We start from the raw sequence: 83,297 nt of genomic DNA on the forward strand, positions 1-83,297 counted from the left end.
GCCTGGCCAACACCCACTCGCACGCCTTCCACCGGGCCCTGCGCGGCACGGTCCAGGTGGGCTCGGGCACGTTCTGGACGTGGCGCGAGGTCATGTACTCGGTGGCGGACCGCCTGACACCGGAGACGTACCACGCGCTGGCCCGCGCGGTGTACGCGGAGATGGCCCTGGCGGGCATCACGACGGTGGGCGAGTTCCACTATCTGCACCACGCGCCGGGCGGCACCGCCTATGCCGATCCCAACGCGATGGGTGAGGCGCTGATCGAGGCGGCGGCGGACGCGGGGATCCGCATCACGCTCCTGGACACGGCGTACGTGGCGTCGGGGCTCCTGACGGAGACCCGGGGCAAGCCCCCGAACCGCCACCAGCTGCGCTTCTCCGACGGCACGACGGAGGCGTGGGCGGAACGGGCCTCGGCGCTCAAGGACCGGGACCACGCCCGGATCGGCGCGGCGATCCACTCCGTACGGGCGGTACCGGCACGGCAGTTGGGAGCGGTGTCGCAGTGGGCGTCGTCCCGCCAGGCGCCCCTCCATGTGCACCTCTCCGAGCAGACGGCGGAGAACGAGGCGTGCCTGGCGGTCCACGGCCGCACTCCGACGCGCCTCCTGGCGGACCACGGGGTCCTGGGCCCCCGTACGACGGGCGTGCACAACACGCACCTCACGGACGAGGACATCGCGCTCCTGGGCCGTACGACGACGGGCACGTGCATGTGCCCGACGACGGAGCGCGACCTGGCGGACGGCATCGGCCCCGCGGTCCGCCTGCAACGAGCGGGCAGCCCCCTCTCCCTCGGCAGCGACAGCCACGCCGTCATCGACATCCTCGAAGAGGCGCGGGCGATGGAACTGAACGAGCGCCTGCGCTCGCACACGCGGGGCCACTGGACGGCGGCGGCGCTCCTGCGGGCGGCTACGGCCGATGGGCACGCGGCGCTCGGCTGGGCGGACGCGGGCGCCATCGAGACGGGCGCGCTCGCCGACTTCGCGACGGTCGCGCTGGACTCCGTCCGCACGGCGGGCCCGCTGCCGCGCCTCGCCGCCGAGACGGCGGTGTTCGCGGCCACGGCGGCGGACGTCCGCCACACGGTGGTGGGGGGCCGCCATGTCGTACGGGACGGGGAGCATGCCTTTGTCCCGGATGCGGCGGGGGCGTTGGCTGAGGCGGTGGCGGCGCTGAGAGATTGATTCATTCCCCAACCCCGCCCCTTCCCACGAACCCAGACCCCCTCCTCAAACGCCGGAGGGGCTGAGGGTTCAGCCCGTCCGGCGTTTGAGGACGAGCTCGGCGCAGCCGGCGACGGCGGTACGCGCAAGGCACGGGCCCCCGCGCCGAGCGGGTCTTCGGGAAGGGGCGGGGTTGGGGAAAGAGAAGTTGCCCAGACCTCAGCCCCCCCCTGGAGACCCCCATGCCCACCACCCTCATCACCAACATCGCCAGCCTCGTGACCAACGACCCCTCCCAGGGAGACGGCAGCCCCCTGGGCCTCCTCACGGACGCCGCCGTAGTCCTGGACGGCGACCGAATCGCCTGGGTGGGCCCCGCCGCAAAGGCCCCCGCAGCGGACACGACCCACGACGCAAAGGGCCAGGCGGCCATCCCCGGCTTCGTCGACTCCCACTCCCACCTCGTCTTCGCGGGCGACCGCACCCAGGAGTTCAACGCCCGCATGTCGGGCCGCGCCTACTCCGCGGGAGGCATCCGCACGACGGTGGCGGCGACCCGCGCCGCCACCGACGAGACACTCGAAGCGAACCTCACCCACTACCTCCGCGAAGCCCTCCACCAGGGCACGACCACCTTCGAGACGAAGTCGGGCTACGGCCTCAACACGGAGGACGAGGCAAGGGCCCTGCGCATCGCGGCCCGCCACACCGACGAAGTCACGTTCCTCGGCGCCCACATCGTCTCCCCCGACTACGCCGATGACCCGGCGGCGTACGTGGACCTCGTCACCGGCGAGATGCTTCAGGCCTGCGCGCCGCACGCCCGCTGGATCGACGTCTTCTGTGAGAAGGGCGCGTTCGACGGCGACCAGGCCCGCGCGATCCTGACGGCGGGCAAGGCGAAGGGCCTGCACCCCCGCATCCACGCCAACCAGCTCTCCTACGGCCCCGGCGTACAGCTCGCCGTGGAGCTCGACGCGGCGTCGGCGGACCACTGCACGCACCTCACGGACGAGGACGTGGACGCACTGGCGAACAGCGCGACCGTCGCCACCCTCCTCCCCGGCGCCGAGTTCTCCACCCGCGCCGAGTGGCCCGACGCCCGCCGCCTCCTGGACGCGGGCGCGACGGTGGCCCTCTCCACGGACTGCAACCCGGGTTCCTCGTTCACGTCCTCCGTCCCCTTCTGCATCGCCCTCGCCGTACGGGACATGGGCATGACCCCGGACGAGGCGATCTGGTCGGCCACGGCGGGCGGCGCTGCGGCCCTGCGCCGCACGGACATCGGTGTCGTACGCGAAGGTGCGCGCGCCGACCTCGCGCTCCTGGACGCCCCGAGCCACGTACACCTGGCCTACCGGCCGGGAGTGCCGCTGGTCAGCGAGGTCTGGCAGCGGGGGGCGCACGTTTCACCGAAACGGGTTCGCTGACTTCTCTGTCTGAGGGGCCGATGTCCGGGCAGAATCGGGTGAGTTGGAGGTGCCCGCTCGGAGGTGCTCGCTCGGAGGCGCCCGCTCGGAGGTGCTGTGTGATGGACCCTGAGCATACGGAGGTCCCTGGGCTTCCACCTGATCTGGCCACGGCCGCTCTGCTCGGCGGTGAGATGGGCAGGCTCTTCGCCGCCTACGACTGGAGTTCCCATCCACTCGGGCCGCCGTCCACGTGGTCCGACGAGCTGCGCGCCGTGGTCGCGGTGGGGCTGACGTCGCGGTTCCCGATCGTGCTGTGGCTGGGGGCCGATGATCTGTTCCTCGTCTACAACGACGCCTACATCGCCCCTCTGGGAGAGAAACACCCTGCCGCTCTGGGCAGGCGGGGGCGGGACGTCTGGTGGGACATCTGGGACTCCATCGAGCCCATGCTCACCGGGGTCATCGAGACGGGAGAGGCGACCTGGTCCAGCGACCTGTTGCTGCCGATCGTCACCGCGGGACGGCCCCAGGAGCGGTACTTCACCTTCAGCTACGGCCCGATCGTCACGGCGGCGGGCGATGTGGACGGCGTGTTCTGCGCGGTCACCGAGACCACGGAGCGGGTGCTCGGGCAGCGGCGGCTGCACATCCTGAACACCGTGGGTACGGCGCTGATGGAGACCCGCACGGCGCAGGACGCCGCCCGTGCCGTGGTGGAGGCGTGCGCGGCGCACGACAGGGACCTGCCGTTCATCGCCGTGTACGTGGAGGATCCCGACGCGCGCGTCAGCCGCCTCAGCCGGTGCACGCCCCTGGTGGCCGGACTGCTGCCCCCGTCCCTGGAAGCACTGCTGCCTCCCGCACCGGCGGAGGCGTCCAGTTCGGGCATGCCGCTGGTGGAGGGCCTGGGGACGTCGCTGCCTTCGCTGGCTTCGGTCTTCGACGCCGGGTCGTGTCCGGAGCGGGCCCTGGTGCTGCCCGTCTCCGATTCGGCGCAGGGCGATGGCGTGCCGACGGGGGCCGTGGTGATCGGCCTCAATCCGCGCCAGCCCCTCGACGACCAGTACCGGGGGTTCTGCCGGTTGCTCGCGGATCAGCTGTCGGCGGCCTTCGCCACGGCGACCTCGTACCAGCGTGAGCGGGAACGCGCCGACCTCCTCGCCGAGCTCGACCGGTCCAAGACGGTGTTCCTGACCAACGTCAGCCACGAGTTCCGCACACCCTTGACGCTGCTCCTCGGACCGCTCGACGACGCTCTGGCACAGACTCCCGGTGAGTCGGTACAGGCGGACCGTCTGCGCACCGCTCGCCGGAACGCACAACGGCTGCTGCGCCTCGTCAACTCCCTCCTGGACTTCGCGCGCGCCGAGGCCGGGCAGTCAGCCCCGGTGCGCACCCTGGTCGACCTCGGCTCGCTGACCGCGCAGATCGCCTCGTCCTTCACCGAGTTGTGCGCCCAGGCCGGGGTCGAACTGGACATCAGGTGCGACCACGTGATCGCGGACGTCGACGTCGGCATGTGGGAGACGGTGGTGCTCAACCTGCTGTCCAACGCCGTCAAGTTCACCTTCGCGGGCACCATCACGGTGCGGGTCGCCGAGGTCGAGGACAAGGCCGTCAGCCTCAGGGTCAGCGACACCGGTACGGGAATCGCCGGGGCGGACATCGGCAAACTGTTCGACAGGTTCTACCGCGCGGGCAACAACCGCGGCCGCAGCGTCGAAGGCAGTGGGATCGGCCTCTCCCTCGTACGCGGCCTCGTGGAGCTGCACGGGGGAACGGTCGAGCTCACCAGTGAGCTCGGCAGCGGCACCACCGTGGCCGTCCGCCTCCCGCCGGTCACGGAGGTCGAGCGCACGGGCCGCGGCGTCACCGCGCTTCCGGCACCACGGTCCGACAGCGACAACCCCTTTGTCGCGGAGGCGTTGCAGTGGCTCGGCCACGACGAGGGCGCACCGGAAGGCCTCGATGGCCGCACCGGCCCCGGCACGGACGGGCGGACGCGCGGCCTGGTCCTCATCGCCGACGACAACGCCGATATGCGCGCACACCTGAAGCGCATCCTGTCGGCCCGGTGGGACACCGTCGCCTTCGGTGACGGGGCAGCCGCACTTCGCGGTGCCCGCCAGCACCGCCCCGACGTCATCGTGACCGACGTGATGATGCCCGCCCTGGACGGGTTCGCGTTCGTCACCGCGGTCCGTGCCGATCCGCGACTGGCGTCGATCCCCGTCCTGATGCTCTCCGCCCGGGCGGGCGAGGAAGCGGCGGGCGAGGGCTTCGCCAGCGGTGTGGACGACTATCTTCCCAAGCCGTTCCGCTCCGCGGACCTGGTCGACCGGGTCGCCGCGCGCATCACCGCAGCCGACCGCGAGCGCGCCGAGCGGGAGCGGAGCGAGGACCGGACGCGCCGGGCCACGGCGTGGGCCGAGATCTCCGGGAGGCTGAGCGAGGCCACCTCGATCGAGGACATCCTCCATGCGCTGCTCGCCGCCCCGGGCAGCTCGTCGCAGGCCGGTGCCGCCGCGCTCGCCCTGCCGGACCATGAGCTCGGCCAGATCCGCATCTACTACGCCGGTGCGGTCCCGGCCGAGCTGCGTGACCGCTACCACACGGTCGCCCTGGACGCGCCGATCCCGGTCACCGACGTGATCCGCTCCGGCGAGCCGATGATCATTCCCGACACCGCGGCGGGCGACGCGCGCTACCGGGTTCTCGCCCGCGACTCGGAGAGCAGTGTCCGCGCCGCACTCGTCCACCCGTTGAAGGACGCGGCCGGAGCCGTCCAGGGCGCGGTGGCGTTCCTCTGGCCCGAACCGCGCCCCTTCGACCCCGCCGACGTGGAGACGTTCACCGGACTCGCGGCAACGGCCTGGACGGCGGTCGACCGCGTGCGTGGCGCGGAGCGCGAGCGCCGTATCGCCACCGACTTCCAGGACCAGCTCCTTGACCTGGACCGGCGGTCTCCCGCCGCCGTCGTGTCGGCGCTGTACGAGCCCGCGGCCGAAGCCATGCGGGTGGGCGGGGACTGGTACCTCGTCACGCCCCTCGACGACCCGGCGCGTGTCGCGGTGTCCGTCGGAGACGTCGTCGGCCACGGGCTCTCCGCCGCCACCGTGATGAGCAAGCTGCGCAGCGCGACCACCGTGTCGGCCCTGTCCGCGGCGGACCCCAGCTCCGTGCTGGAACTCCTCCAGAAGTACGCCTCCGCCGTGCCGGGCGCGGCCTGTTCCACCGTTGGATATGCCGTGGTCGACTCCCGGGCGCGCACCATCAGTTACGCCTGCGCCGGTCACCCCTACCCACTCCTTGTCCCGCCCACCGGCGCCCCCCGCTACCTCGATCAAGGCAGGTGCCCGCCGCTGGCGGCGTTCACATCCCGTGAATCCTGTCCACCGGACCTCGCCGAGTTCCCACCGGGCTCCCTGCTCATCATGTACACCGACGGGCTCATCGAGAGGCGAGGGGAGACGCTGGACGACGGGTTCGCGCGACTCGCCGCCGCGGCCGGCCGCTACCGCGACCTGCCCGTCGATGCGATCTGCGCCGAACTGCTCGGGGCCCTGGCGCCGCAGGGCGGTTACACCGATGATGTCGCCGTGCTCGCACTGCGACCGTCGGGAACCACCCCGAGCAGCTTCGTGACCGCGTTCCCCGCGGCCACCACGCACGTGCCGGACCTGCGCCACCGCCTGCGTGCGTGGCTCACCGACCTGGGCATGCCCGAGATGCTCCAGCATGACGTGCTGCTCGCGGTCGGTGAGGCGGTGGGCAACGCCATCGAGCACGGCAGCGCGGAGAACTCGGCGAACACCATCTCCGTCGAGGCCTTCGCCGACGAGGAGATGGTCTCGACGACCGTCTCGGACCCCGGCAGCTGGAGCGGTGACTCATCGGCGAGCCGCCGGGAGGCCACGCGCGGGCGCGGCCTGACCTTGATCAACGGCCTCAGCGAACACGTCCAGACCGTCCGTTCGAGCAGAGGAACAAGCGTCACCATGCACCACCGGCGAAGTCCCGCACCGGGGGCGCATGCCACATCCAGGGGAGCAACCCCATGACCGCGTCCACGTACGCCTTGCGCACCGCCCACGCAGGGGAAGAGAGCGGCGAAGGCGTGTTCGTCGTCAAGGTCACCGGCGAGATCGACATCACCAACGCCGACGACTTCGGGACGGAGGTCGGCGCGCTGCCCGGCCCACGCCCCCTCGTGCTCGACCTGAGCAACGTGCTCTATCTCGACAGCGCGGGCTTCGCCGTCCTCGACCGCCTCATCTCGGAGCGGACGGCCTGCCTCGTCATCGCCCCCGGAAGCCGGACCCACACGGCGGCGATACTGCTGGGGATGCCGCATCACGCCGGTATCGAAGCGGCGACGGCGGCGGCCGAGGGACGCCCCTGAGCGGGCTCACCCTGCCGGGCTGCTGGTTGAGGTGGCGTTGCAGAAAAGTCCCAGGTGGTCTCGGTAAAGGCGCAGGTCGTGGCGGACGCGGGTGGGACGAAATTGAGAATGCCGCTATCCCAGGTGCGCAGGTACCCAGGTGCGCGGGGCCGATATGAGTATCCGTACGGAGTTGTGTTGGCGGAGGGGTGCCTACGGTGGCGTTCATGAACGCCACCGAGCCCGCCTCCGTACCCAGCCGCAGACGGCGCGGGATCATCGCCCTCTTGGTCACGCCGGTGGTGGTGCTGTTCTGCGGCGCCTGGTACCTGATGTACGGCTGGCCGGAGCAGTACGACAGTGAGCCGCCGCCGGAGATGTTGCGGCGTATCGCGGCCGACAACCAGGACGCCTACCGTGTGCTGGATCTCGGTCCCGTGCTGAAGCCGCGGTCCGGTCCGCGGGACCCCGCTGAACACCACTCCAGCAACTCCGCCTCGACGGGCGAGTGTTACCCCGACGGCCTGGAAGCGATGAAGGACGAGCCCCTTGACGGTGTCTACAACGTCCGGCACAGCTGGACCGCCGTCAGGAAGGACGCCTCAGGGGTGCGGGCCGCCTTCGGCCGCCTGGAGGACCATCTCGCGGCGAACGGCTGGGAAGTCGACTGGAGCGAATCCATCAACAAGCGGAACTTCGGTGTGGTCGCCGACAAGGACGGCTACCGGCTGTCGATCCACTGGGAAGCAGACTTCAAGGAGGTCACCGGCCTCGGCAGCAGTCCCTGCGCCCGCTTCCCCGACCGATCGCAGGAGCGCGCCTACCGCCCCGCCGACCACTACGAGGCCCCGGACCGGCAACTGACGCCGCCTGCCCTTGTGCCCAGTGGGCGCCGCTGATCGGAGCGAATGAACTCAGGCGCCCAGTTCGCCCTCCGTGACGGCGGTGACGAAGGGGGCCCACGCGGATGCGGGGATCACGAGCGCGGGCCCGTGCGGTGCTTTGGAGTCCCGGACGGGGACGACTCCGGGGAGGCCGTCGGCTACTTCGACGCAGTCGCCGCCACTGGCGTTGCTGAAGCTGCTCCTGCGCCAGTGGGCGGCGCCAGGGAAGTGTTCGGCCACCTCGACGCACTCTCCGCCTGTTCCGTTGCTGTAGCTGCTCTTGCGCCAGAGCGCCGAGCTCAAGTCAATCTGGCTGCTGGCCATTTCGATAATCCTCTGCCGCTGTCTCGATCATGGCGAGGGACGCCTCAGGCGGTAGTGCGGCGGCCCTGAGCAGATCGTACGACCCCCTGTACTGCTTCACGAGCGGCGGATAGTCGATTAGTTGGCCGCTGTGAAGACTCTCGGTGTACACCAGTGGAGGCGCATCCGCGAAGGTCATGGCTCTGGTCATGCCCATCATGAATGGGTGGGCAGCGGTGGTTTCCGGAACGATCTGCAAAATGGATCGGGTGGACTGGACCACCTCCCCGATGTGCTCCAGCAGTTCGGCCATCTGTTCCGGTGAGAGGACCCGGCGGCGGATCACCGACTCGTCCAGGATCGCCCAGAAGGTTGGAGGACGCTCCCGCTCGAAGAGATCGGCCCGCTCCATTCGAGCGGTCACCTTTTCCTCGACCTCATCGGCCGAAGCCCGGGGCATTGCCGCCCGTACGATCGCGCGTGTGTACGCCGACGTCTGCAACAGGCCCGGGACGATCATTGGAGCCCAGTCCTCGATGCTCTCCGCGTACCGCTCCATCTCCGCGACGTCCGCGAAGTACTCGGCGTGGCCGCCCTGGCGGGCCCTGCGTGCATCTTCACAACGGCGTTGGAAAAAGCCGTCCGTCTCAAGCTTCTCGTCGACGTGCTGGGCGAGATCGAGCGGCATGCGGCGCTCACCGCGCTCGATCTGGCTGAGGAAGGGCACGCCCCGGTAGCTGCCCTCGGCCAGCCGTTCGAGCGTGAGCCCCGCCGCTTCCCTCTTGAAGCGCAACTCCGCGCCGTAGAAGGCCGGAACGCTCGCCGACGCGTCGGGATCCTTACGAGGAGGCACAACCCACCACCGCCATTTGCCAGTTACCGTGCGCAACCCAAACCCCTGTTACGTTACGCCGAGCCACAGCACTGTGTGACCGAAACATCACACAGCGCACGGAAGGCGTACCCCCCCCATGCAAGAACCCGCCCCCACCTCCACCCCCACCTCCACCCACGCCCACGCCGCCACCCCCGACTTCGAACTCACCCTGCTCGCAGTCCCCAAGGCGGTCCCCGAACTCCGCCGCACCCTGAGTCGCCATCCGCACGGGAGCCCCCACCCCGACGTGCAACTCTGCGTGAGCGAACTGCTCAGCAACGTGATCCGGCACCTCGGCGAGGGGACCCCCGTCACCGTCCGCCTCACCGGCGCGCAGGGCCGCATCCGCGTGGCCGTCACGGACCCCGACCCCCGCGCCTGGCCCCTGCTCCGAAGGGCGGGCGGCGACGACGAGACGGGTCGTGGCCTGGCCCTGCTCGACGCGGTCTCGCTGCGCTGGGGCGTGGAGCAGGGGCCCGACAGCAAGACCGTCTGGTGCGAACTGGGGGAGGGGTAGGCGGACCCCCGGGTGCGACCCTGGCCCCATGAAGACCATCGGCCTCATCGGCGGCATGAGCTGGGAGTCCAGCGCGGAGTACTACCGGCTGCTCAACGAACTCGTACGCGAACGCCTGGGCGGCCTGCATTCGGCCCGCTGCGTGCTGTACTCCGTCGACTTCGCCGAGATCGAGCGGCTCCAGGTCGCGGGCGAGTGGGAGCAGGCGGGTGAGGTCCTCGCGAAGGCGGCCGAGGGGGTGGAGGCGGCCGGTGCCGAGCTGGTGCTGCTCTGCACCAACACCATGCACAAGGTCGCCGAACAGGTCCAGGAGGCCCTCTCCGTGCCGCTTCTGCACCTCGCGGACGCGACAGCCGACGCGGTGCTGCGAGGCGGCCTGCGGCGCGTAGGGCTGCTCGGGACCGCGTTCACCATGGAGGAGGACTTCTACCGGGACCGCCTTGCCGCGCGCGGGCTCGACGTGCTGGTTCCGGACGCGGAGGGGCGTGCGCTGGTGCACCGGGTGATCTACGAGGAATTGTGCCTGGGGGTGGTGCGTGAGGAGTCTCGAGTGGGGTACCAGAAGGTCATCGACGATCTCGTACGGAACGGAGCGGAGGGGGTCATTCTGGGGTGCACGGAGATCGAGCTGCTCATCGGGCAGGAGCACAGCCGGGTGCCGCTCTTCCCGACGACAAGACTGCACGCGGAAGCGGCCGTGGCGGCAGCGACCTTGTAGCCGGGCCGGGGTGCAGAAAACAACCCACCCGCCGCCCGGCGCACGATAGACGCGGGGCAAACGGGTGGGTGGGTGGGAGACATCCGCCGCGAAGCGGCGGCTCAGTGACCCGCAAAAACGCCGAGCGGCGCGAAACCTCACTCGTCGACGGTCAGTCCCTTGCGGAGCTTGACGAGCGTGCGCGACAGCAGGCGCGAGACATGCATCTGCGAGATGCCGAGTTCGTCGCCTATCTCCGACTGCGTCATGTTGGCGACGAAGCGGAGCGAGAGGATCTTCCGGTCACGCGAGGGAAGTTCGGCGATCAGCGGCTTCAACGACTCGACGTACTCGATGCCTTCGAGTCCGTGGTCCTCGTAGCCGATGCGGTCCGCGAGCGCGCCTTCGGAGTCGTCCTCCTCGGGCTGGGCGTCCAGGGAGCTCGCCGTGTAGGCGTTGGACGCCGCCATGCCTTCGACGACCTCGTCGTTGGAGATGCCCAGGCGCTCGGCGAGCTCGCCCACCGTGGGGGCGCGATCGAACTGCTGGGCGAGTTCGTCGCCCGCCTTGGCGAGGTCCAGACGGAGTTCCTGGAGACGGCGCGGGACGCGCACCGACCAACTCGTGTCACGGAAGAAGCGCTTGATCTCGCCGACGATGGTCGGCATCGCGAAGGTGGGGAACTCGACGCCTCGGCTGAGCTCGAAGCGGTCGATCGCCTTGATCAGGCCGATGGTGCCGACCTGGATGATGTCCTCCATGGGCTCGCTGCGGGAGCGGAACCGGGAGGCGGCGAACTTGACCAGAGCGAGATTGAGTTCGACGAGAGTGTTGCGTACGTACGCGTACTCGTGCGTGCCTTCCTCAAGCGTCTCAAAGCGCTCGAAGAGGGTCTTGGACAGCGCCCTCGCATCCAGCGGCCCCACCTCCGCGTACGGCGGGATCTCGGGCAGGTCGGCGAGCCCCTCGGGAAGGGCTTCCGTCTCCGCTGCGGTCGTCAGGGCCGATTCGTCCGGCGTGGCTTCCGTGCGGGGACCCGGGATCTCGGTCTCTATACGGTTCGGTGAGGGTGTCGACGTCGCTCGGTCAGTGCGCGATTCGTCGAGCCGGGGTGACATGGTGTCCTCCATCGTTCTCGGCATATGGCTGCCGATGCCAATACGTGCACTGCGGTGTGCGGCGCCTCCAAAGCCGTCCGTGTTGATTACTGTCTCTTCTACCCCTACCCGTTTCTACAGCCCGGTCGCAAGTGCGCTCTGGCGTGAAATGTCCGAATTCAGGAGCTTGTTCGGGTACCCGAGACCGTTCGGAAGGCGTAATGTTCGGGGGCGTCATCAACAGCCACGACGGTCGGAAGTGAGTGACGGAATGGACCGCGGGACAGTCGGTAGCGCGCAGGGTGGCCGGCTTCTGGTTGAAGTTCGGGCCGAGGGCCCGAGCGTCGTCGTGACTCCGGCGGGTGAGTTGGATCACCACACCGCCGATGTGTTGCGTGAACCACTTGAGACCTGCCTCAATGACGGGTTCTCGCGACTTGTCGTCGACTGTTCGCGCCTGGAATTCATGGACTCCACCGGACTCAATGTCCTCCTGGGGGCCCGGCTCAAGGCCGAGGCCGCAGGGGGCGGAGTGCATCTGGTGGCGATGCAGCCGGTGGTCGCCCGCGTCTTCGAGATCACCGGAGCCGATGCGGTCTTCACTGTCCACGAGACGCTCGAAACGGCGTTGGCCAGCTGATCGGGCGGCCTGTTGACGGAGCGTGCGCAAGAGTTACGCGCCAGTTGTCCCTATGTGATCATCGCGTTACCAGCGTCACACAGGTCGCGTGGAATAAGTGGGTGTTCTCACCGTTCGGCCGGGCAGGAGACACCCTGGATGCGTCTACAGCGGTCCGGAAACAAATCGTTGCCAAAACAACAGCAGGAACGGTCGAGCAGTCGATGATCTCTCTTGGATTGCCGCGCCTTGTCCCGCTCCTTGTCCAGAGTCCTCTTGTCGGTGAGGTGAAGCGCTGATGAGCACCACCCGGCCTTGCTCGCCGGGCGACCGCGGTCCGGAGTCCGAGACCGTCGTCGCGGACGCTCCCGCGGACCAGGTCGCTGCGGCGGCCACGGTCCGCCAGGGGCGCCAGGTCCGCAGGCTGAGCCTGAGCGGCGCGAGCGGCATAGTGCCGCTCGCCCGGGACTTCGCGCGCCAGGCGCTCCAGGCGTGGGGCTGGCTGCCCGCGGCGGGCGCCGACCAGCGCGCGGCCGCCGAGGACGTCCTCCTCGTCGTGTCCGAGCTGGTGACCAACGCGTGCCTGCACGCCGAGGGTCCCGACGAGCTCTGGCTCTCCTCCGACAACAAGGTGCTGCGGATAGAGGTGTCCGACCACGGCGCGGGGCAGCCCGCGCCCCGTACCCCGCACCGCGCCGGTCGGCCGGGCGGGCACGGGATGTTCATCGTGCAGCGACTCTGCCTGGACTGGGGTGTGGTCCGCACCCCTGGGGCCACGGGCAAGACGGTGTGGGCGGAGCTGAGCGCGCCCGCGTAGCTCCCTGCCCTCAGAGCCCGCTCAGTTCCCCCTTGGGTTACCCGCGGTTCGCACACGCGCCGGATCACTGAGATCCGGCGCGTTCTTTGTCTTCCCTCGACAAGGCCCCGGGCGTACCTTGAGCGCCCAATCTGATGTGCCGTCAGTAAATCCGCACCGCGGCACGCCACGACCGGCATGAGGGGAACTCGAGGTGTCGTACCAAAAACGTAGGGCCGCGCTCGCGCTTGCCACGGCCTTGGCCGGCGGCTCGGCGGTGCTGATGGCCGCCCCCGCCGCGCAGGCCGAGGTCCAGGACGTCAACTACCAGTGCAAGACGCCCATCGGGAACAAGGGCGCCGTATCGCCGATCGACATCAAGAGCGTGAAGAGCGGCAGCGGCTACAAACTCACCATGTCCTTCCAGAAGGGCGTCTCCTCAAGCCCTGTGGAACTCGGCAAGGGCGCGATGAAGCCAAGTGCGCTCATCAAACTGGGCGGCGCGGAGAGCGGCACGGTGCCGGTCTCCGGAGCGCCCAACGACAAGGCGATCCCGGCCAACACCCCCATCAAGATCAGCGACCTGTCGGGGACGTACACACCGAAGAAGAGCGGCAAGGTCACCTTCAGCGCGGGTGTCCTGACCATCAAGGCGCTCGGTACGACGACGACGTGCACCCCGTCCAACAGCCCCAAGCCCTCGCTCTCGCTCGACGTGAAGGGATCGGGCGGCGGTGGCACCACGGGTGGCGGCGGCTCCGGAGGATCGAGTGACGACGGCGGCTCCGGCGGCTCCGGTGGCTCGGCCGGTACTCCCTCCGGCGGCGACGAGCTCCCGCAGACCGGACCCGCGGACTCCGCGATCGCGCTCGGCACCCTCGGCGGCACGGTGCTGCTCACGGGCGCGGCAGGCGCGCTCTGGCTGACCCGCAGGAACCAGGCGGCCCGCTCGCGCTAGGCACGGGCACGCGCATGTCGCGCACGTCAGGCACGTCGCGTACGACGAGTACGAAGATCCAGGAGCCGCCGATGCCGTCTCTGCTGTCCGTTGCCCGTGCGCTCACCGTGGCCGTGGTCTTACTGGGGACGGGTGCGGCGCAGTCGGCTCCGGTGTCCGCCGACGACTCCGGAGCGTGGTCCGTCGCGCCCTCCGCGGGAGGAGGGGCGCGGCCCGCGAAGGACGGGCGGCCCTACTTCTACGTGGAGGGCACGCCCGGATCGGTCCTGGAGGACACGGTGACGGTCACCAATCCGGGATCGAAGCCGCGCACGGTGGAGCTGAGCGGTGCGGACGCGGACAACACGCGGGGCGGCGCGTTCTCGCTGGAGCGGGGCAGGCCGACCGATACCGGCTCCTGGATCACCTTCGCCGAACGCGAGGTGAAGGTGCCGCCGCGCACCCGCGCCGAGGTGCCGTTCAGCGTGAGCGTCCCCGAGGGGGCGGTGCCGGGCGACCACCCCGGCGCGATCGTCGCGCGGGAGGGCGGCCGTGACGCCGGGGTGCGCGTGCACCTGCGGGTGAGCGGACCGACGCTGTCCGCGCTGACGGTCGAGCACGTGAAGCCCCAGGACGGGCGCATCTCGTACGACGTCGTCAACCGAGGCAACACGGTCCTGACCCCCAGGCTCACGGTTCGCGCGCAGGGCGTCTTCGGCCCGCTGCTCGACCGAGGGCCCCGCACGCTGCCGGTGGAGCTCCTCCCCGGCCGCAGGGTCACCCTCACGGAACCGTGGACCGACGCCCCCGCACTCGACTCCGCCGAGGTCACCCTCACGGTCACGGCATCGGGCGGAGCCCACGGCAAGGCGTCCGCATCGGTGCGCTTCGTGCCGTGGGCAGCGGTGGCGGGGGTGGGGGCCGGGGTGCTCGGCCTGGCTGCGGCGGGCGTCTGGTTCGTGCGCAGACGCGGAGGGGCGACGGAGGGCCAACCGCCGGACGATGGTGAACAGGCCGGTAAAGAGCGGGAGTTGGCGGGAGCGGGCACGGGAAGGGGCGAGCAACTGTGAACGTCGAGCGGGGTGGGCACAACCCCCCACGGCCCAGCACTCGAAAACGGAACAGCAAGAGGTACCTGGCCGCAGCCGCCGCGCTGGCGGCGCTCTTCGCGCCGCTGCTGCTCCCCACAGGCCAAGCCGCGGCAGCGGACAAGCCGAAGGTCACCCTCTCCCGGTCCCAGGCGGGCAAAGGCGGCGACATCACCGTCAAGGGCGAGGGATGGCGGCCGAAGGCCCTCCTGATGATGCTCGTCTGCGGCCAGTCCACCCCGGCCAGGGGCGTACCCGGCGGCACGAACTCCTGCGCCAACGACACCGGCCGCGCCGTCACCACGGACAGCGAGGGCACCTTCAGCAAGAAGCTCCCCGTGGCCGAGCCCCCGAAGCCCTGCCCCTGTGTGGTGCACGTGGCCACGGTCACGGGGGAGAAGGCCCAGGCGGACGCGGCCTTCAAGGTCGCGGGCCACCCCGTGGAGCCCCTGCCCAAGCAGCAGGGCGGCGGACAACTCTCCGTGCTGACCGACACCCGGTTGGAAGGATCGAGCGGCGTACTGACCTGGTTCGGCGCCCCGCCGTCCCGCAAGTTCACCTTCACCGTGGGCAACGTCGGCTCGGCCCCGGTCAAGAACCCGGTCTTCCAAGTGGGCAAATCCCACGGCGTGTTCGCCCCGCAGTGGGAGGAACAGCAGTGGCGCGGCACCATCGCCCCGGGCAAGAAGGCCCAGATCAAGCTCCCGGTCGAACTCTCGGCCGGAGCGCACGGCGACTACCTGGTCTCCCTGAAGTTCGGCGACAAGGTCCTCGCCGAGCAGCCCTGGGGCGTCGGCCGCCCCTGGGGTGTCACCGTCTTCTGGATCCTGCTCTGCGTCGTCGTACCGGCCGCAGTCTTCCGCATCGGCATGGCGGTGGTGGACAAGCTCCGCCCCCATCGCCGCCGTGGCGGACGCAGCCGCCCTGCGGGCCGCCACCGCACCGGCAGGCTCTCCGAACTCACCGAACGCATACCGAAGTTGCGGCTGCCCCAGGGTGCGGTCGCGGCGGACGAGGCGGCCCGTACGCCACGTACGAAGCCGCCCGGCGGGTCCGGCGACTCCGGCAAGTCCGGCAAGTCCGCCAAGTCCGCCAAGTCCGCCAAGGACACAGCCACGAACAGCACGACCACACTGCCGTGGTTCACCCCTGACACAGACCCCGGCGCCGGGACCGATCCCGCCGGACAGCTCTCCGCACCGTCAGAGAACAGCCCGACGACGAAGGGAAACACGTGATCAGCACACGACGGAGAGCGGGCGCGGCCTCGGTCTCGCTGCTGCTTGGCGGGGCGGGCATCCTGCTGGGAGCGGGGCCCGCGCAGGCGGCCGAGACCGCGTACAAGACGGAGTGCATACCGCCGTCGATCTCGGGCCTTCCACCGGTGCAGGGCACCACGAAGGTGGAGATCACCGCGCCGGCCACCGCGAAGGTGGGCGACGAGGTCGATGTCGTATGGAAGACCACGGAGGCCGCGTCCAAGAACCCGGACATCCTCGACCTGGACAAGGACACGGTGAAGCCGACCGGCACCATCAAGGTGGGCGGCGGCCAGAGCGGTGACCTGGCGGTGGCGGGCGAGCGGGTCAACCCGCCGATCAAGAAGAACAGCCCGATGATCCTGTCCGACATGAAGGGCAAGCTGAAGCTGACCAAGGCGGGCGACATCACGCTCACCCCGGACGCGTACAACATCAACGTCAGCAAGCCGATGTCGACCGACACCAAGTGCACGCCGAAGGAGCAGGTGAAGGCGGGCGCGACCATCAAGGTGACGGACGGCGGGGGCGGCTCGGGCGGCGGCACGGCGTCCGGTGGCTCGACGTCGGGCGGCAATACCGGCGGCAACACCGGCGGCGACACGGCCGGTACCAGCGGCGGTGGTTCCACCGGTGGCGGCTCCACTGGTGGCGGCTCCACTGGTGGCGGCTCCACAGGTGGTGACGACGGCGGCAAGACCGACTTCCCCGGGAAGGAAGTCCAGACCCCCTACAAGTGCAAGACGCCCATCGGTGACAAGGAAGCCACATCGCCCGTCCAGATCAACGCCAAGAAGGACGGCGGGAACTACGCCCTCACGGTGCAGTTCAAGAAGGCGGTCATGGACAGTCCGGCCGACATCCCCGCGGACTCCGTGAAGCCGTCGATGGCGGTCAAGCTGGGCGGCGCGGACAAGGGCACGGTGGCGGTGGAGGGGCCCACGAACAAGGAGCCCATCAAGTCCGGCGACCCGATGACCATCCCTGACCTGACCGGCACGTACAAGCCGGGCGCCGACGGCAAGTCGACGCTCTCGCCGGGTGTCCTCACGGTCAAGGCGCTCGGTACGACGACGACCTGCACGCCGTCCAAGTCCGAGGTGTCCCTGGAGATCGACACGGCGGCGCAGCCTGGTGGCGCGGCGGGCGGTTCGGGTTCGGCGGGCGGCGGTACCGGTTCGGCGGGCGGTTCCGGTTCCACAGGTGGCTCCGCCACGGGTGGCGGCGGCCTCGCGGAGACCGGCGCCGACGACAACGGCACGTTGCGGGCGCTCGGCCTCGTCGCGGGCACGGTGATTCTGCTCGGCGGTGCGGTCTTTACGTTCCTGCCCAGGCGGCGGGGCGGGCTGCGCTGACGTCCCGGGGCGTGGGGATCTCGGCTGCGGCGCCGTCACGGCTGATCGCGCAGTTCCCCGCGCCCCTGAAGGGGCGCTTAAAGCGGCGCTCCTCAGGCGTGCTTGCGCAGCCAGCGCAGTACCGCCTGAGGGACGGCGGGGTCCCTCAGGAGTTCGCCCCCGTGCGCGCTCCCCGGCTCGATGCGCACGGTGACGTCCCGCAGGCCCGCCACCGTCTGTGCGTGGGCGAGTTCGGTGGAGTGCGCCACGGGTACGAAGTCCGCCGCCGAGTGCGTCAGGAGCATCGGCGGGTCGTTCGTTCCCGAGGCGTGCGTCTTGGCGGCGAGGTCCTCCCACTGCTTCAGACACCGCTGCCCGCCGCGGTCCGGCGCGCACCCCGCGAGCCGTTCCGCCGCCCCCCGCAGCCTGCGCTGGGCCGGGGACGCGGCGCGCGTCCCGCCGTCCGTCCAGGCGCGTAAGGGCGAGGCGACGGGGGAGAGGGCCACCACGGCCCGCACCCGCTTGCGTCCGGCGCCGTAGGCCCCGGCGCTGACGGCGAGATGCCCGCCCGCGGACGACCCGAGCACCAGGGGAGTACCGCCGCCCCGCCGCTTGATCCACCGCAGGGCCGCGAGTACGTCGTCGCGCTGCGCGGGCCACGCGGCGTCGGACGCGAGGCGGTAGTCGGTGTCGTACACGGTGAACCCGCGCGCCGCGAACCACCGCGCCCACCCGCTCCAGTCGGTGTCCCGCACCCAGGAACCGCCGTGCAGGATCACCAGGGCGGGGCGCCGGGCCGCCACGGTGCCGTACACGGTGATGTTCTGGCGGGCGTGCTTCCCGTACGAGAAGGTCCGGCCGGGCGAAGGCTGTGAGGGCTGTGACGGCTGTGAGGGCTTCGACGGCTTCGACTGCTCGGGGGCGGCCTCGGCGGCGGCACTGGACGACAGCAACGCCAGACAGAGGGCGAGGACCGGCAACGTACGGCGCATGGCCAGATGCTGCACCGCCAGGACCCGGCACCGGCGCAGAAACGTTCTCCGTCACCGCCACGGGTTAGCGAACGATCCTCTGTTCGCGCGAGTGGACGAACCAACGCGAGTGGACGAATAAACGCGAGGGGACGAATAAACGCGAGGGCCGCCGCACCCTGGGGTGCGGCGGCCCTCGCCGTCGTTCAGCGGCCCGCGGGGCGGGGCGTGGTGGAGGTCAGTTGACGGAACCCATCATTTCCTTGACCTTCTTGCGGTTCAGATAGATGCCGAAGCCCGCGATGACCGCGATGACCGCCTCGACGGCGACCGCACCCGAGTTGTTCAGGTTGACCCCGAGCTGCGGCGAGGTCAGCAGGCCGGTGACGGAGTCGCCCGCGGTGACCGCGAGGAACCAGACACCCATCATCTGGGCGGTGTACTTCGCCGGGGCCATCTTGGTCGTGACCGAGAGGCCGACCGGGGAGAGGCAGAGCTCGCCGACGGTCTGGATGAAGTAGATCGCCACCAGCCACATCGGGCTGACCTTGCCGCCGTTGTTGGCGGTGTCGATCAGCGGGATGAGGAAGACGAGGAAGGAGATGCCGATCAGCGTGAGGCTGGAGGCGAACTTGACGGCCGTGCTCGGCTCCTTGCCCCGCTTGTTCAGCCACAGCCACGCCGAGGCGACCACGGGGGCGAGCGCCATGATGAAGATCGGGTTCAGCGACTGGTACCAGGAGGTCGGGAAGTCGAACCCGAGCAGGTTGTTCGTCGTCGAGCCCTCACCGAAGATCGACAGGGTCGAGCCGTTCTGGTCGTAGATCATCCAGAAGACGGCGGCGACGATGAAGAACCAGATGTAGCCCGAGAGCTTGGACTGTTCGAGGTTCGTCAGCTCCTTGTCGCGCTTCATGCGGACCAGGACGGTGACCGGGATGACCAGACCGGCGATGGTGAGCGGCATCAGCGCCCAGTCGGCGAAGTTGCCGGTGGCGGCGAGGAACGTGTAGAGCGCGGCGGCAACGATCAGCCAGATCAGGCCGGTGCGCAGGGCGGACTTGCGCTGCTCGACCGTCGCGGGCTTGGAGACCACGCTGCTCTCGCCGCTCAGGTGGCGCGAGCCGAGCATGAACTGGGCGAGGCCGAGCGCCATGCCGATCGCGGCGAGCGCGAAGCCGAAGTGCCAGTTGACGTTCTCGCCCACGGTGCCGATCGTCAGCGGGGCGAGGAAGGCGCCCATGTTGATGCCGATGTAGAACAGCGTGAAGCCACCGTCACGGCGCGGGTCCTCCGGGCCGTCGTAGAGGTGGCCGACCATCGTGGAGATGTTCGCCTTCAGCAGGCCCGAACCGAGCGCGACGAGCGCGAGACCGGCGAAGAAGGAGGCCGAGCTCGGCAGCGCGAGCGTGATGTGGCCGAGGATGACCACGCCGGCGCCGATGGCGACCGTCTTGCGCGGTCCCCAGAAGCGGTCCGCGACCCAGCCGCCGGGCATGGCGAGCAGGTAGACCATCGACATGTAGACGGAGTAGATCGCTGTCGCCGTCGTGGCGCTCATGCCCATGCCACCGGGGGCGATCAAGTACAGCGGGAGCAGTGCCTTCATGCCGTAGAAGCTGTAGCGCTCCCACATCTCGGTCATGAAGAGTGTGGCCAGGCCGCGGGGGTGGCCGAAGAAGGTCTTCTCAGAGCCAGGGGTACCGGCGGAGTCCTTCGTCAGGCTGGACGCCATGGGTCGATCCTCGTGGGTTCGGGACGCGCGGCAAGAGCGTGTGCGCGCCCGGTGTGGGGGGCGGTCGGCACCGGGGTCCTACCGCCCACACCCCCACGCCCGGGGGGAGTTCGCGCTCCGTGTCGAGGAAGGCGCTGGACGGCGACTCCGAGATCCACGCCCTGGCGCAACCTCACGCGCAGGGCCCGACCACAGGTCATTCCTTTCAAGGCCGACAGAAGCCGACCCGCACATAAAAGTGACCTAAGGCCGCACAGCGGGCCAAAGGTCCTTGTGTAGTGCATCAGGCGTTGGGTCACCATACGCCATGTCAAGGGAGCATATGGAAGGACTTGAGAGATGGATCACAGGTTATGACGGAACCGGTTCCCACATTCGAAGGTGATCCACAGGATCGCACCGCATAGCCGCAGGCGTCGACCGTCAGCGGGCGATCACCCCACGATGGTCGTCCAGTGCGGACTACCATCACCCCATGACCCGTGTACTGCTCGCCGAGGACGACGCGTCCATCTCGGAGCCGCTGGCCCGTGCCCTGCGCAGGGAGGGGTACGAGGTCGAAGTGCGTGAGGACGGCCCGACCGCCCTCGACGCCGGGCTGCAGAGCAGCGTCGACCTCGTCGTACTCGACCTGGGGCTGCCAGGAATGGACGGCCTCGAAGTGGCCCGCCGCCTCCGTGCCGGTGGGCACACGGCGCCGATCCTCATCCTGACCGCACGCGCCGACGAGGTGGACACCGTCGTCGGCCTGGACGCGGGCGCCGACGACTACGTGACCAAACCCTTCCGCCTCGCCGAACTGCTCGCCCGGGTCCGGGCCCTGCTCCGGCGCGGGGCGACCGAGCCGCAGCAGGCACCGGCCACGCACGGCGTGCGGATCGACGTCGAGTCGCACCGGGCCTGGATGGGCGAGGAGGAGCTCCAGCTCACGGCCAAGGAGTTCGACCTGCTCCGGGTACTCGTCCGCGACGCGGGCCGGGTCGTCACCCGCGACCAGCTGATGCGCGAGGTCTGGGACACGACGTGGTGGTCGTCCACCAAGACCCTGGACATGCACATCTCCTGGCTGCGGAAGAAGCTGGGCGACGACGCGGCGAACCCGCGGTACATCGCCACGGTGCGGGGCGTGGGCTTCCGCTTCGAGAAGAGTTGACCCTCGCCCCTGGGCGCTGGGCAGTGCCCCGTCAGGGGCGCGGGGAACTGCGCGCTCAGCCGCGGACTGCCCGCGGAGGCCCATGCTCGGGAACCCGGCAGACGCGTCTGCCCGCGGCGGCCACTTGGCGACTGCGGGCACGCCGTTGTTGCTCGCGCAGTTCCCCGCGCCCCTGACGGGGGCGCACCAGCTGTGTCCGGCTTCAGCGGACCGCCGGTCCCCGCGCATGACGGGACCCCTGTCAGTGTCCGATCCGGGACACTGGGGACATGCGCCGCCGATTGATCAACAGCACCCTCGCCGTCGTCCTCGTAGTCATCGCAGTCTTCGGCGTGAGTCTGGTGATCGTCGAGACGAGAACGATCAGCACCAGCGCCCAGGACCGCGTCACGTCCGAGGCGTTCCGCCTGGCCAGCATCGTCGACAGCAGGCTCATCGGCGACGAGCAGGTCACCGCCGACATCCTGCGTGACGTGGCCGCGGTCGACACCGCCCGCTACGCCCTCATCGAGATCCCCGGCCGCGCCCCCGTCGAGATCGGCACCCGCCCCACCGGCGAGGTCATCCGCGACACGGCCAAGGGCGAGGAGGGCGAGAAGGTCACCGTCGAGGAGCCGCGTACCGCGGTCACCCGGGAGGTCGGCCGCACCCTGCTGATCATCGGCGCCGTGGCCCTGCTCGCGATCATCGCCGCTGTACTCCTCGCCGTACGCCAGGCCAACCGCCTCGCCTCGCCGCTCACCGACCTCGCGGAGACCGCGGAACGTCTCGGCTCGGGCGACCCCAGGCCCCGGCACAAGCGCTACGGGGTGCCGGAGCTCGACCGCGTCGCGGACGTCCTCGACGGCAGCGCCGAGCGGATCGCGCGGATGCTGACCGCCGAGCGCAGACTCGCCGCCGATGCCTCGCACCAACTGCGTACGCCCCTGACGGCCCTCTCCATGCGCCTGGAGGAGATCACCGTCACCGAGGACCTGGACACGGTGAAGGAGGAGGCCACGATCGCGCTCGCGCAGGTCGAGCGCCTCACCGACGTCGTACAGCGGCTGCTCACGAACTCACGTGACCCGCGCACCGGGTCCGCCGTCTCCTTCGACCTGGACGAGGTCATCAAGCAGCAGCTGGAGGAGTGGCGCCCCGCCTACCGCAGCGCGGGCCGCGCCATCGTCAGTTCGGGCAAGCGGCATCTGCGGGCCGTGGGCACGCCGGGCGCGGTCGCGCAGGTACTCGCGGCGCTCATCGAGAACTCCCTCATGCACGGCGGCGGAACCGTGGCCCTGCGCACCCGCGTCACGGGAAACCAGACGGTCGTCGAGGTCACGGACGGCGGCCCCGGCGTCCCCGCCGATCTCGGCGCGCGGATCTTCGAGCGGACCATCAGCGGCCGCAACTCGACGGGGATCGGCCTGGCGGTCGCCCGGGATCTGGCCGAGGCCGACGGCGGCCGCCTGGAGATGCTCCAGACCAAGCCCCCGGTGTTCGGCCTGTTCCTGTCGCGCACGCCCCCGCAGAAGCGGGCTCAGGAGATCGAGGAGACGGTGCGCTGAGCGAGGCCCGACCGGGGTCCGACCGGGGAGACGGCGCGCTGCGCTAGCGCGTGCCGCGTGCGGCGGGGCGCTTCTCGTCGGCCGCCGCGGCCTTCGTCCCGTCCTCCAGGAACGATTCCGCACGGGCGACGGCATCGCGCGCGGGCAGCGTCTTGAAGACCCAGGTGCGGTAGGACCAGAAGCGGAAGCAGGTGGCGATGCCGATGCCCACGAACTTGAAGATGTTGCGCTGAAGCGGGCTGTCCCAGTCGAGGCCGTAGATCGCCGCGTACAGGACGCCGTTCTCGATCACCAGGCCGACCGCGCTGAACATCAGGAACAGCGTGAGCTCCTTGGTGCGGGAGCTCTTGTCGCGGTCCTTGTACGTGAAGTAACGGAAGCCCACGTAGTTGAAGGCGATGGCGACGACCGTGGCGATCACGTTCGCGCGCACGGCCTGCAGTTCCGTCATGTGCCACAGGAGGTTGGAGACGCCGAAATTCACCAGCGTGCCCAGCGCCCCCACGGCCCCGAACTTGGCCACTTCGCGGGTGATCTGCTCCATCCGCACCCGTAGTGCGCCACGTTCCGTCATGGTGGTCGCCCCAACCCCGTCGTCTGTTCGTCCCGGTCTTTCCGGCCGTGTCGTCCTGTCGACGGCATCGGTCCTTCGGTCGCGTCAACCCAGCCATGCTAACCAGCGACTCACGCGTGTGGCGCGTGGACCGCTCCACACTGTGGCGGCTCTGTGACGGGAGAGCACGTCCGGTGCCCGGAATCCGGCCGTAACCGGCCGTTCCCGGGTGGCTGATACAGGCCGATACCCTGGGGGTGTGACGTTCCCGGTAGTCGGCATGGTCGGCGGAGGTCAGCTCGCTCGTATGACACACGAGTCGGGCATCCCGCTAGGCATCAGGTTCAAGCTCCTCAGTGACACCCCTCAGGATTCCGCGGCGCAGGTCGTCAGCGATGTCGTCATCGGCGACTATCGCGACCTCGACACGCTGCGTGAGTTCGCGAGGGGCTGCGACGTGATCACTTTTGATCACGAACACGTACCCACCGAGCATCTACGGGCCCTGGAGGCGGACGGCATCCCCGTGCGTCCGGGGCCCGACGCGCTGGTGCACGCCCAGGACAAGGGCGTGATGCGCGAGAAGCTCACGGAGATCGGCGTGCCGTGTCCACGCCACCGGATCGTGCGCGATCCGGCCGACGTGGCCGCCTTCGCGGCCGAAGGGTCTTCGGCGGGATCTTCGGCGGGATCGGGTGGCGACGGCTTCCCCGTGATCCTCAAGACGGTGCGTGGCGGCTATGACGGGAAGGGGGTGTGGTTCGTCCGTTCCGTCGAGGACGCCGAAGATCCCTTCCGGGCCGGTGTCCCGGTGCTCGCCGAGGAGAAGGTCGACTTCGTGCGCGAGCTCGCGGCGAACGTCGTCCGCTCGCCGCACGGCCAGGCCGTGGCCTACCCCGTCGTCGAGTCGCAGCAGGTCGACGGCGTCTGCGACACGGTGATCGCGCCCGCCCCCGGCCTCTCGGAGGACCTGGCGGGCCAGGCGCAGGAGCTGGCGCTGCGCATCGCCAAGGAGCTCGGCGTCGTCGGCCACCTGGCGGTCGAGCTCTTCGAGACGCGCGACGGCCGCATCCTGGTGAACGAGCTCGCGATGCGCCCGCACAACTCGGGCCACTGGACGCAGGACGGGGCGATCACGTCCCAGTTCGCGAACCACGTGCGCGCGGTGCTCGACCTTCCCCTCGGAGACCCGCGCCCGCGGCCGAAGTGGACGGTCATGGTCAATGTCCTGGGCGGCGACTACCCGGACATGTACCAGGCGTACCTGCACTGCATGGCGCGCGACCCGCAGCTGAAGATCCACATGTACGGCAAGGACGTGAAGCCCGGACGCAAGGTCGGCCACGTCAACACCTACGGCGATGACCTGGACGACGTGCTCGAACGCGCGCGTCACGCGGCCGGCTATCTCAGAGGAACGATCACCGAATGACCGCACCTGTAGTTGGCGCACCTGTAGTCGGCATCGTCATGGGCTCGGACTCGGACTGGCCGGTCATGGAGGCCGCCGCCAAGGCCCTCGACGAGTTCGAGATCCCCTACGAGGTCGACGTCGTCTCCGCGCACCGCATGCCGCGCGAGATGGTCGCGTACGGCGAGGAAGCGGCGGACCGCGGCCTCAAGGCGATCATCGCGGGCGCGGGCGGCGCCGCGCACCTGCCCGGCATGCTGGCGTCGGTGACCCCGCTCCCGGTGATCGGCGTCCCCGTCCCGCTCAAGTACCTCGACGGCATGGACTCGCTCCTGTCCATCGTGCAGATGCCCGCGGGCGTGCCGGTGGCGACGGTCTCGGTGGGCGGCGCGCGCAACGCGGGCCTCCTCGCGGCGCGCATCCTGGCCGCGCACGACCCGGAACTGCTCGGCCGCATGCGGGAGTTCCAGCAGGAGCTGAACGAGCAGGCCACGGAGAAGGGGAAGCGTCTGCGCGCCAAGGTCGAAGGCGCGGGGTCCGGTTTCGGCTTCGGCTCGGGCTCGGGCTCCGGCTCCGGCTTCGGTTCGGGGAAGTGAGCGGCATGACGGGGACGAGTGGCAGTGGCATGACTTCCCTCGACGACGCCCGCGCCCTTCTCGCCGACTTCCCGGTGGTCGACGGTCACAACGACCTGCCCTGGGCGCTGCGCGAGAAGGCGGGTTACGACATCGACCGCCTGGACATCGCGTCCGACCAGACGGGCAGCCTCCACACGGACATCGCGCGCCTGCGGGCGGGCGGGGTCGGCGCCCAGTTCTGGTCCGTCTACGTCCGCACGGACCTCACGGGCGACGCGGCGGTGAGCGCGACCCTCGAACAGATCGACTGCGTCGACCAGTTGCTCACGCGCTACCCGACGGACCTGCGGCGCGCGCTGACGGCCGCGGACATGGAGGCGGCGCGGACGGAGGGTCGTATCGCGTCCCTGATGGGCGCCGAGGGCGGCCACTCCATCAACAACTCCCTCGCGACACTGCGGGCGTTGCACGCGCTCGGCGTCCGCTACATGACGCTGACGCACAACGACAACATCGCGTGGGCGGACTCGGCGACGGACGATCCTGGCGTCGGCGGTCTCTCCGCCTTCGGCCACGAGGTCGTACGCGAGATGAACCGCAGCGGCATGCTCGTGGATCTCTCCCACGTGGCGGCGACGACGATGCGGGCGGCCCTGGACACCTCCGTGGCCCCGGTGGTCTTCTCGCACTCCTCGGCGCGCGCGGTCTGCGACCATCCGCGCAACATCCCGGACGACGTCCTGGAGCGCCTGCCCGCGAACGGTGGCGTCGCGATGGTCACCTTCGTACCGAAGTTCGTTCTCCAGGCGGCGGTCGACTGGACGGCTGCCGCGGACGAGAACATGCGGGCGCACGGCTTCCACCACCTGGACACGACGCCGGACGCGATGAAGGTCCACGCGGCCTTCGAGGAGTCGACGCCGCGCCCCGTCGCCACGGCTGCGACGGTCGCCGACCACCTCGACCACATGCGTGAGGTCGCGGGCGTCGACCACATCGGCATCGGCGGCGACTACGACGGCACGGCGTTCACGCCGGACGGCCTCGACGACGTGTCGGGCTACCCGAACCTGATCGCGGAGCTCCTGAACCGCGGCTGGTCGAAGGCGGACCTGGCCAAGCTGACGTGGCAGAACGCGGTCCGCGTGCTCGGAGCGGCCGAGGACGTGGCACGCGACGAGCAGTCCCGGCGCGGTCCGTCGAACGCGACGCTTCAGCAGCTGGACGGCTGAGGACGTACGGGCCCAGGGGGGGGGGGGGGGGGGGGGGGGGGGGGGGGGGGGGGGGTGGGGGGGGGGGGGGGGGACCCCCCCCCCCCCCCCCCCACCCCCTCTCTCTGTTCTCAGGTCACGCGCCCCCGCGCGAAACGCAGCGAGCGCGCGAACACGTCCTCCACCGCGTCGTCGGACGCTCCGTACCAGCCGTGGTCGGCGCCCGGCACCGTGCGCAGCTCCACCGGCACTCCCGCCTCCCGCAGCCGCGCCGCGAGGTCCTCGCTGTGCGAGCCGGGGACCATCGTGTCCTGCTCGCCGTGGACCAGGAGGAAGGGCGGGGCGGCGGCGTGGACCCGCGCCACGGGGCTCGCCTCGCGGGCCCGCTCGAGTACGGCGGCGGGGGCGGCGCCCAGCAGCAGGGCCTCCGGGGTCTCGGCGCTGTGCGGGTCGAACGGGCCGCGGGGGACGGTCAGGTCGCTCGGGGCGTACCAGATCACGGCGCCGGTGGCCGCGGTCGCGGGGTCGAGGGCGAGGAGCGAGGCCAGGTGTCCGCCCGCGGACTCGCCCCACACCACGGTCCTCGCGGTGTCGACGCCGAGCTCCGCCGCACGGAGCCCGAGCCAGCGCAGCGCGGCGCGCAGGTCGTCGAGCGGGGCGGGGAAGCGGGCCTCGCCGCTGAGCCGATAGTCGGCGCAGGCCACGGCGAAGCCCGCCGCGGCGATCCGCGCCATGGGCCCCGGATTCCACTGCCGGGTCCGCAGCCCCATGTCGTCACGGCGCCCGCGACGCCAGGCGCCGCCGTGCACGAAGAGGACGAGCGGGGCGGGCCCGTTCCCGGCGGCCGGCAGCCAGAGGTCGAGTTCCAGCGGACGGCCGCCGTCGACCTCGCCGTACGGGACACCGCGAAGGAGCCGCAGCTCCGGCGCCGGGCGCGCGGCGGGCGGCAGGGGCGCCACGTCCGGATGGGGCGCGGCGATCAGCGCCCGGAGGGCCGTGTGTGTCGGGCTCACCGGGTGCGCCACTCGTGCTCGGGCAGGAAGCGCACGTCGTACTGCTGGGGGACGGTGGCGAACTTGCCGGGCGTGGGCACGACGGGCTCGCGCGGCAGACCGAGTTCCTCGGCGGGGGCGCCAAGAGTCTCGAAGAACCGCTCGAAGGTGCCGCCGGGCCCCGCGGCGACGCCGACGACCTGGCTGTGGTGGCGCTCCATGCGGTAGGCGTGCGGACAGTTCTTCGGTACGAAGCCGAAGTCGCCCGGGGTGAGGAGCTTCTCCTGCTGCTCGCCCTCCAGGTCCTCGACGAAGAGGCGGACGGCGCCCTGGGTGACGTAGAAGACCTCGTAGGTGTCGGGGTGCAGGTGGGCCGGGATGATGTTGCCCCTGGGGCCCTCGACGGTGAAGAAGTTGAACGCGTTCTCGGTCTGCTCGCCGCCCGCGTAGATGGTGATCAGGTCCCCGAACAGATGGGCGCGGTCGCCCTCGCCCTTCTCGATGACGTAGGGCTTGCCCGGGTCGGCGGGGATGCGTGAGGAGCGCCGGTGGCGGGTGGCGTACTCGATCGTCATGGGCTCTCCCGGGGTATGTCTGGGTAATCCGCGGAACGGCGAACGTCAGGCAGCCTGACATATCGACTAGGATGGGAGCAAGACACCGCCCTCGAACCCATAGGCTCTCGACATGCACGCCACCGGCCCCACCGGCCGCAACCTCCCCCAGCTGCTCGGCGACGCCCGGCGCTGGTTCGAGGACGCGCTCCTGGCGACCCTGGAAGAGGCGGGGGAGGCCCCGGTGTCCCCGACGCAGGCGGGTCTCTTCGCCGTCCTGGACGAGCAGGGCACGACGGTCTCCGAACTGGCCCGCCGGATGGGCGTCACCCGCCAGACCGCGCACCAGGCGGTGCACGGCCTGGTCGCGACGGGCCTCCTGGAACAGGCCCCCGACCCTTCCTCCGGCCGACAGCGGCTGATCCGCCGCACGGAGGAGGGCGCGCGCACGCACCGCAGGGCGGAACTGGTCCTGCGCCGCGTCGAGCAGGAACTCGCCGACCGGATCGGCGAGCAGACGGTGCTCGCACTGCGGGCGGCCCTCGAACTCCCGTGGGGCAGCCCGCCGGTCCTCACCCCACCCAAGGGCTGAACCCTCAGCCGCGCCAGACAGGCGCGAAGCCGGACGCCGGGGCTGTGCGCGCGGACGGGTTGCGGGCGGGCAAGGACAACGCCTCGCTGAGCATTGACCGGGACCGGGTGGGGGCAAGGCCCGGTCGCGCTCGATGCGGACCTCGTGCCGTTCGTCAGGCCAGGGACGCCACGGCGTCCACGATGAGGGAGCGAGCTGCCGCTCCCCTCGCGGCCTGCTGCGAGAGACGTCCAAAGGCGCGGGTGTACAGCTCCACCTGGCTGGGCTGTGTGAGCGTGGAGGCAGCGTCCAGGGTGTCGGCGTGCACCCTCCGGTCGTCGAAGATCGTGAAGGTCGGCATGGGCCACACGGTCCGTTGCCCCGAGAACGGGACGATGCCTACGGCGACGTTTTGCAGGTCCATGACCCCGAGCAGGTGGCCAAGCTGCGCAGCCATGGTTTCGGCGGCGCAGAGCTGATAACGCAACACCGACTCTTCCAGCACGAAGGAGAACCGGCGCCTGCCCTGGCTCAGCACCTCGTTACGCCGCATGCGGGCCGTCACGGCGTCGCTCACGTCATCCGGGGTTCCTCGGAAGTCCGCGATGGACGACAGCAGAGCGGTGGCGTAACCCGGGGTCTGGAGGAATCCAGGAATCACGTCGGAAACGTAGATACGGAAGGTCTTGGATTGCTGGTACAGGTCGCCGGTGCTCTCTTGCAGGCGCCGGAGGCCGGTCTGCTGGAGCTGTCTCCACTCCACATGTGCTTCGGCGGACTGTCTGTTGGCCGCGACCAGATCAGGGGCCCGGTCTTCAGCGGCGCAAGCCCTGCACCACGCTCGGATATCCGCATCGGAGGGAGGCGTCCTGGCGTTCTCGATCCGGGACGACTTCGACTCTGACCAACCACACCTGACGGCCAGCTCCCGCCCGCTGATCCCCGCGTCCTTCCGGACCTCGCGCAGACGCCTCGCAAGATGCTCGCGGGCCTTCTGAACGCGCGAAGAGGGGTGTGGGGGCATGGAGCCGACTCTCGTCAGACCTTGTACTGGTGGTGCGGGATCGCTCGCTCCCATACCGCTTCGAAGGCGGTGGAGCACAGCTTCACGGCTTCCGGGTCGGCCGTGATCTCGTCCTCCACCACCGCGCCGTCACCCGAGAAGTGGTGCACCCGGAGCAGCACATCATCGAACAGCCAGAAGTCATTGCCCGGCAGCGCGATGGCCGTGCTCAATCGTCGGGGCAGCCACCGGACTTCCTCACCGGCCGTGACGTTGGCGTGAGTGACGTAGTGCTCCCACCGGATGTAGTCCGACACGGGTTCGGAGATCACCCGAGCCCTGCGGATCACCACACCTCTGGCCACCGTGTCCGCGATCAACTGGTCGTAGGGATGCCACCAGGACTCGCGATCCTCCCAACTGACCCGCTCGCCACGCTTCCACGCCTCGAACCGGTCCGTGGCGGCGTACGAGTCGCGCAGCTCCAGATGAACGGCGGATCGCTCGCACTGGCCGAGCAGCTCAGCGAAGCTGGGCACGCTCGACGGCATCACATGCCTCCCTGATCATCGGAATCATCCGGGCCGGAACCCTGACGATGGCCTCGCTGTCCGGCACCGGACCGTTCGCGGTGCTGGTTCCCTCGCACTCCGCCTGAGTCTCAGGGGTCGGCTTCCACCCCTGCAACAAGATCTCCTGAGCTTCCGCGTCCGCCCACACGGTGGGGCAGTGATCCCGGTCGGTGTCGGGGTCGATCCCAACGAACTCTACGGCCATGGCAGGCTCCCTGGTCCAGGTACTTGCTCGGGCTTGCAGCAGCTTCCTTGAACTGGAGCTATGGCGTCAACACCGCAATGTGCCATGCGAATTGACGTGCAAGCCAGTGCAAGTTTGTGGAGCCCGAGGCTCCCTGATTCCTACGGTCACCACATCGACGCGGAATCGATCGGGAGGGTGGCCATGGCGAGCGGGAACGAGACGCATGGCATCGGACCGGCTGACCACATGAGCAGCGGGGAAAGCAGACGCTTCTTGTCTCAGCTCGCCGGAGCCTTTGGCGTGGGCGGGGTAATGCTCGTGGCCAAGGCCGACGCAGGCGGTGCCGAAGGCGGGGGCCTTGCTCCGGGCGACGGCCTGAAGTGGCCGAGATGCCAATGCGGCAGCCCGAGGTGCCCCGACTATCAGGCTTCGGTGGCCCGGACGCAAAGGGAGTTGAGCGCCGAGGTCGCCGAGGCCGCCGAGCGGAGCCGAAGGGGAGGGCTGTGAAGTGCCGCATCAGGGAGGAACGCACATGCGCGATGTACGCGTATTACTCACCCATGCCGCGTTCGGGGGTGTCGTCGCAACCGTCATCGACAACAACCCCGGTATGGAGGAGGCGACGGCCGAGCGGATCGTGGTGGAAGCGCTCAAGTTCATGGACGCCGCCGTGCAGTTCCCCACTGTCGAGATCACGCCCTCCCGCGTGGTGGATGAGGGATGGCATGCCCTGATCCTGCACACGAACCTGTACGAGAAGCTGTGCGAGCGTCTGGGACGGTTCGTGCATCACTGGCCCGAGCGTCCTGATGTCGAGCGGCACGACGAGCACGTGCTCACGCGTACGGTGGCCGTCATCGAGCAGGCTGGACACACCGTGGACGCCGAGCTGTGGACGGGCCCGACCAAGGCCCTGGTTTCGGTGGCGGCGAGCTGCTCCCACACTCCCAAGCCCGGCGGTTGCGGCCCGATCAACCCGGGCAAGTGCGCTTCGCACTGCTCGGGCGGTGGCGGTGGCTAGGCCGGTGGCGACCAGCGGGAAGGAGGAAGGGTGAACGCGGAGCAGGCCCGACAAGTCGATGCTGTACTCAGGCGGTTGGGGATTCCTGGTGTGGTCGCGCCCGAGGATCCGGAGAACCCGGCAGGGGAGTGGCGTGTGTACGACACGGCAGACCCCGCCACGCGTCGGGACGTGACCGCTGACGCACTGGCGTCCGTGGCGGCCGAGTTCCCCGAGGAGGAACCGAGATCGGGGCCAATGCGAGGGTTCGTCATCCCGCCCAAGGACGAGTGACCGCCTGCTGATGCGCCAACAGATGCGGACGGCCCCCGGCGCGATGCCGGGGGCCGTGGTGTTCGCGCAGGTCGGGGGCGCCGTCCCGAGTCAGCAGAGAGGGGCTCTGACCCGCGAAAACCCCGCTAGGGAAGGTTCCTGGCCATCACGATTCGCTGGACCTGGTTCGTGCCCTCGTAGATCTGCGTGCTTTACAGGTCGTACGGCGCTGACCTGCACGGACACTACTTCTGGAGGGGACCTCCCCAGCATTTCCCCATGATCGTCAACGATCGCCCGAGGCAGGGGTCGCGCTGGTGGCACCCCCACCGGCAGCACCTCAGACGAGCACGTTTCGGGGCAGGTTACGCAGTTTCCTGTTCCGGCAACCGTGATCGCTTGACCCGCGCACCTCACCCTCGGGAGCATCGAGCCGCACGGGGGTAATGGCAGCACGCGAGAGGGCAACCAGGACCATGAAGGTCACCAAGCTGGTCAGCACGTGCGACATCAAGGACTGCCCGACGATCTACGCGACGGATCGCGGCACCTTCCTGGTGCAGGGTGAGACTCCGGCCGATCACGGGCTACAGATTCCCGCTCACGAAACCCTCGTCGAGATCCCGAAGGAACTGATCCAGAAGGCCATCCGTGACAACCTCATCTAGGACCCTTGGCGACCTCTTCGACGCATTCGAGCATGAGGCGTTCCGACTGGAAACTCTGGGCGACTACAGCAAGTCCGGGAACGTCGACGCCTATCACGCCTTTCTGGGCGGAGAGCCGCAACCGGGCGACTATAACGCGGGCTGGGTAGAGGAACTCCGCTCCCACACCCAGAAGGGAAAGAGGGTTTACCGGGTGCACGTTCTGTCCCGCCCGCTAACGGACTATCTTAGGTTCGAACTCGGGTGGGGCTACCAGAAGAACATGACCGGGGGAGAGGAGTTCTTCATTCTTGACGTCACCGACAAACCCAACCCCCTGGAGAATGCTCCTGACTTCTGGTTCTTCGATTCCGATTCCGTAGCTGTGATGAACTACGACGGAGACGGGCAGTACTTGGGTTCTGAAGTGCTGCCACCGGAGCGAACGGCGGAATTCACGAGGTATCGTGATGCGGCACTCGCGCACGCGGAGCCGTTCACCGAATGGTGGGCCAAGTACGGGGTGTGAACAGAGCACAGCTTGGAGCCGCGCTGCGGGCTCTGCGAGTGGCATCCGGCAAGGAAGCCAAAGCGGTTGCCCGTAGCGCCCTCATGTCGCCGTCCAAGCTGTCCAAGATCGAAAATGCGAAGCTCTCAGCCAACGCAACGGACGTAGAGCGCATTCTGTCCGCCATCGGTGTCTCGGATGAGGTCAAGGCGGAGTACGCCGAGGCTGCCCGAGCGTCGGCGACGGAGGCGACGGCGTGGCGCCTCCTCAAGCGAATCGGAGTCCATAAAGGCCAACAGGCCGCCAAGGCTCTGGAAGCCCAGATGTCGATGCTGCGGCTGTTCCAACCGGCTCTGGTCCCCGGGCTGCTCCAGACGCCGGAGTACATCCGGGCCGTTCTGCAACGTCACAATCTGAGTGAGGACGTCCTCACGCGGACGATCAGTGGACGACTCGAACGCCAAGCGGTCCTCTACGACAACACGAAGGTACTGCGATTCGTCATCACGGAATCTATCCTCCGGTGGCGGATCGTCCCGCCACAGATGATGGCCGCACAACTCGACCGTATCGTTTCCATTTCACGCCTCTCCCATGTAGATGTCCGAGTGGTTCCCCTACATATTCAGCAGCACGACATCGCGAATCACGCTTTCGTCATCCGAGATGACCGGATGGTCACGATAGAAACGGTTCATGCAGAGATCGTCGTCACGGACCCCAAGGATGTCGAACTCTACGTTGATAAGTTTGCTGGGTTTGAGCGAGTGGCGCTGTCTGGAAGTGAAATGCGGCAGCTAGTCGAGGGCATCCGCGACGACTTTTTGCGGGAACAGGAAACGGGCTAGAGACTCCTCGTCGGGAGGGCGAGTATGTGCTCATGCCGACCGAACCGAGGAACCCAGAAGAGAAGGCCCCGCAGGGTTGGCGGATGGACCCAATTCCAAGCCATCATGCCTACCGGGATGATGATGGGAACATTCGCGTCCCTATGTGGCTGACGAAGAACGGTCGGCATATGGCAGACACGGAAATGATTCTGCTCCCGTCTGAGGCCGCCTTACTGGCCGACAACCTGGCCAACGCGATGCGCGACAACGCCCGGTCGATGCTGCACGAGCTCTTTCGGGAGAGCGCGACGGCTCTCGGCCCCGGCGTCGTGTACGTGTCGAAGCCGGATCAGTACCGGCTCTGAGTCTGCCCCCCCCCAGCACTGATCTCACAGGAAGGCACACCCATGCCCGGAACCGACCTGTACAGCCTGCCCATCGACGGCGCCACGTTCCTCAAGGCGTGCGGGGGCAACACACACCCCGACGGCGAGTCCTGCGCCACGCTGGCGAAGATCGGCCCCAACGCGTGGGCGTTGGGCGACAGCAAGCGGCCCGGTGCGGAGCCGTTGCGCTTCACCACTGAGGAACTGAACGCGGCCGGTATCGACCCGGCCCGCTTCGGCTTGTCTGCCTGACGGCCATTCCTGGCGCCCCCGGCCCTGGCTCACCCCCGAGAGACAGGGCCGGTCGGGCGCTCCTCTTCTTCCTGCACTGAACGGGACGACAGTTGCACCACCACGGCTACCTGTGGACCGGCTCCAAGCAACAGTTCGATGATGAGGCGCTGCGACGGCCCCCGCACCCTGATCCTCCTCCGGCCGATAAGCCGGAGCTGATCCAGCGGTACAGGGAAGTGAAGGCGGAGTTCCCGACCGTGGACCTGCCACCGCTGGAAACGGCCCGCTGGCTGACCAAGCCCAGGAAGTTGATACGCGGCACCTGGGAGGAGCCGAAGGAGGCGGCGGAATGGCTCGGGCAACAACTGACGGAGTACGCCCCCCGATTTGCCTCCGAGTCCGACCGCGACAGCACGCGGCTGGCACTACTGGTCTACTCCGCTGCTGATCGGCTGAGCTGGGGTGGAGACGTGTCCCACGGCTTCTACCTGGAGAGGCCTGCATTTCTGTCCGTAGCTCTGGTGACGTGCTCCCCGAACCGTGCCGCACCGGACCTTGCCTGCCCGACTGCTGTCCACACCTGATGAGGGGAGCACACCACGATGCCCCGTTCGACCCTGCGGTATACGAAGCACCGGATCACTCAGCAATCGGACACAGAGGTGACGTTCGAGGCGAAATGCCTGACGTACGGCTGGGAGGCTAAGCCTGCTTCGGACGGCGAGACCGTCGATGTGGAGTGCATGAGCCACACCGGCCGGACCCAGCACAACCGGTTCCGACGCCTGTGCACATCGGTCGCCTTGGTCGAACGCGCCGAAAAAGAAGCCCCCGAAGACCCTCGGTGGCTCAATGTGTATGTAGCTCTGGGGATTTCAGCTGAGTTGGCTACCGGCTTCAGCCATTTCCGCAAGTACTACTTTGGCCCTGTCCGTCAGCTCTCCTCCCGCCTTACCGGCAACCGTGGTCAGGAAGCCGTCCCTTCTAGCTCGCTTCAGGTGATCCTTCACCGTCTCAGGTCGGCGACCGATGAGCCGGGATAGCCATCGAACAGGCGCAGGGGCCCCGATATCTGCCATGGCGGTGTATGTGGCGGCGAGCAAGGTCAAGTACCGCTCGGAGACGCCTTCGCCCTCCAGGGCAAGCCTTGCCGCCTCTCCCATCTCATTCAGCTTCTCTCCCACTTCCTCCATCGTCCGCTGGGCTTCGGGAGCCTGCTTGGCCAATTTCAGGGCTGCGGCCACATCGAGCCTGCGTAGGACAGTGGTCGAGATGCCGCGTGCCACCTCGCGGGCGGGGGCACCTTCGCCCGCCTCGATGGTGATCCGCTGTGGCCCTCCGTTGATCGGCCCTACGGGCCACCACATGCGGATCACCCATGCCCCTTGCTGCTGAGTGATCTCGAACCCACTGTCATCCGCTTCCATGTCTCTTAAGCTAGCACACCCAGGGGGGCCCACCCTGTGTTGACAACCCAGGGTGGGCAGTGTGCAAACTTGAAGCGCCGGGACGTCACCGGCACGACAGCGGGGCAAGCCCGTACGTCGGCAGCAGGAGGGGGCCGCTTCAGTGGCAAGAGCATGGGTCGCACGGTCGACGGACGACCCGAAGAAGTGGACGACGTTCTGGTACGACCCGGACGGCAAGCAGCGTCAGAGGACCTTCGGTACCAAGACGCGAGCCGACGACCACCGCAAGCGCAAGGAGCAGGAACTCGACGCCGGAACCTACCTGGATGACCGGTTGGGCAAGCAGCCGGTGACGGCGGTCTGGGAGCAGTGGACGAATCAAAGGAAGCTGGAGAACAGCACCAAGAAGCAGTACCGGTCCATCCAGAAGACAACCCTTGAGCCTTTCTTCAAGGCCCGTTCCATCGTGTCTCTGAAGGTCGCTGACATTGAGCAGTGGCTGTTGTGGATGGAGCAGGACCGGAAGCTCTCGGCCCGCACACGGCGTCAGCGGTTCTCGTTCTTCTCCGGAATGATGGACTGGGCTGTCGTCAACGAGATCATCGGCCGGAACCCGTGCAAGAAGGTCAAGGGTGCCGGGAGCCGCGCCAAGGAGATCAGGGAGCACAAGAGCACCGCACGGCGTCTCACGACGCGGGAAGTCTTGGCGATGCTGGATGCCGCTCCTCCGCGATACCGCGCAATGCTGTGGCTCATGGCCGGGTGCGGCCTGCGGCTGGGTGAGGCCATGGCAGTGTCCCGCGATCAGATCGACTTCAAGGCCGAGACGCTTCGCATCGACTTCCAGATTGCGGAGGACGGAGATACCGAATCGGGAAAGAACAGCGCCGTCCAGCGTCGGCACATCAAGGCTCGTGACGAAGGGGAGCCAGGACGAACCGTTCCCCTGCCGCCGAACGTCGCCTTCGAGCTTCGACGGCACATCAGGAACCACGGCCTATGGGGGTCGGAACGACTCCTCTTCCCCAACGTGACGCGGACCGGGTACCTCTACGCGTCGTACTTCTACCCGAAGATCTGGATGGAGGCTCTGGGCAAGGGCCAGGTGAAGTACTGCAAGGCTCACTCACTCCGGCACTACTACGGGTCGCGGTTGCTGTACGCCGGAGTCCCCGAGAACGACGTGGCCGACTGGATGGGCCACAGCAGCACGGACGTACTGAGGGAGTACTACCACTACATCTTCGAAGGGGCCGAGCAGCGCGGCCGGGCCGCCATCGCGACGATGTTGACGCCCGGCGCTGACGACCCCACAGAAGCGTCAGAGGTCGCCTGATCCGTGTACGACAGCAGCCCCCGGCATCATGCCGGGGGCTGCGTTGTTTGTGCAGGTCAGTGGCCGTTCTCAACCCGGCATCCACCCAGGATTCCCCCAGTATGACGCCCAAGAACGGTCCTGATCGGGCCGCAACGGTCAGAAGGTCAAAGATGCCCCATCAAGCCTTCGGAACACCCTCTGACCTGCAAAAACCCTGCTAAGGCAGGTTCCTCGCCATGACGATGCGCTGCACTTGATTCGTGCCTTCATAAATCTGCGTGATCTTCGCGTCGCGCATCATCCGCTCGACGGGGTAGTCACGGGTGTAGCCGTAGCCGCCGAGCAGCTGGACGGCGTCCGTCGTGACCTCCATCGCGACGTCCGATGCGAAGCACTTCGCGGCCGCGCCCTGGAAGGTGAGGTCCGCGTCGCCGCGCTCCGACTTGGCAGCGGCGGCGTACGTCAGCTGCCGCGCGGCCTCGATCTTCATCGCCATGTCCGCGAGCATGAACTGCACGCCCTGGAAGTCGCCGATCGGCTTCCCGAACTGCTTGCGCTCCTTGACGTACCCCTTGGCGTAGTCGAGCGCGCCCTGTGCGATGCCGAGCGCCTGGGCCGCGATCGTGATGCGGGTGTGGTCCAGGGTCTTCATCGCCGTGGCGAAGCCCGTGCCCTCCTCGCCGATCATGCGGTCGGCGGGGATGCGAACGTTGTCGAAGTAGACCTCGCGGGTCGGCGAACCCTTGATGCCGAGCTTGCGCTCGGGGGCGCCGAAGGAGACGCCCTCGTCCGACTTCTCGACGACGAAGGCGGAGATGCCCTTCGAGCGCTTGGTCGGGTCGGTCACGGCCATCACCGTGTAGTACTCGGAGACGCCCGCGTTCGTGATCCAGCGCTTCACGCCGTTGAGGACCCAGGAGTCCCCGTCACGGACGGCCTTCGTCTTCATGCCCGCCGCGTCGGAACCCGCGTCCGGCTCGGAGAGGGCGTACGAGAACATGCCCTCGCCCTTGGCGAGCGGCGTCATGTACTTCTTCTTCAGCTCCTCGGATCCGGAGAGGATCACGGGGAGCGAGCCCAGCTTGTTCACGGCCGGGATCAGGGAGGACGAGGCGCAGACGCGCGCCACCTCCTCGATCACGATGACCGTGGCGAGCGCGTCGGCGCCGGTGCCGCCGAAGCTCTCCGGTACGTGCACGGCGTGCAGGTCGGAGGCGACGAGGGCGTCGAGCGCCTCCTGCGGGAAGCGGGCCTCCTCGTCGACCGCCGCGGCGAACGGTGCGATCTTCGCCTCGGAGAGCGAACGGATCGCGTCGCGGAGCATGTCGTGCTCCTCGGACGGGCGGTACAGGTCGAAATCAGCCGATCCGGCCAAGGTTTCTCACGCTCCAAGGATGCTAATTACCGTTAAGTAACCCAAATTTTAGAGGGCGGCTCGCGTGAGGGATACGTGAGCTTGCCGACAGCGGGCGGCGAGCGGTCGGCAAGCAGTCGGCGATAGCGGAAACGTGCCCGCTCAAGTGCCCGACTATGCTCGGGCACCGCACTGACGGCCGTAGACCCCTGGAGCACCGCATGGCCCTCAAGATCACCGTGATCGGCACCGGCTACCTCGGTGCGACACATGCCGCGGCCATGGCCGAACTCGGTTTCGAGGTGCTCGGCCTCGACGTCGTGCCCGAGAAGATCGAGATGCTGCAGCGGGGCGAGGTCCCGATGTACGAGCCCGGTCTGGAAGAACTGCTGCGCAAGCACGTCGCCGGCATCGAGGGTTCGAGCGGGCGGCTGCGCTTCACCATGGACTTCGCGGAGGCCGCGGCCTTCGGTGACGTCCACTTCGTCTGCGTGAACACCCCGCAGAAGCACGGTGAGTACGCCTGCGACATGAGCTACGTCGACAGCGCCTTCGCGCAGCTCGCCCCGCATCTGACGCGCCCCGCGCTCGTCGTCGGCAAGTCGACCGTGCCGGTCGGCTCCGCGGACCGCCTCGCGCGCGAGCTGGCCGCGAACGCGCCGGTGGGCGCCGAGGCCGAGCTGGCCTGGAACCCGGAGTTCCTGCGGGAGGGCTTCGCGGTGAAGGACACCCTCCACCCGGACCGCATCGTCGTCGGCGTACGCAGCACGCACGCCGAGAAGCTGCTTCGCGAGGTGTACGCGGGTCCGATCGGCGAGGGCTCGCCCTTCGTCGTGACGGACTTCCCGACCTCCGAGCTCGTCAAGACCGCCGCCAACTCCTTCCTCGCCACGAAGATCTCGTTCATCAACGCGATGGCCGAGGTGTGCGAGGCGGCGGGCGGCGACGTCGTGAAGCTGGCCGAGGCGCTCGGGTACGACGACCGCATCGGCAAGAAGTTCCTGCGGGCCGGGATCGGCTTCGGCGGCGGCTGTCTGCCGAAGGACATCCGGGCGTTCATGGCGCGGGCCGGGGAGCTGGGCGCCGACCAGGCGCTGACCTTCCTGCGGGAGATCGACTCCATCAACATGCGCCGGCGCGGGCAGATGGTGGAGATGGCGCGCGAGGCGCTCGGCGGCGGGTCCTTCCTGGGCAAGCGGGTCGCGGTCCTCGGCGCGACGTTCAAGCCGGACTCCGACGACGTACGTGACTCGCCCGCGCTGAACGTCGCCGGGCAGATCCACCTCCAGGGCGGCCAGGTCACCGTGTACGACCCCAAGGGGATGGTGAACGCGGGTCGCCTCTTCCCGACGCTCGCGTACGCGGAGAGCGCCGTGGACGCCGTCAGGGGCGCGGACGCGGTCCTGCACCTCACGGAGTGGAGCGAGTTCCGCGAGCTCGACCCGGCGACCCTTGGCGAGGTCGCTTCGAACCGGCTCATCCTGGACGGCCGCAACGCGCTCGACCCGGAGGCCTGGCGCGCGGCGGGCTGGACGTACCGGGCGATGGGCAGGCCGTCGGCCTAGGCTCCGTTCGCGCCCTCCGCGCCCGGTACCGTCGGCCTAGGCTCCGTTCGCGCCCTTCCGTGCCCGGTAGGCCCGCATCTTCGCGCGGGCCCCGCACACGCCCATGTCGCACCACCGGCTGCGCACGGCGGGGCTGCGGTCGTAGAACGCCCAGTGACAGTCCGGGGCCTCGCACGCCTTGAGGCGTGACCAGGTGCCCGCCGTGACCGCCTCCGAGATGGCCAGGGCGACGCGGGAGACGAGAGCGTCCGGCTCCACGGGGGCCAGCGACGCCGACCCGTCCTCCGCGTCGACCCGTACCAACAGCGGTGCCCCCGCGAGGAGTTGGGAGAGTGCGGGCGCGGCGGCGTGCGGCCCGTGCCCCGCATGGGCGAGACACGCGACCCGCAGCGCCTCGCGCAGCTCCCGTGCCGCCCCCGTCTCCGCGCCGGGCGCGAGACCGAAGCGGGCGCGCCCCTCCGACGTGTCGAGCGAGTCCGCGCCCGACTCCAGGTCCAGGGTGTTCACCAGTTCCTGGATCAGCGCGAGACCCCCGGGGGCGGGTGCTCTGTCATTCATGCGTGCGGCCATTCATGCTTGCGACGTTACCGCCAATGGGGGAGTATGCAGTAACCGTTACCCCTGGCGACGAGCTACCGGTAACCCAGTGGGCCGGACCGATCCGAACTGATCCGAACCGAACGAACTGAACCGATCCGAACTGAACCGAACTGAACCGAACCGAGGAGAAATCCATGCCCCTCGCCAAAGTCGGCGCCGTCGTACTCGACTGTCCTGACCCCTTCGCGCTCGCCGACTTCTACGCCGCCCTCGTCGGCGGCACTCCCAAGGACGGGGGCGACGGCTGGGTGGACCTCGAAGGCAGCAGCGGCGCAACGCTCCAGTTCCAGGCCGTCCCGGGCTACGTGCCGCCGCAGTGGCCGGATCAGGCGCACCCCCAGCAGTTCCACCTGGACCTCACGGTCCCGCAGGGGGAGATGGACGCCGTCGAGAAGGAGGTGCTCGCGCTCGGCGCCACCGTGCTCGACGCGGAGGACCGCACCCGCAGCTTCCGCGTGTACGCCGACCCGGCAGGGCACCCGTTCTGCCTCTGCGGGAGCCCCGAGAGCTGAGACCCGGGAGCCCAGGAGCCCGAGCGCTGAAGCCTCAGCCCGTCGCCGCCCGCTGCTGCTGTCGCTGTCTCTCCCGCGCCGCCCGTCCCGCGAAGTCCGCCCCGCGCAGCGCGCGTTGGACGTTGCCCCACGTCAGGCGCGCGAGGTCGTCGTCCGGCCAGTCGCGCTCGATGAGCTCGGCGATGAGGTGCGGATAGCGTGATGTGTCGGCCAGGCCTTCGGGGTGCGCGGCCGAGGTGTCGTACGTCCCCGAGAGACCCACGCACTCCGGGCCCGCGAGGCGGCGTACGTGATCGAGGTGGTCCGCCACCTCACGTATCGAGGAACCCGTCTGCTCGGCCGCCAGCGGCACCAGGCACAGGCCCTTGGCGGCGCCGAGCGCGGTGAGCAGGTCGTCCGAGAGGTTGGCCGGGGCGTCCCGCAGCGCGCGGGCCCCCGAGCGGGTGAAGAGCACCGGCGCCCTGGAGACGGTGAGCACCCGGTGTGCCGTGGCCTCGGAAGCCCCGGACAGATCGGCGAGCACCCCGAGCCGGTTCAGCTCGCGCACGACCTCCTCGCCGAACGGGCTCAGCCCCTCAGGGCCCGCCCAGGACGTACCGGAGAGCGCCAGCGAGCACAGGCCGAGGGTGTGCAGGGCGCGCAGGGCGGCGAGCGAGTCGCCGATCGCCTCGGCGCGCGCCGGGCCGATGAGGGTGGCGATGCGGCCGCAGTGGCGCGCGTCGGCCACCTCGGACGCCGAGCGGGCCAGGCGCAGCCCTTCGGAGTGGTCGGCGACGACGCGCTTGACGAGGTCGAGCTGTTCGAGGGTCGCGCCGAGCACGCGGTCACCGGTGATGCCGTCCGGGACGTGCACGGACCAGAACTGCGCCCCCACGCCGCCCGCCCGCAGCCGCGGCACGTCGGCGTCCACCGCGCTGTCGCCCAGCTCCAGGTCGTACCAGGGCAGTTCGCGCAGCGTCCAGGGCAGTCCGCTGTAGCCGTCGGCGACGGGGTGGGCGGCGAGCAGCGCGCGGGCGCTGCGGAGGGGGTCCGGCGCGGGTACCGGCGAAGGTGCCGGCTCGGTTTCGTACACCGGTCCGGGCTCGGATATCGGCGGGGGCTCGGATATGGGCGGTCGCTCGGGAGGCCGCGCGGAGGGCCGGTCCAGGTCTCCGGCTTCGGCGGTGGTGTCGAGTTCGGCCTGTAGATCTGCCATGGCTGCTCCGGCGTCAGGGTGCGTCCGATCCACCGTGACACGCGGGAGCCGGGGCTTCGCGGCGGGCGAAGCGTTCGGGGTACGAGGCCGTGACCGCGGCACGCGAGAGGGCCCCGCCGATGCACCGGCGGGGCCCTCACGACGTAGGAGACGTACGAGACGTACGAGCGAAACGCTCAGCCGCCCGAGGCGTACGAGGAGCGAAACGCTCAGCCGCCCGAGACGGTCACCTTCTCGTCGTTGTTCAGCTCGGAGACCATCTGCTTGACCTTGGCCTTGTCCCACAGGAGGTTGCCGCCGGTCGAGCCCGCGAGCGGCATGTTCATGGACTTGCCGTCGCCGCCGGTGACGCCCTTCATCGCCCAGAACATGGACGCCACGTCGAACAGGCCCATGTCCTTGTCGACGACCAGCGTGTCCAGGCCCGCGCCCATCGTGGGGTAGAGCTTGAACGGGTTGAGGACCGTGCCCGGCGTCGCCGCCTGGTTGGCCAGGGCCGCGAGGAACTTCTGCTGGTTCTTCGTGCGGTCGAGGTCGCTGCCCGGCAGGGCGTAGCGCGTGCGGACGAAGGCCAGGGCCTGCTGGCCGTCGAGGGTCTGCTTGCCCGCCTCGAAGTCGGCGCCGGACTTCTCGTCCTTGAAGCCCTTGGGAATGTCGAGCTCCACGCCGCCGACCGCGTCCACGATCTTGGCGAAGCCGCCGAAGCCGATCTCGGCGTAGTGGTCGATCCGCAGGCCGGTGTTGTACTCGATGGTGCGGACGAGCAGCTCGGGGCCGTCCTCCGCGTACGCCGCGTTCAGCTTCGTCTGACGGCCCTGGTTCGGGTAGAGCTTGCCGGACTCGGCGCCCTTGAAGTTGGGGATCGTCACGTTCGAGTCGCGGGGCAGCGAGATCATCGTGTTCCCGCCGTCGTCCGCGACGTGCAGGATCATCATCGAGTCCGTGCGCTTGCCCTCGGCCGAGCCCGTGTGGAGCTTCTTCTTGTCCTCGGCGGTCATGCCCTCGCGGCTGTCGGAGCCGACGATGAGGTAGTTCGTGCCGTCGCCGCCGTCGGGGCGCTCGATGACCTTGGAGAGGTCGACCTCGCGCTTGAGCTTGGAGTCGGCCCAGAAGTACGTGGTCACGGAGACCACGACCAGCAGCACGACGAAGGTGATCGAGCCGATCTTGATGCGGCGCCGCCAGTTCGGCGCGGAGCGGGGCGCGCGGGTGCCGTACCCGTCGTCGCCGCCCTGACCGCCCTGTCCGCCGTTGCCCTGGCTGTTCGGGGCGCCGTAGACCTGGCCGGTGTTGTAACCGCTGTCGTAGCTGTCCTGGCGGGAGGCGCGGGGCTCGAACATCTCGTCGCGCGCGTCGCCGTACCGCTGGCCCTGCCCGTCGTCGTACGCGTGCTGCTGCGGCACACCGCCCCCCGGTTGCTGGCCCGGTCGGCCGGACGGGCCGCCGCGCTGGACATGCCGCATCCTGCGGGCGCCCTCAGGCTGCGTGCTCCCGCTGCCACGGCCATATCCTCGGCCGTTGCCCTGGTCGTCAGGCCAATCGCTCATGTGGACCAGTGTGCCGTCTCCGCGTACGTGCCTCACAGGGCAGGCGGGATTTCGGTTCAGGGCTGTTGCAGATCTGATGCAAAGCGGTCGGGCGTGGCCCGGACATACGTCAGACATAGGGTGGAGCCCATGACAGACCTGGCCCCTGGCGCGGAATCGGAGATTCCGGGCAAGCCGACCTCGGCATCCCGCACGACTCTCAGCCACATCATGACCCACGGCGACACCAACCTCCTCGGAACGGTGCACGGTGGCGTGATCATGAAACTGGTGGACGACGCGGCGGGGGCCGTCGCGGGGCGGCACTCGGGAGGGCCCGCCGTCACCGCGTCCATGGACGAGATGGCCTTCCTGGAGCCGGTGCGGGTCGGTGACCTCGTCCATGTGAAGGCGCAGGTGAACTGGACGGGGCGCAGCTCGATGGAGGTCGGCGTCCGGATACTCGCCGAGCGCTGGAACGAGTCGACGCCCGCCCAGCAGGTGGGCTCCGCGTACCTCGTCTTCGCCGCCGTCGACGCGGACGGCAAGCCGCGGGGCGTGCCGCCGGTGCTTCCGGAGACCGAGCGGGACCGGCGCCGGTATCAGGAGGCACAGATCCGGCGCACGCACCGGCTGGCGCGGCGCCGGGCCATCAAGGAGCTGCGGCAGGCGCGTGCCGCCGAGGGCCTCGACGACTGAGTGCACTGAGCGCATTCAGCGCATTCAGCGCACTGAGCGGCGGGCACGCCCGTTCTGCCGCAGCCGCGCGGCCGCAGTCGCCGCTACCGCTGGCACACCACCTGGTCCCCGGTCATGGCCCCGAACTCGCCCTGATAGGCGTCCTCCGCCCGCACCGCCCTGACCTGCTTGAAGTCCTGGCCCGCGAACACCTTCAGGGTCGCGCCCTGCCCGTTCACCGCCCGCATCATGCTGCCGGGCAGCGCGGTCGCCAGGGACTTCGCCGAGCGGTCCCAGCGCGGGTCGTACGCGACCACCGTGCGCTTGAGCGGTGCGCCCGTCAGATTGCCCGGGGCCCGCGTCGTCCGGAAGCCGGTGGACCGCAGCGCGCTGTCGACCCGCTTGCCCAGGCCCGGCGTGCCCGTGGCGTTCTCGACCTGCACCCGGATCTGCTGCGGCGAGACGTCGACGATGGCCTTCTTGGCGTGGTGCGCGGCGAGGGGACGGTCCGCGCGCAGGGCGTCGAAGAGCTTCGTGGACTTCTTCGGGTCCCACTTCAGCGTCGACCCGATGCCCGGCACCATCACCCCCTTGCTGAGCAGCGGCACCGTGGTGAACTCCGACGAACGCGGCGAGAACCCGCGCATCGCCCGCCCCAGGGAGAGCATCTCGTTCGTGCCGAAGCCGCTGTCGGCCCGGACCGAGCTGAGCAGCGTCCTGGTGACGTCGCGGAACTTGAGCGGGTTCAGGAGCACCCCGCTGCCGGTCGCCTTGGAGATCAGCGCCGCGAGGAACCGCTGCTGGCGGCGCATCCGCCCCAGGTCCGACGTGCCGTCGACGTGCCGTGTGCGGACGTACTGCAGCGCGGCTCCACCGTTCAGCGTGTGCGTGCCGACGGCCAGATCGAGTCCGGTGTACGAGTCCTTCAGCGGGCGGGCCGTGCAGATCTCGACGCCGCCGAGCACGTCCACGGTCTTCATGAAGCTGGTGAAGTCGACCTCCAGATAGTGGTCGATCTTGACCTTCGTCATGTTCTCGACGGTCCGCACGGTGAGGTTGGGGCCGCCCTCCGCGTACGCCGCGTTCATCTTGACCGGATGCGGCTTGTGCCTGTCGCCGGAGTTCTGGTCGACGTGCTCGGGCATCTCGGCGTAGCTGTCCCGGGGCAGGCTCACGACGCTTGCGCGGTCCCGGTCCTCCGAGATGTGCACGATCATGATCGTGTCCGTGCAGTGGCAGGGCGCTCCGCCGAGGCGGTACTTCTGCTTGTCCGCATCGGTGATCTTGTCCCGGCCGTCGGTGCCGACGAGCAGGACGTTCATGCCGTTGCCCCCCTTCGGCCGGTTCTTCATGTCCTTGAAGGCGTCCACCCGGTCGATCCCGGTGTCGAGACTGGAGATGACGCCGTGCCCGATCCCGGCCGCCGCGAGCACCGCCACGGAGAACCCCGTCGCCGCCCGCGTGACCCAGCGTGGCCGCCTGCGCTGCTTGACCGGCCTGCCCGTGGGCTGCTGCGTGGGCTGCCTCGCTCGCGGCGGGCGGGGGTCACGCGAGGGCGGGGTGGGGTAGCGGCGGGGCGGTGTGGGCACGTGAAGGGACACCTCCGCGGTGACGGACCTGGCCGGGACGGGTGGGGGGAGTGTCGATGGGCCGGGGAATGCGAGAACCGTAGGCCCATACGATCTGCGACCCCGGGCAGCAGGCCGGGCGGCGCGCGCCGGTGTCCCCCATTCGCGGTAACGTGGCGCCGATGAACGCGACCCCCGACGTGCAGCTTCCTGCCGTATCCGTGATCATGCCGGTGCTCAACGAGGAACGGCACCTGCGTGCTGCCGTCTCCGCGATCCTCGAGCAGGAGTACGACGGTGAGATGGAGGTCGTCGTCGCGCTCGGTCCCTCCACGGACCGCACGGACGAGATCGCCGCCGAGCTGGTCGCCGAGACCGCGGGACATCGCGCGAGGGTGCAGACCGTCCCGAACCCCACGGGGCGCACGCCCGCGGCCCTGAACGCCGCCATCAAGGCATCGAGTCACCCGATCGTGGTGCGCGTGGACGGCCACGGCATCCTGTCGCCCGGCTACATCGCGACGGCCGTACGCCTCCTTGAGGAGACCGGCGCGCAGAACGTCGGCGGCATCATGCACGCCGAGGGCGAGAACGACTGGGAGCACGCGGTCGCCGCCGCCATGACGTCGAAGATCGGCGTGGGCAACGCGGCCTTCCACACCGGCGGCGAGGCCCAGCGGGCGGAGACCGTGTATCTGGGTGTCTTCCGCCGCGCGGCCCTCGAACAGCAGGGCGGCTACAACGAAGAGTTCATCCGCGCCCAGGACTGGGAGCTGAACTTCCGCATCCGCGAGGCGGGCGGCCTCATCTGGTTCTCGCCCGAGCTGAAGGTGCAGTACCGCCCGCGGCCGAGCGTGAAGGCGCTCGCCAAGCAGTACAAGGACTACGGCCGCTGGCGGCACGTCGTCGCCCGCTACCACGAGGGCTCCATCAACCTGCGCTACCTCGCGCCGCCGACCGCCGTCTGCGCGATCGCGGCAGGGGTCGTGGTGGGCGCGCTCGTGACCCCCTGGGGCTTCGTCGTCCCCGCCGGGTACCTCGCGGCGATCGCGGCGGGCTCACTGCCCGCGGGCAAGGGGCTTCCGCTGAAGGCGCGGCTCCAGATCCCGGTGGCGCTCGCGACCATGCACATGTCGTGGGGCTGGGGCTTCCTGACCAGCCCGCGCTCGCTCGCCAAGAAGGTCATCGCCTCCCGGCGTCCGGCTGTTCTCAGCGAGGCCTGAGCACTCCCGGCGTCCGGCTGTTCTCAGCGAGGCCTGAGCACAGCCGGACGAGCGGGGATGCTCACTCCCAGGTGAAATTCGGGTCGACGTGCATGCACGCCTTCTTGTCCGAGCCGTTGAGCGCTTCGGCCGAGTCCGGCGTCTTGTCGTCCTGCTTCGACCTGGGAGGGGCGTTCCCCTCCCGCCAGTCGGCACCGACGACCAGGGTGACCCCGGAGACGTCCGTCGACTTCTTCACCGAACTCAGCTTCATGCCAAGGGACTTGGCGACCCTCTGAGCGTCGCCCTCCAGGTCGGCGCTCGGGAACTTGATGACGGTCTTCTCCTGCGCGAGAGCCGACGTCATGTCGGCCGTCGCCTTGGTGAAGCCCTTCCCCGCGAGGATCTGGGTGACCGCGCTCGCGCGCCCGCTGACCGGGGCCTCCACGTCCGTGCGGGTGCCGTTCTGCACCTGTACCGCGATCTCGCCGTCGTCGGCCGCCGGATCGTCCGAGGCCTTCTCCTTGGCGGGCTTCTTCTTGCCCTTGCCGTCCAGTGAGATGTCGTCGCGTACGAGGCGGAAGAGCTGCTCGGCGTCGCCCGGCTTGGGGATCACGCGCGCGCCCACGTACTCGAACGGCATGGTCGTCATCGTGGTCCGCTCCGGCGAGACCTTCTTGAGCTCGTTGCTCAGGTCGAAGAGCTTCTTGACGGTGCCGAGGCCGTCGTCGACCTTGAGCGCGCTGGTGGCCGTCTCGGCGAGCTTGCGCAGCTTGTTGGGGCTGCCCAGACCGGCGTTCTCGCGCAGCTCCCGCACGAGTGAGTTCATGTACATGTGCTGGGCCTTGGCCCGGCTGATGTCGGTGCCGCCGTCGAAGCCGTAGCGGGTGCGCAGCCACTGCAGGGCCTGCTTGCCCTTGACGTCGGTGGTGCCTTTTTCGAGCTTCAGGCCCGATCCGTGGCCCTGGCTGTCGCGCGAGTGGATGTTGGCGTCCACACAGACCGGTACGCCGCCGATGGCGTCGGCCATGTCGACCACACCCGAGAAGTCCACTTCCATGAAGTGGTTGATGTGGATGTTGGTGAGCTTCTCCCAGGTGGCGACCGTGCAGCCGGGGCCGCCGCGGCCCAGCGTCTGGTTCGTCATCGTCCGCTGCGTCGAGGCCGCGTAGACCTTGCCGTCGTCCGGGTCGGTGCACTTGGGAATGTCGAGCAGGGTGTCGCGCGGCATGCTGATGACCGACATGTTCGTGCGGTCGGCCGACAGGTGCAGGAGCATCTGCACATCGGCGAGCGGTGTGCCGCCGAAGGTCTCCTTGGCGCCGCCGAGCTTCTGGTTCTCCTTGGAGTCCCGCGCGTCCGAGCCGATCAGGAGGATGTTCAACGGGGTCTGGCCCGCCGCGTTCGGCGTGGGCTCGGGAGCCCGGTCCTCACCGAGGTTCAGATCGTCGGTCTTCAGATTGTTGTTCAAGTGCTGGTACCAGAGATATCCGGCGCCGGCCGTGCCGAGTATCAGCACCGAGAGAATCGTCGCCGACCAGCGGAGTATCCGGCGTCTTCTCGGACGTGGAGCCCGGCCGCCACCCCCATGGCGATGCCTCTGACCTGCGCCGTCCGTCGAGTGCCCCGCACCCTCGGGTGCCGGGCTCTCTTCCAAGCCAAGATCACTGGCGTGCGGAGCGCGTTCTCGCGCTCCCTCCCCACGCACGCTGCTCTTCCCCATCCCCTGCCCCTCCCCGCGCTACCGGCGCTCCCCGCGCCACCCCGAATTACGGCCATCCTGCGCCTTGTTAGACGCAGAATGGCCGCTTCAGGTCACTTGGCACACACAGTCTTGTCAGCTTCAACCTTCTGGATGTCCTCCGGCGCCTTCGACGGGGCGCTGATCGAAACCCCCGCGCCCTTGAAGTCGCCGCCGAGCGTCAGCTTGATGGCGGGGAGCCCCTGCGAGTTCTTCTCGCTCTTGCCGGGCTTCATCGCGGAGCCGGAGAGCCCCATGACGTCGGCGAGCCGCCGGGCCTCGTCGGCCTGGTCGGGGGCGTACTCCAGCGTCGTCTTCTTGAGGTCGGACGGCGCGTTGCCGAGCTGGCTTGCTTTGGACATGCCCTCAGTGTTCTGCAAGTACGTGAGAGTTGCCTGAGCGGCGCCGGTCTTGCCACTGCCGTTGTAGATGTTGACCCGCACGTCGGAGGCGGCGGACTTGCTGCCCTTGAGGCGCGCCGCGACCTCCGCCTTCTCCTTCTTCTCCTTCTTCTTCACCGCGGTCAGGGACTCGTCGGCGCGCATCATGGAGAACAGCGGGTCGGCCTTGGCCTCGTTCACGACGACGGTCGTGTGGACCTTCTCCGCCGGGTTGTCGACCACGGGCACGGTCGCGAAGGTCAGGTTCTTCATGTCGAGCTTGCCGAGCTCCATGCCCAGGTCGCGGAGTTTCATGATGTCCGCGATCTTGGAGTCGACCGAGAGCGCCTCGGTGCCCGCCTCGGCCAGCTTTATCATCTTCGTCGGGCTGGTCAGCGTGTCGTTCGACTTGAGCTTGCGCATCAGCGAGCTGAGGAACTGCTGTTGCAGCTCGATGCGGCTCAAGTCGCCGCCGGTGCCCACGGAGTGACGCGTGCGGACGAACGCCAGCGCCTCCTCGCCCTCGATGGTGTGCTTGCCCGCGGGCAGATCCAGGTGCGAGTCCGGGTCGTCGATGTCCTTGGCCAGACAGACGTCCACGCCGCCGACCGCGCTGGAGAGCGTCTTCACGGCGTTGAAGTCGGCCACCATGAAGTGGTCGGGGACTATCCCGGTGATCTCGGTGACCGTACGCATCGTGCAGCTGGGCGTGCGGTCGTTCTGTCCGAGACTCTCGTTGAAGCGGACGTTCTGAGAGCCGGAGATCGTCTTCTTGCTGCCGTCCTCCATCGTCGTCGGGCAGTCCGGAATGTCCGTGATCATGTCACGCGGAATGCTCAACGCGGTGGCGTTCGTACGGTCCTTGGAGACGTGCAGCAGGATCGTCGTGTCGGCGTGACCGACACTGCCCTTGTCGCCGTACTTCTCGTTGCCCGCGCCGCTGCGCTTGTCCGTGCCCATCACCAGGATGTTGATGGCGCGGTCCTTGCTGAAGCCGCCGGTGCTCGCGCCGTCGTCGGCGATCGAGTTGATGTTGTCGTTGAGGTGCTCGTAGTAGAGGTACGCGCTGACACCCCCGACGGCCAGGACGAGGGCGAGCGATCCTGCCGTCCACATCAGGATCTTCTTGCCCTTGGCCTTCTTGGGCTTCTGCTTGCGCCGTCCGGCCGCGGCCTCCGGCTGCGGAGCCCGGCGTCTGCGCTGCGGCGGCACATCGCGCTGTTCATCACGTTCATCACGGCGCCCGTCGCGTCGGCCTTCACGGCCGCGCGTTCCCTGGCGTGGTGAGGACCGCTGTGATGAGCGAGATGAGCGAGGTCCAGGCACTGCCGACTGCCCTCCGGAAGGGCTCAGTCGCAGTTCGTAATCGCCGGTGTCCGGGTTGAGTACCCACTGGTCTGCGGGGTCGATGTTCTCCGCCCGCCCACGGCCTTGCGCGTCCACGGTTGTCTGCGTCCTCCGTCGGGGCCACGCGGCGCCTTTCCCCCCTCAAGTAAGGCGCTCGGTCAGTCGTTCAACGGTGCGCGGCTTGAAGGGCCGGGCGCACCGGATCGCTCACACTATCCGGCCAGTTCAGCGCTGAACGACGTCGGTGACACATTCCACTCCCATACAACTGGGCAATCCGCCCTATTTCTTTGTGCGGGCGGTCTTGCGCTTGAGCATGGCTTTACTCGCAGGTCGTTCCGGCAGCCGTGTTGCCCCGGAAAGTGGGAGCGGGGCTCGGCGACGGAGAAGGGCCGTCCGGCTTCTCGTCGCTCCAGTCGGCACCGGAGTCGTCGTAACCGTCCGAGTCCTCGTGGTCCGCCGAGTCCTCATAGGTGTCGGCCCCGTCATGAGCGCCATCCGCCTGTTCCTGGCTGGGTGAGGTCTTGGGTTCTTCGCGGCTCACTTGGAGGGGTGCGTCTGTTCGGAGCCGGGTGAAGAGTTCGTCCGCCGCGGGCTCGACGAGTTCATCCCGATTGGCGTCGTAGACATAGGACCGCCGGGGCACGGTGAGGAACTGCACTTGTTCTGTGGGGATGTTGCGCATGCCGCGCACCAGTTCGTACAAACCACGCAAACTCGCCAGTGCCGGGTCGGTCGTCAGCGAAGAAGTCGCCGCGTCGAGAACCGGATAGAGCTTCGCCGGATTGAGCAGGACGTCATTGCTCTGCACCTTGTTGACGAGTGCCGCGAGGAACTGCTGCTGGCGGTCCATCCGGTCGGTGTCACTGCCGTTGCCGATGCTCTTGCGGGCCCGTACATAGCCGAGCGCCTGCTCGCCGCTGAGGGTCTGTCTGCCAGCGGCGATCTTCAGATGGGCGTCGGTGTCGTTGATGGGCCGCTTGAGACAGACCTGTACGCCGTCGACGGCGTCGACCATGTCCTTGAAGCCGGCGAAGTCCACCACCATGTGGTGATCGACGCGGATCTTCGTCATCTTCTCGACCGTACGAATGGTGCAGGCCGTCCCGCCGAACTCGTACGCCCAGTTGAACTGGGCGAACTGCGCCCGCGTCCGCGACCCGTCGCTCTTGCGGCAGCGGGGGAGGTCCACCATCACGTCCCGCGGGATCGACACCGCGGTCGCGCTCTTCCGGTCGGCCGCGAGGTGCAGCAGGATCGTGGTGTCCGAGCGCTGGGTCCCCGGATCGCGCCCGTACTTCTTGTTGCCCCGCCCGGCCCGGGTGTCGGAGCCGATGAGCAGGATGTTCTGCGCGCCGTGCACCAGCGCCGTCGGGCGTTCCTTGTCGTAGCGCGCCAGCTCCGCCGCGGCGTCGGTGTCCTTGGTGATGTTGCCGTCGAGCTTGTTGTAGACGGCCCACCCGGCGCCCCCGGCGACCAGCACGAGCCCGGCCGCTCCCATGGCCGTCCAGCGCAGCCAGCGCCGCCTGCGCCGGGCCACGCCCTCGCCCGTGGGGCTCGAGCCCGCGCCGGGTGCGTACGTGGCCGGCGGCTCAGGCGGCGCGCCGTCCGGATCCGAGTGCTCCGGTCCGGCGGGCGGGCCTGCGGTGTCGGACACGTGTACGTCCACCCCTCATAGCGACGTCGGTGCATGGTGCGTCTTACGACCATGGACCGACGGGACGCCGGGGGCCTGCGGGCCGGGGGCTCGGGTGAGCCGAACGGGGGACGGAGGGGGCCGGTTACTTCGCCGGGGCGGGGACGGTGGCGGTGACCCGCTCGTCCTCGACGCGCTTGGCGAGGCCGCCGTCGGCGAGCTGGTCGAGATGGCGGCAGAGCACCACGGAGCCGCCGGCTGCCAGCGGGGCGTACAGGCCGGAGCTCAGGCCCTCCCAGGTGTCGTACGACCGGCCCGAGAGCAGCCGGGAGCCGGGCGCGAGCCCCAGCGCGTCGGCGTCGGCACGGGCCCGCTCCACCAGCTGCGCCCCCGTCAGCTCGCCGCCCCCGGCGACGGCGAGGGCGGGCTCGTCCGGGTCGACAGGGGCGTACGGAGCGAAACGGTCGCCCTGGCTCGGCACCTCGACCGCGTAGTCGGCGAAGCCCTCGGGAGCCTGCGGGAAGCGCCCGCCCAGCGGCCGGAGCGCGAGCGCGACCCGCTCGCCGGAGCAGACCCGCGCCACGTCGAGCGTTTCAGGGCCGCTGACGACGAGGTCGGCACCGGCCGGGTCGCCGCCCACGTCCGCGACGACACCGACGGACGAACAGGCGAGCAGCCAGACCGCCGTCTGCCAGTGCGCGGGAAGCAGCAGCGCGAGCCGGTCGCCCGGCTCGGCGGCGAGATCTCCCTGGAGCAGGTTGGCGGTCTTGGCCACCCAATTGGCGAAGGTGGCCACGGACAATTCGACGCGCTCACCGGTGGCGTCGTCGTAGAAGGTGATCAGTGGGCGGCCCGGGTCCGCGGCGAGCGCGGATCGCAGCAGGTCGGCAGGGGTGCGGTCAGTGGCGTTCACGGGCGCAAGGGTACGCGCGTGCCCTGGTGACCCCGGGCGTGGCGGGGGAGCGCGGGCCACCGGTTCGGCGGACACGAACCGACGGTCCGTCAATTCCCCAATGGACAGATATGTCAAAAAGCGCGGACTATCAGACGTATGCGTGGATTTGTAGCTTCTTCGATCGGCGTCACGTGCGCGGCCGCCCTGGCGCTTCCCCTCACCCTGCCGTCGTCCGGCGCCCGCGCCGTGACCCCGGCCCCCCAGTCGCCGTCCCAACGATCCGCGGAATCGGTCCCGGGCAGCACCCAGTCCCTCCCGCTCACCTCACTCGGCTCCGACCGCTCCCAGGGCGGCGGCGCCTCCCGCGAACAGGGCCTGCTCCAGCGAGAGGTCAAGCCCTTCTCCCTCGTCGGCGTCATCTGGGACGACCCGGACGACGAACTGCACGGCAGCGTCCAGGTCCGCACCCGTGCGAGCGGCACCGGCACCTGGTCCGCCTGGCAGCCCGTGGAGACGCACAACCACGAGCACGCGGCTGACCCGGACGCCGAGGAGCGTGCTTCGGGCAAGACCCGCGGCTCCACGGCGCCCCTGTGGGTCGGCGACTCGGACGGCGTCGAGATCCGCGTCCGGGGAGAGGCGGCGGAGCAGCGAAGTGATCCGGCGCGGCAGCGGGGAGAGGCGGTGCGGCAGCGAGGCGAGACGGTGCGGCAGTCGGGCGAGACGGTGCGGCAGCGAGGCGCGACGGTGGAGCACCGCGCGGCGGCAGAGCCCTCCGCCGGGCAGGCTCTACCGGCGGGCCTGCGCCTCGAACTCGTCGACCCCGGCGCCGAGCCGCCCCCGCAGGGCATCCGGCCCAAGGGCGCAGCCGCCACGACCCTGACCGCCGAGACCGCGGCCGCCTCCGAAGCCAACGCCGGCCTCGCCCCGCTCGGCGCGGACGTCATCCCCGCGCTCAGCAAGAAGAAGACGGAGTCCGACCTCGTCGCGTCCCGCGGCGGACCGGAGGCCGCGGGGAAGGCAAGGCCCTACGTGGGCCCCCGGCCGCGCATCGTCACGCGCAAGGGCTGGGGCGCGAACGAGAAGCTCCGCGAGAAGAAGTTCGCGTACACGAAGACGGTGAAGGCGGCCTTCGTGCACCACAGCGCGTCCGGCAACAACTACAGCTGCTCGCAGGCGGGGTCCGTTCTGCGCAGCATCTACCGCTATCACGTCAAGAGCCTCGGCTGGCGTGACTTCGGCTACAACTTCGCCGTCGACAAGTGCGGAAACATCTACGAAGGACGTGCCGGAGGTGTGGCCAAGCCCGTCCTCGGGGCCCACACTCTCGGTTTCAACACCAACAGCACGGGCATCGCCGTCCTCGGCAGTTTCGGCTACTCCAACCCGCCCGCGGCCGTCGTGAAAGCGATCGCCCGGCTGACCGCCTGGAAGCTCGGCCTGTACGGCGCGAACCCGCGAGGATCGACATATCTGAAGTCCGGGGGTGGCAATCTGTACACGAAAGGCAAGAACGTCCGGCTCCATGTGATCTCCGGGCACCGTGACGGCTTCGCCACGGAATGCCCCGGTATTCGCCTGTACAAGAAGCTGGGCAAGGCCCGGTCCACCTCGGCCCGTTACCAGGGCCGCTGAGTCTGTGGCACACCGCACGACCTGCACAGCACGCTGCACGATCTGCAAAGCCATCTGCATACACTGGCCGGCCGTGACTCAAGTTCGGCCGGCCCCAGCAGGAAGCAGAGACGACAGGTGACAGAAGCGATCCTCCTGGTCGGCGGCAAGGGCACCCGGCTGCGTCCGCTCACGGTGCACACCCCCAAACCGATGGTTCCGGCGGCAGGCGTCCCGTTCCTCACCCACCAGCTGGCGCGGGCGCGCGCGGCAGGCGTGGAGCACATCGTCCTGGCGACCTCGTACCTCGCCGAGGTCTTCGAGCCGTACTTCGGTGACGGCTCGGCGCTCGGCCTCCACATCGAGTACGTCACGGAGACCGAGCCCCTCGGCACGGGCGGGGCGATCCGCAACGTGGCGTCGCGCCTGCGATCAGGGCCCGACGACCCGGTCCTGATCTTCAACGGCGACATCCTCACGGGCCTGGACATCCGGGCCCTGGTCACCACGCACGAGGAGTCGGGAGCGGACGTCTCCCTGCACCTCACGAAGGTCGACGACCCTCGCGCGTACGGCCTCGTGCCGACCGACGGGACGGGCAGGGTGCAGGCCTTCCTGGAGAAGCCGCAGACCCCCGAGGAGATCGTCACCGACCAGATCAACGCGGGCGCGTACGTGTTCCGGCGCTCGGTCATCGACACGATCCCGGCAGGGCGCCCGGTCTCCGTGGAGCGCGAGACGTTCCCCGACCTCCTCGCCTCCGGTGCGCACCTCCAGGGCATGGTCGACTCCACGTACTGGCTGGACCTGGGCACACCCCAGGCCTTCGTACGCGGCTCGGCGGACCTGGTCCTCGGCCGCGCCCCGTCCCCGGCGATCCCGGGCCGCTGCGGCGACCGCCTGATCCTGCCCTCGGCCACGGTCGCCCCGGACGCCAAGCTCACCGGCGGCACGGTCGTCGGCGAGGACGCGGTGGTCGGCGAGGGCGCACGGGTGGACGGCAGCACGGTCCTCGCGGGCGCGGTCGTCGAACCCAACGCGGTGATCACCGACTCACTGGTCGGCGCGGGCGCGAGGGTGGGCGCGCGTACGGTCCTCGCGGGCGCGGTGATCGGCGACGGCGCGGAGGTCGGCGCCGACAACGAACTGCGCGACGGCGTACGGGTGTGGTGCGGGGCGCGGGTCCCGGCGGGGGCGGTGCGGTTCTCGTCGGACCAGTAGAGCTCCGGGCTTCCGGCCCGTCCGGTGGTTGAGGACGGACTCGGCGGAGCCGGTGATGACGGTAGGGCGGGGTAGGGGACGAGGAAAGCCCCTACCCTCGTACAGATGTCATCCCGTTTCGCCCCCCGCTCCACCCCCACCCGCACCACAGTGCGCGGCGGCGAAACGGTCGTGCCCCAGGGCGTACCCCGCGAACAGACGACGGGCCGGACCCGCACCTGGACCCCGCCCTACCCCCTGAACATGGGCCTGACCCTGGGCCCCCTGCGAAGGGGCCCGGCGGACCCCACGTTCAGAGTGACCCCGGACGGCTCGGCATGGCGGGCCAGCCGCACCCCGCAGGGCCCCGGCACACTCAGGGTGGCCCTGCGCGGCGACACGGTGGAGGCAGAGTCCTGGGGCCCTGGAGCCGCCTGGCTCCTGGACCAAATCCCGCACCTCCTCGGTGAGTCGGACACCCCGGAGGACTTCACCCCCCGCCACCGCCTCCTCGCGGCGACGGCGCACCGCCGCCCAGGCCTCCGCCTGCTCCGCACGGGCCTGGTCCTGGAGTCCCTGATCCCGTCGATCCTGGAACAGAAGGTCACGACGGACGAGGCGTACCGCGCGTGGCGCCTCCTGGTCCGCAAGTACGGCGAACCGGCCCCGGGCCCGGTCCCCGCGCAGCTCCGCATGCACGTCATGCCGGACCCGAGGACCTGGACCCTGATCCCGTCCTGGGAGTGGCACAAGGCGGGAGTGGACGACAAACGCGCGTCGACGATCCTGCGGGCGGCGCGGGTGGCCGGACACATGGAGGAGGCGGCGGCGATGGAGCCGCTCAAGGCCCAGGCCCGCCTGGAACTGATCCCGGGCATCGGCCCGTGGACGTCGGCGGAGACGATCCAGCGGAGCAACGGCGCACCGGACGCGGTCACGGTGGGCGACCTCCACCTGCCGGGAATCGTCGGCTACGCCCTGTCGGGCAACCGCGAGGCGGACGACGAGGAGATGCTGCGCCTCCTCACCCCCTACGAGGGCCAACGCCACCGAGCGGCCCGCCTCATCCTCCTGAGCGGCCGCACCCCGTCCCGCAGAACTCCCAAGATGCCAAAGACGGACATAGCCAAGCTCTGAGCCCCGTCAGGAACGCGAGGAGCACCGCGAGCAACCAGCCCCGTAAGGGGCGCGGGGAACGGCGCGAGCAACCACACCAAACCCGCACCCGACGAAGCCGGGTAACCCCGTAAGGGGCGCGAGGAACGGCGCGCCAAGCCCCCACGCGCCCGCAGCCAAGCGCAGAGCCCCAGCTGAGCCCCCCCAAGCCCCCCCCAGCCCCCTCAACGCCCCCGGCGAGCTACCGCACCTGGACGAAGTCCTCCGCATCCCGCGCGGCCCGAGCGCCAGGCTCACCCGCCGCATGCCCCACAGCCACCGCCCCCATCGGATCCCACGACCCCGGAAGCCCGAGCACGTCCCGTACGACATCCCGGCAGAACATCGTCGACGAAACCCACGCGGAGCCCAGCCGCTCCCCGGCGAGCGCGACCAGGAAGTTCTGCACCCCGGCCCCCGCGGCGACCACGAACATCTCCCGCTCCGCCGCGTCCCGCCGCTCGTCCCCGTACGTATGGGAGCCGTCCATGACGAGACAAGGCACCACCAGGTAAGGGGCCTTGCGCAGCACGTCGCCCCGTCGCACCCGCTTGGCGACGGAATCGGCGGACTTCCCGTCCCGCTCCAGGTCCGCGACCCAAGCGTCCCGCATCGCGTCGAGCAGCCGCACCCGCGACTCCTCGGACTCAAGGAGGACGAACCGCCACGGCGTCGTGTGATGCGGTGCGGGCGCGGTCACCGCCGCCGCTACGGCCCGCCGCACGGCCCCGGGGTCCACCGGTTCGTCCGTGAACTCCCGGACGGTCCGCCGCTGTGTCACCGCCTCCCGCACGGCCTCGGACGTCCCGAGCCGGAACATGTCGTCCCGCGAGCTCCGCACCATGACCCGGGCCCCTTCATCGGACCCACCGGAGCCACCGGAGCCACCGGACTCCCCGTTCCCGCCGCTCCCGCTGACGACATGCGGCAGCCCACGCACCACCGCGACCGGCAGCCCCGCGGCCTTCCCCTTCACCAGATCCCCGGCGGCGGCCAGCTCGTCCGCGGTGGCGACGACCGTCGCGCTCAGCGGATTGCCGTACGCGTCCACCCCGCCCCGCAGATCATCGAGGACCCGCACGCCCGCGGCCCCGATGGCGACATCGGTGAGGCCGTTGCGCCAGGGCCGCCCGAAGGTGTCCGTGACCACGACCCCGACGTCCACGCCCAACGCGTCCCGCAGCCCGTCCCGCACCGCGCGCGCCGAGGCGTCGGCGTCCTCGGGCAGCAACAGCACGGTCCCGGACGGCGTGTTCGACGCGTCGACACCGGCGGCGGCCATCACCAGGCCCTGCCGGTTCTCGACGATGCGCAGCGTCCCGCGCCGCGCGACGACCCGCACCGTCTCCGCGTCGATGGCCGCCTCGCGGTCGCTCGCCTCGACGATCCGCCCCTCGGCCTTGCTGACGATCTTCGAGGTGACAAGGAGTACGTCACCGTCGGCGAGCCCCGGCTCGGCGGCGGCGATCAGCTTGGCGAGATCGTCCCCCTGCCGCACCTCGGGCAGCCCGGGAACGGCCCACACACGGAACGACGGCGAGGCCCCGGCACCGGCGATGCCAACGGCATCGGAGGAAGAGCTCACGCCCGCACCTCCTCCGCGAGGGCGAGCGCCGCACGCGCCATCTCGGCGGTTGCGTCGATGTCGCTCATCATCAGCGGAATCGCCCGGCACTGGATCCCCGCCGACTCGACCCGCTCCACGACCCCCGCGTCCACCGTGTCGACGAGCCACCCGTCGAGCAGCCCGCTCCCGTAGTGCTCGGCGACCGCGGCGGCGCTCGACTCCACGCCCACCGCGGCGAGCACCTTGTCGGCCATGCCCCGCACCGGAGCGTCCCCGACGATGGGGGAGAGCCCGACGACGGGCACGCCCGCGTCGGCGATGGCCTCGCGGATCCCCGGCACGGCGAGGATCGTCCCGACGCTCACCACGGGGTTGGACGGCGGGAAGATCACGATGTCCGCGTCGGCGATCGCCTCCAGGACGCCGGGCGCGGGCTTGGCCTGGTCCGCGCCGACCGGCACGACGGCGTGCGCGTCCACGGACGCCCGAAGCCGCACCCAGTACTCCTGGAAGTGCACGGCCTTCTGCTCGCCGTCGACCGTGACGGCGACATGCGTCTCGACGCGGTCGTCCGACATCGGGATGAGCCGCACACCGGGCTGCCACCGCTCGCAGAGCGCTTCCGTCACCGCGCTGAGCGGGAATCCGGCGCCCAGCATCTGCGTCCGCACGATGTGCGTGGCGAAGTCCCGGTCGCCGAGGCCGAACCACTCGGGCCCGACCCCGTACGCGGCGAGTTCTTCCTTGACCTTGAACGTCTCGTCCGTACGCCCCCAGCCCTGCTCCTCGTTGATGCCGCCGCCGAGCGTGTACATCACGGTGTCGAGGTCGGGGCAGACCTTGAGACCGAACAGGTGAATGTCGTCACCGGTGTTGCCGATGACGGTGATGTCCGCGTCAGGCGCGGCTTTCTTGAGCCCGCGGAGGAAACGGGCGCCGCCGATACCGCCGGCCAGGACCACAATGCGCATGGACCCAAGCATGTCAGGCACGTACGACAGCGCGTCAGGCGGTTACGACATCTCCGGCGGCCGGAGCGGTGGCCCGCACGCCGCACTGCGCCGCGTGCATCGGCATGTCGGTCAGGCCGGGGTAGTAGATGTGCAGGCTGACGGCCGGTTCGAGGGAGTCGTTGCCGACGTCGTGCACGTACCCGGGGGCGAACACGCGCTGGGCCCCGGCGCCGAGCGCGCGCTGCCCGCGCTCCGTACGCTCCGTCAGTTCACCCTCCAGGACCGTGAGTACGCCGGAGGAGGGACCGTGGTCGTGCGGGCCGCTGCCCTGCCCGGGCACCCAGGAGAGGAGCCAGACCTCGTATCCGGGCCCGGTGCGCAGGCGGTGGTACCAGCGGCTCGTCGCGTCGTACTCGACGAGGTGGGCCCACTGTGCGCGGTCGGCCGCGATGGTGCGTGCCAGGCCGACGAACTCGGCCACGGTGGCCGGGTGCTCGCGGGCGGGCTGGAGGAGGTGCGTGACTTCGAGGATGTCGCCGGCGATCTGGAGGTCGCTGTCGCTGTTCATGCTGCGGTGGTTCCTCAACGTGAGTGCTGGGGTGTCGCGAGGGAAGGTGGAGCGGGGAGGAGCTGAGCGGGGAGGTGCTGAGCGGGGAGGAGCTCGAACAAGCCGAAAAGGCTCGGCTTCGGGGGGCTCGGGCGACGAAGCGCCGGAGCGGGCTCAACAGCTGGAAGCGGTAGGGCTCAACAGCTGGAACAGGAACAGCGACAGCGCGCGTGGACAGCACCGAGGAGCCCGCTGGTGCGGGTCGTCGAGAGTGCCAAGTTTGCGAGCATGCCCACTAGGACATCGGCTCACACCTTCCCTGTCAACTCTATGTCCGTTATGTGGGATATGTTTCACCTCATCCGGTTGTTCTCTCAGGTGAAAGGTTTGTGCACCGGATGCACGGGACACCCAGGGGACACACCGGCACATCGCGCTTCCACCGGCTCGTAAACCCCGCTGTGATCCTGTGACCCGAATGTGATCCGCTTCGCTTCTGCGGGGTGATCGCAACGGGGCCGATCTCCGTGGCGTCCTTCCCTGGTGAGGGGGGTCGCGGGGTGCATGCGGGGTGCCCCGGGACAGGCCACTGGCAAGTGTCGGCGTTTATGCCGATTTGAACACTTTCCGCATTAGCTTGGTTCCGCAGGGTGAATAAGGGACCCAATAGCAGATCTCGGCTTGACTGGCGCGGATCGGCACACTTGTAATTTCACTCGTGTCGTTCAGCCGAAACCGGAAACGGCAAGCACCACGGGGACGACAGACAGACGAGGGGCGCACATGACCGAGCTGGTTCAGGAACTGCTGGTCGAGGACGCGGACGAGGAACTCGGCTGGCAGGAGCGCGCACTGTGCGCCCAGACCGATCCCGAGTCCTTCTTCCCCGAGAAGGGCGGCTCCACAAGAGAGGCCAAAAAGGTCTGCCTCGCCTGCGAGGTTCGCTCGGAATGCCTTGAGTACGCATTGGCGAACGACGAGCGGTTCGGCATCTGGGGTGGCCTTTCGGAGCGCGAACGCCGCCGCCTGAAGAAGGCCGCCGTCTGAACACGGGCCAGTTCCGCGCGAACACGAGCCTGTATCGCGCCAACAGGAGCGCGCGAACACGAGCCCGTCCCGGCCGAACAATCGGCACACACCCCTACGTAAGGAACAGCCCGCCGCCCGTGGGTCATCCACAGGCGGCGGGCTGTTGTGATGCCAGCCGTTAGTGTGGGGCCCCGTCCGAGACGCCCCGGCGCCCCCATGAAGCGCAGGCGTCCACCGCAGTCCATCGAACCGGGGCCCGTACCTCGATGTCCGTGCACAGCCATACGGCAGCCAGTCACCACGACGCTGCCGCCCCTGAGTTCCCGCGGCACGTCGTCACCGCCGTGATCGTCTCCCACGACGGCGCCCGCTGGCTGCCCGACGCCCTCGCCGGCCTGCTCGGCCAGGAGCGCCCGGTGCAGAACGCCGTGGCCGCGGACACCGGCAGCGCGGACGACTCCGCGCGCCTGCTCACCGAGGCCCTCGGCCCCGACCGCGTCCTGCACCTGGCCCGGCGCTCCGGCTTCGGCACCGCCGTCGACGAGGCGAACCGCACCGCCGGTGTGCTGACTCCGGAAGAGCTGCCCTATCTGAAGCGCCCCAGCGGCTGGGACCCGGTCAGCCGGACCTGGCGCGACGACAACTACGACCTCCCGGAACTGCCGCACGGCGAACCCGAGCAATGGCTCTGGCTGCTGCACGACGACAGCGCGCCCGACCCGGGCGCCCTGTCCGAACTGCTCCGCGTCGTGGAGAACGAACGCGAGATCGGCAAGGACGTCGCGATCGTCGGCCCCAAGCTGCGCGGCTGGTACGACCGCCGCCAACTCCTTGAAGTCGGCGTCTCCATCGCCAACAGCGGCCGCCGCTGGACCGGCATCGACCGCCGCGAACAGGACCAGGGCCAGCACGACCACGTACGGCCCGTCCTCTCGGTGTCCACCGCGGGCATGCTGATCCGGCGTGACGTCTTCGACGAGCTCGGCGGGTTCGACCGGCGCCTTCCGCTCATGCGGGACGACGTCGACCTGTGCTGGCGCGCCCAGAACGCGGGCCACCGCGTCCTCGTCGCCCCCGAAGCCGTCGTCCGGCACGCCGAGGCCTCATCGCGCGAGCGCCGCACCGTCGACTGCGTCGGCCGTACGTCGACGTCGCCGCACCGCGTGGACAAGGCGGGCGCGGTCTACACCCTGCTCGTCAACGCCCGCACGGCCGTGCTGCCCTGGGTGCTCTTCCGGCTCGTGGTGGGCACCCTGCTGCGTACCGTCGCGTATCTGGTCGGCAAGGTGCCGGGCCAGGCGGTCGACGAGGTCGCCGGTCTCCTGGGGACGCTCCTTCGACCCGGACGGATCACCGCCGCCCGCAAGAAGCGCGGCAAGTCGGCGCTCGAACCCGCCGAGATGCGGCCGCTCTTCCCGCCGCCCGGCGCCACCGTGCGCGCCACGGTCGAACAGGTCGCGGGCAATGTCGTCGGCCGCTCCGACCCCGAGGCCGTCACCGGCGCGGGTCGGCACGGAACCGTCGAATCCGGTCCCGGCGGGGACGACGCCGACTTCCTTCAGGTCGAGCAGTTCGCACGCCTGAAGCGCCTGGCCCGCAAGCCGGGTCCGATGCTCTTCGTGGTGCTGCTCTTCGCCTCGCTCATCGCCTGCCGTGAACTCCTCGGCGGCGGCGCCCTCGCGGGCGGCGCGCTGCTGCCCGCACCCGGCGACTCCTCCGCCCTCTGGGCGCGCTATCTGGACGCCTGGCACCCCGTGGGGACCGGCGGCACACAGTCGGCGCCGCCCTATCTCGCGCTCGTCGCGGGGCTCAGCACCCTGCTGCTGGGATCCACCGGGCTCGCGGTCACCGTGCTCCTCGTCGGCTCCGTGCCGCTCGCCGGGTTCGCCGCCTACTTCGCCTCGCGGCCACTGGTCGAGTCGCGCCTGCTGCGCGCCTGGGCCTCGGTCGTGTACGCCTTCCTGCCGGCCGCCACGGGCGCGCTCGCGGGCGGGCGCATCGGCACCGCCGTCCTCGCGATCCTGCTGCCGCTCATGGCGCGCGCGGGCATCGCGGCGAGCGGACTGACCTCTTCGGAGGGCAATCGCGGGAGCTGGCGCGCCTCGTGGGCGTTCGCCCTGCTCCTGACGCTCACCACCGCCTTCACGCCGGTCGTGTGGCCGATCGCCCTGGTGCTCGGCCTCGCGCTCCTCGTGGTGCGCAGGCGCGACATCACGGCGTACGGCCTCCGCTTCCTCGCCGCGCTCGGCACCCCGATCCTGGTCCTCGCGCCCTGGTCGCTCTCGCTGCTGCCCTTCGGCTTCTTCGGTGAGGCCGGTCTTGAGTTCGGCGCCGGCTCCGCGACCGGCCTCGACCTGCTCGGTGGCAGCCCCGGCGGTCCGGGGACCGTCGACGGACTGCTGCTCATCGGCATCGTGCTCGCCGCCCTTGCCGCGCTCCTTCGCACCGAGCGGCAGCTCGCCGTCCGCACCGCCTGGATCGCCGCGCTGGTCGCCTTGGTCTTCGCGGTGCTCTCGAACGACTCGGCGTGGGCGGGCCCCGCCACCCTCGCCTACGGCATCGCGCTCCTCGCCGCCGCCGCGCTCGGCGCCGACGGCGCACGCACGCGTGTCGCCGAGCAGAGCTTCGGCTGGCGCCAGCCGGTCGCCGTCCTCATCGCCTTCGCGGCCGCCGCGGGTCCGCTGCTCGTCGCCGCCGGGTGGATGATCCGCGGCGCCGACGGCCCCATGGAGCGGCGCGACCCGGTGCAGGTGCCCGCGTTCGTCGCCGAGGAGAGCGGCACGCAGGACCAGGCCCGCACGCTCGTCCTGGACAGCGACTCGCCCGCCCAGGTCGCGTACACGCTCGTCCGCGGCTCGGGCGCCCGGCTCGGTGACGCCGAACTCGCCGAGGCCGGCGGCTCCAACCAGCGCCTCGACAAGATCGTCGCCCGGCTCCTCGCGGGCTCCGGCGCCGACCAGGCCGACCAGCTCGGCGGCTTCGCCGTCCGCTACGTCCTCGTACGCGACGGCGCTCCCCGCCAGATGAGCCGCACCCTGGACTCCACCCCCGGCCTCACCCGGCTCAGCCAGGAGGACGGCAGCGCCCTGTGGCGCGTGGACCGGCAGGTCTCGCGCGCCGCGATCGTGCCCGGGTCCGGCGACCCCATGCCGGTCGCCGCGGGCCCCGTGGAGCTGCACACGAACATCCCGGCAGGTGACGAGGGCCGCACCCTGCGGCTCGCCGACGCGGCCGACGAGGGCTGGACGGCGACCCTGGACGGCCGCCCGCTGACCAGGACCACGCTGGACGGCTGGGCGCAGGGCTTCGAACTGCCCTCGTCGGGCGGCACCCTGGACGTCACCTACGACACCCCCGTGGGCCACACGGGATGGCTGTGGGCCCAGGGCGCGCTCGCCGTGGTCCTGGTGGTCATGGCCCTTCCCGGCCGCCGCCGCCAGGTGGACGACGACCTCCCCGACGAGCCCGTCATCCCGGCCCAGCCCGCCGAGGGCGAGGGACGCAGGGCCCGCAGGCTGCGCGCCGCACAGGCCGAGCAGGACGCCGCACAGGCCGCGCCGGGAGACGCCGGGCAGGACGACGCCGGTACGCCACCGCCTCCTCCGGAGGAGGAGGCCTTCGCGGCGGTTCCCCAGCAGCAGTCGTACGAGGAGTGGGAGGCCCCCGCCCACGCGGGCGCCGACTACGGCACGTACCAGGGCGAGCAGCAGTACCAGGAAGCGCAGTACCAGACGGGCGGCTACGACCAGGCTGACCAGTTGGCGTACCAGGACCCCTACCAGGGCGGCCAGTACGACCCGTACGCCTACGGAGGCGTACAGGGCGGCGGCGAGCAGTACGGCCAGCCGTACGACCCCGTGTACGGGCATCAGCAGCCCCCGGTGCCGCCCCAGCCCCCGCAGCCGCCGCACGGCACCGACAGTGAGCGCCCCGACGGGAGCCAGCAGTGAACCGCTCGACCCAGTCCCTGATCGCCGCGGTGGCCGCGCTCGCCGCCGTCACCGGATTCGCCGTCGCCAACGCGCCCGATGGCAGCGGCGACGACGGCGCGAAGGCGGCCGCGCGGCTGCCCGTCGAGCGCACGAGCCTGCTCTGCCCGGTGCCCAGTTCCTCCGACCTCGCCGAGACCTCGTACACGGCGTTCACCCCTAAAGGTGAGGAATCCGGCGAAGCGGGCAAGGCGGAACTACTGCCCGCGACGAAGGAGTTGACGGACGCGCCGAAGGGCGGCGGCAAGGACACGAAGAAGGCCGCCAAGCCCTTCCTGACCTCGAAGGCACCGGGCAAGCCCGTCACCGGCGAGGAGTCCGGGGGAAGTTCACCCGCGCTCCTGGGCACGGCCGACGGCAAGCTCGCCCCCGGCTGGACCGTCCAGCAGACCACCAAGTACTCCGTGGGCAGCGGCCGCGGCCTCCAGGGCGCCAACTGCACGGCGCCCGACACGGACTTCTGGTTCCCGGGCACGAGCAGCACCAAGGGCCGCAGCGACTACGTCCACCTGACCAACCCGGACGACTCGGCGGCCGTCGTCGACATCGAGCTGTACGGCAAGGACGGCGCCCTCAAGACCGAGGTGGGCGAGGCGATCCAGGTCCAGCCGCACTCCAGCGTGCCGGTCCTGCTCTCCACGCTCTCGCCCAAGGAGCAGACCAACCTCACGATGCACGTGACCGCGCGCAGCGGCCGGGTCGCGGCCGCCGTGCAGTCCTCGGACGACAAGCTCGGCGGCGACTGGCTGCCCGCGTCCGCGGACCCCGCGAGCCGCGTGGTCCTGCCCGGCATCCCCAAGGACGCCACCTCCGTACGCCTTGTGGCCTTCGCGCCCGGCGCCGACGACGCCGACCTGAAGGTCCAACTGGCCTCGCCGAACGGCTCGATCAGCCCGGCCGGACACGCGAACCTGCACGTCAAGTCCGGCATGACGAGCGCGGTCGACCTGGGCGACGTCACCAAGGGCGAGGCGGGTTCCCTGATCCTGACGCCCGCTGAGGACGCGGCACCGGTGGTGGCGGCCCTGCGCGTCACCCGGGGCAAGGGTGCCGACCAGGAGACGGCGTTCATCCCGGCCACGAAGTCGATCGGCACGCGCGCGACGGTGGCCGACAACCGGGCCAAGGGCTCCACGCTGTCCCTCGTCGCCCCCGGCAAGACCGGCAAGGTGAGGGTCACGGCCTCGGAGGGCAGCGAGGGCGGCACGTCGACGAGCAAGACGTACACGGTCAAGGGCGGCACGACCCTGGGGGTCAAGGCCCCCGTCCCCAGCGGCCTCAAGGGCACGTACGCACTCACGGTGGAACCGGTGTCGGGGGGCGATGTCCACGCCTCCCGCATGCTGGAGGACCCGGAGGACGGCATCCCCATGTTCACCATCCAGACCCTGCCGGACGACAGGGGGACGGTGTCGGTGCCGCAGGCGGAACAGGACCTGAAGGTGCTGCAGAAGTAGCCCGGTCGCCCGGTCAGTCGGTCGGTCGGCCGGTCAGTCGGTCCGCCGGGGGTGGGGGAGCGGTCAGTCCTCCCCGTACCGCGGGTCCACCGACTCGGGCGAGAGCCCGAGCAGCTCGGCCACCTGCTCGACCACCACTTCGTGGACGAGCGCGGCCCGCTCCTCGCGCCCCTTGGTCCGGATCTCCACGGGGCGCCGGTAGATGACCACCCGGGCGGGCCGCTCGTCGGCGGCCTCGACGATGCCGCCGAGCGGCACGACGTCATCGCTCCAGTCGTCGTCGCCCGAAGCCGGACCGGAACCCGCGCCCGGCCCCAGCGTCGGAACCTCGAGCACGAGGAAATCGATCTCGCTCAGCTGCGGCCACCGCCGTTCAAGGCGTTCCACGGAGTCCTGCACCAGATCGGTGAAGACCTCGGCGCGGCTGGCGGAGAGCGGCACCTGGGGCGGCGCGACGGGCCCGCGCATGCCCCTGCCGTGGCGGTCGCGGCGGCGGGGCCTCGGGTCGGTGGTGGGGGGGTCTACGGGGTCGTCCATCACTGACGAAGACTAGTCCTCGAGATCGCTGTTTCCGCACAGCTTCCGCCTGGCTTCCGTACTGCTTCTGTACGACGTCCGTACGGCGCGCGACATGTCGCGCGCTGACCGTTCCGGCCAGGATCGGGTCCGATTCCGTATCTCTCCGGGACCGTCGATCCCGCGATGAATGACGGGATTTGAGCCAACTACTGTCTGGATTCAACACCACTGGTCACTCCGGTCTCTTGCGTCACCGCAGGTCAGAGAGGCGTCACGCGAACGTGTGGTGGCGGGGGCCGCGGCACGACACGGTGGGGTGAGCTCGCGGGGAGTCGTCGCGGCCCACTCAAGAGTGCGGTACCGTCCAACATCGTGAGCCCTGTACGTCGCTGTTCGCGCACCGCTTGCGGCCGTCCCGCCGTCGCGACGCTGACGTACGTCTACGCCGACTCGACCGCGGTCCTCGGCCCCCTCGCCACCTACGCCGAACCCCACTGTTACGACCTGTGCGCCGAGCACTCCGAGCGCCTCACCGCGCCCCGCGGCTGGGAGGTCGTCCGCCTCGCGGACTCCGCCGGTCCGGCCCGCCCCAGCGGTGACGACCTCGAAGCGCTCGCCAACGCGGTGCGCGAGGCGGCCCGCCCGCAGGAGCGCGCGGCGGAAGCCGGCGGTGGCCCGCGCAGGGCGGACCCGATGGAGGTCGCGCGCCGCGGCCATCTGCGGGTCCTGCGCTCACCGGATTCCTGAGCGCCTTCTCCCCGGATGTGCCGGATTTCCCGGATCTCCCGGGTTTTCTGGTGACTCGGCCTCTGGATGACGCGGCGGCCGTCTCCGTAGACCCCTGTCGTTTACCGCTGAACAGGTTCTCTCGCGCAACCCATTGACGTGCCCACGCCGTCGACATGACCATTCCCCCACTCGTGAGAGATCACCTTCCGCATCACGGAAACCGGGGAGCCGCCCGTGTACGTGCAGCAGCTGGAGCCCGTGGCCGATTCGCTCGGCCTGTCCGCCCTCATCGCGACCCTGCCCCTCCTCACCGTCCTCGTCCTGCTCGGCGTCGTCCGTATGAAGGCCCACCACGCGGGCCTCATCGGCCTCGGCGTCGCCGCTCTGGTCGCATGGGTCGCGTACGGGATGCCACTCGGCCAGACCGCGTCCGGCGCCGCGCAAGGCGCCCTCTTCGGGCTCTTCCCCATCCTGTGGATCGTCGTCAACGCCCTGTGGGTCTACCGGATGACCGTCCGCACCCGGCACTTCGACATCCTGCGCCGCTCCTTCGGGCGGCTCTCGGACGATCCGCGCATCCAGGCACTCGTCGTCGCCTTCTGCTTCGGGGCGCTCCTGGAGGCGCTCGCGGGCTTCGGGGCGCCCGTCGCGATCTCCGCGGTGATGCTGGTGGCGCTCGGCTTCGACCCCGTGAAGGCCGCGGTCGTCGCCCTCGTGGCCAACACCGCACCCGTCGCCTTCGGCGCCATGGGCACCCCCGTGGTGACGCTCGCCCAGGTCACCGGGCTTCCGCTGGACACCGTCGCCACGGTGGTCGGCCGCCAGACGCCGCTGCTCGCCCTTGTCGTGCCACTGCTCCTGGTCGGCCTCGTGGACGGGCGGCGCGGCCTGCGCGAGACCTGGGTGCCCGCCCTCGCCTGCGGATTCGCCTTCGCCGCCGCACAGTTCGCCGCCTCCAACTACGTCTCCGCCCAGCTGGCCGACATCGGGGCGGCGTTGGCGGGCGCGGGCGCCCTTGTGGCGGTGCCGAGCGCCCGCAAACCCGCCGCGGAGCCCGTACGCGCCGCGGTCCTCACCGGCGTACGCAGCGAAGACCTGGACCAGGACGACCCGCGCCCCGAGATCCTGCGTGCCTACGCCCCGTACGCGCTCATCGTCGCCATCTTCTCCATCGCCCAGATCCCGCCCGTGAAAGACCTGTTGGCCAAGGCGACACAGACCTTCGACTGGCCCTTCCTGAACGTCGCCAACCCTGAGGGCGAACCGATCGCGGGCAACCTCTTCTCGCTGCCGCTCGTGGCGACGGGCGGGACGCTCGTGCTGTTCGCGGGCGTGGCCACGGCGGCCATCATCGGGGTGCACGCGCGCGTGGCGGTGCGGGAATGGCTGGCGACCGTGCACGAACTGCGGTTCGCGATCCTCACCGTGACCTCCGTGCTCGCGCTCGCGTACGTGATGAACCTGTCCGGACAGGCCGCCACCATCGGCCACTTCGTGGCGGCGGCGGGCGCGGGGCTCGCCTTCCTGTCGCCGGTGCTCGGCTGGTTCGGCGTCGCGGTCTCCGGCTCGGACACCTCGGCCAACGCGCTCTTCGGCGCGCTCCAGGTGACGGCGGCCCAGCAGTCCGGGCTCTCGCCCGAACTGCTCGCCGCCGCCAACAGTTCGGGCGGCGTGCTCGGCAAGATGATCTCCCCGCAGAATCTGACGATCGCGTGCGCGGCGGTCGGACTCGCGGGCAAGGAGGGCGATCTGCTGCGCAAGGTGCTGCCCTGGAGCCTCGGCCTGTTGCTGGTGATGTGTCTGATTGTGGTGGGGCAGAGCACGGTGGTACTCGGCTGGATGCTGCCGTGACGAGAGCACTGACGCCTGCCTGAGGCTTACCTGACGTCGACCTTGCGTCGTCCTTGCGTCGTCCTTGCACAGGCTTGGCGACGCTCACAGCTGCTTGTCAGTTGTTGCGGGTAGTTTGGGGTCACCGGCGAGCACTCGCCGGTCTCGCTGAACTCGCAGAACCTGCAGAGAGGGTTGGCCGTGACTGCTGATCTGTCCCAGATCGTGAAGGCGTACGACGTGCGCGGGGTGGTCCCGGACCAGTGGGACGAGTCGCTGGCGGAACTGTTCGGCGCGGCCTTCGCGAAGGTGACGGGCGCGGACGCGATCGTCACCGGGCACGACATGCGGCCTTCGTCGCCCGGCCTCTCCCGTGCCTTCGCACGCGGGGCCGCGGCGCTCGGCGTCGACGTCACGGAGATCGGCCTCTGCTCGACGGACCAGCTCTACTACGCGTCGGGTGCGCTGAACCTGCCGGGCGCGATGTTCACGGCTTCGCACAACCCCGCGCAGTACAACGGCATCAAGATGTGCCGCGCGGGCGCCGCCCCGGTCGGCCAGGACACCGGCCTCGCCGAGATCCGCGCCCTGGTGGAGGAGTGGTCACAGGCCGGCGCTCCGGAGCCCGCGGCCACGCCCGGCACGCTCACGGAGCGGGACACCCTCAAGGACTACTCGGCGCACCTGCGCGGCCTGGTGGACCTGACCTCCATCCGCCCCCTCAAGGTCGTCGTCGACGCGGGCAACGGCATGGGCGGGCACACCGTCCCGACGGTCTTCGACGGCCTGCCGCTCACGCTCGTACCGATGTACTTCGAGCTGGACGGCACGTTCCCGAACCACGAGGCCAACCCCCTCGACCCGAAGAACATCGTGGACCTGCAGGAGCGGGTCCGCGAGGAGGGCGCCGACCTCGGCATCGCCTTCGACGGCGACGCGGACCGCTGCTTCGTCGTCGACCAGGACGGCGGCCCGGTCTCCCCGTCGGCGATCACCGCCCTCGTCGCCTCGCGCGAGCTCGCGCGCAACGGCGGCAAGGGCACGGTCATCCACAACCTCATCACCTCGTGGTCGGTCCCCGAGGTCGTGCGGGAGAACGGCGGCACGCCGGTCCGCACCCGTGTGGGCCACTCGTTCATCAAGGAGGAGATGGCCAAGACGGGCGCCATCTTCGGCGGCGAGCACTCGGCGCACTACTACTTCCGCGACTTCTGGAACGCGGACACGGGCATGCTGGCCGCGCTCCACGTCCTCGCCGCGCTCGGCGGCCAGGACGGCCCGCTGTCGGCTCTCGTCGCGCAGTACGACCGCTATGCCGCGTCCGGCGAGATCAACTCCACGGTCGACGACCAGACGGCCCGTCTCGCGGCGATCAAGGCGAAGTACGAAGCCGAGGAGGGCGTCACCATCGACGACCTGGACGGCCTCACGGTGACGGCCACGGACTGGTGGTTCAACGTCCGAGCCTCCAACACGGAGCCGCTCCTCCGCCTGAACGTAGAGGCAAGGGACGAGCCCACCATGGCCAGGGCGAGGGACGAGGCACTGGCCATCATCAGGGGCTGAGCGAAGGGGCGTCGCGGCGGTGGGAGCGGGGGCGGCAGCGCGTCTGGTGCCCCGGCTGCCGCCGCGTCGGCGGGCAGCCGCTCTGACTTTCCGCTGCCGCTGCCGCCGCGCTGGCGGGCAGCGGTCCTGGCACCTTGCCCGCCGCCCGGTCTGCCCCGTTCACGGGCGGGCGTTCCGGCGCTCCTGCCCACCGGGTCTGCCCCGTTCGCGGGCAGGCGTTCCGGCGCACCCTCCCACCCTGGCCGACCCGTTCGCGGGCAGGCGTTCCGCAGGGCGAGTGGGGTCTCCCCTGCTCTAGCGAAGCCGAGAGCTTGGGGCAGGTGGGCGCAAACGCCCCCCACCGGCCCGTAGAGGGGGAAGGGTAGGCGCAACGCCTCCACCGGCCCGCAGAAGGGGAACGGCGGGCGCAAACGCCACCGGCCCGCAGAAGAAGAACAGCGCCGAGCCCCACCCAGGGGCTCTGGGGCGAAGCCCCGGCCGTACACGCCCAAGGCCCAGGGGCCAGCGTAGGCTGACCAGGCGACATTCCTTATCCGCCCCACTCGAAGGGACCCACCCCATGCCGCTCGAAGCCGGCCTCCTGGAGATCCTCGCCTGCCCGGCCTGCCACGCCCCCCTCAAGGAGGCGGAAGCGGAGCTGATCTGCACCGCGGACAGCAAGGAATGCGGCCTCGCCTACCCCGTCCGCGACGACATCCCCGTACTCCTCGTCGACGAGGCCCGCCGCCCCGCGTAAAGCCTCGCAGGGCCCTAGCAAGGCCTGCGCAAGGACCTCGCAAGGCCCCCGCGACGCCCCGCCCGCAAGGCGGACCGCAAGGCCGGCGAAAGGCCCGGCGCAACGACAAGATGAGCGACCGGCGGCGCCCCGCCCCGTCGCCAGGCGAATCGGAGGCCCGACCCCATGCTCGACGAATCGCTCCTCGACGCCCCCGAGGCCCTCGCCGTGGCCGACCGCCGAGGCCTCCTCCGCGGCGCCGCAGAGGCGGGCGCCCGCGTCCGTACGGCGGTCCGGCACGCCACGGAGGCCGGGCTCACGCAGCTCAAGCCGGACGGCCGCCCCCGCGCCATTCTGATCGTGGGCCCCGGCACCGCCGCCACCTGCGTCGCCGACCTGCTCGGCACCCTCGCGGGCACGGGCTGCCCCGTGATCCGCCTCGCCTCCACCGGCGTGGCCCCCGCCGCAGGTGCCCTGCGCTGGGCGCTCCCCGGCTGGGCGGGCCCCCTGGACCTGCTGCTCATCGCCACCCCGGACGGCACGGAACCAGGCCTCGAACTCCTCGCCGAGCAGGCCTACCGCCGCGGCTGCACGGTCGTCGCCGTCGCCCCCGCACGCTCCCCGCTGGCCGAGGGCGTCGAAGGCACGCACGGCCTCACGGTCGCGATGGCCGCTTCGCCGTACGGGGAGTACGAAGCCCCGCACGACGGAGAGCGCGCTTCAGGAACGTACGAGGCGCGCCGCGTGAGCGACGAGGCCGCCGCGTCCGCCCCCGCCACCCTGTGGGCCCTGCTCACCCCGCTCCTCATCCTCTTGGACCGCACCGGCCTGGTCACCGCACCGGTCGAGACCCTGGAGAAGATCGCCGACCGCCTCGACAACGTCGCCGAACGCTGCGGCCCCGTCATCGCGACGTACAGCAACCCCGCCAAGACACTCGCCGCCGAACTCGCCGGGGCCCTCCCGGTGATCTGGACAGAGGGACGGCTCGCGGGCCCCGTCGGCCGGCGTTTCGCCGCCACGCTCGCCGAGCTGGCCGGACACCCGGCGGTCGCGGGCGAGCTGCCCGAGTCGCTGCCCGCGCACGGCGCCCTGCTCGCGGGCAACCTCGCCCCGAGCGGCGACGGCGGCGACGCCGACGACTTCTTCCGCGACCGCGTCGAGGAATCCCAGCGACTGCGCGCCCGCGTCGTCCTGCTCCGCGACCGCCCGGTGGACGCGGGAGGCCTCAGCGCCGCCCCCGCGGCCCGCGAGCTCGCCCACGGCCACGACATCGCGCTCAGCGAGCTCGAGCCGGAGGACGGCGACGACCTGGAGACCCTCGCGGAACTGATCGCCGTCACGGATTTCGCCGCCGTTTACCTGGCGCTCGCCCCGTGGGACGGATCATGAGCGCAGCCCGTTCATGACTGCCCCGTGGGACGGGTCATGACCGCAGCCCGTTCATGACTGCCCCGTGGGGCGGATCATGACCGCAGCCCCCTCATGACCCCGGACCGACCGCACCGCGTACGTACGTAAGGGAGACCCCCTCCGTGGACCGCCTCACCAACACCATCCGCCCCTACGCCTGGGGTTCCACCACCGCCATCGCGGAGCTCCTCGGCGTCGAGCCGACCGGTGAACCGCAGGCCGAGATGTGGATGGGCGCCCACCCCGGCGCGCCCTCGCGCACCGAGCGCGGCCCGCTCGACAAGGTGATCGACGAGGACCCGGGGCACGAGCTCGGCAGGGCGGCGGTCGCCAAGTTCGGCCCGCGGCTGCCCTTCCTTCTCAAGATCCTCGCGGCGGGCGCGCCGCTCTCCCTCCAGGTGCACCCCAACCTGGAGCAGGCGAGGGAGGGTTACGCGGACGAGGAGCGCCGCGGCGTCCCGATTGACGCCCCGCACCGCAACTACAAGGACGCCAACCACAAGCCCGAACTGATCTGCGCGCTCACGGAGTTCGACGGCCTCTGCGGCTTCCGCGACCCCGTCGAGGCAGCGGACCTCCTTGCCGGACTCGGCGTCGACTCCGTGAAGCCGTACGTCGATCTCCTGCACGCCAAGCCCGAGGACGGCGCCCTGCGCGAGGTCCTGACGGCCGTTCTGACCGCGGACCCCGAGGAGATGGCCGCGACCGTCACCGAGGTCACCGAGGCCGCCGAGCGCCTGGGCGGCGCCTACGCCCCGTACGCGGGCATCGCGCGCCACTACCCCGGCGACCCGGGCGTCGTCGCGGCGATGCTCCTCAACCACGTCCGGCTCCAGCCCGGCGAGGCCCTGTTCCTCGGCGCCGGAGTGCCGCACGCCTACCTCGACGGCCTCGGCGTCGAGATCATGGCGAACTCGGACAACGTGCTGCGCTGCGGCCTGACCCCCAAGCACGTCGACGTACCCGAACTCCTGCGCATCGTCCGCTTCGAGCCGACCGACCCCGGTGTCCTGCGCCCGGAAGCGACGCCCGACGGCGAAGAGATCTACTCCACCCCGATCGACGAGTTCCGCCTCTCCCGCTTCGTCCTGCCCGACGGCGCGGCACCGCACGACCTCACGGCCGCCACCCCGCAGATCCTGCTCTGCGTCGCGGGCTCGGTCCACGTGGGCGACGCGGGGGAACTCGCGCCCGGACAGTCCGTGTTCGTACCCGCGGACGAAAAGACCGAAGTGTCCGGAGTCGGCACGGTCTTCCGCGCCACTGTGGTGGCCTGACTCACCACCAGCGCCGCGTGCTGCAACAATGACCCACCGCAAAGGGCGGGCAAAGCAGCGCTGCCGACGGTGGACGACGAACGTACGCGGGCGAGTGCGCCGCGAGTACGTAGGCGAAGGGACAACGGGCACACATGAGCGCGTCAGGCGGAACAAAGGCGATTGTCGCGGCACTCGCCGCGAACCTCGCGATCGCGGTGGCGAAGTTCGTCGCGTTCATCTTCAGTGGCTCGTCGTCGATGCTCGCCGAGAGCGTGCACTCGCTCGCGGACTCCGGCAACCAGGGGCTGCTGCTCCTCGGCGGCAAGAAGGCGCAGCGCGAGGCGACCCCGCAACACCCCTTCGGGTACGGCCGCGAGCGCTACATCTACGCCTTCCTGGTCTCCATCGTGCTCTTCTCGGTCGGCGGCATGTTCGCGATCTACGAGGGCTACGAGAAGATCAAGCACCCGCACGAGATCGAGCACTGGTACTGGCCGGTCGGCGTCCTGGTGTTCGCGATCATCGCCGAGGGCTTCTCCTTCCGTACGGCCATCAAGGAGTCGAACCAGACGCGCGGCAGCCTCTCCTGGACGCAGTTCGTCCGCCGCGCGAAGGCCCCCGAGCTGCCGGTCGTGCTCCTGGAGGACCTGGGCGCCCTCGTCGGTCTCGTCCTCGCCCTGGTCGGCGTAGGCCTGGCGATCGGCACGGGCGACGGCGTCTGGGACGGCATCGGCACGCTCTGCATCGGCATCCTGCTCATCCTCATCGCGATCGTCCTCGCCGCGGAGACCAAGTCCCTGCTCCTGGGCGAGGCCGCGGGCACGGACGAGGTCGAGAAGATCGAGAAGGCCCTGGTCGACGGCGACACGGTCACCCGCGTCATCCACATGCGCACGCTGCACCTCGGCCCCGAGGAGCTCCTCGTCGCCGCCAAGGTCGCCGTGCAGCACGACGACACGGCCTCCGAGGTGGCCGCCGCCATCAACGCCGCCGAAGAGCGCATCCGCGCGGCGGTCCCGATCGCCCGCGTGATCTACCTGGAGCCGGACATCTACAGCGAGAGCGCGGCTGTCGAGGGCACGAACCCGGCGAAGGCGCCGGGCGGCCACTGACCCTTCCAGGATGAGCCTGTACGTCGATGGGGCCCCGCACCTGCACGGTGCGGGGCCCCCTCGACGTAACTACTCGACCACCGGCTACTGAACCTCGCGCAGCACCTCGAGGATCGCCACCTCGTCGGGCGCCGCCTCAAGACGTTCACGGAACCCGGTGTCCATCAGCTTCCGCGAGAGCAGCGCGAGAATCCGCAGGTGCTCGTCGCCCGCTGCGGCCTCCGGCACGGAGATCATGAAGATCAGCTTGGCCTTCGTACCGTCGATGGCACCCCACTCGATGCCTTGTGCCGACCGCGCGAACCCGACGACCGGCGAGGTCACCGCATCGGTCTTGGCGTGCGGGATGGCGATCTCCTCGCCGAGTCCGGTCGTTCCCTGCTCCTCGCGGCGCAGGGCGGTCCGCACGAGCTCCTCGACGTCGTTCACCTTGCCGGTGGCGGCGAGGAGGTTGGCCATCTCGCGGATCGCGGAGTCCTTGTCGGCGGAGTCCAGCTGGACCTTCACGGTCTGCTCGGTGAGATACCCGGAGAGGACTTCGTCCTCGTTCCCGGTCCCGGTCCCGGCCTCGGGGGAGGGGGCCGCGGGTGCCGCCTTCTGAGGGGCCGCGGACGCGCCGGAGGCGACGGCTCCGGCGCCTGCTCCCACTCCTGCTCCTGCTCCGGCGCCTGCTCCCGCACCCTCTCCTGCTCCCACCCCTGCGAGCACCGGCTCGGGCCCGCCCGGCACATCGACGACCGGCGCCCCGCGCCGCTTCCGCTCGCTGAGGTCGACCAGGGTGACCGTGGTGAGGGCGGTGACGACGGCGCCGATGGCGACAGCGATGAAGAACATCGGTACGCCACCGACGGCACCCAGAACCGCCACGATCGGCCCGCCGTGCGGAACCGCGTCCTCGACGCCCGCCTGACCGGCGATCGCACCGGCGACGGCGCCACCGAGCATGTTCGCGGGAATGACCTGCGCGGGCCTGGCCGCGGCGAACGGAATCGCACCCTCCGAGATCCCGAAGAAGCCCATGAACAAGGCGGCGAGACCGGTCTCCCGTTCCTGCTCGTTGTAGAGCCGCTTGCGGATCAGCGTCGCGAGCCCCTGTCCCAGCGGCATGACCGGGATCGCGGCGGCGCACATGCCCATGACGGTCTGGTTGCCGGTGGCGATGAGTCCCGCGCCGAACAGGAACGCCGTCTTGTTGACGGGACCGCCCATGTCGAACGCGATCATGAGCCCGAGGATCGCGCCGAGCAGGATCGCGCTGGTCCCGGTCATGCCGCTGAGCCAGTCGGTCAGATGCTCGAAGATCCACGAGATCGGCTTACCGATGACGTAGATGAAGAAAAGACCGAGTGCCGTCGTCGCGACGATGGGGATCACGATGATCGGCATGATCGGCTGGGCGAACTTCGGGACCTTGACCTTCTTGATCCACAGCACCAGATAACCGGCGAGGAAGCCGGTCACGATGGCCCCGATGAAGCCCGCGCCCGCCTTGGAGTCGTACAGCTCACCGGTGTTGGCGATCCAGCCGCCGATCATGCCGGGCACGAGCGCGGGCCGGTCGCCGATCGCGTAGGCGATATAGCCGGAGAGGATCGGCACCATCAGCGTGAAGCCGATGACACCGATCTGGTTGACGTGCATCCAGAACGAGTCGTCGGGGATGACGAGCCCGCCCTTGGGGTCCGTGTGCCCGCCGAGCGACAGCGAGATCGCGATCAGCAGCCCGCCGACCACGACGAACGGAATCATGTACGAGACGCCGTTCATCAGCGCCTTGTACGCGAGGCTGCGCTCCTTGCCGCCCCCGCCACCGCCACCGCCGGAGACCGGCCCGGCGGAACCGCCGCCACCTCCTGCGCCGTGCACCGGCGCGCTCCGCACCTGCTCGATGAGCCGCTCCGGGTGGCTGATGCCCTCGGACACCCCGACGGACAGCACGCGCTTGCCCACGAAACGGCTGCGGTCGACGTCCTTGTCGGCGGCGATGATGATGCCGTCAGCATCCCTGACATCGTTGTCAGTCAGTACGTTCTCGGCGCCGATGGAGCCTTGCGTCTCCACCTTCATGTCGATGCCGAGGCTCTCCGCGGCCTGCGAGAGCTTCTCCGCCGCCATGTACGTGTGGGCGATACCGGTCGGACAGGCGGTCACCGCGAGCAGCTTCAGCTTCTTCTGCTCGCCGCTGCTCCCGCCTATGGGGGGATCGGCCGGATGGGTCACGTGGATCTCCTAACGCCTTCGTCAAACAAGATCGCGCAAATGTTCCCGATCTCAAGGCATCCTGCAACACCCGCGGACAGGTTCAAAAGCGCAAAGGTCCCTAATGGGGAGGTCTGTAGCCCTGTCCACAGTCCGCTCCGTGGCTGCCTCGCCCGCCACGCCGCCCGCCACCGCGCCCGGGGAGGCGGGCTGGGGCTCGCTGGGCCAATCGGTGTAGCTTTGTGACCGAGCCAGACGTCGCTGCTGATGGCGGTCGGGCGGTGCCTGCACGGACCGGCCGAGGGAGAGAGGGCCTCCGACGGACTGCGCTGCTGCGCACCGGTGCTCTTCTGTGCCGTTGTCGCAGGTCAGCCATGTCCACCCACCCTCGATCAACCCCCACGAGGAGCAGCTCGCCAATGACGACACTCACCAACGGCCAGGACTTCAAGGTCGCCGATCTCTCGCTGGCCGCGTTCGGCCGCAAGGAGATCACTCTCGCCGAGCACGAGATGCCCGGTCTGATGTCGATCCGTAAGGAGTTCGCGGCCACGAAGCCGCTGGCCGGCGCCCGCATCATGGGCTCGCTGCATATGACGGTGCAGACCGCCGTGCTCATCGAGACGCTGGTCGCGCTGGGCGCCGAGGTCCGCTGGGTCTCCTGCAACATCTTCTCGACCCAGGACCACGCGGCCGCGGCCATCGCGGTGGGCCCGGACGGCACTCCGGACAACCCGCAGGGCATTCCGGTCTTCGCCTGGAAGGGCGAGAGCCTGGAGGAGTACTGGTGGTGCACGGAGCAGGCGCTGACCTGGCCGAACACGCCCACTGGCGGTCCGAACATGATCCTGGACGACGGTGGCGACGCCACCATGCTGGTCCACAAGGGTGTCGAGTACGAGAAGGCGGGCAAGGTTCCTTCCGAGGACACCGCCGAGTCCGACGAGCACCGTGTCGTCCTGCAGGTCCTCAACCGCACCATCACCGAGGGCTCGCAGAAGTGGACCCAGCTCGCCTCGGAGATCCGCGGCGTGACGGAGGAGACCACGACGGGTGTCCACCGCCTGTACGAGATGCACCGCGACGGCACCCTCCTCTTCCCGGCGATCAATGTGAACGACGCCGTGACGAAGTCGAAGTTCGACAACAAGTACGGCTGCCGGCACTCCCTGATCGACGGCATCAACCGCGCCACGGACGTCCTGATCGGCGGCAAGACCGCTCTGGTCTGTGGTTACGGCGATGTGGGCAAGGGCTGTGCGGAGTCGCTGCGCGGCCAGGGCGCCCGGGTGATCGTCACCGAGGTCGACCCGATCTGCGCGCTGCAGGCGGCGATGGACGGCTACCAGGTCGCCACGCTGGACGAGGTGGTCGACAAGGTCGACATCTTCGTCACGACGACCGGCAACAAGGACATCATCATGGCCTCGGACATGGCCAGGATGAAGCACCAGGCGATCGTCGGGAACATCGGCCACTTCGACAACGAGATCGACATGGCCGGTCTGGCGAAGATCCCGGGCATCGTCAAGGACGAGGTCAAGCCGCAGGTCCACACCTGGACGTTCCCCGACGGCAAGGTCCTCATCGTGCTCTCCGAGGGCCGTCTGCTGAACCTGGGCAACGCGACGGGTCACCCGTCCTTCGTGATGTCCAACTCCTTCGCGGACCAGACCCTGGCCCAGATCGAGCTGTTCACCAAGCAGGAGGAGTACCCGACCGACGTCTACGTGCTGCCCAAGCACCTGGACGAGAAGGTCGCCCGCCTCCACCTGGACGCGCTCGGCGTCAAGCTCACCACGCTCCGTCCCGAGCAGGCCTCGTACATCGGCGTCGAGGTGGAGGGCCCGTACAAGCCGGACCACTACCGCTACTGACCGAGCCGCCACATGGGGCTCGCCGCCCCGGCACTCGCTCATCGCATCCCGCAGGCCCTCGCCCACCAGGGCGGGGGCCTGCGCCCGTGAGGACGGGCGCGGCGGAAGAAGCGGGGAGGGATGGGGCGAGGCCAGACGGGGCCAGCTGTGATCAACGCACGGTGCACGGTCAACGCCCCCGAGAGGCAGCCGATCCCACGGCCCCCCACACCGGACGGCCGTCCGCCCCCGGCCGCCAGCTCCATCTGAACCCCCTGGCCCACGACCCACACCGCCACCCCCGACAAGGACCGAGCCCCCATGCCCCGCGGCCACTATTCGCTCCACGACCCGCATGACCACACCCCCCTCGGTGAGGAACACTTCCACTGCGCCCCCGGCCCCTCCGGCTGGCGCTACGTATCCCAGCGGAACGCCCCCTCAGGCGAGCCCGCCGGCTCCATCGACCTCGCCCTCGACGAGCTGGGCCGCCCCATCCGCCTCGAACTCCACGCGGGGGACTGGCAGATCCGCGCCGCTGCGATCGACGGCGTCACCTGGGTCCGCACCGACCCCACCGGCACCCACGCCACGGAGGACAACGCCCCCGCCCACGCCTTCACCGGCACATCCCCCGCATTCCTCATCGCGACCACACGCCTGCTGCGCCTCACCCCCGCTTCCTCCGCGACCCGCGTCCGCCTCGTCGCCTTCACCGACCCGGTCCTCGCGCCCCGCACCCTCGACCAGTCCTGGGCCCTGCTGAAAAGCGAAGCACACACCACTGACAACGGCCCGCTCATCGTGGACGAATACCAGGTCACAGCCCTGGACACCGGCGAGCAGCACGCCATCCACATCACCGGCGACGTCGTCCTCTCGGCCCCCGGCATCGAGCTCGAGAACCTCGAATCCCCACCTTCGACGTTCCCCTGACCCCAGCCCCCGCCCGCCCCCTACGCGGGCGGCACGAATCCAGTGCCAGTGCCAGTGCCGGGAGACGGGACGTCACGAGGCTCCTGCGCGACCGCAGGTCCATCCGGAGCCGGACGGGCAGCGTAGGCAGGAAGAGCGCCAGACCCCGGCGGCACCGAGTACCGCGAACCAGCGAACCCCCCACTCTCACCGCCGACCCCACTCCTACTCCCACTCTCACCGAACGCCCGTCGAGCATCCCGCGCCTGCCGCTCCTGCACGACCGCCGCCAGGTACGCCGCCGGAGGCACACCCTGCGGAGCAGGCGCCCCCGTACGCTCCACGAGATCCCCGGCGAGCCGTTCGGCCATCGCCCAGCCGACCTGCGGATCCAGCTGCCCCATCCGCGTCAGGTACTGCCGGATCGCCAGCCACAGGGCATCCGGCACCCCGGACAGATCGAGCTCGGAGAACCGCCCCGCAAGCCAGGGCGGCGGCGGAGGAACGAAAGCCGTCTGTCCGACGGGCACCCGCTCCCGCACGACAAGCGTCCCCGCGAACACATCCCCAAGGCGCCGACCCCGCGCCGACACCAGCGAGGCGATGCAGGCGACGACCCCGAACGTCAGCAGAATCTCGACGACCCCCACCGCACCCCGCACCAACGCGTGCCGAAAACGAATCGGCCCCCCGTCGTCCCGCACCACCCGCAGCCCGCACGCCATCTTGCCGAGCGACCGCCCATGGCTGAGCGTCTCCACCGCGATCGGTCCACCGACCAGGATCAGTACGAAGCTGGCGACGGCGACCGCCGCGGCCGCCGCGTCGTCCAAGGAGGACGTGGAGGCCACGATCCCCAGGGTCACCCCCAGGTAGACCGCCCAGGCCGCCGCCAAGTCGATCAGTACGGCGAGCCCCCGGCTCGGCAGTTTCGCCGGGCGCAGGTCGAGCGCCACCGCCTCGCCCGTCACAAGCTCACTCACGCCAGCCGCCCTTCCCTGCCCTGCCGTCGGAACGGCCAGTCTGCCAAGCTGAGGCAGCATCGCGCCGCAGTACGAGGAGCAGCCACCTGATGGACCTCGACGTATTCGTGTCCGCCCACCGAACCGAGTGGGACCGACTCGACGCTCTGCTGCGCCGCCAGCGCCGCCTCAATGGAGCCGAGACCGACGAACTCGTCGCCCTCTACCAACGCACGGCCACCCACCTCTCGCTGATCCAGTCCAGCGCCCCGGACCCGCAACTCACCGGCCGCCTCACGCGCCTCGTGGCACGCGCGCGTAGTGCGGTGACAGGCACCCGCCGCGCTTCCTGGCGCGACGCCACGCACTTCCTGACCCACGGCTTCCCGGCAGCGGTCTACCGCTCCCGCCGCTGGTGGGTCCCCACCGCCCTGCTCTCGACGGTCCTCGCGGCGATCATCGGCTGGTGGATCGCCACGCACCCCGAGGTCCAGTCCTCCATCGCGGCCCCCGGTGAACTGCGCGAGCTCACCCGCCCCGGCGGCGAGTACGAGACGTACTACTCCAGCCACCCAGCGGCTTCGTTCGCCGCCCAGGTATGGACGAACAACGCCCAAGCAGCGGCGATGTGCCTGGTCCTGGGCGCCTTCCTCTGCTTCCCCGTCATCTGGATCCTCTTCCAGAACATGCTGAACCTGGGCGTGGGCATCGGCCTGATGTCCTCGGCCGACCGCCTCGACACCTTCCTCGGCCTTGTCCTCCCGCACGGCCTTCTGGAACTGACCGCGGTCTTCGTAGCCGCGGGCACAGGCCTGCGGCTCGGCTGGACCCTCATCGATCCGGGCCCGCGCTCACGCCGAACAGCCCTCGCCGAAGAGGGCAGAGCCGCCCTCGGCATGGCAGTCGGCCTGGCCCTGGTCCTGTTCGTCTCCGGCGCCATCGAAGGCTTCGTCACCCCTTCGGGCCTGCCGACCTGGGCCCGCATCAGCATCGGGATCGCCGCCGAACTGGCCTTCCTCGCATACGTCTTCGTCCTGGGCGGCAGAGCCGCACGAGCCGGCGCCACGGGCGACCTCGACCCCACAGAGCGCAGCGCGACGGTCCCCACCGCGGCGTGATGTGCATCGGACCCTGCTGGCCTGCTAGTCTCCTCGACGCCCCAAGAAAACCGTTGACACGGAAGGACCGGGGAGGTAGATTCGAACAGTTGCCTAGAACTGGACAAGTCCGGTGGCGACAGTTAATATTTGCCTGCTTCTTGAATCTCATAAGCCAAGAAGCCGCACCCGATAAATCAGAAACACCAAGCCGGTAAGACCGGCCGAAAACTTCTGATAAAGTCGGACTCGCCGGAAAGGGAAACGCGAAAGCCGAAAGGCCGGAGCGGAAACCTGAAAGGCGCCGAGGAAAATCGGACACGAAAGAGTCTGATAGAGTCGGAAACGCAAGAACAGCAAGAACAAAATGAAACACCGAAGGGAAGCGCCCGGAGGAAA

75 protein-coding genes and 1 pseudogene (1 of these 76 cut by a window edge) are annotated in these 83,297 nt (G+C 69.8%); 49 read left to right on the forward strand and 27 right to left on the reverse strand.

Going from position 1 to position 83,297, the window contains the following annotated elements; translation table 11 throughout:
* From ACZ5CR_RS28355 to ACZ5CR_RS28375, 5 genes are all read left to right on the forward strand, one after another.
* Positions 1-1,193, forward strand: partial view of a formimidoylglutamate deiminase gene (locus ACZ5CR_RS28355; RefSeq protein WP_468862389.1) — the 3' portion only. The gene continues 175 nt to the left of window position 1, outside the view; only the last 1,193 of its 1,368 coding nucleotides appear in the window; the start codon falls outside the window, past its left edge; it ends in the stop codon at positions 1,191-1,193.
* Positions 1,194-1,414: 221 nt separating this feature from the next.
* Complete coding sequence (gene hutI / locus ACZ5CR_RS28360; RefSeq protein ID WP_468862391.1) at positions 1,415-2,602, forward strand: imidazolonepropionase; 1,188 nt, start codon at positions 1,415-1,417, stop codon at positions 2,600-2,602.
* A gap of 101 nt (positions 2,603-2,703) precedes the next feature.
* Entirely contained in the window at positions 2,704-6,645 is a 3,942-nt protein-coding gene (locus ACZ5CR_RS28365; protein ID WP_468862393.1) for a SpoIIE family protein phosphatase, read from the forward strand.
* Positions 6,642-6,986 carry an STAS domain-containing protein gene (locus ACZ5CR_RS28370; protein ID WP_468862396.1) on the forward strand — a complete coding sequence of 115 codons (345 nt, stop codon included), beginning with the start codon at positions 6,642-6,644 and terminating at the stop codon, positions 6,984-6,986. Before ACZ5CR_RS28365 ends, ACZ5CR_RS28370 begins: the two co-directional genes overlap by 4 nt.
* Before the next feature lie 206 nt (positions 6,987-7,192).
* Complete coding sequence (locus ACZ5CR_RS28375) at positions 7,193-7,864, forward strand: hypothetical protein (protein WP_468862398.1); 672 nt, start codon at positions 7,193-7,195, stop codon at positions 7,862-7,864.
* A gap of 15 nt (positions 7,865-7,879) precedes the next feature.
* Here ACZ5CR_RS28375 and ACZ5CR_RS28380 read toward each other — a convergent pair whose 3' ends face one another.
* Both ACZ5CR_RS28380 and ACZ5CR_RS28385 read right to left on the reverse strand, forming a co-directional pair.
* Positions 7,880-8,173, reverse strand: a complete 294-nt coding sequence (locus tag ACZ5CR_RS28380) for a DUF397 domain-containing protein (protein ID WP_468862400.1) — start codon at positions 8,171-8,173, stop codon at positions 7,880-7,882.
* Positions 8,154-9,005: a helix-turn-helix domain-containing protein gene (locus ACZ5CR_RS28385; RefSeq protein ID WP_468862536.1), complete on the reverse strand. Its 852-nt coding sequence runs from the start codon at positions 9,003-9,005 to the stop codon at positions 8,154-8,156. The genes ACZ5CR_RS28380 and ACZ5CR_RS28385 overlap by 20 nt, the downstream gene beginning before the upstream one ends.
* A gap of 118 nt (positions 9,006-9,123) precedes the next feature.
* On the opposite strand from ACZ5CR_RS28385, the gene ACZ5CR_RS28390 reads away from it, so the two are divergent.
* Positions 9,124-9,546: an ATP-binding protein gene (locus ACZ5CR_RS28390; protein WP_468862402.1), complete on the forward strand. Its 423-nt coding sequence runs from the start codon at positions 9,124-9,126 to the stop codon at positions 9,544-9,546.
* A gap of 28 nt (positions 9,547-9,574) precedes the next feature.
* Positions 9,575-10,264, forward strand: a complete 690-nt coding sequence (locus tag ACZ5CR_RS28395) for an aspartate/glutamate racemase family protein (RefSeq protein WP_468862404.1) — start codon at positions 9,575-9,577, stop codon at positions 10,262-10,264.
* A gap of 137 nt (positions 10,265-10,401) precedes the next feature.
* Here ACZ5CR_RS28395 and ACZ5CR_RS28400 read toward each other — a convergent pair whose 3' ends face one another.
* Positions 10,402-11,373, reverse strand: a complete 972-nt coding sequence (locus ACZ5CR_RS28400; RefSeq protein WP_468862407.1) for an RNA polymerase sigma factor SigF — start codon at positions 11,371-11,373, stop codon at positions 10,402-10,404.
* A gap of 238 nt (positions 11,374-11,611) precedes the next feature.
* Here ACZ5CR_RS28400 and ACZ5CR_RS28405 point away from each other — a divergent pair, with 238 nt between their 5' ends.
* From ACZ5CR_RS28405 to ACZ5CR_RS28430, 6 genes are all read left to right on the forward strand, one after another.
* Complete coding sequence (locus ACZ5CR_RS28405; protein ID WP_389904580.1) at positions 11,612-11,980, forward strand: STAS domain-containing protein; 369 nt, start codon at positions 11,612-11,614, stop codon at positions 11,978-11,980.
* A gap of 277 nt (positions 11,981-12,257) precedes the next feature.
* Positions 12,258-12,776 carry an ATP-binding protein gene (locus ACZ5CR_RS28410; protein WP_468862410.1) on the forward strand — a complete coding sequence of 173 codons (519 nt, stop codon included), beginning with the start codon at positions 12,258-12,260 and terminating at the stop codon, positions 12,774-12,776.
* 193 nt (positions 12,777-12,969) lie between these two features.
* Entirely contained in the window at positions 12,970-13,713 is a 744-nt protein-coding gene (locus tag ACZ5CR_RS28415) for an LPXTG cell wall anchor domain-containing protein (RefSeq protein WP_468862414.1), read from the forward strand.
* Between the two features lie 71 nt (positions 13,714-13,784).
* Positions 13,785-14,762 carry a COG1470 family protein gene (locus ACZ5CR_RS28420; RefSeq protein WP_468862417.1) on the forward strand — a complete coding sequence of 326 codons (978 nt, stop codon included), beginning with the start codon at positions 13,785-13,787 and terminating at the stop codon, positions 14,760-14,762.
* 65 nt (positions 14,763-14,827) lie between these two features.
* Positions 14,828-16,018: a hypothetical protein gene (locus ACZ5CR_RS28425; RefSeq protein ID WP_468862538.1), complete on the forward strand. Its 1,191-nt coding sequence runs from the start codon at positions 14,828-14,830 to the stop codon at positions 16,016-16,018.
* Positions 16,018-17,394, forward strand: coding sequence for a hypothetical protein (locus ACZ5CR_RS28430; RefSeq protein WP_468862540.1), 1,377 nt, complete (start codon positions 16,018-16,020; stop codon positions 17,392-17,394). Before ACZ5CR_RS28425 ends, ACZ5CR_RS28430 begins: the two co-directional genes overlap by 1 nt.
* Before the next feature lie 92 nt (positions 17,395-17,486).
* Here ACZ5CR_RS28430 and ACZ5CR_RS28435 read toward each other — a convergent pair whose 3' ends face one another.
* Together ACZ5CR_RS28435 and ACZ5CR_RS28440 are read right to left on the reverse strand one after the other, a co-directional pair.
* On the reverse strand, positions 17,487-18,365 hold the full coding sequence (locus ACZ5CR_RS28435) for an alpha/beta hydrolase (RefSeq protein WP_468862420.1): 879 nt from the start codon (positions 18,363-18,365) through the stop codon (positions 17,487-17,489).
* A 217-nt stretch (positions 18,366-18,582) separates the two neighbouring features.
* Complete coding sequence (locus tag ACZ5CR_RS28440; protein ID WP_468862422.1) at positions 18,583-20,079, reverse strand: peptide MFS transporter; 1,497 nt, start codon at positions 20,077-20,079, stop codon at positions 18,583-18,585.
* 475 nt (positions 20,080-20,554) lie between these two features.
* Between ACZ5CR_RS28440 and ACZ5CR_RS28445 the strand changes: the two genes are divergently transcribed.
* Entirely contained in the window at positions 20,555-21,232 is a 678-nt protein-coding gene (locus ACZ5CR_RS28445) for a response regulator transcription factor (RefSeq protein WP_383284555.1), read from the forward strand.
* A 269-nt stretch (positions 21,233-21,501) separates the two neighbouring features.
* Positions 21,502-22,779 carry an ATP-binding protein gene (locus tag ACZ5CR_RS28450; RefSeq protein WP_468862424.1) on the forward strand — a complete coding sequence of 426 codons (1,278 nt, stop codon included), beginning with the start codon at positions 21,502-21,504 and terminating at the stop codon, positions 22,777-22,779.
* Positions 22,780-22,822: 43 nt separating this feature from the next.
* Here the strand turns inward: ACZ5CR_RS28450 and ACZ5CR_RS28455 are convergent, their stop codons facing one another.
* Positions 22,823-23,353, reverse strand: a complete 531-nt coding sequence (locus tag ACZ5CR_RS28455; protein WP_468862426.1) for a GtrA family protein — start codon at positions 23,351-23,353, stop codon at positions 22,823-22,825.
* 238 nt (positions 23,354-23,591) lie between these two features.
* On the opposite strand from ACZ5CR_RS28455, the gene ACZ5CR_RS28460 reads away from it, so the two are divergent.
* Genes ACZ5CR_RS28460 through ACZ5CR_RS28470 form a run of 3 tightly spaced genes read left to right on the forward strand, consistent with a single transcriptional unit; the run spans position 23,592 to position 26,553 of the window.
* Positions 23,592-24,764, forward strand: a complete 1,173-nt coding sequence (locus ACZ5CR_RS28460) for a 5-(carboxyamino)imidazole ribonucleotide synthase (protein ID WP_468862430.1) — start codon at positions 23,592-23,594, stop codon at positions 24,762-24,764.
* Complete coding sequence (gene purE, locus ACZ5CR_RS28465; protein ID WP_468862432.1) at positions 24,761-25,339, forward strand: 5-(carboxyamino)imidazole ribonucleotide mutase; 579 nt, start codon at positions 24,761-24,763, stop codon at positions 25,337-25,339. The genes ACZ5CR_RS28460 and purE overlap by 4 nt, the downstream gene beginning before the upstream one ends.
* Before the next feature lie 29 nt (positions 25,340-25,368).
* Positions 25,369-26,553 carry a dipeptidase gene (locus tag ACZ5CR_RS28470; protein WP_468862542.1) on the forward strand — a complete coding sequence of 395 codons (1,185 nt, stop codon included), beginning with the start codon at positions 25,369-25,371 and terminating at the stop codon, positions 26,551-26,553.
* 110 nt (positions 26,554-26,663) lie between these two features.
* Here the strand turns inward: ACZ5CR_RS28470 and ACZ5CR_RS28475 are convergent, their stop codons facing one another.
* Together ACZ5CR_RS28475 and ACZ5CR_RS28480 are read right to left on the reverse strand one after the other, a co-directional pair.
* Entirely contained in the window at positions 26,664-27,545 is an 882-nt protein-coding gene (locus tag ACZ5CR_RS28475; RefSeq protein ID WP_468862433.1) for an alpha/beta hydrolase fold domain-containing protein, read from the reverse strand.
* Entirely contained in the window at positions 27,542-28,099 is a 558-nt protein-coding gene (locus ACZ5CR_RS28480; protein ID WP_468862435.1) for a quercetin 2,3-dioxygenase, read from the reverse strand. The genes ACZ5CR_RS28475 and ACZ5CR_RS28480 overlap by 4 nt, the downstream gene beginning before the upstream one ends.
* A gap of 112 nt (positions 28,100-28,211) precedes the next feature.
* On the opposite strand from ACZ5CR_RS28480, the gene ACZ5CR_RS28485 reads away from it, so the two are divergent.
* Positions 28,212-28,670 carry a MarR family winged helix-turn-helix transcriptional regulator gene (locus tag ACZ5CR_RS28485; protein WP_468862437.1) on the forward strand — a complete coding sequence of 153 codons (459 nt, stop codon included), beginning with the start codon at positions 28,212-28,214 and terminating at the stop codon, positions 28,668-28,670.
* A gap of 154 nt (positions 28,671-28,824) precedes the next feature.
* On the opposite strand, the gene ACZ5CR_RS28490 is transcribed toward ACZ5CR_RS28485, so the two are convergent.
* From ACZ5CR_RS28490 to ACZ5CR_RS28500, 3 genes are read right to left on the reverse strand one after another with little or no spacing between them, the layout of a single operon-like run.
* On the reverse strand, positions 28,825-29,673 hold the full coding sequence (locus ACZ5CR_RS28490; RefSeq protein WP_468862439.1) for a helix-turn-helix domain-containing protein: 849 nt from the start codon (positions 29,671-29,673) through the stop codon (positions 28,825-28,827).
* A gap of 14 nt (positions 29,674-29,687) precedes the next feature.
* The gene (locus tag ACZ5CR_RS28495; protein WP_468862441.1) at positions 29,688-30,203 is read right to left on the reverse strand and encodes a DUF6879 family protein; all 516 of its coding nucleotides are present in this window, start codon (positions 30,201-30,203) and stop codon (positions 29,688-29,690) included.
* Entirely contained in the window at positions 30,175-30,429 is a 255-nt protein-coding gene (locus tag ACZ5CR_RS28500) for a hypothetical protein (protein WP_468862443.1), read from the reverse strand. Before ACZ5CR_RS28500 ends, ACZ5CR_RS28495 begins: the two co-directional genes overlap by 29 nt.
* A gap of 514 nt (positions 30,430-30,943) precedes the next feature.
* On the opposite strand from ACZ5CR_RS28500, the gene ACZ5CR_RS28505 reads away from it, so the two are divergent.
* The 9 genes and pseudogenes from ACZ5CR_RS28505 to ACZ5CR_RS28545 all read left to right on the forward strand — a co-directional run.
* A complete protein-coding gene (locus ACZ5CR_RS28505) occupies positions 30,944-31,432 on the forward strand; it encodes a glycine-rich domain-containing protein (RefSeq protein WP_468862445.1) in 489 nt (162 codons plus the stop codon).
* A gap of 30 nt (positions 31,433-31,462) precedes the next feature.
* Entirely contained in the window at positions 31,463-31,705 is a 243-nt protein-coding gene (locus tag ACZ5CR_RS28510) for a hypothetical protein (RefSeq protein WP_468862447.1), read from the forward strand.
* Positions 31,706-32,160: 455 nt separating this feature from the next.
* Entirely contained in the window at positions 32,161-32,352 is a 192-nt protein-coding gene (locus ACZ5CR_RS28515; protein ID WP_249589525.1) for a hypothetical protein, read from the forward strand.
* A complete protein-coding gene (locus ACZ5CR_RS28520) occupies positions 32,336-32,860 on the forward strand; it encodes a DUF6879 family protein (RefSeq protein ID WP_468862449.1) in 525 nt (174 codons plus the stop codon). Before ACZ5CR_RS28515 ends, ACZ5CR_RS28520 begins: the two co-directional genes overlap by 17 nt.
* The gene (locus ACZ5CR_RS28525; RefSeq protein WP_468862451.1) at positions 32,857-33,687 is read left to right on the forward strand and encodes a helix-turn-helix domain-containing protein; all 831 of its coding nucleotides are present in this window, start codon (positions 32,857-32,859) and stop codon (positions 33,685-33,687) included. The genes ACZ5CR_RS28520 and ACZ5CR_RS28525 overlap by 4 nt, the downstream gene beginning before the upstream one ends.
* A gap of 170 nt (positions 33,688-33,857) precedes the next feature.
* Positions 33,858-34,034, forward strand: a complete 177-nt coding sequence (locus ACZ5CR_RS28530; RefSeq protein WP_249589527.1) for a hypothetical protein — start codon at positions 33,858-33,860, stop codon at positions 34,032-34,034.
* Between the two features lie 42 nt (positions 34,035-34,076).
* Complete coding sequence (locus ACZ5CR_RS28535; RefSeq protein ID WP_249589528.1) at positions 34,077-34,307, forward strand: DUF397 domain-containing protein; 231 nt, start codon at positions 34,077-34,079, stop codon at positions 34,305-34,307.
* Between the two features lie 92 nt (positions 34,308-34,399).
* Positions 34,400-34,873, forward strand: a complete 474-nt coding sequence (locus ACZ5CR_RS28540) for a hypothetical protein (RefSeq protein WP_468862454.1) — start codon at positions 34,400-34,402, stop codon at positions 34,871-34,873.
* An 18-nt stretch (positions 34,874-34,891) separates the two neighbouring features.
* A pseudogene (locus tag ACZ5CR_RS28545) lies at positions 34,892-35,095 on the forward strand (DUF7848 domain-containing protein); the annotation flags it as partial.
* Between the two features lie 69 nt (positions 35,096-35,164).
* Here the strand turns inward: ACZ5CR_RS28545 and ACZ5CR_RS28550 are convergent.
* Complete coding sequence (locus ACZ5CR_RS28550) at positions 35,165-35,716, reverse strand: hypothetical protein (RefSeq protein ID WP_468862455.1); 552 nt, start codon at positions 35,714-35,716, stop codon at positions 35,165-35,167.
* A gap of 142 nt (positions 35,717-35,858) precedes the next feature.
* Here ACZ5CR_RS28550 and ACZ5CR_RS28555 point away from each other — a divergent pair, with 142 nt between their 5' ends.
* Complete coding sequence (locus ACZ5CR_RS28555) at positions 35,859-37,034, forward strand: tyrosine-type recombinase/integrase (RefSeq protein ID WP_468862457.1); 1,176 nt, start codon at positions 35,859-35,861, stop codon at positions 37,032-37,034.
* A gap of 199 nt (positions 37,035-37,233) precedes the next feature.
* On the opposite strand, the gene ACZ5CR_RS28560 is transcribed toward ACZ5CR_RS28555, so the two are convergent.
* A complete protein-coding gene (locus tag ACZ5CR_RS28560; RefSeq protein WP_383274512.1) occupies positions 37,234-38,391 on the reverse strand; it encodes an acyl-CoA dehydrogenase in 1,158 nt (385 codons plus the stop codon).
* Between the two features lie 200 nt (positions 38,392-38,591).
* On the opposite strand from ACZ5CR_RS28560, the gene ACZ5CR_RS28565 reads away from it, so the two are divergent.
* Positions 38,592-39,935 carry a UDP-glucose dehydrogenase family protein gene (locus ACZ5CR_RS28565; protein ID WP_468862459.1) on the forward strand — a complete coding sequence of 448 codons (1,344 nt, stop codon included), beginning with the start codon at positions 38,592-38,594 and terminating at the stop codon, positions 39,933-39,935.
* 36 nt (positions 39,936-39,971) lie between these two features.
* Here the strand turns inward: ACZ5CR_RS28565 and ACZ5CR_RS28570 are convergent, their stop codons facing one another.
* Positions 39,972-40,493, reverse strand: a complete 522-nt coding sequence (locus tag ACZ5CR_RS28570) for a CGNR zinc finger domain-containing protein (protein ID WP_468862461.1) — start codon at positions 40,491-40,493, stop codon at positions 39,972-39,974.
* Positions 40,494-40,669: 176 nt separating this feature from the next.
* Between ACZ5CR_RS28570 and ACZ5CR_RS28575 the strand changes: the two genes are divergently transcribed.
* A complete protein-coding gene (locus ACZ5CR_RS28575; protein ID WP_468862463.1) occupies positions 40,670-41,047 on the forward strand; it encodes a VOC family protein in 378 nt (125 codons plus the stop codon).
* Between the two features lie 34 nt (positions 41,048-41,081).
* Here ACZ5CR_RS28575 and ACZ5CR_RS28580 read toward each other — a convergent pair whose 3' ends face one another.
* Both ACZ5CR_RS28580 and ACZ5CR_RS28585 read right to left on the reverse strand, forming a co-directional pair.
* Entirely contained in the window at positions 41,082-42,242 is a 1,161-nt protein-coding gene (locus ACZ5CR_RS28580; RefSeq protein WP_468862465.1) for a dipeptidase, read from the reverse strand.
* Positions 42,243-42,451: 209 nt separating this feature from the next.
* Positions 42,452-43,789: an LCP family protein gene (locus tag ACZ5CR_RS28585; protein WP_468862467.1), complete on the reverse strand. Its 1,338-nt coding sequence runs from the start codon at positions 43,787-43,789 to the stop codon at positions 42,452-42,454.
* 129 nt (positions 43,790-43,918) lie between these two features.
* On the opposite strand from ACZ5CR_RS28585, the gene ACZ5CR_RS28590 reads away from it, so the two are divergent.
* The gene (locus ACZ5CR_RS28590; RefSeq protein WP_468862470.1) at positions 43,919-44,467 is read left to right on the forward strand and encodes an acyl-CoA thioesterase; all 549 of its coding nucleotides are present in this window, start codon (positions 43,919-43,921) and stop codon (positions 44,465-44,467) included.
* 83 nt (positions 44,468-44,550) lie between these two features.
* On the opposite strand, the gene ACZ5CR_RS28595 is transcribed toward ACZ5CR_RS28590, so the two are convergent.
* Positions 44,551-46,035: an LCP family protein gene (locus tag ACZ5CR_RS28595; RefSeq protein WP_468862472.1), complete on the reverse strand. Its 1,485-nt coding sequence runs from the start codon at positions 46,033-46,035 to the stop codon at positions 44,551-44,553.
* Positions 46,036-46,196: 161 nt separating this feature from the next.
* Here ACZ5CR_RS28595 and ACZ5CR_RS28600 point away from each other — a divergent pair, with 161 nt between their 5' ends.
* The gene (locus ACZ5CR_RS28600; protein WP_468862475.1) at positions 46,197-47,237 is read left to right on the forward strand and encodes a glycosyltransferase family 2 protein; all 1,041 of its coding nucleotides are present in this window, start codon (positions 46,197-46,199) and stop codon (positions 47,235-47,237) included.
* Between the two features lie 61 nt (positions 47,238-47,298).
* Here the strand turns inward: ACZ5CR_RS28600 and ACZ5CR_RS28605 are convergent, their stop codons facing one another.
* The 4 genes from ACZ5CR_RS28605 to ACZ5CR_RS28620 all read right to left on the reverse strand — a co-directional run bounded on the left by ACZ5CR_RS28605 (position 47,299) and on the right by ACZ5CR_RS28620 (position 53,233).
* A complete protein-coding gene (locus ACZ5CR_RS28605; RefSeq protein WP_468862478.1) occupies positions 47,299-48,939 on the reverse strand; it encodes an LCP family protein in 1,641 nt (546 codons plus the stop codon).
* 92 nt (positions 48,940-49,031) lie between these two features.
* Entirely contained in the window at positions 49,032-50,780 is a 1,749-nt protein-coding gene (locus ACZ5CR_RS28610) for an LCP family protein (RefSeq protein WP_468862480.1), read from the reverse strand.
* 226 nt (positions 50,781-51,006) lie between these two features.
* A complete protein-coding gene (locus tag ACZ5CR_RS28615) occupies positions 51,007-52,341 on the reverse strand; it encodes an LCP family protein (RefSeq protein ID WP_468862482.1) in 1,335 nt (444 codons plus the stop codon).
* A gap of 124 nt (positions 52,342-52,465) precedes the next feature.
* A complete protein-coding gene (locus tag ACZ5CR_RS28620; protein WP_468862484.1) occupies positions 52,466-53,233 on the reverse strand; it encodes a TIGR03089 family protein in 768 nt (255 codons plus the stop codon).
* A 138-nt stretch (positions 53,234-53,371) separates the two neighbouring features.
* On the opposite strand from ACZ5CR_RS28620, the gene ACZ5CR_RS28625 reads away from it, so the two are divergent.
* The 3 genes from ACZ5CR_RS28625 (at position 53,372) to ACZ5CR_RS28635 (ending at position 57,166) form a co-directional block, all read left to right on the forward strand.
* Positions 53,372-54,850: a peptidoglycan recognition protein family protein gene (locus ACZ5CR_RS28625; RefSeq protein WP_468862485.1), complete on the forward strand. Its 1,479-nt coding sequence runs from the start codon at positions 53,372-53,374 to the stop codon at positions 54,848-54,850.
* Between the two features lie 117 nt (positions 54,851-54,967).
* Positions 54,968-56,050, forward strand: coding sequence for a mannose-1-phosphate guanylyltransferase (gene manB, locus ACZ5CR_RS28630; protein WP_468862487.1), 1,083 nt, complete (start codon positions 54,968-54,970; stop codon positions 56,048-56,050).
* Between the two features lie 105 nt (positions 56,051-56,155).
* Complete coding sequence (locus tag ACZ5CR_RS28635; RefSeq protein ID WP_468862489.1) at positions 56,156-57,166, forward strand: DNA-3-methyladenine glycosylase family protein; 1,011 nt, start codon at positions 56,156-56,158, stop codon at positions 57,164-57,166.
* 220 nt (positions 57,167-57,386) lie between these two features.
* Here the strand turns inward: ACZ5CR_RS28635 and ACZ5CR_RS28640 are convergent, their stop codons facing one another.
* The 3 genes from ACZ5CR_RS28640 to ACZ5CR_RS28650 are packed head-to-tail and all read right to left on the reverse strand — an operon-like array spanning position 57,387 to position 60,272.
* Positions 57,387-58,769: a coenzyme F420-0:L-glutamate ligase gene (locus ACZ5CR_RS28640; RefSeq protein ID WP_468862491.1), complete on the reverse strand. Its 1,383-nt coding sequence runs from the start codon at positions 58,767-58,769 to the stop codon at positions 57,387-57,389.
* Positions 58,766-59,722 (reverse strand): 2-phospho-L-lactate transferase, encoded by a 957-nt coding sequence (cofD, locus tag ACZ5CR_RS28645; protein ID WP_453533449.1) that lies wholly within the window; start codon positions 59,720-59,722, stop codon positions 58,766-58,768. Before cofD ends, ACZ5CR_RS28640 begins: the two co-directional genes overlap by 4 nt.
* Before the next feature lie 34 nt (positions 59,723-59,756).
* On the reverse strand, positions 59,757-60,272 hold the full coding sequence (locus ACZ5CR_RS28650) for a cysteine dioxygenase (RefSeq protein ID WP_468862493.1): 516 nt from the start codon (positions 60,270-60,272) through the stop codon (positions 59,757-59,759).
* A gap of 762 nt (positions 60,273-61,034) precedes the next feature.
* Here ACZ5CR_RS28650 and ACZ5CR_RS28655 point away from each other — a divergent pair.
* From ACZ5CR_RS28655 to ACZ5CR_RS28665, 3 genes are all read left to right on the forward strand, one after another.
* A complete protein-coding gene (locus tag ACZ5CR_RS28655) occupies positions 61,035-61,298 on the forward strand; it encodes a WhiB family transcriptional regulator (protein WP_016642094.1) in 264 nt (87 codons plus the stop codon).
* Between the two features lie 248 nt (positions 61,299-61,546).
* Positions 61,547-65,230, forward strand: coding sequence for a glycosyltransferase family 2 protein (locus ACZ5CR_RS28660; protein WP_468862495.1), 3,684 nt, complete (start codon positions 61,547-61,549; stop codon positions 65,228-65,230).
* Positions 65,227-66,726, forward strand: coding sequence for a DUF5719 family protein (locus ACZ5CR_RS28665; protein ID WP_468862497.1), 1,500 nt, complete (start codon positions 65,227-65,229; stop codon positions 66,724-66,726). The genes ACZ5CR_RS28660 and ACZ5CR_RS28665 overlap by 4 nt, the downstream gene beginning before the upstream one ends.
* 63 nt (positions 66,727-66,789) lie before the next feature.
* Here ACZ5CR_RS28665 and ACZ5CR_RS28670 read toward each other — a convergent pair whose 3' ends face one another.
* Entirely contained in the window at positions 66,790-67,263 is a 474-nt protein-coding gene (locus ACZ5CR_RS28670) for a metallopeptidase family protein (protein ID WP_468862499.1), read from the reverse strand.
* Positions 67,264-67,617: 354 nt separating this feature from the next.
* Between ACZ5CR_RS28670 and ACZ5CR_RS28675 the strand changes: the two genes are divergently transcribed.
* From ACZ5CR_RS28675 to ACZ5CR_RS28705, 7 genes are all read left to right on the forward strand, one after another.
* A complete protein-coding gene (locus ACZ5CR_RS28675; protein WP_383274576.1) occupies positions 67,618-67,992 on the forward strand; it encodes a DUF3499 domain-containing protein in 375 nt (124 codons plus the stop codon).
* A gap of 216 nt (positions 67,993-68,208) precedes the next feature.
* Entirely contained in the window at positions 68,209-69,825 is a 1,617-nt protein-coding gene (locus ACZ5CR_RS28680) for an L-lactate permease (RefSeq protein ID WP_468862501.1), read from the forward strand.
* Positions 69,826-70,005: 180 nt separating this feature from the next.
* Positions 70,006-71,370: a phosphomannomutase/phosphoglucomutase gene (locus ACZ5CR_RS28685; protein ID WP_468862504.1), complete on the forward strand. Its 1,365-nt coding sequence runs from the start codon at positions 70,006-70,008 to the stop codon at positions 71,368-71,370.
* 559 nt (positions 71,371-71,929) lie between these two features.
* A complete protein-coding gene (locus tag ACZ5CR_RS28690) occupies positions 71,930-72,106 on the forward strand; it encodes a Trm112 family protein (RefSeq protein WP_389904494.1) in 177 nt (58 codons plus the stop codon).
* 165 nt (positions 72,107-72,271) lie between these two features.
* On the forward strand, positions 72,272-73,477 hold the full coding sequence (locus ACZ5CR_RS28695) for an SIS domain-containing protein (protein ID WP_468862508.1): 1,206 nt from the start codon (positions 72,272-72,274) through the stop codon (positions 73,475-73,477).
* Between the two features lie 143 nt (positions 73,478-73,620).
* Complete coding sequence (gene manA / locus ACZ5CR_RS28700) at positions 73,621-74,775, forward strand: mannose-6-phosphate isomerase, class I (protein WP_468862511.1); 1,155 nt, start codon at positions 73,621-73,623, stop codon at positions 74,773-74,775.
* A gap of 134 nt (positions 74,776-74,909) precedes the next feature.
* Positions 74,910-75,869, forward strand: a complete 960-nt coding sequence (locus ACZ5CR_RS28705; protein WP_468862513.1) for a cation diffusion facilitator family transporter — start codon at positions 74,910-74,912, stop codon at positions 75,867-75,869.
* 84 nt (positions 75,870-75,953) lie between these two features.
* Here ACZ5CR_RS28705 and ACZ5CR_RS28710 read toward each other — a convergent pair whose 3' ends face one another.
* Positions 75,954-78,089, reverse strand: coding sequence for a fructose-specific PTS transporter subunit EIIC (locus tag ACZ5CR_RS28710; protein ID WP_468862515.1), 2,136 nt, complete (start codon positions 78,087-78,089; stop codon positions 75,954-75,956).
* Between the two features lie 398 nt (positions 78,090-78,487).
* Between ACZ5CR_RS28710 and ahcY the strand changes: the two genes are divergently transcribed.
* Together ahcY and ACZ5CR_RS28720 are read left to right on the forward strand one after the other, a co-directional pair.
* A complete protein-coding gene (gene ahcY / locus ACZ5CR_RS28715) occupies positions 78,488-79,945 on the forward strand; it encodes an adenosylhomocysteinase (RefSeq protein WP_468862518.1) in 1,458 nt (485 codons plus the stop codon).
* A gap of 300 nt (positions 79,946-80,245) precedes the next feature.
* Positions 80,246-80,860 (forward strand): hypothetical protein, encoded by a 615-nt coding sequence (locus ACZ5CR_RS28720; protein ID WP_468862520.1) that lies wholly within the window; start codon positions 80,246-80,248, stop codon positions 80,858-80,860.
* Positions 80,861-80,880: 20 nt separating this feature from the next.
* On the opposite strand, the gene ACZ5CR_RS28725 is transcribed toward ACZ5CR_RS28720, so the two are convergent.
* Positions 80,881-81,822, reverse strand: a complete 942-nt coding sequence (locus ACZ5CR_RS28725; RefSeq protein WP_468862523.1) for an RDD family protein — start codon at positions 81,820-81,822, stop codon at positions 80,881-80,883.
* An 89-nt stretch (positions 81,823-81,911) separates the two neighbouring features.
* On the opposite strand from ACZ5CR_RS28725, the gene ACZ5CR_RS28730 reads away from it, so the two are divergent.
* Positions 81,912-82,919, forward strand: coding sequence for a stage II sporulation protein M (locus ACZ5CR_RS28730; protein ID WP_468862525.1), 1,008 nt, complete (start codon positions 81,912-81,914; stop codon positions 82,917-82,919).
* The last annotated feature ends 378 nt before the right edge of the window (positions 82,920-83,297 follow it).

The sequence above is a fragment of the Streptomyces sp. NPDC031274 genome, assembly GCF_055570235.1.

What these genes read in the sequence shown, in the direction of transcription:
- ACZ5CR_RS28505 (WP_468862445.1), top strand. Translation starts at nt 30,944, where the DNA reads ATGCGCGATGTACGCGTATTACTCACCCATGCCGCGTTCGGGGGTGTC.
- ACZ5CR_RS28420 (WP_468862417.1), top strand. Translation starts at nt 13,785, where the DNA reads ATGCCGTCTCTGCTGTCCGTTGCCCGTGCGCTCACCGTGGCCGTGGTC.
- ACZ5CR_RS28550 (WP_468862455.1), bottom strand. Translation starts at nt 35,716, where the DNA reads ATGGAAGCGGATGACAGTGGGTTCGAGATCACTCAGCAGCAAGGGGCA.
- ACZ5CR_RS28500 (WP_468862443.1), bottom strand. Translation starts at nt 30,429, where the DNA reads ATGGCCGTAGAGTTCGTTGGGATCGACCCCGACACCGACCGGGATCAC.
- ACZ5CR_RS28705 (WP_468862513.1), top strand. Translation starts at nt 74,910, where the DNA reads ATGAGCGCGTCAGGCGGAACAAAGGCGATTGTCGCGGCACTCGCCGCG.
- ACZ5CR_RS28660 (WP_468862495.1), top strand. Translation starts at nt 61,547, where the DNA reads ATGTCCGTGCACAGCCATACGGCAGCCAGTCACCACGACGCTGCCGCC.
- ACZ5CR_RS28495 (WP_468862441.1), bottom strand. Translation starts at nt 30,203, where the DNA reads ATGCCGTCGAGCGTGCCCAGCTTCGCTGAGCTGCTCGGCCAGTGCGAG.
- purE (WP_468862432.1), top strand. Translation starts at nt 24,761, where the DNA reads ATGACCGCACCTGTAGTTGGCGCACCTGTAGTCGGCATCGTCATGGGC.
- ACZ5CR_RS28585 (WP_468862467.1), bottom strand. Translation starts at nt 43,789, where the DNA reads ATGAGCGATTGGCCTGACGACCAGGGCAACGGCCGAGGATATGGCCGT.
- ACZ5CR_RS28435 (WP_468862420.1), bottom strand. Translation starts at nt 18,365, where the DNA reads ATGCGCCGTACGTTGCCGGTCCTCGCCCTCTGTCTGGCGTTGCTGTCG.
- ACZ5CR_RS28380 (WP_468862400.1), bottom strand. Translation starts at nt 8,173, where the DNA reads ATGGCCAGCAGCCAGATTGACTTGAGCTCGGCGCTCTGGCGCAAGAGC.
- ACZ5CR_RS28580 (WP_468862465.1), bottom strand. Translation starts at nt 42,242, where the DNA reads ATGGCAGATCTACAGGCCGAACTCGACACCACCGCCGAAGCCGGAGAC.
- ahcY (WP_468862518.1), top strand. Translation starts at nt 78,488, where the DNA reads ATGACGACACTCACCAACGGCCAGGACTTCAAGGTCGCCGATCTCTCG.
- ACZ5CR_RS28405 (WP_389904580.1), top strand. Translation starts at nt 11,612, where the DNA reads ATGGACCGCGGGACAGTCGGTAGCGCGCAGGGTGGCCGGCTTCTGGTT.
- ACZ5CR_RS28690 (WP_389904494.1), top strand. Translation starts at nt 71,930, where the DNA reads ATGCCGCTCGAAGCCGGCCTCCTGGAGATCCTCGCCTGCCCGGCCTGC.
- ACZ5CR_RS28635 (WP_468862489.1), top strand. Translation starts at nt 56,156, where the DNA reads ATGTCATCCCGTTTCGCCCCCCGCTCCACCCCCACCCGCACCACAGTG.
- ACZ5CR_RS28515 (WP_249589525.1), top strand. Translation starts at nt 32,161, where the DNA reads ATGAAGGTCACCAAGCTGGTCAGCACGTGCGACATCAAGGACTGCCCG.
- ACZ5CR_RS28530 (WP_249589527.1), top strand. Translation starts at nt 33,858, where the DNA reads ATGGCAGACACGGAAATGATTCTGCTCCCGTCTGAGGCCGCCTTACTG.
- ACZ5CR_RS28400 (WP_468862407.1), bottom strand. Translation starts at nt 11,373, where the DNA reads ATGGAGGACACCATGTCACCCCGGCTCGACGAATCGCGCACTGACCGA.
- ACZ5CR_RS28670 (WP_468862499.1), bottom strand. Translation starts at nt 67,263, where the DNA reads ATGGACGACCCCGTAGACCCCCCCACCACCGACCCGAGGCCCCGCCGC.
- ACZ5CR_RS28590 (WP_468862470.1), top strand. Translation starts at nt 43,919, where the DNA reads ATGACAGACCTGGCCCCTGGCGCGGAATCGGAGATTCCGGGCAAGCCG.
- ACZ5CR_RS28365 (WP_468862393.1), top strand. Translation starts at nt 2,704, where the DNA reads ATGGACCCTGAGCATACGGAGGTCCCTGGGCTTCCACCTGATCTGGCC.
- ACZ5CR_RS28470 (WP_468862542.1), top strand. Translation starts at nt 25,369, where the DNA reads ATGACTTCCCTCGACGACGCCCGCGCCCTTCTCGCCGACTTCCCGGTG.
- ACZ5CR_RS28445 (WP_383284555.1), top strand. Translation starts at nt 20,555, where the DNA reads ATGACCCGTGTACTGCTCGCCGAGGACGACGCGTCCATCTCGGAGCCG.
- cofD (WP_453533449.1), bottom strand. Translation starts at nt 59,722, where the DNA reads ATGCGCATTGTGGTCCTGGCCGGCGGTATCGGCGGCGCCCGTTTCCTC.
- ACZ5CR_RS28490 (WP_468862439.1), bottom strand. Translation starts at nt 29,673, where the DNA reads ATGCCCCCACACCCCTCTTCGCGCGTTCAGAAGGCCCGCGAGCATCTT.
- ACZ5CR_RS28370 (WP_468862396.1), top strand. Translation starts at nt 6,642, where the DNA reads ATGACCGCGTCCACGTACGCCTTGCGCACCGCCCACGCAGGGGAAGAG.
- ACZ5CR_RS28695 (WP_468862508.1), top strand. Translation starts at nt 72,272, where the DNA reads ATGCTCGACGAATCGCTCCTCGACGCCCCCGAGGCCCTCGCCGTGGCC.
- ACZ5CR_RS28655 (WP_016642094.1), top strand. Translation starts at nt 61,035, where the DNA reads ATGACCGAGCTGGTTCAGGAACTGCTGGTCGAGGACGCGGACGAGGAA.
- ACZ5CR_RS28570 (WP_468862461.1), bottom strand. Translation starts at nt 40,493, where the DNA reads ATGAATGACAGAGCACCCGCCCCCGGGGGTCTCGCGCTGATCCAGGAA.
- ACZ5CR_RS28395 (WP_468862404.1), top strand. Translation starts at nt 9,575, where the DNA reads ATGAAGACCATCGGCCTCATCGGCGGCATGAGCTGGGAGTCCAGCGCG.
- ACZ5CR_RS28390 (WP_468862402.1), top strand. Translation starts at nt 9,124, where the DNA reads ATGCAAGAACCCGCCCCCACCTCCACCCCCACCTCCACCCACGCCCAC.
- ACZ5CR_RS28605 (WP_468862478.1), bottom strand. Translation starts at nt 48,939, where the DNA reads ATGGGGAAGAGCAGCGTGCGTGGGGAGGGAGCGCGAGAACGCGCTCCG.
- hutI (WP_468862391.1), top strand. Translation starts at nt 1,415, where the DNA reads ATGCCCACCACCCTCATCACCAACATCGCCAGCCTCGTGACCAACGAC.
- ACZ5CR_RS28410 (WP_468862410.1), top strand. Translation starts at nt 12,258, where the DNA reads ATGAGCACCACCCGGCCTTGCTCGCCGGGCGACCGCGGTCCGGAGTCC.
- ACZ5CR_RS28375 (WP_468862398.1), top strand. Translation starts at nt 7,193, where the DNA reads ATGAACGCCACCGAGCCCGCCTCCGTACCCAGCCGCAGACGGCGCGGG.
- ACZ5CR_RS28600 (WP_468862475.1), top strand. Translation starts at nt 46,197, where the DNA reads ATGAACGCGACCCCCGACGTGCAGCTTCCTGCCGTATCCGTGATCATG.
- ACZ5CR_RS28485 (WP_468862437.1), top strand. Translation starts at nt 28,212, where the DNA reads ATGCACGCCACCGGCCCCACCGGCCGCAACCTCCCCCAGCTGCTCGGC.
- ACZ5CR_RS28450 (WP_468862424.1), top strand. Translation starts at nt 21,502, where the DNA reads ATGCGCCGCCGATTGATCAACAGCACCCTCGCCGTCGTCCTCGTAGTC.
- ACZ5CR_RS28440 (WP_468862422.1), bottom strand. Translation starts at nt 20,079, where the DNA reads ATGGCGTCCAGCCTGACGAAGGACTCCGCCGGTACCCCTGGCTCTGAG.
- ACZ5CR_RS28650 (WP_468862493.1), bottom strand. Translation starts at nt 60,272, where the DNA reads ATGAACAGCGACAGCGACCTCCAGATCGCCGGCGACATCCTCGAAGTC.
- ACZ5CR_RS28625 (WP_468862485.1), top strand. Translation starts at nt 53,372, where the DNA reads ATGCGTGGATTTGTAGCTTCTTCGATCGGCGTCACGTGCGCGGCCGCC.
- ACZ5CR_RS28565 (WP_468862459.1), top strand. Translation starts at nt 38,592, where the DNA reads ATGGCCCTCAAGATCACCGTGATCGGCACCGGCTACCTCGGTGCGACA.
- ACZ5CR_RS28720 (WP_468862520.1), top strand. Translation starts at nt 80,246, where the DNA reads ATGCCCCGCGGCCACTATTCGCTCCACGACCCGCATGACCACACCCCC.
- ACZ5CR_RS28455 (WP_468862426.1), bottom strand. Translation starts at nt 23,353, where the DNA reads ATGACGGAACGTGGCGCACTACGGGTGCGGATGGAGCAGATCACCCGC.
- ACZ5CR_RS28575 (WP_468862463.1), top strand. Translation starts at nt 40,670, where the DNA reads ATGCCCCTCGCCAAAGTCGGCGCCGTCGTACTCGACTGTCCTGACCCC.
- ACZ5CR_RS28730 (WP_468862525.1), top strand. Translation starts at nt 81,912, where the DNA reads ATGGACCTCGACGTATTCGTGTCCGCCCACCGAACCGAGTGGGACCGA.
- ACZ5CR_RS28480 (WP_468862435.1), bottom strand. Translation starts at nt 28,099, where the DNA reads ATGACGATCGAGTACGCCACCCGCCACCGGCGCTCCTCACGCATCCCC.
- ACZ5CR_RS28535 (WP_249589528.1), top strand. Translation starts at nt 34,077, where the DNA reads ATGCCCGGAACCGACCTGTACAGCCTGCCCATCGACGGCGCCACGTTC.